The sequence below is a fragment of the Vibrio stylophorae genome, assembly GCF_921293875.1.
Lineage (GTDB): Bacteria > Pseudomonadota > Gammaproteobacteria > Enterobacterales > Vibrionaceae > Vibrio_A > Vibrio_A stylophorae.
The window spans coordinates 1,729,403-1,844,745 of sequence record NZ_CAKLDI010000001.1; the positions used below are offsets into that span (position 1 = coordinate 1,729,403).

The 115,343-nt window shown below is 47.6% G+C and carries 93 protein-coding genes, 1 tRNA gene and 2 pseudogenes (1 of these 96 cut by a window edge); 42 read left to right on the top strand and 54 right to left on the bottom strand.

Annotation, left to right across the window (positions count from 1 at the left end):
• Positions 1-254: 254 nt before the first annotated feature.
• From L9P36_RS07980 to def, 3 genes are all read left to right on the top strand, one after another.
• Positions 255-920 (top strand): Bax inhibitor-1/YccA family protein, encoded by a 666-nt coding sequence (locus L9P36_RS07980; protein WP_237466174.1) that lies wholly within the window; start codon positions 255-257, stop codon positions 918-920.
• 173 nt (positions 921-1,093) lie between these two features.
• Positions 1,094-1,423 (top strand): TusE/DsrC/DsvC family sulfur relay protein, encoded by a 330-nt coding sequence (locus L9P36_RS07985; RefSeq protein WP_237466175.1) that lies wholly within the window; start codon positions 1,094-1,096, stop codon positions 1,421-1,423.
• A gap of 8 nt (positions 1,424-1,431) precedes the next feature.
• Positions 1,432-1,944, top strand: coding sequence for a peptide deformylase (def, locus tag L9P36_RS07990; protein WP_237466176.1), 513 nt, complete (start codon positions 1,432-1,434; stop codon positions 1,942-1,944).
• Positions 1,945-2,082: 138 nt separating this feature from the next.
• On the opposite strand, the gene yccX is transcribed toward def, so the two are convergent.
• Positions 2,083-2,355, bottom strand: a complete 273-nt coding sequence (gene yccX, locus L9P36_RS07995) for an acylphosphatase (RefSeq protein WP_237466177.1) — start codon at positions 2,353-2,355, stop codon at positions 2,083-2,085.
• Between the two features lie 125 nt (positions 2,356-2,480).
• On the opposite strand from yccX, the gene L9P36_RS08000 reads away from it, so the two are divergent.
• Positions 2,481-3,668, top strand: coding sequence for a class I SAM-dependent methyltransferase (locus L9P36_RS08000; protein ID WP_237466178.1), 1,188 nt, complete (start codon positions 2,481-2,483; stop codon positions 3,666-3,668).
• A gap of 119 nt (positions 3,669-3,787) precedes the next feature.
• Here L9P36_RS08000 and kdsB read toward each other — a convergent pair whose 3' ends face one another.
• From kdsB to L9P36_RS08025, 5 genes are read right to left on the bottom strand one after another with little or no spacing between them, the layout of a single operon-like run.
• Positions 3,788-4,552 (bottom strand): 3-deoxy-manno-octulosonate cytidylyltransferase, encoded by a 765-nt coding sequence (gene kdsB / locus L9P36_RS08005; protein ID WP_237466179.1) that lies wholly within the window; start codon positions 4,550-4,552, stop codon positions 3,788-3,790.
• Complete coding sequence (locus tag L9P36_RS08010; RefSeq protein ID WP_237466180.1) at positions 4,549-4,728, bottom strand: Trm112 family protein; 180 nt, start codon at positions 4,726-4,728, stop codon at positions 4,549-4,551. The genes kdsB and L9P36_RS08010 overlap by 4 nt, the downstream gene beginning before the upstream one ends.
• A complete protein-coding gene (gene lpxK, locus L9P36_RS08015) occupies positions 4,709-5,728 on the bottom strand; it encodes a tetraacyldisaccharide 4'-kinase (RefSeq protein ID WP_237466181.1) in 1,020 nt (339 codons plus the stop codon). Before lpxK ends, L9P36_RS08010 begins: the two co-directional genes overlap by 20 nt.
• A 5-nt stretch (positions 5,729-5,733) precedes the next feature.
• Positions 5,734-7,488, bottom strand: coding sequence for a lipid A ABC transporter ATP-binding protein/permease MsbA (gene msbA, locus L9P36_RS08020; RefSeq protein WP_237466182.1), 1,755 nt, complete (start codon positions 7,486-7,488; stop codon positions 5,734-5,736).
• A 33-nt stretch (positions 7,489-7,521) separates the two neighbouring features.
• Entirely contained in the window at positions 7,522-9,885 is a 2,364-nt protein-coding gene (locus L9P36_RS08025) for a DNA internalization-related competence protein ComEC/Rec2 (protein WP_237466183.1), read from the bottom strand.
• 27 nt (positions 9,886-9,912) lie between these two features.
• On the opposite strand from L9P36_RS08025, the gene L9P36_RS08030 reads away from it, so the two are divergent.
• Positions 9,913-10,452, top strand: a complete 540-nt coding sequence (locus L9P36_RS08030; protein ID WP_237466184.1) for a DUF2062 domain-containing protein — start codon at positions 9,913-9,915, stop codon at positions 10,450-10,452.
• A 188-nt stretch (positions 10,453-10,640) separates the two neighbouring features.
• The gene (gene pyk / locus L9P36_RS08035; RefSeq protein WP_237466185.1) at positions 10,641-12,086 is read left to right on the top strand and encodes a pyruvate kinase; all 1,446 of its coding nucleotides are present in this window, start codon (positions 10,641-10,643) and stop codon (positions 12,084-12,086) included.
• Between the two features lie 71 nt (positions 12,087-12,157).
• Here pyk and L9P36_RS08040 read toward each other — a convergent pair whose 3' ends face one another.
• The 7 genes and pseudogenes from L9P36_RS08040 to L9P36_RS08070 form a co-directional block, all read right to left on the bottom strand.
• On the bottom strand, positions 12,158-13,663 hold the full coding sequence (locus tag L9P36_RS08040; RefSeq protein WP_237466186.1) for a nitrilase-related carbon-nitrogen hydrolase: 1,506 nt from the start codon (positions 13,661-13,663) through the stop codon (positions 12,158-12,160).
• A 248-nt stretch (positions 13,664-13,911) separates the two neighbouring features.
• Positions 13,912-14,433, bottom strand: a complete 522-nt coding sequence (locus L9P36_RS08045; protein ID WP_237466187.1) for a hypothetical protein — start codon at positions 14,431-14,433, stop codon at positions 13,912-13,914.
• A gap of 921 nt (positions 14,434-15,354) precedes the next feature.
• Positions 15,355-16,704 (bottom strand): annotated as a pseudogene (locus tag L9P36_RS08050) (hypothetical protein); the annotation flags it as partial.
• Positions 16,705-16,848: 144 nt separating this feature from the next.
• Positions 16,849-17,478 carry a DUF1287 domain-containing protein gene (locus tag L9P36_RS08055; protein WP_237466188.1) on the bottom strand — a complete coding sequence of 210 codons (630 nt, stop codon included), beginning with the start codon at positions 17,476-17,478 and terminating at the stop codon, positions 16,849-16,851.
• Positions 17,475-18,251, bottom strand: coding sequence for a hypothetical protein (locus tag L9P36_RS08060; RefSeq protein WP_237466189.1), 777 nt, complete (start codon positions 18,249-18,251; stop codon positions 17,475-17,477). The genes L9P36_RS08055 and L9P36_RS08060 overlap by 4 nt, the downstream gene beginning before the upstream one ends.
• A 127-nt stretch (positions 18,252-18,378) precedes the next feature.
• Entirely contained in the window at positions 18,379-18,966 is a 588-nt protein-coding gene (locus L9P36_RS08065) for an HD domain-containing protein (protein WP_237467893.1), read from the bottom strand.
• Positions 18,967-18,979: 13 nt separating this feature from the next.
• Positions 18,980-19,564 (bottom strand): GNAT family N-acetyltransferase, encoded by a 585-nt coding sequence (locus L9P36_RS08070; RefSeq protein ID WP_237466190.1) that lies wholly within the window; start codon positions 19,562-19,564, stop codon positions 18,980-18,982.
• 26 nt (positions 19,565-19,590) lie between these two features.
• Here L9P36_RS08070 and L9P36_RS08075 point away from each other — a divergent pair, with 26 nt between their 5' ends.
• Positions 19,591-20,088: a methylated-DNA--[protein]-cysteine S-methyltransferase gene (locus L9P36_RS08075; RefSeq protein WP_237466191.1), complete on the top strand. Its 498-nt coding sequence runs from the start codon at positions 19,591-19,593 to the stop codon at positions 20,086-20,088.
• Between the two features lie 151 nt (positions 20,089-20,239).
• Here L9P36_RS08075 and tyrR read toward each other — a convergent pair whose 3' ends face one another.
• The 3 genes from tyrR to L9P36_RS08090 form a co-directional block, all read right to left on the bottom strand.
• A complete protein-coding gene (gene tyrR / locus L9P36_RS08080; RefSeq protein ID WP_237466192.1) occupies positions 20,240-21,775 on the bottom strand; it encodes a transcriptional regulator TyrR in 1,536 nt (511 codons plus the stop codon).
• A 197-nt stretch (positions 21,776-21,972) separates the two neighbouring features.
• A complete protein-coding gene (locus L9P36_RS08085) occupies positions 21,973-22,968 on the bottom strand; it encodes a YcjF family protein (RefSeq protein WP_237466193.1) in 996 nt (331 codons plus the stop codon).
• Positions 22,965-24,350, bottom strand: coding sequence for a YcjX family GTP-binding protein (locus L9P36_RS08090; RefSeq protein WP_237466194.1), 1,386 nt, complete (start codon positions 24,348-24,350; stop codon positions 22,965-22,967). Before L9P36_RS08090 ends, L9P36_RS08085 begins: the two co-directional genes overlap by 4 nt.
• Positions 24,351-24,567: 217 nt before the next feature.
• Between L9P36_RS08090 and sapA the strand changes: the two genes are divergently transcribed.
• Genes sapA through L9P36_RS08115 form a run of 5 tightly spaced genes read left to right on the top strand, consistent with a single transcriptional unit; the run spans position 24,568 to position 29,890 of the window.
• A complete protein-coding gene (gene sapA, locus L9P36_RS08095; protein WP_237466195.1) occupies positions 24,568-26,208 on the top strand; it encodes an ABC transporter substrate-binding protein SapA in 1,641 nt (546 codons plus the stop codon).
• On the top strand, positions 26,208-27,170 hold the full coding sequence (locus tag L9P36_RS08100) for an ABC transporter permease (RefSeq protein ID WP_237466196.1): 963 nt from the start codon (positions 26,208-26,210) through the stop codon (positions 27,168-27,170). The genes sapA and L9P36_RS08100 overlap by 1 nt, the downstream gene beginning before the upstream one ends.
• A complete protein-coding gene (sapC, locus tag L9P36_RS08105; protein WP_237466197.1) occupies positions 27,157-28,044 on the top strand; it encodes a putrescine export ABC transporter permease SapC in 888 nt (295 codons plus the stop codon). The genes L9P36_RS08100 and sapC overlap by 14 nt, the downstream gene beginning before the upstream one ends.
• On the top strand, positions 28,044-29,066 hold the full coding sequence (locus L9P36_RS08110) for a peptide ABC transporter ATP-binding protein (protein WP_237466198.1): 1,023 nt from the start codon (positions 28,044-28,046) through the stop codon (positions 29,064-29,066). Before sapC ends, L9P36_RS08110 begins: the two co-directional genes overlap by 1 nt.
• Complete coding sequence (locus tag L9P36_RS08115) at positions 29,063-29,890, top strand: peptide ABC transporter ATP-binding protein (RefSeq protein WP_237466199.1); 828 nt, start codon at positions 29,063-29,065, stop codon at positions 29,888-29,890. The genes L9P36_RS08110 and L9P36_RS08115 overlap by 4 nt, the downstream gene beginning before the upstream one ends.
• Before the next feature lie 55 nt (positions 29,891-29,945).
• Here L9P36_RS08115 and L9P36_RS08120 read toward each other — a convergent pair whose 3' ends face one another.
• From L9P36_RS08120 to L9P36_RS08130, 3 genes are all read right to left on the bottom strand, one after another.
• Positions 29,946-30,569, bottom strand: coding sequence for a hypothetical protein (locus L9P36_RS08120; protein WP_237466200.1), 624 nt, complete (start codon positions 30,567-30,569; stop codon positions 29,946-29,948).
• 128 nt (positions 30,570-30,697) lie between these two features.
• Positions 30,698-33,469 (bottom strand): M16 family metallopeptidase, encoded by a 2,772-nt coding sequence (locus tag L9P36_RS08125; protein ID WP_237466201.1) that lies wholly within the window; start codon positions 33,467-33,469, stop codon positions 30,698-30,700.
• Positions 33,470-33,607: 138 nt separating this feature from the next.
• Entirely contained in the window at positions 33,608-33,997 is a 390-nt protein-coding gene (locus tag L9P36_RS08130; protein ID WP_237466202.1) for a hypothetical protein, read from the bottom strand.
• A gap of 497 nt (positions 33,998-34,494) precedes the next feature.
• Between L9P36_RS08130 and L9P36_RS08135 the strand changes: the two genes are divergently transcribed.
• Complete coding sequence (locus tag L9P36_RS08135) at positions 34,495-35,892, top strand: Na+/H+ antiporter NhaC family protein (RefSeq protein WP_237466203.1); 1,398 nt, start codon at positions 34,495-34,497, stop codon at positions 35,890-35,892.
• A gap of 111 nt (positions 35,893-36,003) precedes the next feature.
• On the opposite strand, the gene lolE is transcribed toward L9P36_RS08135, so the two are convergent.
• The 3 genes from lolE to lolC are packed head-to-tail and all read right to left on the bottom strand — an operon-like array spanning position 36,004 to position 39,164.
• Complete coding sequence (lolE, locus tag L9P36_RS08140) at positions 36,004-37,248, bottom strand: lipoprotein-releasing ABC transporter permease subunit LolE (RefSeq protein WP_237466204.1); 1,245 nt, start codon at positions 37,246-37,248, stop codon at positions 36,004-36,006.
• A gap of 10 nt (positions 37,249-37,258) precedes the next feature.
• A complete protein-coding gene (gene lolD, locus L9P36_RS08145) occupies positions 37,259-37,939 on the bottom strand; it encodes a lipoprotein-releasing ABC transporter ATP-binding protein LolD (RefSeq protein WP_237466205.1) in 681 nt (226 codons plus the stop codon).
• Complete coding sequence (lolC, locus tag L9P36_RS08150; RefSeq protein WP_237466206.1) at positions 37,932-39,164, bottom strand: lipoprotein-releasing ABC transporter permease subunit LolC; 1,233 nt, start codon at positions 39,162-39,164, stop codon at positions 37,932-37,934. The genes lolD and lolC overlap by 8 nt, the downstream gene beginning before the upstream one ends.
• A 258-nt stretch (positions 39,165-39,422) precedes the next feature.
• On the opposite strand from lolC, the gene L9P36_RS08155 reads away from it, so the two are divergent.
• The 4 genes from L9P36_RS08155 (at position 39,423) to L9P36_RS08170 (ending at position 46,091) form a co-directional block, all read left to right on the top strand.
• Positions 39,423-40,025, top strand: a complete 603-nt coding sequence (locus L9P36_RS08155) for a PilZ domain-containing protein (RefSeq protein WP_237466207.1) — start codon at positions 39,423-39,425, stop codon at positions 40,023-40,025.
• A gap of 29 nt (positions 40,026-40,054) precedes the next feature.
• Complete coding sequence (gene mfd / locus L9P36_RS08160; protein WP_237466208.1) at positions 40,055-43,531, top strand: transcription-repair coupling factor; 3,477 nt, start codon at positions 40,055-40,057, stop codon at positions 43,529-43,531.
• A 71-nt stretch (positions 43,532-43,602) separates the two neighbouring features.
• Positions 43,603-44,328 carry a peptidoglycan binding protein CsiV gene (locus L9P36_RS08165; RefSeq protein WP_237466209.1) on the top strand — a complete coding sequence of 242 codons (726 nt, stop codon included), beginning with the start codon at positions 43,603-43,605 and terminating at the stop codon, positions 44,326-44,328.
• 338 nt (positions 44,329-44,666) lie between these two features.
• On the top strand, positions 44,667-46,091 hold the full coding sequence (locus L9P36_RS08170; protein WP_237467894.1) for an aspartate kinase: 1,425 nt from the start codon (positions 44,667-44,669) through the stop codon (positions 46,089-46,091).
• Positions 46,092-46,228: 137 nt separating this feature from the next.
• Here L9P36_RS08170 and L9P36_RS08175 read toward each other — a convergent pair whose 3' ends face one another.
• From L9P36_RS08175 to hinT, 8 genes are all read right to left on the bottom strand, one after another.
• Complete coding sequence (locus L9P36_RS08175; protein WP_237466210.1) at positions 46,229-47,041, bottom strand: thioredoxin domain-containing protein; 813 nt, start codon at positions 47,039-47,041, stop codon at positions 46,229-46,231.
• A gap of 120 nt (positions 47,042-47,161) precedes the next feature.
• A complete protein-coding gene (locus L9P36_RS08180; RefSeq protein ID WP_237466211.1) occupies positions 47,162-48,451 on the bottom strand; it encodes an NAD(P)/FAD-dependent oxidoreductase in 1,290 nt (429 codons plus the stop codon).
• A gap of 295 nt (positions 48,452-48,746) precedes the next feature.
• On the bottom strand, positions 48,747-49,286 hold the full coding sequence (ycfP, locus tag L9P36_RS08185; protein WP_237466212.1) for an alpha/beta hydrolase YcfP: 540 nt from the start codon (positions 49,284-49,286) through the stop codon (positions 48,747-48,749).
• Between the two features lie 147 nt (positions 49,287-49,433).
• Positions 49,434-50,288: a phosphotransferase gene (locus L9P36_RS08190; protein ID WP_237466213.1), complete on the bottom strand. Its 855-nt coding sequence runs from the start codon at positions 50,286-50,288 to the stop codon at positions 49,434-49,436.
• Between the two features lie 15 nt (positions 50,289-50,303).
• Positions 50,304-50,894 carry a penicillin-binding protein activator LpoB gene (gene lpoB / locus L9P36_RS08195; protein WP_237466214.1) on the bottom strand — a complete coding sequence of 197 codons (591 nt, stop codon included), beginning with the start codon at positions 50,892-50,894 and terminating at the stop codon, positions 50,304-50,306.
• A gap of 25 nt (positions 50,895-50,919) precedes the next feature.
• Positions 50,920-51,303: a YcfL family putative periplasmic lipoprotein gene (locus L9P36_RS08200; RefSeq protein WP_237466215.1), complete on the bottom strand. Its 384-nt coding sequence runs from the start codon at positions 51,301-51,303 to the stop codon at positions 50,920-50,922.
• Positions 51,303-52,664 carry a COG3014 family protein gene (locus L9P36_RS08205; RefSeq protein WP_237466216.1) on the bottom strand — a complete coding sequence of 454 codons (1,362 nt, stop codon included), beginning with the start codon at positions 52,662-52,664 and terminating at the stop codon, positions 51,303-51,305. Before L9P36_RS08205 ends, L9P36_RS08200 begins: the two co-directional genes overlap by 1 nt.
• A 52-nt stretch (positions 52,665-52,716) precedes the next feature.
• On the bottom strand, positions 52,717-53,067 hold the full coding sequence (gene hinT, locus L9P36_RS08210; protein ID WP_237466217.1) for a purine nucleoside phosphoramidase: 351 nt from the start codon (positions 53,065-53,067) through the stop codon (positions 52,717-52,719).
• Positions 53,068-53,412: 345 nt separating this feature from the next.
• Between hinT and L9P36_RS08215 the strand changes: the two genes are divergently transcribed.
• The 9 genes from L9P36_RS08215 (at position 53,413) to L9P36_RS08255 (ending at position 64,838) form a co-directional block, all read left to right on the top strand.
• A complete protein-coding gene (locus L9P36_RS08215; RefSeq protein WP_237466218.1) occupies positions 53,413-55,416 on the top strand; it encodes a methyl-accepting chemotaxis protein in 2,004 nt (667 codons plus the stop codon).
• 146 nt (positions 55,417-55,562) lie between these two features.
• Positions 55,563-56,909, top strand: coding sequence for a dihydroorotase (locus L9P36_RS08220; RefSeq protein WP_237466219.1), 1,347 nt, complete (start codon positions 55,563-55,565; stop codon positions 56,907-56,909).
• A gap of 257 nt (positions 56,910-57,166) precedes the next feature.
• Positions 57,167-57,916, top strand: coding sequence for a hypothetical protein (locus tag L9P36_RS08225; RefSeq protein ID WP_237466220.1), 750 nt, complete (start codon positions 57,167-57,169; stop codon positions 57,914-57,916).
• A 61-nt stretch (positions 57,917-57,977) separates the two neighbouring features.
• Positions 57,978-59,450 carry an aminodeoxychorismate synthase component I gene (pabB, locus tag L9P36_RS08230; protein WP_237466221.1) on the top strand — a complete coding sequence of 491 codons (1,473 nt, stop codon included), beginning with the start codon at positions 57,978-57,980 and terminating at the stop codon, positions 59,448-59,450.
• Between the two features lie 25 nt (positions 59,451-59,475).
• Positions 59,476-60,066 (top strand): CoA pyrophosphatase, encoded by a 591-nt coding sequence (locus L9P36_RS08235; RefSeq protein ID WP_237466222.1) that lies wholly within the window; start codon positions 59,476-59,478, stop codon positions 60,064-60,066.
• Positions 60,067-60,401: 335 nt separating this feature from the next.
• On the top strand, positions 60,402-61,763 hold the full coding sequence (locus tag L9P36_RS08240; protein WP_237466223.1) for an L-serine ammonia-lyase: 1,362 nt from the start codon (positions 60,402-60,404) through the stop codon (positions 61,761-61,763).
• Positions 61,764-61,901: 138 nt separating this feature from the next.
• Complete coding sequence (locus tag L9P36_RS08245) at positions 61,902-62,426, top strand: RNA-binding S4 domain-containing protein (protein ID WP_237466224.1); 525 nt, start codon at positions 61,902-61,904, stop codon at positions 62,424-62,426.
• Positions 62,427-62,652: 226 nt separating this feature from the next.
• The gene (locus L9P36_RS08250) at positions 62,653-64,296 is read left to right on the top strand and encodes a mechanosensitive ion channel domain-containing protein (RefSeq protein ID WP_237466225.1); all 1,644 of its coding nucleotides are present in this window, start codon (positions 62,653-62,655) and stop codon (positions 64,294-64,296) included.
• Positions 64,297-64,424: 128 nt separating this feature from the next.
• Entirely contained in the window at positions 64,425-64,838 is a 414-nt protein-coding gene (locus tag L9P36_RS08255; RefSeq protein WP_237466226.1) for an META domain-containing protein, read from the top strand.
• 107 nt (positions 64,839-64,945) lie between these two features.
• On the opposite strand, the gene metE is transcribed toward L9P36_RS08255, so the two are convergent.
• On the bottom strand, positions 64,946-67,219 hold the full coding sequence (gene metE / locus L9P36_RS08260) for a 5-methyltetrahydropteroyltriglutamate--homocysteine S-methyltransferase (protein WP_237466227.1): 2,274 nt from the start codon (positions 67,217-67,219) through the stop codon (positions 64,946-64,948).
• A 217-nt stretch (positions 67,220-67,436) separates the two neighbouring features.
• Here metE and L9P36_RS08265 point away from each other — a divergent pair, with 217 nt between their 5' ends.
• On the top strand, positions 67,437-68,837 hold the full coding sequence (locus L9P36_RS08265) for a coniferyl aldehyde dehydrogenase (RefSeq protein ID WP_237466228.1): 1,401 nt from the start codon (positions 67,437-67,439) through the stop codon (positions 68,835-68,837).
• Between the two features lie 29 nt (positions 68,838-68,866).
• On the opposite strand, the gene L9P36_RS08270 is transcribed toward L9P36_RS08265, so the two are convergent.
• From L9P36_RS08270 to L9P36_RS08285, 4 genes are all read right to left on the bottom strand, one after another.
• Positions 68,867-69,520: an acyl carrier protein phosphodiesterase gene (locus L9P36_RS08270; protein ID WP_237466229.1), complete on the bottom strand. Its 654-nt coding sequence runs from the start codon at positions 69,518-69,520 to the stop codon at positions 68,867-68,869.
• A gap of 66 nt (positions 69,521-69,586) precedes the next feature.
• The gene (locus L9P36_RS08275; protein WP_237466230.1) at positions 69,587-70,045 is read right to left on the bottom strand and encodes a dCMP deaminase family protein; all 459 of its coding nucleotides are present in this window, start codon (positions 70,043-70,045) and stop codon (positions 69,587-69,589) included.
• Between the two features lie 208 nt (positions 70,046-70,253).
• Entirely contained in the window at positions 70,254-72,152 is a 1,899-nt protein-coding gene (acs, locus tag L9P36_RS08280; protein WP_237466231.1) for an acetate--CoA ligase, read from the bottom strand.
• Between the two features lie 264 nt (positions 72,153-72,416).
• The gene (locus L9P36_RS08285; RefSeq protein WP_237466232.1) at positions 72,417-73,088 is read right to left on the bottom strand and encodes a hypothetical protein; all 672 of its coding nucleotides are present in this window, start codon (positions 73,086-73,088) and stop codon (positions 72,417-72,419) included.
• 421 nt (positions 73,089-73,509) lie between these two features.
• On the opposite strand from L9P36_RS08285, the gene L9P36_RS08290 reads away from it, so the two are divergent.
• A complete protein-coding gene (locus L9P36_RS08290; RefSeq protein ID WP_237466233.1) occupies positions 73,510-76,677 on the top strand; it encodes an HD domain-containing phosphohydrolase in 3,168 nt (1,055 codons plus the stop codon).
• Positions 76,678-77,284: 607 nt separating this feature from the next.
• On the opposite strand, the gene L9P36_RS08295 is transcribed toward L9P36_RS08290, so the two are convergent.
• Positions 77,285-77,689, bottom strand: coding sequence for an OsmC family protein (locus L9P36_RS08295; RefSeq protein ID WP_237466234.1), 405 nt, complete (start codon positions 77,687-77,689; stop codon positions 77,285-77,287).
• Between the two features lie 243 nt (positions 77,690-77,932).
• Between L9P36_RS08295 and L9P36_RS08300 the strand changes: the two genes are divergently transcribed.
• Positions 77,933-78,334, top strand: a complete 402-nt coding sequence (locus L9P36_RS08300) for a hypothetical protein (RefSeq protein ID WP_237466235.1) — start codon at positions 77,933-77,935, stop codon at positions 78,332-78,334.
• Between the two features lie 2 nt (positions 78,335-78,336).
• Here the strand turns inward: L9P36_RS08300 and L9P36_RS08305 are convergent, their stop codons facing one another.
• A complete protein-coding gene (locus tag L9P36_RS08305) occupies positions 78,337-78,726 on the bottom strand; it encodes an MAPEG family protein (protein ID WP_237466236.1) in 390 nt (129 codons plus the stop codon).
• 159 nt (positions 78,727-78,885) lie between these two features.
• On the opposite strand from L9P36_RS08305, the gene norR reads away from it, so the two are divergent.
• The 3 genes from norR to L9P36_RS08320 all read left to right on the top strand — a co-directional run bounded on the left by norR (position 78,886) and on the right by L9P36_RS08320 (position 83,503).
• The gene (gene norR, locus L9P36_RS08310; RefSeq protein WP_237466237.1) at positions 78,886-80,430 is read left to right on the top strand and encodes a nitric oxide reductase transcriptional regulator NorR; all 1,545 of its coding nucleotides are present in this window, start codon (positions 78,886-78,888) and stop codon (positions 80,428-80,430) included.
• Between the two features lie 220 nt (positions 80,431-80,650).
• Positions 80,651-82,312, top strand: coding sequence for a hydroxylamine reductase (hcp, locus tag L9P36_RS08315; protein WP_237466238.1), 1,662 nt, complete (start codon positions 80,651-80,653; stop codon positions 82,310-82,312).
• A gap of 102 nt (positions 82,313-82,414) precedes the next feature.
• Positions 82,415-83,503, top strand: a complete 1,089-nt coding sequence (locus L9P36_RS08320; RefSeq protein WP_237466239.1) for a flavin reductase family protein — start codon at positions 82,415-82,417, stop codon at positions 83,501-83,503.
• 202 nt (positions 83,504-83,705) lie between these two features.
• On the opposite strand, the gene L9P36_RS08325 is transcribed toward L9P36_RS08320, so the two are convergent.
• From L9P36_RS08325 to L9P36_RS08335, 3 genes are all read right to left on the bottom strand, one after another.
• Positions 83,706-84,227: a hypothetical protein gene (locus L9P36_RS08325; protein ID WP_237466240.1), complete on the bottom strand. Its 522-nt coding sequence runs from the start codon at positions 84,225-84,227 to the stop codon at positions 83,706-83,708.
• Positions 84,228-84,359: 132 nt separating this feature from the next.
• On the bottom strand, positions 84,360-85,385 hold the full coding sequence (locus tag L9P36_RS08330) for a hypothetical protein (protein ID WP_237466241.1): 1,026 nt from the start codon (positions 85,383-85,385) through the stop codon (positions 84,360-84,362).
• 337 nt (positions 85,386-85,722) lie between these two features.
• The gene (locus L9P36_RS08335; RefSeq protein WP_237466242.1) at positions 85,723-86,259 is read right to left on the bottom strand and encodes a GNAT family N-acetyltransferase; all 537 of its coding nucleotides are present in this window, start codon (positions 86,257-86,259) and stop codon (positions 85,723-85,725) included.
• Positions 86,260-86,491: 232 nt separating this feature from the next.
• Between L9P36_RS08335 and L9P36_RS08340 the strand changes: the two genes are divergently transcribed.
• Together L9P36_RS08340 and L9P36_RS08345 are read left to right on the top strand one after the other, a co-directional pair.
• Entirely contained in the window at positions 86,492-86,848 is a 357-nt protein-coding gene (locus tag L9P36_RS08340; RefSeq protein WP_237466243.1) for a DUF2750 domain-containing protein, read from the top strand.
• A gap of 159 nt (positions 86,849-87,007) precedes the next feature.
• On the top strand, positions 87,008-87,694 hold the full coding sequence (locus tag L9P36_RS08345; protein ID WP_237466244.1) for a hypothetical protein: 687 nt from the start codon (positions 87,008-87,010) through the stop codon (positions 87,692-87,694).
• Between the two features lie 90 nt (positions 87,695-87,784).
• On the opposite strand, the gene L9P36_RS08350 is transcribed toward L9P36_RS08345, so the two are convergent.
• On the bottom strand, positions 87,785-88,402 hold the full coding sequence (locus L9P36_RS08350; RefSeq protein WP_237466245.1) for a DUF2799 domain-containing protein: 618 nt from the start codon (positions 88,400-88,402) through the stop codon (positions 87,785-87,787).
• A gap of 297 nt (positions 88,403-88,699) precedes the next feature.
• On the opposite strand from L9P36_RS08350, the gene L9P36_RS08355 reads away from it, so the two are divergent.
• Positions 88,700-89,392: an inorganic diphosphatase gene (locus L9P36_RS08355; RefSeq protein ID WP_237466246.1), complete on the top strand. Its 693-nt coding sequence runs from the start codon at positions 88,700-88,702 to the stop codon at positions 89,390-89,392.
• Between the two features lie 175 nt (positions 89,393-89,567).
• Here the strand turns inward: L9P36_RS08355 and L9P36_RS08360 are convergent, their stop codons facing one another.
• Positions 89,568-90,860: a hypothetical protein gene (locus tag L9P36_RS08360; protein ID WP_237466247.1), complete on the bottom strand. Its 1,293-nt coding sequence runs from the start codon at positions 90,858-90,860 to the stop codon at positions 89,568-89,570.
• A gap of 763 nt (positions 90,861-91,623) precedes the next feature.
• Between L9P36_RS08360 and L9P36_RS08365 the strand changes: the two genes are divergently transcribed.
• Positions 91,624-93,264 carry a methyl-accepting chemotaxis protein gene (locus L9P36_RS08365; RefSeq protein WP_237466248.1) on the top strand — a complete coding sequence of 547 codons (1,641 nt, stop codon included), beginning with the start codon at positions 91,624-91,626 and terminating at the stop codon, positions 93,262-93,264.
• Between the two features lie 177 nt (positions 93,265-93,441).
• Here L9P36_RS08365 and L9P36_RS08370 read toward each other — a convergent pair whose 3' ends face one another.
• Together L9P36_RS08370 and L9P36_RS08375 are read right to left on the bottom strand one after the other, a co-directional pair.
• Complete coding sequence (locus L9P36_RS08370; RefSeq protein WP_237466249.1) at positions 93,442-94,095, bottom strand: hypothetical protein; 654 nt, start codon at positions 94,093-94,095, stop codon at positions 93,442-93,444.
• Positions 94,096-94,380: 285 nt separating this feature from the next.
• Positions 94,381-94,776, bottom strand: coding sequence for a DUF3465 domain-containing protein (locus L9P36_RS08375; protein ID WP_237467895.1), 396 nt, complete (start codon positions 94,774-94,776; stop codon positions 94,381-94,383).
• Between the two features lie 290 nt (positions 94,777-95,066).
• Between L9P36_RS08375 and L9P36_RS08380 the strand changes: the two genes are divergently transcribed.
• From L9P36_RS08380 to L9P36_RS08390, 3 genes are all read left to right on the top strand, one after another.
• Entirely contained in the window at positions 95,067-95,591 is a 525-nt protein-coding gene (locus L9P36_RS08380; protein WP_237466250.1) for a YbhB/YbcL family Raf kinase inhibitor-like protein, read from the top strand.
• Positions 95,592-95,952: 361 nt separating this feature from the next.
• On the top strand, positions 95,953-96,405 hold the full coding sequence (locus tag L9P36_RS08385) for a helix-turn-helix domain-containing protein (RefSeq protein WP_237466251.1): 453 nt from the start codon (positions 95,953-95,955) through the stop codon (positions 96,403-96,405).
• Between the two features lie 496 nt (positions 96,406-96,901).
• Positions 96,902-98,578, top strand: a complete 1,677-nt coding sequence (locus L9P36_RS08390; protein ID WP_237466252.1) for a hypothetical protein — start codon at positions 96,902-96,904, stop codon at positions 98,576-98,578.
• A 412-nt stretch (positions 98,579-98,990) separates the two neighbouring features.
• Here the strand turns inward: L9P36_RS08390 and L9P36_RS08395 are convergent, their stop codons facing one another.
• The 10 genes and pseudogenes from L9P36_RS08395 to L9P36_RS08440 form a co-directional block, all read right to left on the bottom strand.
• Positions 98,991-100,538, bottom strand: a complete 1,548-nt coding sequence (locus L9P36_RS08395; protein WP_237466253.1) for a VWA domain-containing protein — start codon at positions 100,536-100,538, stop codon at positions 98,991-98,993.
• On the bottom strand, positions 100,531-102,045 hold the full coding sequence (locus L9P36_RS08400) for an AAA family ATPase (RefSeq protein WP_237466254.1): 1,515 nt from the start codon (positions 102,043-102,045) through the stop codon (positions 100,531-100,533). Before L9P36_RS08400 ends, L9P36_RS08395 begins: the two co-directional genes overlap by 8 nt.
• A gap of 737 nt (positions 102,046-102,782) precedes the next feature.
• Positions 102,783-104,014: pseudogene (locus L9P36_RS08405) on the bottom strand (tyrosine-type recombinase/integrase).
• A gap of 314 nt (positions 104,015-104,328) precedes the next feature.
• Positions 104,329-104,416 (bottom strand) — tRNA-Ser (locus tag L9P36_RS08410).
• A 134-nt stretch (positions 104,417-104,550) separates the two neighbouring features.
• The gene (gene menE / locus L9P36_RS08415; protein ID WP_237466255.1) at positions 104,551-106,023 is read right to left on the bottom strand and encodes an o-succinylbenzoate--CoA ligase; all 1,473 of its coding nucleotides are present in this window, start codon (positions 106,021-106,023) and stop codon (positions 104,551-104,553) included.
• Complete coding sequence (menC, locus tag L9P36_RS08420; RefSeq protein ID WP_237466256.1) at positions 106,011-106,988, bottom strand: o-succinylbenzoate synthase; 978 nt, start codon at positions 106,986-106,988, stop codon at positions 106,011-106,013. The genes menE and menC overlap by 13 nt, the downstream gene beginning before the upstream one ends.
• 236 nt (positions 106,989-107,224) lie before the next feature.
• Entirely contained in the window at positions 107,225-108,091 is an 867-nt protein-coding gene (gene menB, locus L9P36_RS08425) for a 1,4-dihydroxy-2-naphthoyl-CoA synthase (protein ID WP_237466257.1), read from the bottom strand.
• A 4-nt stretch (positions 108,092-108,095) separates the two neighbouring features.
• Positions 108,096-108,914 carry a 2-succinyl-6-hydroxy-2,4-cyclohexadiene-1-carboxylate synthase gene (menH, locus tag L9P36_RS08430; RefSeq protein ID WP_237466258.1) on the bottom strand — a complete coding sequence of 273 codons (819 nt, stop codon included), beginning with the start codon at positions 108,912-108,914 and terminating at the stop codon, positions 108,096-108,098.
• A 10-nt stretch (positions 108,915-108,924) separates the two neighbouring features.
• A complete protein-coding gene (gene menD, locus L9P36_RS08435) occupies positions 108,925-110,670 on the bottom strand; it encodes a 2-succinyl-5-enolpyruvyl-6-hydroxy-3-cyclohexene-1-carboxylic-acid synthase (protein WP_237466259.1) in 1,746 nt (581 codons plus the stop codon).
• Between the two features lie 2 nt (positions 110,671-110,672).
• Positions 110,673-111,974 carry an isochorismate synthase gene (locus tag L9P36_RS08440; RefSeq protein WP_435532775.1) on the bottom strand — a complete coding sequence of 434 codons (1,302 nt, stop codon included), beginning with the start codon at positions 111,972-111,974 and terminating at the stop codon, positions 110,673-110,675.
• A 268-nt stretch (positions 111,975-112,242) separates the two neighbouring features.
• Here L9P36_RS08440 and L9P36_RS08445 point away from each other — a divergent pair, with 268 nt between their 5' ends.
• The 3 genes from L9P36_RS08445 to L9P36_RS08455 form a co-directional block, all read left to right on the top strand.
• Positions 112,243-113,457 (top strand): pyridoxal phosphate-dependent aminotransferase, encoded by a 1,215-nt coding sequence (locus L9P36_RS08445; RefSeq protein WP_237466261.1) that lies wholly within the window; start codon positions 112,243-112,245, stop codon positions 113,455-113,457.
• A gap of 173 nt (positions 113,458-113,630) precedes the next feature.
• Positions 113,631-114,977: an anti-phage deoxyguanosine triphosphatase gene (locus L9P36_RS08450; RefSeq protein ID WP_237466262.1), complete on the top strand. Its 1,347-nt coding sequence runs from the start codon at positions 113,631-113,633 to the stop codon at positions 114,975-114,977.
• A gap of 176 nt (positions 114,978-115,153) precedes the next feature.
• Positions 115,154-115,343 carry the start of a sensor domain-containing diguanylate cyclase gene (locus L9P36_RS08455; RefSeq protein WP_237466263.1) on the top strand. 1,439 nt of this gene lie beyond the right edge of the window, so 190 of the gene's 1,629 nt are visible here — the first part of the coding sequence; it begins with the start codon at positions 115,154-115,156; the stop codon falls past the right edge of the window.

A 115,343-nucleotide genomic window follows, 5' to 3' on the forward strand; every position in this document is an offset into this window, starting at 1 on the left:
AAAATAATCAATGACGACCCATCTTGGTGATTTATCGCGCTTTATTTCTAAATGTCAGAAAATGAAACAGCCTTGATGAAAGCCATAGCAAAGCAAAGATAAAGATCAGATTAAATTTCAAAAAAGCCTTAAAAGTCATAATCCTATTGAAAAAGATGCTGAATGCGTTAGAGTGTTACAAATTCGCACTTGAACTTTTGCTGGGAATCCCCATCATAAAGACAGTGACGCAAATCGGCTGAAAGGAGCCCATCATGCAAGATCAAATCGTTTCATCACGTGAGCAGAGTTTGCTGAGCACGCACAAAGTGCTTCGCAATACCTATTCACTTCTTTCAATGACACTATTTACCAGTGCAATCGCAGCATTTGTTACCATGCAAATGAACATGGCACCGATGATGGGCCTTATCATGTCATTGGCAGCACTTGTGATTGTATGGTTTGTGCTACCTCGTACCTATAACAGCCCAAGTGGCATTGTCTGGACCTTCGTATTTACCACCCTACTGGGTGCATCGGCAGGCCCAACACTCAACTACTATGTTGGCCTATCTGGTACTGGCGCAATTATTTTGCAGGCCTTTGCAATGACAGGTGCTATCTTCCTTGCGCTATCGGGTTACGTGCTTACCACTAAGAAGAACTTCTCATTTATGGGTGGTTTCTTGTTTGCTGGTTTGATTACCGTACTGCTTGCATCAATCATCGGCATTTTCTTTGGTGGTCAAACCTTCCAATTGGCTATTAGCTCTGCCATTGTATTGCTATTTTCTGGTTACATCTTGTATGACACCAGCAGCATTATTCATGGTGAAGAAACCAACTATGTGCGCGCAACTGTGGGCATGTACCTCAACCTATTCAACATCTTTATGAGCCTAGTTCGTATTCTAGGTATCATGGGTAGCGATGATTAATCACCAGTCGCTTAAAAAAGCCGGCCTTGCGCCGGTTTTTTTGTGCCAATTTTTTACGCGTACGCCTCAGCTATGGCCACCGTCCATAGCAACAATTGGTAAAAGCGATGGTCGAAAACTTGCAGCCTTTCTCAATTGTCAGTAATCTTGCGCCGCAACTTGATGAGGTTTTTATGATCGATCTACAAGGCAATACGATTGCCACAGACCCACAAGGTTATTTGCTCGATAGTCAGCAATGGCATGACGGCCTCGTCGCCGAGCTTGCCGCAGAAGAAGGGATTACCCTCACTGACGAACATTGGGAAGTGATTCGTTTTGTTCGACAGTTTTACTTGGAATTTAATACTTCACCCGCCATTCGAATGTTGGTGAAGGCCATGGCCAAAGAGTATGGTGAAGAAAAAGGCAATAGCCGCTACCTTTACCGCCTATTTCCTCAAGGGCCAGCGAAACAAGCAACGAAATTGGCAGGTTTACCTAAACCTGTGAAATGTATTTGAGGTCATTCATGGCAGTACGTCCAATTATTACTCCGCCGCACCCAGTGCTCAGCCAACAAGCCGCTGAAGTTACCGACTTTACAGCTGCACAAAGCGTGATCGCAGATATGCTTGATACGCTTTATGAAACGGATAATGGCATCGGCCTTGCCGCACCTCAAATTGGTGAAAGCCTTGCCATCGTGGTGATTGACCTTTCTGAAGAGCGTAATAACCCACTGGTTTTGGTGAATCCTAAAATTACCCAAGGCGATGGTGAAGTTATCGGCCAAGAAGGCTGCTTGTCTGTGCCTGAAGTGTATGCCGACGTAACCCGCTATCAAAGCGTGACGGTTGAAGCGCAGGACGCCCAAGGCAATCCAATGACGATTTCTCGCGATGCCAGTGATGATTTTCTTGCCATCGTAATGCAGCATGAAATTGATCACCTCAAAGGTACTCTGTTTATCGATTATTTGTCACCGCTGAAAAAAACACGCGCGTTGACCAAGATGAAAAAAGCGCTCAAACACCGCGATTAATTTTATCGATATCGACCATGGGATAGACTCGAGTAAAACGCTCACTATCCCATGGAAGTCGCGCCACCCACAAAGAGCCCGCGACCCTACTAGCAAACTCTTTAGCTTATAGAAAACCGGCATCCCATAGAGCCCCCTCTATCCCATAGAGAATTTGGCAAAATAGCGTTTCTCTATCTCTTGGCTATCTAGCCCATCGACGCGCGCCGTTTTCGGCCCCTGCTCTAGCCAAGCCAACAGCGCGGCCACTCGACTTGGCTCACCACAGGCCACCACTTCAACATCACCAAAGGGCAAATTTATCGCATAGCCGGTTAAACCAAGTTTGATCGCTTGATGGGCGGTATGAAAACGAAAACCCACGCCTTGCACATGCCCAGTTACCAATGTTCGCACACACATTTCTGCCATAGTCACCTCTTTACGCTCAATCACCCATCATCCACACCTGAATCCGCCATGCTACATGGTAAATTTCGCATTTTCCCCTATAATGCTCGCACTTTGATGCTTACCATCGCTGCAGACGAATTGATATGACTCCCCAACTATTTTTAGCCAAAGGCCGCGAAAAATCACTCCTTCGCCGCCATCCTTGGATTTTCTCTCGCGCTATTGCGCGCATCGAGGGCAAACCGCAACTAGGTGATACTGTGGATATTTTGGACGCTCAGGGCCAATTTATTGCACGTGGTGCCTACTCGCCTCAGTCTCAAATTCGAGCACGCGTATGGACCTTTGAATCTGATGAGCAAATTGACAGCGCTTTTTTCATTCGCCGTCTAGAACAAGCACAGCAACTTCGAAGCATGCTCGCCGCGCGTGATAACCTCACAGGTTACCGTCTCATTGCCGCTGAATCCGATGGCTTGCCCGGGATCACCATCGACCGCTATGACAATGTGTTGGTTTGCCAACTGCTCAGTGCCGGCGCTGATGCGCAGCGCGATAATCTCGTTGCCGCATTGCGTCACTGCTATCCTGAGTGCGCGATTTATGAGCGTTCTGATGTTGCTGTTCGCAAAAAAGAGGGGCTAAAACTGCGCACTGGCCTGCTCCATGGTGAACTACCTGCGGATCTTGAGATCTGTGAACATGGCGTGCGCATTGGTGTTGATGTCGAAAAAGGCCATAAAACAGGTTTTTATCTGGATCAGCGAGATAGCCGTTTTGCTGCAATGAAATACTTCAAAGATCAAAATGTGCTGAACTGTTTTAGTTACACCGGTGGTTTTGGTCTTTACGCGCTCAAGGCAGGCGCGAAGATGGTGCGCAACGTGGATGTATCACAACTGGCGCTCGACACAGCCAAAGCGAACTGTCAGCGCAATGCCTTTGATCTCAGCCGCGCAGAATTTCTCAATGCTGATGTGTTTGCCCTACTTCGCCAATACCGCGATGAAGGCCAAAAATTTGATGTGGTGGTAATGGATCCACCTAAATTTGCAGAATCAAAGGCGCAGCTCAATGGCGCCTGCCGTGGCTACAAAGATATCAATATGCTTGCCATGCAAATTCTCAAACCTGGCGGCGTGTTGCTCAGCTACTCCTGCTCAGGCTTGATGGAGCAAAATCTATTTCAAAAGATTTTGGCAGATGCGGCCATTGATGCTGGTCGCGATGTGCAATTTATTGAGCGCTTCGGCCAAGCGGCAGATCACCCGATTCTGAGCACCTATCCTGAAGGTTTTTACCTCAAAGGTTTTGCCTGCTTGGTTCGCTAATCCAAATTAGCGGATACAACGGCCAAATAAGTAAAAAGCCCAATGCATGCATTGGGCTTTTTTGACTGAGCGGCGCAGCGTAATCATTGCGCTACGGCTTTAGCACTATGGCACTACTGTCACGCATTGCCATACGACTGCAAATAAGCGCGCACACGCTCGAGATCTTCAAGGGTATCCACCCCAGCAGGTGGCGCTTGCTCGACCACATCAACATGGATTTTCTCGCCATACCAAAGCACGCGAAGCTGCTCTAAGCATTCAAGCTGCTCTAATGGACTGGCTTGCCAGCTGACATAGCGGCTAATAAAACCGGCTCGATAACCATAAATACCAATATGGCGATGCAGCGGCGCTGCAAGTTGCGCAGGCGCTTGGTTAAAATGATCTCGCTGCCATGGCACGCTAGCGCGGCTGAAATATAGCGCAAAGCCTTGCTGATCCATCACGACTTTGACCGCATTTGGATTAAATACTTCATCGATATCAGTCATTGGCACAGCGAGAGTGGCCATAGGCGCTTCAGAAAAACGCGCAAGATTAGCGGCCACTTGGTTGATCATCTCAACAGGGATCAAAGGTTCATCCCCCTGTACATTGACCACGATTTCATCATCGGCTAACTGATAATGGGCAACCACTTCGGCCAAACGTTCAGTGCCCGATTGATGATCAGCAGAGGTGAGACACACCTCAGCACCAAAATCTTTAGCAGCATCAAAAACGCGCTGATCATCTGTGGCGATAATCACGCGGTTTGCATTCGACGCAAGCGCACGCTCATAAACCCACTGAATCATCGGCTTACCAGCAATATCTGCTAGCGGTTTAGCAGGTAAACGGCTCGATGCATATCGCGCCGGAATAATCACAGTAAAACTCATGCTTCAGACTCGCTTTTCAATGCCACGGCCTCTGTTTCCAATAACACAGGAATGTCATCCACAATGGGATAAGCCAAGCGATCAAATTTACAAATGAGTTGATGATTTTCTTTATCAAAGTGCAACTTGCCTTGGCAAACAGGGCAAGCCACGATTTCAAATAGACGATGATCCATACTCTTCCTTACAATGCATCACATGCGCGAGCAGTGGCGCCATGGATTGCTCAAACTGGGCGTCGACCGCCAAATACCACCAATTGGCTTGACTGCATTCTTGATATTTTACTGCATCTTTTTCGGTCATTAGCAATGGTGTTTGTTCATCGACCAAACCATTAAGCGTCTCTGGCGAAACACTTTGATGATCGACGAAGGGATGACAAGAAAGCAGTGAAAAACCTAGCTGTTTCAATGTATTAAAAAATCGCGGTGGATGACCAATGCCCGCCATCGCAACCGCTTGGCGATGCTGCGCTAAAAAGTTCGCAATGGTCACGCGCTCACCGGTTTTCACATTAATCATAGCTTGCGGTGCAAGCTGCATGGCGTATTCACCCGGCATCGCTTGCCCACCATTGCAAATCACATAATCGACTGAGGACAACCGCGCTTCAGACTCACGCATCGGCCCTTGGGGCATATAATGGCCATTACCAAATCGGCGCATCCCATCTACCACCACCAATTCAATATCGCGAGCCATGGCATAGTGCTGTAGACCATCATCAGTAATAATCACATCCACAGGCTGCTGCGCCAAAATCGCCTCAATGGCTTGACTCCGTTTGGGCGCAACGGCCACACTCGCACCTGTGCGCTTAGCGATCAGCACTGGCTCGTCACCGGCAATGGCGGTTGCGGTTTGTGCATCCACCAAATAGGGATAATGCGGCGCTTTTCCACCATAGCCACGCGAGACAACCCCCACGCTTAAACCTTGCTGTTGCAACGCTTCAACCAGCCAAATCACAACTGGTGTTTTTCCGTTACCACCAGCCGTGAGATTGCCCACCACAATGACAGGACAAGGCGCGCGATAGGATTGCTCGGGATGCTCTAAAAATGTTCGGCGTTTTTTGCGAACAATCCAGCCATAAAGCGCACTTAATGGCCGCAAGAGCGGCCATAACACAATGCCCAACCAATGGGACTGAAACCAAAGTTTCTCTATCACAACGACTATCCGTGATGACCAAATTGAATGCGATGCAGCTGCGCATAGGCACCATCATGTGCCAGTAGCGTTTGATGATCACCACGCTCAACCACTTCACCTTCATCAATCACAAGGATTTCATCGGCTTTTTCAATGGTTGACAGTCGGTGCGCAATCACGATCACTGTGCGATCTTTTTGCAGCTCTTCAAGTGCTTGCTGAATCGCTTTTTCAGATTCAGTATCCAGCGCCGAGGTCGCCTCATCAAGAATCAAAATTGGCGCATCACGCAGCAATGCACGGGCAATGGCGATACGCTGACGCTGACCACCAGACAAGCTTGCACCATTTTCACCAATCACAGTATCTAGACCGTTTTCCATGCCCTGAATAAATTCCATGGCATGCGCTTGTGTCGCCGCTAGTTCAATTTGCTCGCGAGTAAATTTGCCTTCGCTGGCATAAGCGATGTTATTGGCAATGGTATCGTTAAAGAGGTGAACGTTTTGCGACACCATCGCAAGATGATTGCGCAAATTGCTGAGCTCAAAAGATTGAATAGAATGACCATCAATCAAAATATCGCCACTATCAATCTCATAAAAACGTGGGAATAGATTGGCGATGGTACTTTTACCTGAACCGGAGCGCCCCACCAAAGCCAAGGTTTTACCGGCTGGCACATCAAAGCTGACATCACGCAGCGCTGGTGTATCTTTGGTTGGATAACTAAAGGTCACGTTTTTCACCGAGATATCACCACGGATACTCTCTGGCGCATGTGTGCCTTGATCTTTTTCGGTTTCAAGGGCCATCAAATCAAAGAGTGTATGGCAGGCAGCCATACCACGCTGAAACTGAGAGGTCACATTGGTTAGCGCTTTTAGTGGACGCATCAAACCAAACATGGCACCAAAAATCACTGCAAAGGTCCCAGGCGTCAACTGCTCACGAATACTATCGACGCTTGCAAGCCAAAGTACCACCACCAGTGCTGTGGATGCCAAAACCTGAACAACAGGGTTGGCAATCGCCTGAGCTGAAACCAGCTTCATGCTTTGCTGACGCATGCGGTTGCTCACGTCATCAAAGCGGCGCGCTTCCACCTTTTGACCATTAAAGCTCAGTACTTCACGATGCCCTTTGAGCATCTGCTCCGCCGATGAGGTGACTTGCCCCATCGTGGTCTGCATATTGGTACTAATACGACGAAAACGCTTGGAAACCACTTGAATTGAGATAGCCACCACGGGTGCCACAATAAACAGCACCAAAGAGAGCTGCCAGCTATTCCAAAACATCAAAATCAGCAAACCAATGATCATTGCGCCTTCACGAACCATGCTCACCAATGCGCTGCTGGTTGCCGCGGCCACTTGCTCCGAGTCATAGGTGATGCGCGAAAGCAGCGCCCCCGATGATTCTTGGTCAAAGTAGCTCACTGGCATTTTCATAAAATGGCTAAACACGCGGCGGCGCATTGTCATCACCACTTTGCCCGACACCCAGGACAAACAGTAGGTAGAAATAAAACCGGATAAGCCGCGTAGAATCATCACCCCGAGTAAAATAAAAGGCATCAGGCGTAGATAATTACTTTCTACTTTGCCAAACCCATCATCCATCAAGGGTTTGATCATAGAAACCATGTAGGTATCAGCCGCAGCATTGATCACTAGCGCCACAGCCGCTACAGCGATCCCTGCTTTGAAAGGCGAAATATAAGGCCAGAGCTGGCGGAAAGTTTGCCAGGTCGATTTATCTTGAAATTGGCTCATAACTATCTGTATCCAATATTGAGTCGGCTCATTCTACTCATTTAAAGCAGAAGGACCAAATGGAATGCGATACCAACGTGGCCATAATCCTTGCCGTCGCGTATCTATCTCAATGGTGTCTGGCCTAAAGGCTAGTCGAATTTGCCCATGCTGGGCTGTATTGAGCCATTGAATCTGATGCTTGTGATAACGCGCAACCACCTGTGGATGAGGCAATCGCCAAGGGCTATAGCGGGCTGCTGAGTTAAGGGCAATTTGGGGTGACAGCGCCGTTAAAAAGCGGCTGGTCGATGCACTTTTACTGCCATGATGCGGAACTTGTAACACATCGACTTGACTAAAATCCCGACCTTTTGACTGCCAATATGCCAGCATTCGGTACTCACTGGCGGCATCGAGATCCCCTGTAAGCAACAGATCATGATGACCATCGCTGACCCACAACACACATGAGTCTTGATTCTTCGCGCGCTTTGCTCGTTGCGGTGGCCAGAGCACCTGAAACGACAATGCCTGCCATTGCCAAACCTCACCCATCCGACATCCATTTTGATTGGATAGCTGGCTATCTTTCATCCAAACCATCGGCCATCGTTTCAAAACACTACGCAAACCACCGCGATGATCATTATCATCATGACTCACCACGATGCCGCGCAATTTTAATTGATGTGAATTCAGCCATGGGATAATCACAGATTGCCCCACATCACCCTGAGGCCAAGCCGCGCCCACATCATAAAGCACGGCTTCATCCCCTTGCACTAACACCATAGCAAGGCCATGACCCACATCTAAAGTGACCAATTGCCAAGCGTCAGAGGATGAACGCGGCCAGCTCACCCCCACCAACCAAAATACGAGCGCTGCAAACCATAGGCTGTGTGATTTCAACAGCGCGCGGCCACCCCAGAAGAAAAAACTGACCGCGACTAAACACAATCCCAATAACAGCAAATCCATTCGCGCCGGAAAATCCATCCAGCCATAGTCGTTTTCACTCAGCCAAATCACCGGCTGTAACGACCAATCAAAAAGCTGCAATAAGCCATGAGGTAGCTCGCCTTGAGCCATAAACCAAGGCAGAAAAAGCACCAGCAACATAATGAGGGGTGCGACAACCAATCCCACCCAAGGAATCGCCAAGGCATTATTGAGCGGGCCAAGCCAACTGACGCCACCAAATAGCAGCCATTGCATCGGCAGCATCAAAACAAACAACAACGCTTGAATTTGCAATAGCCGCAACACATAGCGCCGACAATGCGTAAGCGCACCACCCCACCATAAATAACCTTGCCCATCAGCACCGCTCTTTACGTTGGGCGTCTGTATCGGCGCTTGCCGCCACCAAGTCATCACCCAATAAAGCGCCGAAACGGCACCAAAACTCAACCATAAACCTGCATCAAAACTGCTCAGTGGATCGCGTAATAGGCAAAGGAACAACGCTAAAGAGAGCAAAGTCCAACCTGACAATCGCCATTGCAGGCGGTAGCTCAGCAGCACTAAGGTCGCCATCAGCAGTGCGCGCTGAGTGGGAATAGAAAATCCAGCCAGCGCCGCATAAGCAAGTGCAAACACTGCGCCCAAATAAAGTGGCCACCACTGCGTCAGCGCTGAGGGCCAAATTCGCCGTAAAAGGGCACCCAATTGCCAACCAATAGCCAACGCAAAGCCAATATGAAGACCAGAAATCGCGACAAGATGAACCAAACCGCTTTGCTTTAGATGCTGCCAGCGCGATTGCGTGAGTAAACCGCGCTCGCCCATCACAAGCGCTAGCATCAAATCACCACTGGACCAATTTGACAGTTGCGGCGTTAACCAAAGCGCAAGAGATTGACGCCAACTAGACGTATCATCAATCTGTGTCACTGCCAGCACACGGCCCTGACCTAGCAAATGTTTCCCCACCGCCCAACGCTCACGATCCAAACTGCCATCATTGAAACGTCCGACAATGGGTCTGAGTTTGACATCAAATTGCCACAATTCACCTGCACGAGGCACTTGCGTGGGTGTATTAAAATAAAGACGCAACTGCGGTTTTGACAAATCGAGGTCATAGCGATCGTCGCTATTTTGCAACGCCACCATAACCACATGTTTTTTATGCGACATATCAAATGAGGGTAGAAAAAGGCTGGTCACTGTTCCCTGAATGGTTATATCATCCGTCAGCCCGTCGAGCTCAAGCTGCGACTGACGAAAATCGTAGCCATGCCCTGCCGTCCAAATAAAGACCAATAAAGGCAATGACCACCGTCGCCATGGCGTGACCAACAATCCAACAGCGCCGATTGCTGTTAAACTTATGACATGCCACTCAGGTAAACTCGGCCACCATTGCAGGGATAGCATGCATCCGATAGATACCCAGAGCGTCTGAATCATGGGATATTCAAATCGCACCTTGTAGTTATGCCAAGAAAGTACATTAAAAGACTCCTTCCAAAACCTGATGTGATCCTCAAACAGCGTGCCTTAAAGATTTTTGGCAATCTGCTCTATAACGCGAATTTGTGGGCGCTCAATCGCCGCTCTGCTGCGGGTGCTTTTGCCGTAGGCCTTGCTGTGTGCTTTATTCCCCTGCCCAGCCAAATGATTATTGCCGCAGGATTGGCCATTCTTTTTCGTGTCAACCTGCCGCTATCCGTGGCACTGGTTTGGATCAGCAATCCAGTCACCATGCCGCCGATGTTTTATGGCGCTTACAAGCTCGGTGCATGGGTACTACAAGAACCACCCGTCCCCTTTCACTTCGAGCTCTCATGGGATTATCTGGTTGAGATGATGAATAGTATTGGCCCTGCATTTTTGCTCGGCTGCGCTATTTGTAGCATTGTGTTTTCAGTGCTGGGCTATTTTTCCATTCATCTTCTATGGCGCTATTCAGTGGTTCGCAGCTGGAACAAACGCCGCCTTCGCCTACCAAGAATTAAACTGAAAAAGCCCGAATAACCGACTTCATCGATGACAACGCTGCTAAGGCTGCGTTTTTATTTTTGGCACACACTATCCCCATTAAACTTATGGGTATTTGTTACAGAAAAGTCATACTTCCCCGGTTCTCTTTACCTCTATTTGTAGTAGACTTTGCGATGCACTGCCCGTTACGGGCTGCGTTTTCTCTTCCAATGGAGCCTTGCATGTCTAGAAGACTACGACGTACCAAAATTGTAACCACCCTGGGTCCTGCAACTGACCGCGACGACAACCTAGAACAAATCATTGCTGCTGGCGCTAACGTTGTGCGCATGAATTTCTCTCACGGCAGTGCAGAAGATCATATTCTTCGGACCAAAAAAGTCCGTGAAATCGCTGCCAAGCTAGGCAAGCACGTGGCAATTTTGGGCGACCTTCAAGGTCCAAAAATTCGCGTATCCACCTTTAAAGACGGCAAAATTCAACTTGCGCTTGGCGATAAGTTCACCCTAGACAGTGATCTTGGTAAAGGCGAAGGTGACCAACATGCGGTCGGTCTTGACTACAAAGAACTACCACAAGATGTAACCACAGGTGACGTTCTGCTTCTTGATGATGGCCGTGTCCAGCTGAAAGTTGAAGCGGTTGAAGGTAACAAAGTACACACTGTGGTTGTGGTTGCAGGTCCCCTTTCAAATAACAAAGGGATCAACAAGCAAGGCGGTGGTCTTTCTGCAGCAGCGCTCACCGATAAAGACAAAGCAGACATTCTGACCGCAGCGCAAATGCAAGTGGATTACCTTGCTATCTCTTTCCCTCGCAGCGGCGAAGATATGAACTACGCACGCCGTTTAGCCCGCGATGCAGGTTTGGATGCAAAACTGGTTGCTAAAGTTGAACGCGCAGAAACCGTGCAAAGCGATGAAGCCATTGATGACATCGTACTGGCATCTGATGCGGTGATGGTGGCTCGTGGTGACCTTGGCGTTGAAATTGGCGACCCAGAACTTGTTGGCGTACAGAAAAAACTGATTCGCCGAGCGCGCAGTCTAAACCGCACCGTCATCACTGCGACTCAAATGATGGAATCGATGATTGAAAGCCCAATGCCAACCCGCGCAGAAGTCATGGACGTGGCAAACGCCGTACTTGATGGTACAGATGCTGTGATGCTTTCAGCTGAAACCGCTGCGGGTAAATTCCCAGTAGAAACTGTAAAATCAATGGCAAGCGTTTGTCTGGGCGCAGAAAAAGAGAAAAGCATCAACGTTTCAAACCACCGTTTGGACCGTACCTTTGAAACCCCAGAAGAAACCATCGCTATGTCGACTATGTACGCCGCCAACCACATGAAAGGTGTGGCTGCGATTATTGCGATGACAGAATCAGGCCGCACCGCACTAATGATGTCTCGTTTGAGCTCTGGTCTTCCTATTTTTGCGATGTCACGCCATGAGCGTACATTGAACCGCGCTGCGCTTTATCGCGGCGTCACACCTGTATTCTTTGATCCAAAAGATCACGCAGGCGTTGAAGCGGCAATCACCGCCATTGAAAACCTCAAAGAGCGCGGTTTCCTCGTCGCTGGCGATCTTGTCATCATCACCCAAGGTGATGTCATGGATACCGTGGGTTCAACCAACAAAATGCGTATTTTGAAAGTGAGCTAATCTGCCGCTTTTTCGTTTGCAAGCCACGCTCTGCGTGGCTTTTTTATTGGCCTATTCTTTTGGGCACAGCTTTAGTCCATCTCTTGCGCTTGAATGACCGCTGCTGACTCAGCCGCCACCCGACCTCGGCGCCAAACCGTGATCGCAAAACAAAGAAAAGCCACGATAAAACTAACATCTACCAAAGTACCGATCCATGGATAAAGCGCGTAACGCCGCTGCACTGGTAAGTCCGCAAATAAAATACGCTGCGTGGTCTTAAACTGATCCAGCTGACTTAAAATAAGGCCATTGTAATCTGTCGCAATCGAAAGCCCCTGCCCTGTTGCGCGCATCAGCGAGAAACCATTTTCCACGGCGCGGAATATGGCCATATGAGAATGCAGCGGTGTTATCGCTTGCCAGTCATGGGCTGGCACCAACAAAATATCCACCTTTGCCCGCCCTGCTTGACGAATAAAATGAGGAAAATCCATATCAAAACAGATCGCAGAGCCGACCCGAGCCCATGGCGTATCAAAGTAAAAAACCCCACTTTGTCCCTGAACACTGGGCTCGCCGGGAATCGGCCGCGCTTTTAAATATTGGCCGATGATCTCTCCTGTTGGCGCTATCCAGATCACCTTGTTTTGCGCCAAACGCTGCGGAAAATCATTTGGGATCACCAACAGAGACATCCCCAAATAAATTTGCTGCTTTTTTGCAAACTGCTGACCTTGCCTCAGCGCATCTGCTTGCTCTGACCTATCAAGCGTCACGGCGATCTCCTGCCAAAATACTATTTTTGCGCCTGCTTGAACCGCAGCGTCGCTCTGCTTAAAAAATCCATCCAAGGTGCCAGCACTGTGCGCTTTGACACACTGCCAATCGGTAAGCTGACAAGCGGTCAAAGGCGAATGCGCTTTGGTATCTGCAACAATAGCCGCCACCCGAACCGATGGCTTTTCTGTGAAAGGTTCAAGCAAACGAAAGCCCGCCAGTAACAGCGCCAAGGTCACCGTCAAGCTATAGATCAGTGCGCCGCGACGAATCAAACGCCACTGAAATTGATGCTGCCAAGCCCAATTGAGCCATGACACCCACCACGCAATAAGAAAGGTCAAACCCGGCATGCCAAAAAATGAAAGCCATTGCAGCCAGAGATAACTGTAATACTGGCTATATGCCACTGCGCCCCAAGTACCATAAAGATTCAGCCAACTACTGGTGATCTCTATACTGACCAGCGCCAAAGGGAATATGAGGGTGTTTTTTATCCCTGAAAAATAGGGCGACAGCTTGGCATCAAGCAATAAAGGCAGCGCATATAAGCTGCCAATCAATCCTGTGACCGCAAAATATTGCCAAGAACTCAGCGGCACCATCCCTTGCCAAGCAAAGGCATGTGCACCAACACAAGCGACATACACCAAAGTCATCCGTTGCCATGTGGGCTGAAGCCTTAAAAATCGCATCAGTAAAATTGGCGCAAGGACAGCGCTAACTGGCATCAAAAATTGGCCATGCGATAAAGGTAATAACAGGCTGCCACAGAACCAATAACCATAATGGGAAATCAAATTTGCCTTTGCTTTCATTGCGTCTCCATTCAGTGCTGAAACCACAAAGCCAAGGCTTTTCCATCACTGTTTTCATCAAACAATGATCTAACTGTAGATAACGTCCGATCACGCAAGCGTGATACTTCTCGCACAAACGCAACAAACTAGACTGGACGGTCTAGTCTACATTCTACACATAAAAGCCGTACATCAGATCAATGTCAGCATGCAGACTTTGATGAAAATGGATTTTGAAAAAAGACAGCTTCAACAATGATGATGACTCAGAAACCAGCGTCATGTGCTACGAGGGCTCGCGGCGTTGATTGTAACCCTTTGATTTCAGCTTGTACTTCGCTAGGCACCCAAGGGTGCATCAATGTTTCCCATAAGGAAGTGCGGCTGAGCATTGGAATGGCGTGAACATAATGGGTCGATTGACCATCACGAATCAACTGATATTGAAAATAAAGCGTGGCGGGCTGCTCAATGGGCATCAACCCCAAGCTCAGCGCCGAAGACCAAGTCTGAATTTGCTGCCCTGTGCCACATAAATATGCGGGCAACAACTGCGCTGGTTTGAGTTTTAGCTCAAATATTGCCGAATGCTCATCCACCAGCTGATACACATTCGCTTGCTTGAGCCACTGATATTCCTGAGGGTATGCCTGCGCATTGAAAACATACACAGACACATAGGGTGTCTTCGCCAAGTTCGGCTCAATATCCGCCTTCTGATCAAAATAAGCGTGCGTTGTGCAGCCACTCAGCCATAGACAGCATGCCAAAATTCCATTTCGCATCATTTAAATCCATAAGTATTTGTATTTAAATAACTTTAAATGAAATTAAAGGCATTTCCCATCAAAATAAGCCGCTACCCCATTCCCTCCCTTTGGCATAAACAAGTGAGGCTCGCGCCATCTTGCGCAATCACACAGAAATCTGATGTGGCAAGACGTATTTTTTATGCGCGTTTATCTCGTATTTTCCTTGTGATTGGACACTTGACCCTGCTAATTATCCTCAGGCGCTTGCGTATTCTGTTTGTGACTCGACGCGTCTGTTTTCAGTTCTGACCTATCCTTGGACTCTTGATTATCCTTTTGCCGATGGCGCTGCTGCGCCAATTTAGCCAGCGCCGCATTACTTTGTTCTGGCTCGATCGCCAAAATTTCAGGCTTATCATCGTAGCTTGACGCTTCACTCTGAGCATCTTGATTAGGCGCGGCTTGATGCAATGCTGCGGACGCACTCTTTTCTTGCTCCGCTTTATCCTGCGATAACGTTTCCTGAGAAGACAGGTCTTGAGAACGCGCCTCTTGGGCTGGTGCCGCTTGCTTTTCTTTGGGCATCTCATTTTGCCAATCCATCGCAACAGCCATAGATGCATCTTCAGATGTATTTATCGACGCATCTGCCATTTGCGGCTGTGAAAGATGACTCAGACTATCATCGACCGGCTGATCCAAGGCTGCAGATGAAACAACTGCTGCTGCACTTTGTGCGTCAGGGACAATCGATTCCTGCGAGCCATGCTCTTTGTGTACCATCTCTTGCTGGTGTTTCTCTTTCTCTATTTTTTCTCTTTCGATGCGTTCTTTGTCAGCCTTTTCTTTTTCTACTTTTTCCGCCTTTTCTGCGGCGGCTTTATCGGCTTTATCGGCTTGCGCCACAGCCTGCTGCATGGCCGCTGCTTCTTCTGGTGACAAGGTCGCGCGCTGCTTTTCAACCACTTCAATTTCGACGATTTTGGAACGGTTAATCACCACTTTCCAACGCTGTAATCGCACCGAATTATCTTCATCGGTTTCACGCGTGATGAGATTAATCAAATGACGCTTTTCCACTGATTCTTTGGTCACTTGACCATCATCAGAGAGCCGATAAACACGCTCAGAGCCCTTACCCATCAAAGTCGCAAGCAAACGCAAATCCAAAATAATAGACTCGCGCGTTTGATCGTAACCAGTTAAAAACTTGGTTGTCGCCATACGGGTTTGGCTTTTGTAGTGCACCACAGTTTCTTCGCGTTGGCTGACTTTATGTTTGCGCAGCTTACGAATACTCTGCGATAGCTGACCATAGGCGGTGTATTCGAGCCATTCCAATTGACGCCCGACCAACATACGACTGGTGGGGTCAAAAAACTGTTTTCGCCAGCGCGGTTTGTTTTTACGCACCCACCGCCAAAGCATGGATTTCAAGTCATCTTTAAATACTTCGCGCACGGCATAGATAAATGACAGTGCCACAATAAAAGTGGCGGTAATGTCGCCCAGCACACCACGCGCCTTGATGATCATCAAGGTCACAAAAATCATCACAAAACCTGCAGCAAAGCCTGTGACCATTTTTCGCGTCGTTTTACCCAGCTCAGAGGTTTGTTCTTGCATGGTCACTGGATATTCAATCAAGCGGCGTAGCAAACGCATCTTGTTCGACATCCGCGTGCTGTCTTGTCGCGCTTTTTCTGAGTTGTATTCATGCTTAAGCCGGTGCGCAGTTTCCTCCTGACACAGTGCAATCACCGGCTCTTTGATGGCGTTGTAAGTCTGCCCTCGCGGAATATGCGCGAGCATGGACAAAAATTGCTGCTCGGTAAACCAAGAGACGTAGTTATCTACGTTTTCAAAGTATTTGCGTAACTTTTTATCTTTCGGAATATTTCGACGTAAACGGCGCAAAATACTGCTGGTCAATTGAATGACATCTTCGATTTCTTCACGCGTACGCTCGTTTTTATCATCACGTAGATGGCGCATGGTTTTTTCCAGCGCCAAGGCATATTGGTAGGCGTAAAGACTTAAACTTAAACGGTATTGCTCGATGGAGAAGTTTTTATCACCGCGACTGGCTAGCCGGCTGTGTACCAAAGGGAGGTGGTAAAAATCACTGTAATAGGTGCGCTTTCCGTGGATCACGTTATGGAAAAACTCATCCTCACTGATAATTTTACTGCTGAGCTCTAAATCGCCGGGGATAAATAGAAAAATATCCAACTGGCGATTGGTGGTCTCTTGCAGAATGTGAGAAATTTTGAGCTGATGCCCCTCTTTTTTATCAACCGTGATCACAAAGCTACCCTCTTAAAACTGCCCTTCTATTGTATGCGTAACCATGACAAAGAGATAGATTTGCAATTCTATTCTCGCGGGCTAAATCGCCTAATTTCATAGCGATAAACAAGAGACTGCCGCCATTTAGAGGGTCATGTTGCCTCAGTGAGATGACGGTTTGGGCAGATAACGAAAATGTCCGACGATGGGATAGGCAAAGAGCACATTTTCAAGCCGTGGCCCCCAGCCGATATTGTGCACAATCAGCGGTGTGCCATCGCTGGATTTTTGACTCACCACAATACCAATATGCGGTTTATTACCCGGAAACATCCAGCTGACCACATCACCTGGTAAATAATTTTGCGCCCTTTGTGTGATCGCAAGAGAAGCGCCTTGACGCTGAAAATAGGTTTCAAGGTTCGGGACTCGGCGATGATCGATATTGGCATCCGGTTTACTTTGCCCCCAGATACGCTTAGCTGGATATTGCGTGAAATGAGCGCGCATATCTTCATGAACCAAACGCTGTAAATCGATGCCTAATTTGCGATAACTGCGGATCACCACATCGCTACAAACACCAGTATAAGCGGGCACATCGCCATTGGGATAATCAATGGCGACATAGGCAGGATCATAAATGACCAGCGCTTTAGTGCGCTCAAGCGCGGCATCACTCAGCGCCTTGCCAGGATCGGCTACGGGATTAGCATTGGCGCTTACATTGATGCTGAAGATAAAACAGAGCAAAGCCAATAGATATCGAGGTGCACGCCAAGCTTTCATCATGCGCCCTCTTCCAATAGCGCATGGCTAGCCACATCAATTTGCAGCAACCCCGCCCCAGCATGCTCAGCTATGGGCAAATAAAATGTCACCGTGTGCTCTCCTATCTCTACATAAGGTTGCAAGCCCCCTTGCTCGCGATGCTGCTGAAAATATGTCGCAGCGGCGCGCGGCGTTGCCGTCATCAAATGTGCCATGCGCAGCGGATTTTCCTGATTAAATTCTTGATTCATTAAGTAGGGATTAACAGTGATCCAAGTTGCTTGCTGATCGATGACCACTGGATAGTAAAGTGCCACGCCATAATAGCCCGTGCTGATTGTGGCAAAGGTCTGTAGCTCACGGCTAAGTTGCGGCATTTTTTCTACGGTAACGGTCGTCTTTGACCAAATCGTCATAATTGATTGATGCGTTTGCATCATCTTTTGCGCAGCAGCTTGAGCGCTCGCTTCAAGCTGATGACGTTGCCAAAGACTATAGCCCCAAAGAGATGTCACCAGTAATAGCACAGCAGCCAAAATCCAACGCCAAGACACCTGTAGGGGCTTGGCTTGCTGATTTTTCTGCGCATCAGTTAGGCTGGCATTGATGGCAAGCATGGATAAGCCCAGCACAAAAAAAAGAACAAAAAGTGGAATCCCCGCAATTAAAATCAGCTCTTCCAGCTTGCTCGATATCAGTCCTAACCCATCCCAATAAACCATCATGGGTAACAAGATTGACCACAGCACAAAAAATGCGGCGCTAATACGAAGCATGGCCGGTAAGTATTTCATCACGATATCTCTTTTAAAAACAATGAATTAAGCAGAGAGTAACAGACTAAATATGAAAAAAAATGCGCCTTGTAAGCGCACTTTTATAATTGGGATCTAAATCGTAATACAATGAAATAAAAGGGGTTTATGGTTTCAGCCAACCATTTTCGAGCGCTGTTTCAATGATCACATCGACTTTATCGCTCAGCACTTGGCATCCAGGCTCAATTCGTTTTTTCATGCTCGCGACCTGTGATGCGCGAATGCCATGCGCTTGCCAACTGCCGCCTTGCTGATGATAGTTCAGCCACATGGGTAAAAAACGATCCATGGCTTTAGCAAATTTAGCCTCCGCACTTTCAGCGGCCTCAAATTCATGCCAAAGCTGCAATAACTCACTACCTTGCTCACTTGGTAACATAGCAAATAAGCGTTTAGCGGCCGCTTGCTCTTTGATCGCCTGTTCAGCTTGTGCGGCCTCGTCATAAACGATCACATCACCGGCATCAATTTCTACCACATCATGAATCAATAACATCTTCACGACCCGACTGATATCCACCGCTTCATTGGCATGCTCAGCTAAAAGAAGGGCCATCACAGCGACTTGCCAGCTATGTTCGGCGCTATTTTCCTGACGTAAATTGGCGCAGGCAATTTTGGTTTGGCGCAACACACCTTTGAGCTTATCAAGCTCATAAACCAAGGCTAACTGCTGCTCTAAACGCGCCAAAGGGTTATTCATATCAATCGGTCTCCAACTGGTATTCAGGGGCTAGCCTGGCTGTCACAACATGATCTTCCCAGCGCCCATTAATTTCGATATAAGACTTCGCAAAGCCCTCTTGGTAAAAACCAAGGCGGGTCAAAATGGCACCGCTCGCGCGATTTCTTGGCATATAGCAAGCATTGATGCGATGCATTTTTTGCACCTCAAACATCCATGCATTGGTCAATGCAATGGCCCGTGTCATCACCCCTTGTTTTTGCACCAACGGATCCAAGGAGTACCCTAAATGACAAGCATGCATGGGAAATCGGGTCACATTGCTATAACTCACCAAACCACAAATTCCGGGTAACTGGGCGTGTTCAATCACGAAGTAAAACGCCAAGTTATGGCGAAAAAGCTCATGCAGTTGAATACTTCTTTTCTGCCAGCCCAATTGGCTAAAAAAGGCGTCATCTCGCGTCGGTTCCCAAGGCTTAAGATAACGACGATTTCGACAAAAATAGTCTGTGAGCGCGCTCGCATCTTCAGGGTTAACGGCACGCACGATAAAATCTTGTTCGGTCAAAATGGGGAACTGATTTATACTTGTGTTCGACACATTCGCACCTTATTTCAGAGTGACTCATGTTCTATGACTCGATGGAATCGCCCATTGGCCGCATCTATCTGCTAGCCGATGAGGGTGGTTTAAAACGCCTCAATTTGAGCTTACCCGGTCATCCCTTTAATCCAGCAAGCAGCTGGCAGCATCGTCCTGATGCCATGACAATCTATCGTACCCAATTGACTGAATATTTTCAGCATCAACGAGAGCACTTTGATTGTCCTATGTCACCTGAAGGGACCATTTTCCAAAAGCAAGTTTGGCAAGTCCTCAAATCCATTCCCTATGGCGAAACCATGAGCTATGGCCAAATTGCAGCGTTACTAGGCAAACCCAACGCCGCGCGCGCCGTCGGCATGGCCAATAACGTCAACCCCATCCCTTTGATGATCCCCTGCCACCGCGTGATTGGTGCCAATGGCGATTTGGTTGGCTATCGCTACGGCCTTGAGATCAAGCAAAAACTGCTATCTCTTGAACAAAAGCAGACGGAACTCCAGTGGCCAAATCAAGCCTAGGTGCCTAGGTGCCTAGGTGCCTAGGTGACAGCGCATTGATTGCGTCTCTCAATTCAATATATTGAGTGAATCACTTGATTGAGTTCCTCACGTCGCACCTTTCGCGCACAAAAAAACCGCAGATACACTGCGGTTTTTCTATGACGGCTGGTTATTTCTTACCGAGCCCATATTCGCGTAATTTATTCGCAATCGCCGTATGAGATACCCCCAGACGCTTTGCAAGCTTACGCGTGGATGGATAACCACGATAAAGCGAGCTCAATACACCACGCTCATAACGCTTCATAATGTCATCCAAGCCGCCATCTAGATTATCGCTACTGGTCAACATGTCGCTACTATTGACGTCCGGCAGCTGAATATGCTGCGCTTCAAGTGTGCCACCTTCAACTTGCGTGAGCGCGCGATAAAGCACATTTCGCAATTGGCGCACATTGCCCGGCCAAGTGTAATGATTGAGAAAATCCACCAAACTGTCATCGAGCTCAGGTTGCGGCTGATGCAATTCATGACAAATCTGGTTCATGAAAAATTCAGTCAATGGCGCAATGTCTTGGCGACGCTCACGCAATGGCGGAATATTTAAGGTCAACACATTGAGGCGATAGTACAGATCTTCACGGAAGCTGCCGCTTGCGACCAATTCAGGTAATTGTTTTTTGGTCGAACAGATGACCCGCACATCCACTTTAATTTCGTGCTCTTCCCCCACGCGGCGGAAGGTGCCATCTTGCAAGAAACGCAGAATTTTCACCTGTAGATGCGGTGACATCTCGCCGATTTCATAGAGAAAGACCGTACCGCCATGCGCTTGCTCAAAGATCCCTTTTTGAACCAGCTCACCGCGGGCATAACCGAAAATTTCACTCTCCACCACATCATCAGGCATCGATACGCAGTTCAGCACCATAAAGGCACCATTACGGCGATCTGAACGTTGATGGCAAGCGCGAGCCAGCATCTCTTTACCGGTCCCGGTTTCACCTTGAATCAACAATGGTTCATCAAGCATTGCGAGTTTTTTCGCTTGGGTCATCAACTGCTTGTGCTTGGTGGAGGTACCCACCACATGCTCAAATCCTAAGGCATCAGATTGCGCGCGAAGATCAGCTGGAATCGTGGTTCCAGCCGTGGATTTAAGTAACACGACGGCACTGACAAGCGAGCGCGCGCCCTGCGCATGACCGATAAACACCGGCATAATATCCATGAGATAGTCTTGACCACCAATCACCGCCAAGTGACACTCAGCAGTCACCTCATCTTGCTCGAGCCAGCGACAAAAATTGAAATGATGAATCACTTGCTGCGCGCTTTGACCAAGCAAGTCCACTTCCGCTTGATGTAGCAAAGCTTGCGCAGCGGTATTCGCCAATTCAATTTGGCCTTTGAGGTTCAGAGAAAAAACAGGATCAGGCAGGGTTTGCAATAACGCACGCATCTCTTGATGCTCGCGCTCACTAGGCATCGCTTGAATCTTACGAACGTCTTTAACGCCCGGAATCAAACGAATTTGCGCCATTAATTGGCTAAAGGGATCAAATTCAATTTCGGGAAAATTGAGATAAATAATGCCGACGGGGTCGATCTCTATGCCGCGAAGGTCAATGGCTTGTGTTGCCAATAGTTCAAGTAGTTCGCGGGCAAGGCCTAACCGGTCTTCACAAAAGACTTCAAGTCTCATGCCTTATCCTTATTTTGTGTCACGGAATGTTGACAGGTAAGGCAAGTGTGCGACTAGAGATCCCCTTCGTCAAGCATTCACAGCATAAATTGCTGAGTGAATATGTCGGATTGCAACTTATTGACCAATAAAACAACAAGGTGGTGCAAATAACACCACCTTGTCCCCATTTCTTGACAGCACAAAAACGAAAATAGCTAATTATGCTGCTCAGCAGATTGTCCACGAACCTGAGCAAGCAATTGTTTGCGAATATGTTTCAAACGCGATGGCCCTTGATGCCAAGGAATCGGTCTTAATGCATCCATGGCACGCAGTCCCAAACGAGCCGTCAGCAAACCAATGCCAAGTCCCTGCCCTGCTCGTGCCGATAGCTTTGATGCCATTCCAACTGACAGCCAATCGCCACCCACATCCATCGCCAGCTCACTGGCACCAGCAAGCGCCATATTGGTTAGTACTAACTTAAACAAACGCCAGCGCGACCAAGTGCCAAGCTCAATACCATAAATACGGCCAATGGCTTCAATCAATCGCAAATTACGCCAGCCGACAAGTAACATATCCGCCAAGGCAAAGGGGCTCACAGCCACCATCAGGGCGGCTTCTCCAGCATGTTTAGCAATCAAGCGTTCGGCGCGCTGATCCAGCGGTTTCAACACATAGTGATCATACAATGCCAGCACTTCCCCATCATGATGGTGGGCTGCTAGCGCTTGTTGCCAAGCATTCAGGTGTTCAGCCTGCATCGCCTGTTTTTGGCTCAACTGCAAACAAAAAGGTACCCCTTGCCCCATCCCTTGCTGCTCAATGAGCTGGGCAGCTTGCTGCTGCTTATTTTGCTGCGCACTCAAGCGGCGCATGGCGCGAAGCTCTTTACCTAACTTGAGTAATAAATAACTCAGCACCAACAGTAATAAACCACTCCAGCCCATGGCCAACCAATGGTTTTGCATCCAAGTGTCATAGAGCCACACCGCTGCTTGTACTGCGCTTAAAACAAATAACGCCACAACCAATAACAGCAAGGCGTAGTGTTTTTTGCTATCGGGTTTAAGCAGTTGATCGCCTGCCAACGTCTCATCGTCCTGCTCCAACTCAAAATGTGCCGTTGAAAGATCTTGCGCCGGCGCGCAAGTGGCCGCGTTCGAGGATTGATGCTCAAAATCAATGGGACCTTTATATTGACTCATTCCACTTTATCTCCCAGTAAAAATTGCAACGCTTTATCCATTCGAATATGCGGCAGTTTCTCCCCTTGCTCAAAAGGCTGCGGCGCAAAGGATAAAAATGAAAATCCCTGTCGCTGCCAAAACTCTGCATTGGGCAGTTTGGCTGGCACTTCGCCGGGATAACGTTGAATCGTCTGCCCATTCAAATCAATGCCCTGCAGCGCAGGATAACGATGCCCTTGATAAACGACAGAGCCCACTTTGGTCGCTTGAATCGATGCCAAGGTCATGCAATCAAAGCCAATGCCTTCAAAGGCAGCCTCTTGTTGCGCGCTTTGAATCAGCTGTTTGAGCAGAGCAATTAAATGACAGTGCTGCTCTGGCGTCACATGATCCGCTTTGGTGGCAGCAAACAGCACGCGATCAATACGCGGCGAGAAAAAGCGACGAAACAACGAGCGCTTACCATAGCGAAAACTGTGCATCAGCTGCGTTAGCGCTTGCTGCAAATCAGCAAAAGCCTCAGCTCCCTCATTGAGCGGCGTAAGGCAATCCACTAGCACGACTTGGCGATCAAATTTTGTAAAATAATCGCGATAAAAGGGTCGAATCACTTGCTGCTGATAGGCGCTATAACGCTGCAATAGCACCTCCCCAACACTGCCTGCTGGCGCAGCTTTCATCACCTCCAATGACCAAGGGACAGGGAAGAATGCAAGTACGGGCGCACCTTCAAGCTCACCAGGCAACACCATACGACCAGGTTGCAACCACTGAAATCCCTGCTGCTTACAGGCCATTAAGTAGTCTTTATAGTGCGCAGCAAGGGTCGCCAGCATCGACTCATCAGCGCTCTGATTCACCTCAAGCTTTGCCACAGCCGCAGCAAAATCACCTGCAAAGGACTGCCTTGCGCCCTGCATCAAGGCCAGTTGCTGACTCGACCAATCCGCATAGTCTTGCGTTAGCATCGGCAAGTCCAGTAACCATTCACCGGGATAATCAACGATATCAAGCTGAAGTGTGGCGGTTTGCCCCAGTAGCTTACTAGCGCCGCGATTGGGCTGATAACGCAGCGCCAAACTGATCTCACTGACATCTTTCGTCGGCTCAGGCCAATGTGGCGGCTGACTTGATAACGCAGCCATGCCCTGTTCGTAAGCAAAACTTGGCGTTAGCAGTTGCGGCGAGAGTACACGCTTAGCGCCAAGCAAGCGGCCTTCGCGCGCCACTTGAAAGAGCGGTAAATTATCTTGCGTTGCACTATGTAACAGCTGGTGGGTTAGCGCAGTAATAAAAGCCGTTTTACCGGCACGTGAGAGCCCCGTGACCGCCAGGCGAATATGGCGGTCTCGTCCTCTAGCAATCCAATGTTGGACCTGACGTCCAAGCGCATTTTTCATAGCAAAATCGTGTCACTTTGCGAAACAAAACACGGACAAGGTCGGCCGTATCCATTCGCTTTGATGTTGAAAACGTCTATCTTCAAATCAGAATGCGGCAGATTAACCATGAATGCAATGTAAGCGGATGTATTCCGCTCACTTTTTGAGCATGGCTTGGTGCTGTGTAAACAAAGTGATAAATTAGGGGTTTTAAAATTTGACGTGCCGCTTACCTATGGCTGACAAAAACATTGGCAAACTCATCTCTCTGGGCATCCTGACCTTGGTGTCACTGCTCAGCGGCTGCCAAGATCCCGAACGTAATCGTGCTGCGCAGCAACACAGTTTTATCTATTGTGGTCAAGGCACCCCAGATAGTTTTAATCCACAGCTTGCCAAAAATGGCATTGCCGTCGATACACTTTCTGCCCAGCTATACGACCGCTTGGTCGTCCTTGACCAAGGAACGCATCAACCTCAGCCTGCGCTGGCGAAACATTGGGACATTAGCGCTGACGGTTTACGTTACCGATTCACCTTGCGCCCTGATGTGAAATTTCATCAAACCCCTTGGTTTACGCCGACTCGACGCCTGAATGCCAGCGACGTGGTCTTTAGTTTCAATCGCATCATCGACCCCAATCATCCATACCACAATATTGGCGGGGGCCAATATCCATGGTTTGAAAGCTTGAATCTATCTGAGCTGATCGATCATGTTGAAGCCGTTGATGATATGACGGTGGAATTTACCCTCAGCAAACCCAACAATGCTTTCTTATCGAATTTGGCCACCAGTTTTTCCGTCATCTTGTCGCAGGAATATGCACAAAAGCTGATGCAACAAGGCCGCCCTGGCGATATTGACACCCTGCCTGTTGGCACTGGACCCTATCAGCTTTCCCACTATGCGCAAGGCGATTATATTCGCTTGCAGCAACATCTAGGGTACTGGCAAGGTCCAGCAAAAATGCAGCAAGTGATTTTGGATATCTCAGATCGCGGTACCGGCGCCATTGCCAAATTGCTCAGCGGCGAGTGCGATGTCTTAGCCTCTCCAGTTGCCAGTCAGCTTGCCACCTTGGCTGCGCACCCTGAAATCAATGTGCAGCGCCAAGAGGGCATGAATCTGTCCTACCTTGCGCTCAATACCCAGCATCCGGCACTGCAGTCAAGCAAAGTGCGCCAAGCGATTGCCTATGCTATCAACCGCAATCATCTACTGAACTCTGTCTATTACGGCACGGGCAGCGCAGCAACAGGTGTGCTCGCCAATAATTCATGGGCCTATCGCCCGAGCCACGGCGTGAGTTATCAGCCAGAAAAAGCGAAAAAATTACTGCAAGAAGCTGGCGTCAAGGATCTCAATTTAGAGCTTTGGTACTCTTCGCAGCCGCGCCCTTACAACCCAAGTCCCCGTAAAACAGCTGAGCTGATTCAAGCCGATTTAGCTGAAGTGGGCATTCACGTCAGTTTGCATGCCCTGCCACTTGAAGATCTCAGTCGTTCTCAGCAACATGCGCCGCACGATATGACCTTGATGGGCTGGGTCGCTGATAACGCCGACCCCGATAGCATGCTGCGTCCGTTTTTATCCTGCCAAGCGCAAAAAGTCGGACTCAACTACGCCAACTGGTGTAATGCGGATTACGATGCGCTGATCGATGACGCGCTGGAAACCCGCTCAATTCCGCTTCGAATCGACCGTTACCTGCAGGCTCAAAAGCTTCTCAAGCAGCAGTTACCGATTATTCCCTTGGCACATAGTGTACAAATTCGTGCACACAACAACTCTATTCATGGTTTAGTCCTCAGTCCTTTTGAGAATTTGCCTTTTACATCGGTGTTCAGACAAACCGCAGAGAGTCATAACTAATGCTGATCTACACCCTTCGTCGTTTAAACCTGTTTATTATCACACTGTTGCTGCTGACAGTCGTGAGTTACAGCATTCTACGATTAGACCCCAGCAGTGCGCTCTCATCTCAAGAATTCTGGCACGGCTGGCTGGTCTATCTCAGCATGCTGGCTGAAGGCGACTTAGGCATCAATGCCAACGGCGTCTCCATTGCCGATCAAATCTTGATTGTCTTTCCAGCCACTCTTGAGCTGTGCATTTTTGCCTTTTTATGCGCCTTGGTTATCGGTATTCCGCTTGGCACTTTAGCGGGCATTCGCCAAGGTGGGCTGCTGGATCGCGGCATTACCACTATCGCTTTGCTCGGCTTTTCTATGCCGGTCTTTTGGCTCGCCATGCTATTGCTGATGCTCTTTTCCTTGCATCTCGGCTGGCTACCTGTCTCTGGACGTTATAGCTTGCTCTATGAAATTGACCATATCACCGGCTTTGCACTGATTGATATTTGGCTATCACCCCAGCCCTATCGTCTTGCCGCCTTTGAAAGCGCACTGTCACATTTGATTCTGCCTTCTTTGGTTTTAGCCGTGGCACCGACCACAGAGATCATTACGCAAATGCGCGCTTCCGTCGCAACTGTGATGCAGCAAAACTATGTCCGCACCGCCGCGGTAAAGGGCCTCTCACTTTATGAGATTGTCACTCGCCATGTTATTCGTAACGCGCTGCCGCCGATTATTCCAAAATTTGGTATGCAACTTTCGACTATGCTGGCCTTCTCCATGGTGGTGGAGTCCATTTTTAACTGGCCGGGTATTGGCCGCTGGCTACTGGACGCCATTGCTCACCAAGATTACATCGCCATTCAAGGCGGCGTCATCGTCGTCGCAAGCTTTGTGTTACTAGCGAACATTTTGGCTGATCTTTTTGCTGCTATCGTGAACCCATTGGTACGTAAGGAGTGGTATGCAATCCGATAACATCTACCTTGAGTACCATGTACCCAAGCAATGGCAGCGCAGCTGGACAGCCTATCGCAAAAACTCGCTGGCGATGTTTGGTCTATGGTGCCTCGCCTTCTTGCTTTTGGTGACGCTACTTGCGCCTTGGCTCACCCCATATTCGGTACAGCAGCAACATGATATTTTGCTGATGCCGCCATCATGGGATGGCTCAGGTCATATTGAGTTTTTCTTAGGCACGGATGACTTGGGACGCGATCTGCTATCACGGCTGATTTTAGGCTCACGTTTAACCTTTGGTTACGCCATCGTGATCGCTTTTGCCGCCGCCATTGTTGGCTGTTTGATTGGCGTTGTCGCGGGGATCACCAAAGGGCTCATCTCTAGTGTGCTCAACCACATTCTCGATACCCTACTGTCTATTCCATCACTGCTGCTTGCGGTAATTGTCGTGGCCTTTTTTGGGGTTGGTGAAGTCAATATTTTACTGGCGATATGGCTCACCTTAATTCCTCGCTTTATTCGCGCGCTGTATATTGCAGTGCACACCGAAGCAGAAAAGGATTATGTACTGGCTGCGCGTCTCGATGGCGCGAATAACAGCTATCTGCTCTATCACTCAATTTTGCCCAACGTACTGCCCGTCATCGTGCAGGAGCTTACGCGCGCAATCTCGATTGCCATTTTGGATATTGCAGCGCTTGGCTTTTTAGGTCTTGGCGCGCAGGCCCCCTCACCTGAATGGGGCGCCATGATGGGCGATGCCATTGATCTGATTTATGCCGCGCCTTGGACCGTCTCCATTCCCGGCTTTGCCATTATGTTTAGCGTGCTGGTCATCAACCTTGTGGGTGATGGCTTGCGTCAAGCGATCAATGCAGGAACAGAGTAATGCCACTACTTGATATTAAACACCTGACCATTGAAATTGATACCCCGCAAGGGCGCGTCAAAGCCGTTGATCGCATGAGTATGACCCTCTCCGAAGGGGAAATTCGCGGTTTAGTGGGTGAATCAGGCTCAGGGAAAAGCTTGGTGGCCAAAGCCATCGTTGGGGTGATGAAGGATAACTGGATCATCACCGCAGACCGTTTCCGTCTCGGCAATATTGATCTGCTCGCGCTCTCACCACGTGAGCGCCGCCGTGTGGTGGGCCGTGAAATTGCGATGATCTTTCAAGAGCCTAGCAGCTGTTTGGACCCATCAGAGCAAGTTGGTTTGCAGCTTATGGAAGCAATTCCAAGTCGCGCCTTTACCAAAAAATGGTGGCAACGTTGGCAGTGGCGTAAAAAGCACGCCATTGCGCTGCTGCACAAGGTTGGGATTAAAGATCACAAGCAAATTATGCGCAGCTACCCCTATGAGCTCACCGCTGGGGAATGCCAAAAAGTGATGGTTGCTATGGCGATCGCCAACCAGCCTCGCCTGCTCATTGCCGATGAGCCTACCAGCGATCTAGATCCCGTCACTCAGGCGCAAATTTTCCGTTTGCTCAGTCGCCTCAACCAGCTCAACAACACTGCAATTTTGCTGATCAGTCATGATTTGACCACCATTACCCAATGGGCTGACCGAATCACTGTAATGTATTGCGGCCAATCGGTAGAATCCGGCACGCGCCAAGAGCTGCTTGAAACCCCGTATCACCCTTATACGCTGGCTTTAATGCAATCAATGCCCGATTTTAGCGAAAATGTGCGCCACAAAAGCCGATTACCAACACTCCCCGGCTCCATTCCCCTATTGCAGCATCTACCTATCGGTTGCCGTTTGGGTCCGCGCTGTCCCTACGCGCAGAAAAAATGTGTGGAAGTGCCCATTAACCGCACCATCAAAGGCCATAAATTCAGCTGTCATTTCCCACTCAACGTGGTGGAAAGCAAGCCAGAAAATAAAGCGGAGAGCAAAGCATGAGTGCCCTGCTTGAGGTGGATAACCTCTATAAAGATTACCATTTTCGTGATGGTCTATTTCGTCGTCGCACCGTCAATGCGGTCAAACCTGTCTCCTTCAGCTTAGAGCCAGGGGAAACCATCGCCTTTATTGGTGAAAACGGCTCAGGGAAATCAACCCTTGCCCGCATGCTGGCTGGTGTTGTGCAACCTACTGGCGGTGAGATACGCGTTAATGGTGAGCCCTTAGCGCCCACGGATTTTCAAACCCGCTGCAAACTGATTCGCATGATTTTTCAAGACGCTAACAGCGCGCTGAATCCAAAGATTCAAATCGGTAAAATTTTGCAAGGGCCACTCAAGCGAAACACCAATATGACCCCACAGCAGCGTGAACAACGGGTGCGTGAAACCTTATTGCGTGTGGGTTTGCTTGAAGAGCACGCTTACTTTTATCCGCAAATGCTGGCATCGGGCCAAAAGCAGCGTGTCTGCTTGGCGCGCGCATTGATTTTGCAGCCCTGCGTGATTGTCGCCGATGAAGCGCTTAGCGAGCTGGATATGTCCATGCGCTCTCAAATGATCAACCTGTTACTTGAGCTGCAACAGGAGATGGGCCTGTCCTATATCTATGTCTCTCAGCACCTTGGGATCATTAAGCATTTCTCGGATAAAGTCATTGTGATGAAAGATGGTGAAGTGGTCGAAGCTGGAAACACCGCGGATGTATTTGCAAATCCGCAGCACCCGCTCACTCAAAAGCTGTTGGAAAATCATTTTAATGGCCCGACCCGCGATCGTATTCATCGCCGCGCCATGACCACGCCAACCATCTCAATTGACTGATGATTAGCATGATCATTTGATAAATTACCTATGAAAAAAGCGCCCTTGGGCGCTTTTAAAATGTGGCGGTATGGTAAATCGAAAAAGAGATGAGCTTTTGCTGTTCAAATTGCAAATCAGCAATGACTTGATGATCTGAGACGATGGCATCGTCAATGTCAGGATTCACACTGCCCCCACCCTTTTGTTGCCATTCCCAAATCATTTCAACACGTTCGGCGCTGAGCGGCTGTGCCAATGCCAGTTGCGCTGCAACCTTGCTGGCACTGATTCCCTTGGTCCATTGCAAGCCATGTATGGCATCTTGCGCCGCCGCTTGGCAATCAATGCGCATTGCGCCTTTGCCGCGCCACTCCCAACCCACACCCAAACTGCCTTTGGTTTCCAGCAGCAAGCTTTGATCTGGCAAACGAACACAATGCGCTTGCCAGCCGTGTCCATCATCAACTTTGAAGCGATTGCTGTGCTCTTGGTTTAGCTCTTGATTTAGATTTTGGCTTGGCCATTGCAGCGAGAGCAATCCGCTGGGCGGCGCTTGATTAAAGCGCATCACTTGCGCTTTCGCTTCCATTGTACTCTGTGTCTTGGTTGATATTGGGGCTTGTGCTTGCGAGCTCATGGGCAACACCGCAAGCCCAGCGAGCAGAAATTTCGCCGCCATCGGTTTGAATCCAGACATCCAGCAATCCATTGTATTCACAGCCATACTCCTAACGCATTGAAGAAACAACAAAATACATGAATATTGTTTATTTTCAATGCGTTAGTTATATATATTGTGAGCCCTATGGAAATGGATACACAGCGCTATTGAAACTGATTGGTTGATAACTGCTGCGGCAATGCAAACTGAGATTTGACGTATTGATTAAAATCATCCAAATCAATTTGCGCCAATGCTTTAGGTACATCCATAATCGCTTCAGTGCCAAAATCGTAAATCCAATAGCGCCAAATAAACCAAGTGAGCATCGGCCCATTTTCATCCATGGTTGCAAAGTCATGGGTAAATTGCTCCTTGGCGGTCGCCAACTCTTGCGCACTCACCCCTTGGCTCAATGAATGAAATACTTCTCGCATCGCCTGATCCGTCAATGCTTGCTCGCCTTTTTTAATATTGGCAGAGAGCATCCAAGTTCGATGTAAACCTCCATCCAATGTAATGAGGTAAGCTTCCGGCGAATAGTCTAAACCATGTTGCTCACGCACAACGTTGTAAAGTCGCTTATTGACAATGCGATAGAGTAAATCAGCCATGAAAATATCTTGCGCGGTATTTTGCGCCTCACCTTTGCCCGCTAATAGCAACTGGTAGATCTCGCCCGACTCAGGATTGCCTTCAACCACCAAATTTGAGCCATCTAGCGCTTGAAAACCATCGTCAATTTGCGTGACTGGCGCGGCTGTCGATTGCGGTAATACTGCAATATATTTGCGCATCAAGTTTGCGACCTCAATGGCCGGCAGATCAGCAACAATCACCACTTTGGTATGGCCACTTTGTTCAAAGAGTTTCGCTTTAACCGCCGAAATATCCGTTTGTGTCACCGCTGCTAAATCTTGCCAAGTGGACATCCGATTTGGACTCTTCGCCGTAAATAATTTTTGGTTCATCGCCAAGTAAAAACGACCTAAACCAGCGCTTTGATTCTGTTTGGCTTCTTGAACCATTGCCGCTTGCACTTGCTTCATCGCTTTTTCTGAAGGTTGCGCATTCAGCCAATAGGCCTGCAAAACCGCAAGGACATCTTCGAAATAGGCATGATTACTGTGCAACTCAAAACCATGGCGGCTTTCTTGGATAAAGGGGAGGAGACGACTGTTTTTACGCTGGAACAATTGCTCCACTTGAGTGGCACTCATCTTACCCAAGCCACTGCGATAGAGCACTGGGATGGTCATATTCGCCGCGGCAAATAGAGCAGGGTCGAGTTTTGATTTACCGCCAACACCACCAATCACCATATAGATGTCGCTGTGAAATTGCTTGTCACGTAAATAGGTCACTTCCATACCATTACTCAACTGCCAACGCGTTAAGTTTGGATAGGTGGCATCCACTTGTGTGGATACAATGTCTCCCACATCAGGGAGCACAGGAATCTCATAATCCGCGCCATCCGCCAGCGCAAATATGGCCGGCGCTAAACGCAACACTTCGTAATCAGCGATTTTTGCCTTTAACTGCGACAAAGACTCCCCTTGCTGCCCGCCTAATAAATACTGTGCCTGCTGCGATAACAAAGCCTGAATATGCGCATCCACGCGATTTTTATCGGTGCGCTTAATAAAGTCGGTCAGATTAGCGGCATGATCACCTTTGCTTTGCGACATCTCGCCATTATTTAGCGCATAGAGTTTGTGATTCGCCCATTCAGGCGCTTCAGTTTCAGACCACCATTGATCGATACTATTCAAGGAAACTTGATAATCCATCAACGCAGTGTCGAGCTCTTGCGCCGTGATCCCTTGGTCACGAAGCTGAGCAAGGCTTTGCAACATCACCTTGGTCACCGATGTCCGCTCACTGGCATCAAATCGCGCTTGTGGTACCAAAGCGATACGCTGCTCAACTTGATAGGCAGGACTATCTACGAATTGATAAATCACACCTTGCAGATCAAACGATTGGATAATGCGATTTGTAATTATTTTCGCCGCAATTTGATTGAGCCAAAGTCGCTGCTGCTCGGCATGCGTCATCAGAGATGACGAGCCTAAATCGTAGATCAAACCAAATACGGCACTGTTTTGTTCAGGCACCGTCATCACCAAGGGTTGATTGGGGAAATGCGTCAGCGTTTGCTTGACGGGCGGCTTGAGACCTTCTTCGTCGGGCGTGCTCGCCTGCATTGAACCAAAGAAGGCTTCAATTTGCGGCTCCAATTGCGTCGGATCGATATCCCCCGTCACAATGAGCTCAAGCATCTGTGGTTGATACCAACGCTGATAAAATGGTTTTAACTTGGCTCGACTGAGCGCTTCAATACTCTCTTTGCTGCCAATTGGATCGCGCGTGGCAAAAACAGAGTCCGCAACAAGATATTGATACATTTGCGCATCAACGGTGGGATGTTCTGGGCGGCGTAATCGAAACTCACCAGCCACCACTTTTTTCTCATTCTCTAACGCTTGTTCATTGAGATGAAGTCCTTGGCCAATATCAGCAAACCACTGCAACGCAGGTTGTAACTGCGAGCGATTCGCTAAATCCAGCTGGTAATAGGTCCATTGATAGTTGGTATAGGCATTAATATCAGGGCCGAAGGTTGCGCCCCCTTTTTCAAATAGAGAAATCACATCATTGGGCTGAAAATGCGAGCTGCCCAAAAAAGCCATATGCTCAAGAAAATGGGCGTAACCTAATTGATCGTCCTGCTCTTGTAAGCTGCCGACATGCACCCCTAAGCGAAGTGATACCACTTCGCCAGGGACCGTGCGCAGGTGATAACGAAAACCGTTGGCGAGTTGACCAGAATGCCAATCTGGATCCTTTGCAAATTGCTGCTCGCTCACCTGACTGGCACAACCTGCGATCAATAAAATCAGCAGGACGCTCCAAGCACGCATCCATTTCATGAGATTCCCCTATCGAATAGAATTTATAAATGACCCTACCACGATAAAAAGAATGAATCGTAAAAATAACTCAGAAATCAGACGCATATAAAAAAACGCCAAACAATGTTGGCGTTTTTCTTAAAACATTCACGAGTGTTAGCGGTTAAATTGAATAGCCACGCCATCTCTTTTTTCTGACATACGGCCATTAAGCGTGTCACCCTCGGCATTGAGGTTGAAGCTCAAGCCATGGCGAATATCTTTGCGATAGACATTAAATTGAATATTTTGCTCATTCACCTTGATCTCTTTCACTTCAAAGTTCTCTTTTGCAAACTGCTTCATAAAGCGTGGATCACCATCAATGAATTTAAAATCAATGGTATAGCTATCCCCTTTCGGCTCAATATTGAGTTGAATCACGACGTGTGCAAAATCTTCACCCAATTTATCACTCGTCCACTTACCCGCAAAAGTATCCGCGCCACAGCCAGTCAATGCCCATGCAAGCCCCAGCACCACAGCAATACGTGCAAAAAATTTCATGTTCGCTCCATGTTATTCGTTTGAAATGCCTTGATAGGTTAGGCATCTATGCAGGCACTATCAAGAAATAACATCATTTAAATCATAATCTTAATAATTTTTTCATTACGGCCTTAGCCATCGATGATAAAAAATCACACCCAAAATGACTGAAATCGCCAAGATGACACTCATTTTTTCGCCGCACCGCCCAGTGAACTTTTAATTATAAATCATACAATTAGAACAAAATCATTCCGCACATCATTCTCGTCATGACAATCAAAGACTTAGGGTAGAAATAATCGATTGTGTCCATAAAAAACACTTGATTGATTCTTAGGCAGTTGCTCCTTACTATCGCGGCGATGTTTTGACCGGGTCCGGCAAAAGCGAAAGCGGCTTTCCGCAACGTCTGGCGACACGTCCGAGCAAGCAGGTTGATAGCCTGGTTGGCCTTGGCGATTGGGCTATTGTCTTTTTGGTGACACTGTCACCTAACAGACAGGGACGTAATTATGACCGAACCTTCTGCTTTGAGCTTAATTCCACCTGTGGTGGTGCTCTCCCTCGCGATTTGGCTGCGCCGCCCTATGCTGGCGCTCATCATTGGTACACTTGTGGGCTTAATGCTCATTAACCCCTCTCCAAGCTATTTATTGGATCAATTCAGCACCATTTCAGTGGATGTGATGCAAGATCCGACCATTGCTTGGCTGATCCTCGTTTGTGGTAGTTTTGGCGCGCTCATCGCGCTGCTGGTGCATGCTGGCGGTGCCATGGCTTTTGGCCAAAGCGCCCTGAAAATCACCAAAAGCCGTAAAAGCTCATTGCTCATGACCTTTGTCCTTGGCGTGGTGATCTTTATCGACGATTACCTCAACGCCCTCACGGTTGGTGAAACCATGAAGCGTGTGACCGATAAATATCGCGTCTCGCGTGAAATGCTCGCCTATGTGGTGGACTCAACAGCAGCGCCAATCTGCGTGCTCATTCCTCTTTCAACTTGGGCGGTATTTTTCTCCGGCTTGATTGAAAATACCGGCAGCGCTAGCGTCGGCGAAGGGATCACGCTCTATATTCAGTCCATTCCCTATATGCTTTACGCATGGTTTGCTGTACTGATGGTTTTGCTGGTTTGCCTTGGCATCATGCCTAACATTGGACCAATGAAAAAAGCGGAGTTTCGCGCTCACCCGCGCAGCGCCGGTGCCATGCATGTTAATCATGCTGAGCTCACCGCTGACCCCTATGCGGTAGAAGCGATCAATGCCGAGTTTGCCAATCAGCAAATCGAGCATGGCAAGCTCTACAACTTTATGGTGCCAATTTTGCTCTTGGTGGGCAGTACCATCTATTTTGGCGTCGATATTTGGAAAGGCTTGTTGGTGACCTTAACCTTCACCATCATCTTCTTTTCAGCGCAAAAGCTGATTCGCCTCGATGATATGATGAAGCAGATGTTTGACGGCTTCCAAACCATGTTGCCTGCCATTGGCATCGTGATTGCCGCCTTTATGTTTAAGGCGATGTCAGACATGCTGGGTATGCCGCAATATGTGATTCAAAGCTTGATGCCATTTATGTCACCCGCTTTGCTGCCTGCCATTATCTTTGTGGCGATGGCCATCCTCGCTTTTGCCACGGGCTCAAGCTGGGGTGTATTTGCCGTGACCATTCCCATTGTGATGCCACTGGCGCACTCCATTGATGCCAATATTCCATTGGTGATTGGCGCGCTACTTTCGGCATCCTCCTTTGGCAGTCAGGCATGCTTTTATAGCGACTCAACCGTACTTGCGGCGCAAGGCTCTGGTTGTGATTTAATGGGGCACGCACTCACCCAGCTGCCCTATGCATTAATTGCAGCCTTTATGGCACTGATTAGCTTTTTGGTTCTTGGCTTTTATTTTTAATCGCCCAAACCAAGCTGAAGCCAAAACGAACAAAACCAAATCGCATACAAATAAAAAACAGCGCCAATGGCGCTGTTTTTTTGTCTCACAACTCTTTTCAAAGCTAAATGGTTATTTACCACTCAGCACTTGCGCAGGATTAATACGACTAGCACGGCGCGCCGGATACCAACTAGCCAGCAAGCTTAAAACCATGGCGGTGACGGTAACAATCGCCACATCGCTCCAAATCAGCTGAGTTGGAATAAAGTCGATAAAGTAGATATCGCCATTTAAAAATTGACGCCCTAAAAGCTGCTCAAAGGTGCGCGTTATTGGCGTCAAAAAGAGCGATAGCGGCACACCAATCAACACTCCAAATAACGAACCCACCATGCCTGTCATCAAGCCATGGCTCATAAAAATACGGCGAATTAAGCTGTCTTGTGCGCCCATGGTACGCAAAATTGCAATATCACTGGCTCTATCTTTCACCGCCATCATCAAGGTCGAAACGATGTTAAAACAGGCCACACCAATCATCAGTACCATCACCACGTAGACCATGGTGCGCACCAAGGCTATATCACGATAGAAATTACCATAGGTTCGCTTCCAGCTATGGATATAGGCGTAAATCGGTACACTTTGTCCAGCTTCTTTGATAATTCTTGGCGCGTCAAACAGATCGCGCGTTTTCAGTGACAAGCCACTGACCCCTAGTCCATAACCAAGATCGGCTTGCAAATCTGCCAAGGGCATCAAAATCAGATGGTGATCAAGCTGACCATGTAAGCTAAGCAAACCATGCACCTGAACCCGTACGCGTTTGGCAGCGCTCAGTTTTTGGCTATCATGATGATTAGGCAGCATCACCGTGAGCCAATCGCCCACACCGACACCTAATTTCTTGGCCACCCCTTGGCCAATAATCACCTGCTGATGACCCGCTTGGAAACTTTGCCAGGCTTTCGCATCAATATATTGCGATAGCACACTGACCTGAGATTCAAGCGCCGGATCGACGCCGCGTACTTTCACCGCTTTAAGATTAGAGCCGCGCTCCACCAAAGCTGTCGCATCAATATAGGGCGCAACACCAACCACTTCTGGGTGTTTACGAATCCCCTTTGCCAAAGGCTGCCAATCATAGAGCGGCGGTTTCACCGCTTGCAGCTCACCATGAGGGATCACCGCCAACACGCGATCTTTGAGCTCTCGCTCAAAGCCATTCATCGCAGAAAGGCCAATAATCACCACAGCAACGCCAAGAGCGATACCAATCATCGCCGCCATGGAGATAAAAGAAACAAAGTGATGTCGTTTACGCGCGCGACTAAATCGGCTGGCTAAACAAAGCGCTAATGGTTGATACATCGCCAATTCCTTATACTCGCACCAACTGGCCATCTTGCATGTCGAGCTGACGATCTAATTTGCCAGCAAGCTCGCGATCATGGGTCACCACCAAAAAGGCGGTGCCGCTGTCTTGATTGAGCTCGCGCATCAGATTGTAAATCGACAGCGCGGTTTGGTGGTCCAAATTCCCTGTCGGCTCATCGGCCAATACCAAATCCGGTTTGCTCACCAAGGCACGGGCAATGGCCACACGCTGACGCTCACCACCAGAAAGCTCTGCTGGGCGATGGCTGGCGCGATGTGAAAGCCCCACCTTGTCTAAAATCGCATTGGCTTGCATCATCGCTTCCTTGACCGGCATTTTGCCAATCAGCAAGGGCATGGCGACATTTTCAAGCGCCGTAAAATCTGCCAATAAATGGTGGAATTGATAGATAAAGCCAAGGTGCTGATTGCGCCAACGTGCCTGCTGGCTGGCGCTCATTTGATGCACGTTTTTACCTTGAAAATAGATCTCACCACTTGAGGGCTGATCCAGCGCGCCCAAAAGATGCAATAGGGTGCTTTTCCCTGAGCCAGAAGCGCCAACAATGGCGCATAGCTCGCGCGGCGCAAGCGCAAAACTCACTGCCTTTAATACCTCAGTGCCCCCTGCGACTTCCTGATAGGTTTTCGATAATTGACGACAATCTAACAACACATTATTCATAACGAAGAGCCTCAGCAGGAGAGATAGACGCAGCGCGATAGGAAGGATAAATGGTAGCCAGCAAGCTTAAACCTGCGGCAAGTAAAATCACCAAGGCGACCTGGCTTGGCTCAATCAATACAGGTAAGTGACCACCCACCATCAACAAGTTGGCCCCCAAAGTCGATAAAATTGGGTTAATAAAATGCGCCAAGATGGTGCCGAGCAAGCCCCCCACCACTGCGCCAATCACCCCTGAGCTGGCACCTTGCACCATAAAGATGGTCATAATTTCACGGGTGGTCATCCCTTGGGTTTTTAAAATGGCAACTTCGCCCTCTTTTTCCATCACCACCATCATCAATGCGGTAATAATATTAAATGCTGCCACCGCAACAATCAGGCCGATCATCAGCCCCATCATTTTCTTTTCCATCTTCACGGCTTGAAAGAGCTCGCCGCGTTGGGCGCGCCAATCTTTGACCTGATAACCCATTTGACTGAGCTGATAGGCCAATTGATCCACCGCAAAGGGGTCATCGAGTTGCAAACGCCAGCCGCTCATTTGGCCTTTGATTTTGCTCTCGGGCGCATCGCGATAACGCAGCAAACGAGCGGCATCATCGATATTCACCAGCACCTGGGCGCTATCCACATCCGTGCCAGTATCAAAAAGTCCTGCAACGGTAAAATTGCGCTGACTTGGAATGCGTCCCACAGGCGTATATTGACTGGCTTCAGTGACCATGATGCGCACTTTATCACCGACATTGACATTGAGATCGCGCGCGAGTGCTCGTCCCAAAATCACCTGATATTTGCGCGGCTGTAATTTATCCAAGCTGCCGTAAAGCATGTATAGCGCCAAAGGCTCAGGCTGATTGGGGTCAATGCCCAGCAGCATCGCAGCCGCGAGACCATCTTGGCTTTGCAATACAGATTCTGCCTCAATCAGCGGCGTCGCACCGGTGACCTGGTTTAAACGGGCGATCTCTTCAGGTAAAGGCAATCGCGGCATGGATTTAGCATCCATGGGTAGTGATACCACCATTTGTGGCATCACATTTAATATGCGGTTTTTCAGCTGCTGCTCAAACCCATTCATCACCGAAACGACGGTGATCAGAGCCATCACCCCAATGGTGATCCCTGCGGTGGAGAGCATAGAAATAAAGCGGCTAAAAGGATCACCGCTGCGACCGCGTTGATAACGCCAGCCTATCGCAAGAGGAAGTGGATGAAACATGAAGCGAAATAACTCACTGTAAATGCGCTGTGGTTGCCAATTGAATCGCTTTCGCGCCATACTGCAGCTAAGCGATTCATTGACAAATCGATTGGCGACAGAATACCTGTTAGATAGGGCAAAAGCCATGATTTGAGACTTATCCAAGCCGCAAAAGTTCGCTAAAAATCATTGAAAAAATCTTAGCGCAATCAGGCGCTTTTCTTGCTGAGTGCCACGAAGTTGGCGATAATTCCACGCAGTTAAATTGAGGGCGTTATGGAACACACAGAATATTTCTCCGTACATCACGGCTTAACCATCAACCTTGAGCCGCTCACCATCGACGCCTCACTGCCTGATCCGGTGCAATTTGAGCAAGAGATTCCAGCGCCCTTTCGCACTGCCAATGAATTTACCTTAATTGATGAACGCGCAGTCAAACAGCTCAGCGAGCTTGGTCTTGGCGCTCAGGCACCGGCCTTACTTGACTATCTCAATGCACAACAACAAAAGCTTGATTTACTGCTGACCTACATTCTCAGTCAGCAAGATGACCCACAAAAGCGCTATCAAACCCAAACTTTTGGCGCCAGCCAAATGACCCTGATTTGCCCACCCAATTTGACGCTCAATCAATACTGTAAGTTGTGGATCTTTTTGCAGCATCCTGCAAGTGCGGTCTATTGCTATGGCCAAGTGGTAGCACTGGATCAAAACGAGCAAAATGAAACCATTGCGACCATTCGCTATACCCTGCTACAAGAGCAAGATCGTGACAAACTGATCCGCGGCGCGCTCTATCACCAGCAACAATTACTGCGCCAACGCAGTCAACATAGACAGCTCAACGAACACAGCGAACTGTCCAATCACAAATAAACAAAAACAAAGAAGCGACCCCCACTGTTATGAGTTTGTCTTTCTCTCTATTTCATTTTGAACTGCCAAGCAAAGCTGGCGAGCACCGCTATGTTGGCCAAGCGCAAAATGGCGCGCTTGCATTGGCGATTTATCAAGCCAGTCGCCAACATCAAGGCCCCGTAGTGGTGGTTGCCCCCGACAGCCAACAAGCACAAAAGCTGCGCCATGAACTCAGCCATTTTGATGCCGATGTATTGCACTTTCCCGATTGGGAAACCTTGCCCTACGATAATTTTTCGCCGCACCAAGATATCATTTCAGAGCGCCTTGCTACCCTGTATCAACTACCTGCGCAAACACGCGGTATCTTAGTACTGCCTGTGACTACCTTAATGCAACGCGTAACACCGCAAAGTTACCTGCATCAGCATGCGCTACTGCTGGCTAAAAATGACAAACGGGATCAAGACCAGCTCAAGCATCAACTGACCCAAGCGGGTTATCGCCATGTTGATCAAGTGATGGAGCATGGTGAATTTGCCACCCGCGGTTCTATCATCGACCTTTTCCCCATGGGCGCGGGCCTCCCCATTCGCATCGATTTTTTCGATGATGAAATCGACTCCATTCGCCCTTTTGACCCAGAAACCCAGCGCTCTGACGGTGAAATGAGCGAAATTCGTTTGCTTCCTGCCCATGAATTTCCCACCGATGATGAAGCCATTGAAGCCTTTCGCGGCCGTTGGCGTGAGCGTTTTGAAGCGCGCCGTGAACCGGAGTCTGTCTATCAACAGGTGAGCAAAGGCACTTGGCCTGCTGGGATTGAATATTGGCTACCGCTATTTTTTGAACAAACCGAAACCCTCTTTGACTACCTACCAGAAAATAGCTTATTGGTGCCTGTTGGCGAGCTGCAAACGCCCATTCAGCAATTTTGGCAAGACACCCAGCACCGCTATGAGCAACGTCGTATCGACCCACTACGCCCACTACTGGCGCCAAGCGAGCTCTGGCTCACTGAAGATGCACTGTTTGCAGCCCTCAAACCCTATGCGCAATTGCGCCTTCGTGCAGAAAGTGAACCAAACAAAGCGGGACGTGCCAATCTTGCCATTACGCCGCTACCCGAACTGTTGATCAATCATCAGGCCAAATCGCCATTGGAGCCGCTGCGTCAGTTTATCGAGCAGTTTCCAGGCAAAATTATCTTTAGCGTTGAGTCACAAGGCCGACGTGAAGCCCTACTTGAACTATTGGCACGAATTAAATTACGTCCAATTGAACAACCGCACCTGCGCGATGCACTCACGAGCAAAGAGCGTGTACAGCTGATCATTGGTGCCACAGAGCAAGGCTTCATCTGCCACAATGAGCAGCTTGAAGGCGGACAGTTGGCTCTCATTTGTGAAGCCAATTTATTGGGCGAGCGCGTTATTCAGCAGCGTCGCCGCGAGCAAAAACAGCAAATTAACCAAGATGCGGTGATCCGCAATCTCGCTGAACTCAGTATCGGTCAGTTGGTCGTCCACCTTGACCATGGCATTGGCCGCTATCTTGGCTTGCAAACGCTCAATACAGGCGGCATGGCCACCGAATATGTCACCCTTGAATATCGCGATGGTGCAAAACTCTATGTGCCTGTGGCCTCGCTCAATCTAATTAGCCGCTACTCAGGTGGTAGTGAGGAAAGCGCGCCGCTGCATAAACTCGGCGGTGAAGCTTGGCAAAAAGCGCGTAAACGCGCAGCAGAGAAAGTGCGCGATGTGGCCGCAGAGCTGCTCGATGTCTACGCCAAACGCGCGGTGAAACCCGGTTTTCAATTTAAACTCAATCGCGATAGCTACGCTGATTTTTGCGCCAGCTTCCCCTTTGAGGAGACCCATGACCAAGCACTGGCGATCAACATGGTGCTCTCTGATATGTGCCAAGCCAAAGCCATGGATCGCTTGGTCTGTGGTGATGTGGGCTTTGGTAAAACAGAAGTGGCCATGCGCGCTGCGTTTGTTGCCACCGATAACAGTAAACAAGTGGCGGTGTTAGTCCCTACCACCTTGCTTGCCCAGCAGCATTTTGAGAACTTTCGCGATCGCTTCGCTAATTTACCCATTCGCGTCGAAGTACTCTCGCGCTTTAAATCAGCCAAAGAGCAGAAACAGATTTTGGCCGATGCCGAAGCCGGCAAAGTCGATATCCTGATTGGCACCCATAAGCTGCTACAAAGCCAAATTGCCTTTCGTGACCTTGGTTTGCTGATTGTCGATGAGGAGCACCGTTTTGGTGTTCGACAAAAAGAGAAAGTGAAAGCGATGCGCGCCGATGTGGACATTTTGACCCTCACCGCAACGCCCATTCCCCGCACCCTCAATATGGCCATGAGTGGTATGCGCGATCTTTCCATTATCGCCACCCCACCGGCTCGACGTTTGGCGATTAAAACCTTTGTCCGTCAACGGGATGATGCCACGGTGCGCGAGGCGATTTTGCGTGAAATTATGCGCGGCGGTCAGGTTTATTTTCTTCACAATCAAGTCGAAACCATTGAAAAAGCCGCTGATGATTTAGCCACCTTGCTGCCTGAGGCGCGGATCACTATCGCCCATGGGCAAATGCCTGAGCGCGAGCTTGAACGCGTGATGAGTGATTTTTATCATCAGCGCTTTAATGTGTTGGTGTGTACCACCATCATTGAAACGGGGATTGATATTCCAAGTGCCAACACTATCATTATGGATCGCGCCGACAACCTAGGTTTGGCCCAGCTTCACCAGCTTCGTGGCCGCGTTGGGCGCTCCCACCACCAAGCCTATGCTTATTTGCTCACGCCACATCCAAAAGCGATGACCAAAGATGCAGCCAAACGTCTTGAGGCCATTTCCTCACTCGAAGATCTAGGCGCAGGCTTTACCTTGGCAACCCACGACCTTGAGATTCGCGGCGCTGGCGAGCTGCTTGGCGATGAGCAAAGCGGCCAAATCCAATCCGTGGGCTTTACCTTGTATATGGAGATGCTTGAGCAAGCCGTTGAGGCGCTCAAAGAGGGTAAAGAGCCTGCATTAGACGATCTATTGCGTGAGCAAACCGAAGTGGAGCTGCGCATTCCCGCGCTACTTCCCGATGATTACATTGGTGATGTGAACACCCGTTTATCTTTGTATAAACGCATCGCCAGCGCAAAATCGCGCGAGGATCTTCACGAGATGAAGGTGGAACTCATTGATAGATTTGGATTATTACCTGAATCAGCTGAAAACTTGCTCACCGTAAACCAAATTCGGTTAGCCGCTTCACAAATTCTAGTGAAACGATTAGAAGCAGGTGAAAAAGGCGGCTTTATTGAGTTTGATAGCAATGCTAGAATCGACCCTGCCTTTATGGTCAACCTGTTACAAACGCAGCCAACCCATTATGGTTTTGATGGACCGACCAAACTTAAGTTTATGTTCCCCTTAAGTGATCGTCGCGAACGCATTCAATTTGTAACTGGACTGCTCACGCAATTACGTGACAACACACTCGCGGCATAGTGGCACTTGCCGTTTCGCGACATATTATGGACAGCCCTGTGGGCTATTAAGACAAAAGAAGTTGGAGCTTTATGAAGAAGCTAGTCTTTTTACTGATGGTGATGGTCAGCTTTCCGACCATGGCACGTCAGTTCGACATCGAAGTGATTATCTTTAAACGCAACGTAGCACCTGAAACCATCAATGAATCATGGCCAGACAAACTGCCTGCCATCGATTACACCGATACCAAGGTCTATGCCGATTTCACTGGTGTTCGTAAGCTTCCTTCTTCAAGCTATCGACTCAAGCGTCAATATGAAGCGCTGCAAAACCATGCAGGTTTTACCCCACTATTCCATGCGGCATGGCGTCAAGGCGATTGGAGCAGTCGCCGCGCACCTGTCTTCCATATTCAAGCCGGTCAAAATTTTGCCAGCCAATTTAATCCAGACGGCACACCGATTGAGCCAGGGCAAGTGGTCAGTACCACCCCGCTCTATGAGCTAGAAGGCACCCTACAGGTTTATGTGCAACACTATCTATTCACCAAGGTGAATTTAGATTTGCGCAAACCGGGTCAGCGTGAAGTCGTGATTGGTGCCGATATCGAGCAACCCGTAGAAGCGGTAGAAGATGGTACTGAAAGTGATGCCGTTGTGGTCGGTCAGCTTCAGCAAATTGAAAAACAAGTGGAAGTCGAGAGTTTCCTAAAAACCTTCCGGATGCAGCAGCTACGTAAAATGGGTAGTGGTGAAATTCATTATCTCGATCATCCATTGATGGGCATGCTGATTTACGTTCGTAAATTAGACTAGTCCACCCGCCAAGATAAAAAAACCGCTCAGTGAGCGGTTTTTTTATGCCTTTCATTTACCGAACGAATAGACACACAAGACAAAAAAGATTTGTGTTCAAATCTTCCAATACCGCGCAATTTGACATCAAGCATTGAATTGCATAACATTTGCTCGATTTTTAATTTGAACACGAAACATTTTGCGTTCATCAAGGCCAAAGGAGTTGGACCTAATTTTGTTCAGTGCAAGGAATACAAACCCCATCATTCACACCGTTTCAGTGCACGCTTCCCCTCTCCGAAAAGCTGCCGATGCAGCACCATCCCCCATTCACTTCAATGATTACTAGGGAGAATATTATGCACACCGTAGAAAAAATCGGTGGAACCTCGATGTCATCTTTTAATGAAGTTTTAGATAATATTATTTTCTATCCGCAGTCGCTCTATCAACGTATCTTCGTTGTTTCTGCTTATTCCGGTATTACTAACGGCCTACTGGAGTGTAAAAAAACAGGCAAACCTGGCATCTACCAAGCGGTGGCAGACCATGATCCACAGTGGCAACAACAATTAGCGCAACTCAAAGACCGCATGCTGCTGATCAACCATGATATGTTTAGCGATCCCATGGCGCGTCGACAAGCCGATCACTTTATTATTGAGCGACTCGAAAAAGCGCAAAGCTGCATTCAAAATATTCTCGACACTTGCCAGTTTCGACAATTTTCACTGGCAGGTTATCTGCCGCAAATTCGCGAGTTTCTCTCATCTATTGGCGAAGCCCATAGCGCCTTTAATACCGCCCTTTTGCTATCCCTACACAAGGTAAACGCGCGTTTTGTTGACCTCTCAGGTTGGGATTCAGAGCGAAGTGGTAATCTTGATGAGGTGCTCACACAAGCCATGGCAGATATCGATTTGAGCCAAGAGCTACCAATTGTCACCGGCTATGTCTCTTGTGATGAGGGGCTCATGCAAACCTATGATCGCGGTTATAGCGAGATGACCTTTAGCCGTCTTGCCGTGCTCACTGGCGCCAAAGAGGCGGTGATCCACAAGGAATATCACCTGAGTTCCGCCGATCCCGGTATTGTCGGTGCGGATGCGGTCAGCCCAATTGGCCACACCAATTATGATGTTGCCGATCAGCTGGCAAACCTTGGCATGGAGGCGATCCATCCCAATGCGGCAGCAGGGCTTCGCAAGGCGGGGATCAATTTGGTAATCAAAAATACCTTTGAACCCGAGCATGCCGGTACCCGTATTACCCAAAGCTACCAACCGACACAAGATAAGGTTGATATCATCGCCGGTAAAAATCACATTTGTGCGCTGCATATTTTCGATCAAACCATGGTCGGCAAAATCGATAATATTAGTTATCAAATTATTGAGATTATTCGCCAAGAGCGCGTACAAGTAGTGGGTAAAGAGATGAATGCCAACTCCATGACCTATTATTTGTCGGGGCATGAAAAGGCGCAAAAGAAGGTGCTAAAAAAAGTCGAAGCACTGTTTCCGCTAGGGCATATCAGCGCAGAAATGGTCGCTTTGATTTCGGTGATCGGTGCGCAAATCGATCAAAACAGCATTTTGTACAACGCCATCATCGCCCTCAATCAGCAAGGTATTTTACCGCAAGCCATGCATACACCACTGCGTAATGTGGATGTTCAATTTGTGGTCGCGGATAAAGACTACGATGCGACTATCCGCACGCTGCATCAAGCTTTAATGGAACAAACCCCTGTTTGCTTGCAATCCGTCAAAGTGGCTTAAAGCTTGCGGCAAGTCAAAGCATCACACCACCAATTCGATGCAACAAACGTATGCAACAAAAAGCGCCCAAGGGCGCTTTTTTAATATGTGATGGTCATCAAGCCGATTTAAACAACAACTCTGACATCTTGAAATGATTATTTGCTGGCGCTTGCATCACTCACTGCAGGCGTTTGCGCTTCAATCACTTCGACAACGGCATCTTGTGCTGGCGCTTTATTTTGGTGTGGCAATTGAACCATTTGTTCGATGGAATCAATCATACCTTCAAGGCTGTTATGACCACCCGCCAATAGCTGGTACTCACCGTTCACGTAAAAAGATGGGACACCTTGTACACGTGCTTCTTTGGTGATTTGTGCCGCGTGCTGAATGTGTTTAGACACTTTCTCAACTTGCTGCTCATCCAATTGATCCGGCGCCAAAATACCAAATTGGCTATAGATTGCCGCAAGCTTATCGGTGCTTTGTTGCTGAGTCATATCGTGGTTGTCATGCAACAAGCTAAAGATAGCTTCGTTATAAGCATGCAATTTTTCTTTCGGTAGCTGAATCACACCGGTGTAGTAAAGAACGGCAAGGCTCGCAGTACCATCATCGTAAACGATATGCTCTTGAACCACGTCTTGGCCCAATGCCTCATTCAATTCAGGCAGCAGCTTGTCCATTTGGCGACAATGGCCGCAACCATAACTAAATACTTCCATCACCTGTGGTGCATTGGCGATGGTTTGTTCCATTTTTTGATATTGCTTGCCGGCTTCGATAGTCAATGTCGCTGCTGGTTGCCCAATCTTTGTAGCAGATTGCTCCGACGGCGTTGCAGGTTGCTCTGTAGATTGAGATGCTACAGGGGTCGCCGCTGGTTGGGTTGTTTCAGTTGCATCTTTCGCATCACAGCCAGTAATCACCGCTGCAAGCATTAGCGCAAGTACACTTTTTTTCAACATAACAAATACTACCTTCACTAAGAATGCCCATCAGTGTAGCGCTTTTTAGGCTGGTGCCAAGGGCAAAATAAAATGCGGCCCTGAATCTAGGCCGCATTTTCACTGAAATCATGCATTCAATTAATGTAATTTCAAGGATGGACGTAATAATCGGTTAATTCGGCCCACCAAAATCATCAGTCCGGTTTTTACGGTGCCATGCAGCGCCATTTGGTGCATACGATATAAAGAGATATACACGACACGCGCCATACGCCCTTCAACCATCATCGAGCCACCGGTCAGGTTACCCATCAAGCTACCCACGGTAGAAAAACGACTGAGGGAAACCAAAGAACCATGGTCTTTGTAGAGATATGGTTTGAGCTCACGACCACTTTGCAATGCAATCAAGTTACGGTAGCAACGACTTGCCATTTGGTGCGCTGCTTGCGCGCGAGGCGGTACCATCGAGCCGTCCGGCTGCTCACACTGCGCGCAATCACCAATCACAAAAATAGCATCATCACGGCTGGTTTGCAGCGTTGATTTAACCACCAACTGGTTGATACGGTTGGTTTCAAGGCCTGCAATATCTTTCAAGAAATCAGGTGCTTTAATCCCTGCAGCCCAAACCATGATGTCAGCTTCAATAAAATCACCATCTTTGGTGTAAAGACCTGACGCTGTGGCTTCTGTTACCATGGTTGCGGTGCGAACATTGACGCCTAATTTGACCAATTCTTGATGCGCAGCGCCAGAAATACGCGGTGGCAATGCCGGTAAAATACGCTCACCCGCTTCCACCAAGGTCACATTGAGCTTGGTGCTATCCAAATCTGCAAAACCATAGCCATGCAGTGCTTTAATCGCATTGTGCAGCTCAGCAGACAGCTCAACACCCGTCGCGCCAGCGCCAACAATGGCAATATTCACTTTACCATCGCCATTTTTAGCGTGCAGTTTCAAAAATTCGTTATTCATTTCCGTGCGGAAACGGTCAGCCTGCTCAGGGCTATCTAGGAAGATGCAATGATCCTTCACCCCTTTGGTGCCAAAATCATTGGATGTTGAGCCAATCGCCATCACTAAATAGTCATAACCCAGCTCACGCTCAGGCACCAATAGCTCACCTTCTTCATCGGTGATCGCCGCTAAGGTAATGGATTTATCTTCACGGTTGATTTGTGAAAGGCTACCCAATTGAAAGTCAAAATGGTGATTACAGCCATGGGCACGGTAGCTGATCGCATCAACGCCTGCATCCAAAGAGCCGGTTGCGACTTCGTGCAATAACGGCTTCCAAAGATGGCTTGATTTACGATCCACCAAAGTGATTTTTGCGCGTTTTTTCTTCCCTAGGGTATCGCCTAGTTTGGTTGCAAGCTCAAGACCACCTGCACCGCCACCTACAACAATAATACGAGTCACACACACTTCCTCTTAAGTTCTTATTAAATTTGGCTGAATCTGGACGCGCGCAATGTCTTTTGTTTGACAAATTGTTATCGCATTGCGTTCTGAAATTTTAATAAAAATTGCGCCAGATCAATTTATTCGCATTATAACCCGCACTTTCCCCTGTGCAAGTCACAATTTGATAGCATTTGTGAAAGAAAAGAATGCGCTGAAAAGAAGAAAATCACAGGAATAAACCCTGTGATTTTTATGGATAATTGATATTTATCAGACAAATAAATGCATCGGCGATACATGACAGTGTCATTTAGCTGGCTTTGAATGCTTTAATTTGCTGCAAGTGATGGGCGATTTTTTTGAATTTATGACTCTCTTTCTGATCCCAGACAATATCGTAATAGGGTGACAATTCATCAAAACTTGACTGACTATTGAGCGCTTCATCTTTTGATGACAAAAAGCACAGGCATCGCGCGCGATTCTTTTGTCGAAAATCAGTCACGCATTTCGTAGAGATATCGAGATACTCTTCAGGGCGATCTATTTTGCCTTCCATATTGTGCTCAGGGTGCAAGTTGGGATTAAACAGCACCTGCTTAATCCCACACAAGAAACCGACACGCTCAGACCAATAGCCGCCAAGCCCCACCCCACAGATCAGTGGCATGGGATCATCACTACCATCAATCAAACGTTGCACTTCTTTGAGCAAGTGCTGCATATCATGTTTGGGATGCAGTGTACTGTAATTTACAAAACGCACGTCGGCATCGATAAATTGAAGCTGAAGAACTTTCTCATGGTTTCCGGGACTGGTGGAGTCAAAGCCATGAAGATAGATAATCATAATTACGCCCCTATCTGATGATCTTTGCTTTGGTTATAGCGCACCGACAGCCGCTCCGCATCCCGAATCCATCAGAGCGTGAACTTGCCCACGCCTTGTTCTAAAACTCAGCCCGAATACCTATTTCTGCGATGCATCCGCTAGTTTTCATATTTTCAAGGTCGGCGGCTCAAAACCATCGGCGAGCAATTGTTGCTGCATCGCTTGTCCCCATAGCGGCAGTTGCCCAGGCCATTGAATCCATGCCCAAAGCAGCGCGATATAATCGACCCAAGGCACAAAAGCAAAGACGCGTCTTAGCGCTGTATTTGATAAATGAGAAAGGCGTTGATACTGCTTTAAAAATTCCATGCCACATTCACCATGCGCGCGATACGCCATGGCCAGCTCCATGGCGATATCAGCAGTTGCGGCATATTCCCAATCAATTAAGCACACGCCATCGCCGCATATTGCATCAGCGCCCACAATTAAATTATGTGGGCCAGCATCTAAATGACAAAATGCGTCGCCAAGGCCGAATGGCCAACCTTTACTTCGACTGCGTTGCGCCAATGCCATCAGCTGAGATTGCGCAGTTGAAAAATGCGCTTGAAATTGAGGCGAACTAAGCGCTTGCTCATAGCGTGTCACCTGCCATGCCAAATCACGTTTCAACGCAGGACGCCAAGCACTTTGATGCAAACGTACCAGCAATGTTGGCAAGGCGATGGCGCTTTGCACCTGTGATGGATGCGCGCCACTTAGCCATGGCGTTAACACGCCCTGAAGGCCAAACCATTGCGGCTTCATTGCAAGGCCCAATTGCGCTGCTTTCGCCTGCATCAATCCTTGACGCCGCGCATTGAGCGCAAAAACATCCGCGCTAAAATCACGTCTTGCCTGATACCAAACAAAATCGCCTGCGCGACTGCGCAGGCGATAACTTTGGCCACTGGTTCCCGCCGTAAGCGGGGTTACATGGCCACTCAGCCGCAGCTGCTCTGGCCACGTATGCGGCAATTGAACCATCTTGATTTAAAGACCAAAAATCTGGCGAGACGCCGTTTTACGAATTTCAGTTTCATCCGCCCATTCAATGATCCCTGTTTCCAAGTCCATCAAGCGCATGGTCAATTTGTAATACACGTCCTGATTGTCGCCATTTTCTTTGACGATGCTCGACAAGTTGCCATAAAGCATATACTCAGCGCCAACCATGCGACCAAATTGTATCGCTGTGCTCTTATTCACGAGCTGATCGTTATTTTGAAAATCCAGCTGTTTGCGAACCGCTTCTACGCGCTCCATATCAACAAAACGGAATTTACCTGAGCTCAGCAAGCGCGTGCTAATCGAGTCGGTCACCGACTCCGTATCAATATGCTCACTGGTTTTATTGTTGATACTTTCAACAAAGATAATCGGACGCTTACCCGCCGTCAGCTCACCAATCGCAGGCGATGACAACAGGCTATCGGTCATCTCCATGGCCATTTTTTGCAAATCGGTGGAACCAAAAGCGATGGTGGTCGTTTCCACACTTTGCGCATCGCCGTACTGAATTTGCTGGCTACAACCACCGAGTAATGTCGTCGCCGCGACCAAACAGATCAGAGACTTTTTCATCGTTTTTCCTTCTATCAAAATCAGATTATTGCTCTAACGGACGAATATAGATGCGATATTGCGTTGCATCTGCGCGTGGCGCCATCCCTTGAATTGTAATCGTGTCCTGGCCATAGAGCACCACATGACGCCATGGTGAATCCCCCGGCAAAACCTCAAGGTTATTTTCATCATACCAATAGAAGCGGTATTGCAAATTTTGCGTATCGGCACAATCACTCACGATGGTCACTTGCGCTTGTAATAGATCATTCACGCGCACTTTTTTCGCAAAATCCAAATGTAGGGTTTGCGCCAGTTGTGGGTTACTAATCAGCACACTTTGCGCACGACTATCCATGGCCACACCTGTGGTTGTATTCATGCACCCCGTCAGTAGCAGCGCACCAATCAAAACTAAATATCGCATCAAAACTCTCCTAATTGGCCTTGCCAATATTGTAATGATTGCCCTTGTCGAGACAACCAGACCAGCGTGCGCTGTCCCGGTTTTATCTCAACTGAAATAGAATACCCTTGCCAAGCCAGCGTATGCATGCCGGGATCAAGCGCCACCACACTCATGCCGATTTGATCAGGCAAGGTTTGCCAGCTGCGAGTATCTGCTTGATCCGTCAATACGTTAAAGATATTGGCGAGTAAATTACCAACTTCTTCGCCCTCATCACTGGCAACGCGGCGCAGCTGATCTTTGGCATAAATGCGCAGTGCTTGGCGCAGCACAATACCTGGCATCGCCTCACTTAGCTGCTGCACCGCCATTTTGCTCAAACTCACCAAGGGTGATAGCGCTAAGCGATGCTGGTTGAGTAATACTTCGCCTTGAGGCAAAGGTCCTTGCGCATTGGGATAATAGGGTAAGGTCAGCTGATAGATAGCACCATAGCCCTGACTATCATAAATCGCGAGTGGCAGCTGCCATGGATGCGGCGCAGCCACCAAACCTTGCTCATCCAAAACCACCAACTGCCCTTGCGTCGATGACCACCTTGGCGCTTGACCATAACGTTGTTCTAGCAAACGTAAATCATCTTGTCGATGAAGACGCTTAGCCAGCACCATCGCTTGCGCCGCCAGCATTTTATTGTTTGGCGCAACAGCGAGTGCACGCTGCAAGTCAATATAAGCATCATCGAGCTGACCGGCGGCTTGATAAAGCAACGCCGATAAATAAAACACCGCGCCATTTTGTACGGCACTCAGGGATTGGCTGTCAGGATAACGTGCTAGAAGCGCCCCAACATTCATCGACAATCCTTGCTGATTGGCCTCTTTTTGCGCGGCTTGAAGTTCCGCTGCACGCATTCGTTTGGCGTAATCTTGGCGTAAATTTGCGCGGCGCACCTCAACCAATGCACCTTGTAGGTCTCGCGCTTGTAAGTAATGCAACATTAAATAGTAGTGCACCATCACCTGCTCATAATCAGCGGGCTGATAACTGCGCATATTGTCATTGGTCAGCAAAGAGCCCAGCGTATTGGCCCCTTCACTGAGCTGATATTTGGCTTCTTGACGCCACGTACTCAAAAGCGCCGCAGCTTGGTTAAAGGCGGTAAAACTGAGATCTAAATCACCCGCTTGCAGTGCCACGCGTCCCTGCTCAAAATCGCCCAGCATGGGGCCCGCAGGTTGATCAGGCAGCAATGCATATGCCGCTTGCGGTGACTGATACAAAATGGCTTGGCGCGCCGGCTGCATCGCCTGACTATAGTGGCTAAACAGGTTATGCGCAGAAAGCCCTGCGCAACCTGTCAGAAAAGCCGCCAGCATCAACCATAGACAGCGACGACTTCTTTTAGCTTGCGCATTTCGGCGCAGGAAATTACTTCGCGCGAAGCGGACCAATGGGCTCACCACCAAGCAGGTGCATGTGAATGTGGAACACTTCTTGGCCACCGTGTTGATTACAGTTCATGATCAAACGATAACCATCTTCAGCGATCCCCTCTTCCGCCGCTAATTTACGCGCCACAGTAAAAAGACGACCCAACGCAAGCTCATGCGACTCCTCAACATCATTCACTGTGGGAATCAATACATTGGGAATAATCAGTAAATGCGTTGGCGCTTGCGGTGAAATATCACGAAAGGCGGTCACCAAATCATCTTGGTAACGAATATCTGCTGGAATTTCACCACGAATAATTTTGCTGAAAATAGTTTCTTCTGCCATACATTCCTCTGACACTAGTTGCTTAACTCCCCAAATGAATACAAATTCTCTTTGGCCTGTATTCATCATACTTTCTGATTATGAAACGTTTTTTTTCACAATCAAAACTAATTCTATTTTGCTATTGCGATCATAGAAACGAAGCTCGGCGCTGTGAATTTCTTTCGTTTGGCTTCGCATTACTTTTATGATGGAGGTCAGACCAAGACTGAATAAGTGTTAACTTGGTTCAAAAATTAAAGGAAACGATTCGGTAACGACGAAACAAAACTCAATCTCCTCAGTCGGTGACCGATAACAAGGATAAGAACAAGCGCTCGTGCTTCATCTGCTTGGAATAACACTATGAAAAAACAACGTCATGCGTCGATATTACACCGAATGTATGCCGGCTTTGCCTTGCTTGTACTGCTATTTGTCACCACTGTGTTTTTGATGTTGCGGGGAACCCAACAAATCCAAAGCAAATTGGATGATGTCAGTCAGCAAGCCTTGCCGCTGGTTACCCTATCGAACCAAGTCAGTGTGCGACTTCTCGCTGCAGACAAAGAGTTTAAAGACTACCTCACCAGTGTTGACACCAATCGCATGGATCAAGCATCGAAGCGATTTGCTAATCGCCATCAAAGCTTTACTGTGGCGATCAATGAACTGGCGAAGCAATCAAAGACGAATCCAACCTTAAGCGCACAAGTGCAGGTGATTCGCCAGCTAGAATCCAGCTATTTCGAGCAAGCCAAAGTGGCCATGGGCAACTATCGCACCATGCTTGCCGCTCAGGATCAAGGGCGCATCAGTAACCGTAAATTCCAGCGTCTTTATGCAGAACTTTACAATGGCATGCGTGAAGTGGTTGATAGCTATGATGACGTCGTGATTCAAAATATCTCTGCAAGCTATTTTGCCAAACTCAATGACACAGAAACCATCACCTCTGATGCATTGGCCAGCAGCGATATCGCGCTGGTGAAAAAAGCCTTTAACGGTAACCGCCGTGCAGTGACCCATTTGACCTATGCATTTCGCGGCATTGCCAATCGTGCGCCTGCGCTCAAAGAGCAATTTGACCCGATGATCGTCGCCTTTAGCCAAGCCATTGGTAAAAAAGGTGGGGTACTGGATCAACACTTGAATTACCTTGAGGCGCGTCGTGACCTTTACGCCAATATCGCCGTACTTGCTGGTGATGTGGAAAAAGTGATGAGCCTGCTCGACACCTTTAACCAAGAAGCCAATCAGATGATGGATAGCGCCGTCATCCAAGCAGACCAAGCCTATAGCAAGGCTGTGATGACTGCGATTTTCATCGGCCTTTTGGTCACGGGCTGCGCCGCAGCGATTGGTTACTACCTATCAATTTTGATTCGCACGCCACTCAAAGCCATTTTGAACTCGCTTGAACATATGGCAGATGGCGATATGACGCACCGCATTACCATTGAAAACAACAATGAGTTCGGGCGCATTAGCCGCCACATCAATGCGCTGGCTGAGCAGCTACAAAATGTACTGCGCGATCTGCTCCATGCCTCTGAGCGTTTGGCAAATGTGGCCACAGAAAACCAAGCAACGACAGAGAAAGCCAAGGGCCAGCTCAATGAGCAGCGCCAGCAAACCGCCGCAGTAGCGACGGCTATGACGCAAATGGAACAATCCGTTCAGATGGTTGCCGATGCTGCGCGTCAATCCATGACCAAGGTACAAGAGGTGGAATCTGCAACTGCTACGGGGCGTGAAGTGATGAGCAGTAATATCACCACCACCCACCAGCTTTCAGAGCGTTTGGACGAATCTGCGCATGTGGTCGCCAAAGTACAGGCCATGAGCACCAATATTGGCTCGATTCTGGATGTGATTCGCGGCATTGCTGACCAAACCAATTTGCTTGCTCTCAACGCAGCCATTGAAGCGGCGCGTGCTGGCGAGCAAGGTCGTGGCTTTGCTGTGGTCGCAGATGAAGTGCGCGTTTTAGCGCAAAAAACCACCGAGTCCACCAGCGAAATTGAGGGCATGATTGATAGCCTGCAAAACTCTTCTGAGCAAGCAGTTACGGTGATCCAAACCTGTTTGGCTGAGATGGAAAATAGTGTGATTCAAGCTTCTGAAGCCAATAGCGCCATGGAAGAGATTCAAGCGATTATTTTGCACATCAGCGAAATGAGCAGCAATATCGCGCACTCTGCTGATGAGCAGCGCCGAACCAGTGCCGAGATTGCCAGCAACCTCAATGAAATCTCGCTGATTGCCGACCAAAGCTTTGATGCCATGGAGCACGTCGCTAAAGCCAGTGATATGTTGGATCATCAAGCACAAGAGCAAAATGAGATCGTTCATCGCTTTACGGTGTAATACGTTCGACTTCAATTGAAGCCACATTCCTTAATGAAAAAGCGCTGAATTTCAGCGCTTTTTTTATCTTTCGAAACGATTTGAATTATGATCTTGCTATCCCTTTAAGCTACACTGCGCTCACGTCATCAAAAGGATTCAACGACATGACCACCCTGCTGATTAAAAACGCCTCCTTGGTCAATGAAGACCAAATTTTCCAATCTGATCTGCTCATTCGCGATGGAAAAATTGCGCAAATCGCCCCTTCAATCGAGACTGCTGCAGACCGCACCATTGATGCCACGGGCAAATATCTATTGCCGGGGATGATTGATGATCAAGTTCATTTTCGTGAGCCGGGTTTGACCGCCAAAGGCACTATTGCGTCTGAGTCAAAATCAGCGATTGCCGGTGGTATCACCAGTTATATGGAGATGCCAAACGTCAACCCACAAACCACCAATCTCGAAGCGCTCGAAGCAAAATACACGCGCGCAGCAGAGGTCAGTTACGCAAACTATGCCTTCTATCTGGGCGCCACCAACGACAACATTGACGAAATTCGCAAACTCGATAAAAACCAAGCCTGCGGCGTCAAAGTATTTATGGGCGCATCAACCGGGAATATGTTGGTCAATGACAAAGAGACTTTAGCGCGCATCTTTGCTGAATCTCCCGTGCTGATTGCCACGCATTGTGAAGACACCCCCATGATTGCTGAGCTTGAAGCGCAGTACAAAGCCAAGTATGGCGATGATGTGCCGATGCGTGAGCACGCCAATATTCGCTCCCGCGAAGCCTGTTATAAATCGTCATCGATGGCAGTTGAGCTCGCCAAAACCCATGGCACCAAGCTGCACGTTTTGCACCTCACCACCAAAGAAGAGATGGCACTATTTGAGCCGGCTCCCACACTTGCCGAACTAGCGAAAAAACAGATCACCGCAGAAGCCTGTGTACACCATCTGTTCTTTAATGCTGATGACTATGAAACGCTGGGCAGCCAAATCAAATGCAACCCATCAGTCAAAGAGAAAAGCGACCAGCAAGCCCTGCTACAAGCAGTGAAAGATGGCCTGATCGATATCATTGCCACCGATCACGCACCACATACGTGGCAAGAAAAGCAAAACAGCTATTTCTCAGCGCCATCAGGCGTACCTTTGGTTCAACACGCACTCTTGAGCTGCCTTGAGTTTTACCACCAAGGGATCTTCTCACTTGAACTAGTGGTGCAAAAAACATCGCATGCGCCCGCACTTCGCTATGAACTGGATCGCCGCGGCTTTATTCGTGAAGGTTACTGGGCTGATTTGGTATTGGTAGATTTGGCAAAACCTTACACTGTCACGCCTGACAACACCTTCTATCAATGTGCTTGGACGCCATTTGAAGGCTATCAGTTTGGCTCTACCGTTGAGATGACCATTCTCAATGGTGAAGTGGCCTTTGAAAACGGCCAGCACAGTGAGCAGCGCTTTGCCAAACGTTTGGATTTTGACCGCCAATAATCGACCCTATCTCACTTTTGAAATCAGCGCCTTAGTGCGCTGATTTTTTATTCCATCTCACTTAAACGCAACCAACCAATCCGCTTGTCGCCCATTTTTTTACCCACAAAAGCGGACTTAGTTTCGCCTCTCAAGTAACGAGCACACTATCGATCATTTTTCTCTGTGACGATTCGCAAAATTAAATCCTAAGCCCATCAATTCCCAATCCGCTTCGCGATATGATGCCCCATAACACTCGCCATTGCGGAGGCAAAATGAGAACAACAAAAGCGACTTTGCCCATCACCACCCTGCTTGCAAGCTTGCTTGCATTGCCACTGCATGCCACCGTCCAGCTGCCTGACCAACTGGAATATAAAGGCGATACCTTTCCACTGACCATCAGCCCATTAGCGCTTCATTTTGCAATGAACCCTGAACTCAAACCGGCGGAAGGATTAATTACACCATCGATTTTGCGTGGCTATGTGGCGACACTGGGGCTGGAAAATGATGTATTGGTACTCAATGCCCTGAACATTGAGCGGCTAGATGAACGCGATGGCTGCAAAATTAATGAAGTGGATATCATTGATCAGCAATATCCAGATCAAATCAGCCGCACCTTAAATTGGTTCAGCGGCGTCATTCCACTGGCGATTCATCATGCCAGTCAAAAAAACCAAGTGATCTATGCCGATCCTGAAGGTCTGGTTGCCTATGATTATCTGCTGCTGCACATTGAATCCGGACAATTGGTCAAACGCGAATTGATGAGCCAGACCCAGTATCAGGCTTATCATCAACAGCAGTTTGAGCAATACAAAGATACCGCGCAATATCAAACCCAGCGCCAGCAACTGCAGCAACATGGCAATTTAAGCGCACAAGATGTCGAGCAACTCATTTTCCAGCAAAATAGCTTTAGTTTGCTCGCGGTTCAGCCGCAACCAAGGGCCGCGAAAAACGCTGAAAAAATCGCGCAACCCAAGTCAACAACGCCCGCGCCAGCCAGCTCTTCCTAATGCAGCACTAGGGCAAGTATGTTAGGCTGAGCGCCTTGATTGCCCTACTGTTATTGCTTGAATGTCGTTGCAACTGCTCTCTTTGCCCTACACCCCCGATGCGGCGCATCGATTTTTTGCGCCCATTGCACATTGTCCTTACGCCATGCTACTTGATTCGGCGCATGCCAATCACGTCAACAGTCGCTTTGATATTTTGGTCGCCGACCCATTGCTGGTGCACCAATATCAAGATGGGACGAATCAGCTACGCTTTCGAGATGGTCGCATAGAGACGCAAACAGGCTGCCCTTTTGCCCTGTTAGAGCAATTGCAAAGCCAATATCTTCCGCCACTTGATGCGCCGCAGTGGGCGGATCTGCCCTTTATTGGCGGCGCCCTGGGTTTTTGGAGTTACGATCTTGGCCGCGCCGTGGAAACCTTGCCATCACTTGCGACAAACGATAGCCAACTGCCGCAGATGGTGGTGGGCCTCTATGATTGGGCATTACTCGTCGATCATCAGCAGCAGCAAGTCTTTTTGATATCGCCCGAACCAAACGCGCGTTTGACTTGGCTCAATACGCAGCAAGCATCCAAATCAGCAAATTTTGCACTCACCAGCGATTGGCAAGCAGCCATCACTAAAACGCAATATCAGCAGGCCTTTGCGAAAATTCAGGACTGGATTCAAGCTGGCGATTGCTACGAAATTAACTTTGCTCAGCGTTTTCAAGCCACTTACCAAGGCGATGAGTGGCAAGCCTATCAAGCTTTAGTCCGTGAAAATGGCGCGCCCTTTTCTGCCTTTTTACGCTTTGATGACTACGCTTTTTTATCCGTCTCACCAGAGCGTTTTTTATGGCTTGATGGCGATTTTATCGAAACCAAACCGATCAAAGGCACGCGCCCACGCCACGCTGATCCAACGCAAGATGCAGCAATAGCCAAAGCGCTGCAACAAGCACCAAAAGATCGCGCTGAAAACGTCATGATTGTGGATCTGCTACGCAATGATATGGGCCGCGTAGCCACGCCGGGCAGCGTTCAAGTACCATCGCTATTTGCCATTGAAAGCTTTCCGGCGGTACACCATCTGGTAAGTACAGTCACCGCGACATTAGCGCCGCAATATAGCGCCTGTGACTTACTAAAAGCCTGTTTTCCAGGCGGCTCCATTACGGGCGCACCCAAAGTACGCGCCATGGAAATTATTGAAACCTTGGAGTCACACCGCAGGCAAATCTATTGTGGCAGCATCGGCTATATCAGTCGTCATGGCAAAATGGACACCAATATCGCCATTCGCACCTTAAGTGCCAGCCATGGTCAGCTACACGCATGGGCGGGCGGCGCCATTGTCGCCGATAGTGATGTCAATGAGGAGTACCAAGAAACCTTAGACAAACTGAGTCGTATTTTACCGACCCTATCTGCCTATCAAATGCAGCCCCAGATACAGCAGCCAATACAGCCCCAGGGGCAGTATAAGTCGGAAAAATCAGCGACAATTCATCCATCAACCGACTCGGTTCAATCACCCCATCACAACTGAGGCGCGATCACTTCGGCGATAAACCATGCTTGATTTTCCAGCTGCGGATTTTTCACACTATTTAAGTCGTTTTTGCCTGCATCAGTTACAGGGGTATGCCAGCACCAGCGCGACAAAAGACACACAAGCAAAAGCGGCTGCGGTGCTTATCTTAATGCGTGAAAATCATCATGGTCCTGAACTTCTACTCACTCAGCGCAGTATTCATCTTCGCCATCATCCAGGGCAAATTAGCTTTCCCGGTGGCAGGCAAGACAGCAATGATGTATCCCTGATTGAAACCGCGCTGCGTGAAACGCATGAAGAGGTGGGGATTTTACCGCAACATATCAAACCATTAGGTCAGCTGCAGCCGCTCTATACCCACACGGGATTTTGTGTCACGCCGATTGTCGCAAGACTAACGCAACCCACAGTACTTCGACTCAGTGAAGCAGAAGTCAGCGCTGCCTTTTGGCTTCCCTTAAACGCCCTTCATCCAGCCCATTTTCGTCAGCTCACCGTCAGTCGCCAAGGCCATGTCCATACCCTGTATGCACTGCCCCATCAGGGTAAACTCATTTGGGGCGTCACCGGTCTAATTTTGCACAGCCTTGGCAAGCAATTGGCGCGCTAATCATCCATCAAAGTTTGAGTACGATTTGTCGCCATGGCGTCCTCACTCGCATCCCCTGTTGTCCTATCGTGTTTGCGTATGTGCATCTACATAGTTGCAGCGTCTAACTATACAAAACATCAGTCATTTGTCGCACAAAAGCGAATCTATCGCCTTTTATATCAAGGGTGGCGATCTTTCACTGACAAAAGCTGAAAAAAGAGTTGATAATTAAGTCACAGACAGGCAAATTTCAGGACTACTTGATTCATGCAGTCCCGCCAAGGAAGGGAGTTTGGGCTGATAAATTTTTGATGTCATTCAAGGCCGACGCAGTGCGCGGCTGGGTGAAAATTATGATCAGCATTTTTGATATTTACAAAGTGGGCATCGGCCCATCCAGTTCCCACACCGTCGGTCCAATGAAAGCGGGCTACCGTTTTATCGCCGATCTTCAGCATCAAGCGCTGCTCGAACAAACTGATCGTATTACTGTCGATGTTTATGGCTCACTCTCACTGACCGGGAAAGGCCACCACACCGATATCGCCATCATTTTAGGTCTCCTTGGCCACCTTCCTGAAACTGTCGATATCAATGCCATCGAAAGCTTGATTCAGCAGGTAGAGCAAGAAGAAAAGCTATGGATTGGCGGCCATCGCCAATCTGTCACCTTTGCTCGCATTGGCGGTTTGATGTTCCACCCAGAAGCGCTCTCTTTGCATGAAAATGCCATGCGCATTCATGCTTGGCAGGGTGAGCAACTGCTATTTAGCCAAACCTACTACTCCATTGGCGGCGGCTTTATTGTTGAAGAATCTGAATTTGGCCAAGGCGTGCAAGATGAAACGGAAGTCCCCTATCCCTACAACTACGCTGCTGAGCTGATTGATCAATGCAAGGCCAATGGCCTTTCAATTAGCGCCCTTGTGCAAAAAAACATGGCCGCGCTGCATGATATCAAAGATATTCAATCCTACTACCACACCATTTGGCAGACCATGTGGGATTGCATGGCGCGCGGTATGGCCACTGAAGGCCTACTGCCTGGACCACTTCGGGTACCGCGCCGCGCCGCAGCACTCAAACAGCAGCTCAATACCATGGAACGGCTCTCTAACGATCCCATGACGGTCATCGATTGGGTCAATATGTTTGCCTTTGCCGTCAATGAAGAAAATGCTGCTGGCGGACGCGTGGTCACCGCACCAACCAATGGCGCTTGCGGTATCATTCCTGCTGTCCTTGCCTACTACGATAAATTCGTCAGCCCTGTGGGTGAAGCCGAATACACCCGCTATTTTGCCGCATCTGGTGCCATTGGTGGTTTGTTTAAGAAAAACGCCTCAATTTCAGGCGCAGAAGTGGGCTGCCAAGGCGAGGTAGGCGTGGCTTGTTCCATGGCTGCAGCAGGTCTTACTGAATTGATGGGCGGTAATCCTGAGCAGGTATGTATGGCCGCTGAAATTGCCATGGAGCATAATTTGGGACTGACCTGCGACCCAGTCGCAGGCCAAGTACAAGTGCCTTGTATTGAGCGCAATGGTATTGCCGCAGTCAAAGCGATTAACGCTTCACGTATGGCGATGCGCCGCGCCTCAGCGCCTTGTGTCTCGCTCGATAAGGTGATTGAAACCATGCTGGAAACAGGCAAGGATATGAATGCTAAATATCGCGAGACCTCACAAGGTGGCCTCGCCATTAAAGTGTTGTGTTAATACAGCCTTGCGATTGATAGCTCAAACCTAAACGAACCAAATCAGGCGCTGGTATTTTATACTCGCGCCTTTTACAATTTTGCTGCTGCTATTTGCATGCACCGCGTCCATATTCTGAATTCATACAACGAGATCCCTATGTCTGACCAAATTGAAGTTGAAGCCCTTGGCATTGAAGTGAGCGAGCAGCCCATTGCGCTGTATAAGGTGCTGAAAATCGCTGAATTGGTCAACGATGGCGGCCAAGCCAAAATGCTGATTGAAGAAGGCTATGTATACGTCAATGGCGAACTTGAAACACGCAAACGTCGCAAACTCTACGATGGCGATGTGGTCTATTTTGATGAGCAATATTTTTTAATTCTCTGCGAAGCGCCCATCACTGAGCCTGTCCGTAAAGAACCAAAAGCCAAGGAGTCAAAAACTAAAGACTCTAAAAACAAGACGGCTAACACAAAATCACGCAACTCAAACGCGCAGTCACAGAGCAAGAAAAAATCACATAGCGCCCAGCAGGAACAAAAGAGCACTCAAAGAAGTAACCGTCAATCCGCGCGCCAAGATAAAACGGGTGAGCATGCACCAAAAGTGGCGCGTCGCACAAAACACAATGGCGATCAAAGCGCCGCAGATTCTCGCGGCCGACGCGCCATTGAGTTTTAGTTCCATTCGGTTTGCATTCCCTTGCCCCGCACGCTTTGCGGGGCATTTTATTTTCACCCTCACAAATCCCAGACAACGGCAACACAAAGGCCTATCAAAATAGCTTAATGTCATGAAAAATTGACAAAAAACCTATATTTTCTATTGCCCAACCAAAGTACAGATCGTTATGATCGGTGGACATTTTTTACGCGGCCTCGCGTCGCAGCCACTTTTCAGAGGACCTATGCGCCATCTCTTTTTCGTGATGATGCTCATCGCCAGCAGCCTCTCTTTTGCCCATGCCGAAGAGTCTGCCACTGAGCCCGCACCCCAGCCGGAAGCTTTAATTAATCTTGAACGTCTTGACCAAGAAATCGTCGAGCTCAATCAAGAAGCGAAAAAACTCGATCAAAACGATCAAGAGATTATTCGTCTACAAATCCTGAAGAAAAATGACGAGCGCCGCGAACAAATCAGCGCCCTTTTTAAAGACAGAGATGGCGTCTCTGATGCCGTTTTAATGCGCCATGTGCAAAAGCAATTGAGCTTTATTAATGGTGCTAAACAATCACTGAAAAAGATCATTGCGCAGCAGAAAAAAGCCTACGCTAATGCCAGTGATGAGCAAAAATTGCAGCTACTCAAGGAGATTGATGAAAGCGAGCGCTTTTATATCACCTTCCTTGAAAGTGACTGGAAAAACACTGAATGGCTAGCAGCGCTAAAGAAAAACCAAAGCAAGAATCAAGAAAAACTGCGCAATGAAGTGACCCAGCAATTGGAGTTTGTTTCTGCAGGTTTGGTCTTTGATTTAAACGAGCAAAGCGATCTGAAAAAAGAGATGGGCAAAGCCGGCACCAGCGAGCAAACCCATCTTGAGATGATGAGCCTAATTAACAAGCGCAAAATCGCCAATAAAATTGGTCAGATTCGTACCCTGATCGGCATCGCTGAGTCCATGGATATCGATGCTTCTGTCTATAAGCAGCAGCTAATTCAAGAAACCGGCGATCTATCGCAGGATCTGTTGGATGTAAAAGTCGCCTTTAATTTGGTCACCAATGCCATTTCAGGCTCCTTTACTTGGATTCGCGAAAATGCACCGCAAACCATTTTCAAACTGGTGATTTTTGTCTTTATTCTGCTGCTTGGCCGCTTCTTTGCCAAAATCACCCGCAAAATTGTTCAGCGCACTACCTCTTCCTCTAAGTTGCAGCTCAGCAAGTTGATGCAAGAGTTCTTTATCTCGATGTCTGGCAAAGCGGTGTTCTTTATCGCATTGCTCATTGCGCTGTCGCAAATTGGCCTCAACCTCGCGCCGATTTTGACCGGTTTCGGGATTGCCGGTGTGATCATCGGTTTCGCCTTGCAAGATACACTCTCTAACTTTGCCGCGGGCATGATGCTGCTGATCTATCGTCCATTTGATGTGGGTGATTTGGTGGTCGCAGGCGGTGTTGAGGGCAAGGTTAGCCATATGAGTTTGGTCAACACCACCATTCGTACCTTTGATAACCAAGTGATCATTTTGCCAAACAATATGATTTGGGGGGATGTGATTAAAAACGTCACTCACGAGCGTGTTCGCCGCGTCGATATGGTCTTTGGTGTGGGTTATGGCGATGACATTCCCAAAGTGGAACAGATTCTCAATGCGATCGTCAGCAACCACGAAAAAGTACTCAAATCACCTGAGCCAACCATTCGTTTGCACGTTCTCAACGCATCCTCGGTGGACTTTATCGTGCGCCCTTGGGTCAAAACCGACGACTATTGGGATGTCTACTGGGATATCACCCGCGAAGTAAAAATGCAGTTTGACGCACAAAACGTAAGTATTCCTTTCCCACAGCAAGATGTTCATCTTCACATGGTGAAAGAGTCTTAATAAAATTCTCATTATCGACGCTGGCCTTGTCAGCGTCGATTCAGTTTTATCTCTATACTATGGGCGTCGGTATCAATGCATTCCGTTATGTCCAGCACCTAGTGATGCACAACAACATTGGAGTTGTTATGAAAAAATCTCTTTTGATCGGTTCTATTGCCCTTGGCCTTGTTGGTTGTTCAACAGGCTCTGTTACTCAACAAGATCTTCAGCATCATCGCTGGATTTTGAGCAGCATTGACGGTGTAGCCGTTGAAGTAAATAAAGAGCAACCCGCTGATCTTGAAATTGGTGAGCACTTCACCGTTGGTGGTAACAGCGGCTGTAACCGCTACTTTGGCCAAGGCGAATTGGAAAACGGTAAATTCCGTGTCGACCAAATGGGTTCAACCATGATGCTTTGCCCAGAAGCTGCCATGGAAGTTGAGCGCGCAGTGACTGAAACTTTGGGTGATTGGAGCACTGTAACTGTCAATGCCACCACCCTGACACTAGATGGCGAACATACCCTTGTCTTTACCCTTAAAGATTGGGTGAACTAATTGCACCATTGGCGTGCAAGCCAATGATTCAATTCATATTAGAAAGGGCGACATGATGTCGCCCTTTTTGTTTATTTTTTCAACTACCGATTACTCGCGACTGGTGATTATTGCCAGCGCTGACGCAGGTTTTTCGCAGCGGTGACCATATTGGTCAATGCGCTTTGGGTTTCTTCCCAGCCACGTGTTTTTAAGCCGCAATCTGGATTCACCCATAGGCGCTCTAGTGGAATACGCGATTTGGCTTTTTCGAGCAAATCTTCAATCTGCTCAACCGCAGGCACATTTGGCGAGTGAATATCATAAACGCCCGGACCAATCTCGTTTGGATACTCAAAGGCCTCAAAGGCCGTGAGCAGCTCCATCGCAGAGCGCGAGGTCTCAATGGTGATCACATCTGCATCCAAAGCGGCCACGGAATCAATAATTTCGTTAAACTCGCTATAACACATATGGGTGTGGATCTGCGTTTCTGGCTTCGCGCTTGATGCCGAAATACCAAATGCTGCTACTGCCCATTGCAAATAATTCGACCAATCACTGTGTTTAAGCGGCATCCCTTCACGAATCGCGGGCTCATCAATCTGAATGATATTGATGCCGGCATCTTGCAAATCAGCGACTTCATCTTTAAGTACCAAGGCAAGCTGCTCGGCAATGGTTTGACGGCTGACATCTTCACGCGGGAAGGTCCAACACAAAATGGTGACCGGTCCGGTGAGCATCCCTTTAACATGCTTTGATGTCAGAGATTGTGCGTATTTAATCCAATCTAACGTCATCGGGCCATCACGGGTGATATCACCCACCACAATGCCAGGTTTTACGCAGCGTGAGCCATAGCTTTGCACCCAGCCAAATTGGGTCAGCGCAAAGCCGTTCAAATGTTCGGCAAAGTATTCCACCATATCATTACGCTCAGCTTCGCCATGCACCAACACATCCAAATCCAGCGCTTCTTGGCGTGCAATCACATCGGCAATCTCTTGCTGAATTGCTTGGTTATATGCCTGCTCTGTCTTTTTACCCGCTTTAAAATCACGGCGATTAATGCGAATCGCATCGGTTTGAGGGAAAGAGCCAATGGTCGTCGTTGGCAACAGCGGTAAATTCAATGCGCTGCGCTGCAATTTAGCGCGCTCAGCAAATGGCAGTGAACGCTTGGCATCTTGCGCGGTGATCGCGGCCACGCGCGCGGCAACTTCTGGATGATGAATATGGGTGGCTTGTTCGCGCTGGCGAAGTGGTGCGCTATGCGCTTTACACGCTTCAATCGCTTGTGGATCGCCTGAGAGCGCTTTGGCCAATAACGTAATTTCACTGAGCTTTTGCTTGGCAAAGCTAAACCAAGATTGCGTTTCGGCATCCAGTTTTTGCTCCTGCGCCAAATCCATTGGGCTGTGTAGCAATGAACATGAACTCGCAAGCCAGAATCGATCCCCTTTTTCTGCAGCGATAGGTGCCAATGTTTGATACCAATTGGCTAAATCAGCGCGCCAAACATTGCGCCCGTTCACCACGCCCACAGACAAAACCCAATCACTTGGAATGGCTGCAGCAACCGCATTGAGCTGCTCAGGCGCCGCAGCAACATCGATATGTAAACCATCCACGCGCAGTGCTTTGATCGTTTCAAGCTGATGGGTGATATGGTCAAAATAGGTGGTGAGTAGTAACTTCACATCGCCATGCAGGGTCTGGTAAGCCAAATTCGTCGCTTTTAGCCATGCTTCTGGCAGCTCTTGCACCAAAGCTGGCTCATCAATTTGCAGCCATTCAACACCGAGCTTTTTCAAGCGTGCCAAAATCTTTTGGTAGGCACTGAGCAAACGCGGCAAGAGCTCCAGTTTATCGAACTCGCCCCCTTGCGTTTTACCCAGCCACAAATAAGTGATGGGACCGAGCAATACAGGTTTCACCTGATGACCCGATTTTTGCGCTTCTTGAATTTCATTAAAGAGCTGAGGCCATTGCACGTCAAAGCTATCGTCTTGATGAAACTCTGGCACGATGTAGTGATAATTGGTGTTAAACCATTTGGTCATGTCCGATGCTGCCGCGCAGCAACCACAGGGCGACTGACCACGGCCAATACGAAAGAGTGTATTGAGATCGGGATGACCTTCACCATGACGCGCAGGCACATGGCCCAATAGCAAACTAGTAGTAAGTACATGATCATACCAAGCAAAATCACCCGCAGTCACAAAGCTTAAACCAGCATCCTGCTGCTCTTGCCAGTGACGTGCGCGTAGTTCTTGCCCAACAGCTTCAAGCTCAGCTTGGCTGCTTTCGCCGCGCCAATAAGATTCCAATGCAAATTTTAATTCACGTTTTTTACCGATGCGGGGGTAACCCAAAATATGTGTGGTAATCGCCATGGTGAAGCCTCGTCCTTAAGTAATGTTTAATATAATGCTTAACAAGATGTCTGGATGGCTAAAATATGGCGCAATGCTCCCATGAGCTCAATTGCACATTCTTCACATGGCAGATGAAATTTCTTCATTCACAGGAAAATGACGGTTTGAAAGCGCAGACAAACAGAGCGCATCCCACATATAATCGCATCAGGATCGCCAAGCGCAGGATCAACAGATGCAAACTCTGAGCAATGATTTTCAGGCATTAAAACAAGCACAGCAGCAACAACCGCTCGATGCCAGCACTCGCCGAGAGCTGCTTTTGCAGTTAAAAAACGCCATTTTGTCACAGCAATCGCTGCTAGTTGAGGCGCTCAGTCATGATTATGGCTACCGCTCAACCTTTGATTCAGTGCTCGCAGATATCATGCCCTGCGTTCATCATCTCAACTACACGCTCAAACATCTCAAAGGCTGGATGCATCCACAAAAGCGCCGCGCAGGGCTCTCGCTTTGGCCATCAACGCTTGAGGTGCACTATCAAACCAAAGGTGTGGTGGGGATTATTGTGCCGTGGAACTTCCCCATCAATCTCAGCCTCAATCCCTTAGTGACCGCCCTTGCAGCGGGTAATCGGGTGATGGTGAAGCTAAGCGAGCTGACACCGCAGACCAACGCGGCGCTGCGCCAACTTTTAGCACCTTTTGCCCAGTGGATTTGTGTTGTGGAAGGTGAGCAAGCGATCGCCGCGCAATTTAGCGCCCTGCCCTTTGATCATCTGCTCTTTACAGGCTCCACCAAGGTGGGCAAATTGGTCGCACAAGCCGCTGCGAAAAATCTAACCCCCATCACCTTAGAACTTGGGGGAAAATCGCCCGTGGTGATCCTACCCGATGCCGATTTAACTCACAGTATCGATGCCATTTTGCTGGGCAAATGCATCAATGCCGGGCAAATTTGTGTGGCGCCAGACTACGTATTGCTGCCACAGGCGCTGAAAGCCGATTTTATTGCCCGCTATTTTGAGCGATTCCAGCATCACTACCCTCAGGCCATGGGAAATCATTCCGCTGTGCATGCTCTGAGCCATATCATCAATGATCAGCACCACCAGCGACTTCAACACTATCTAGACGATGCCAAGAACAAAGGCGCGCAAATTCACTGCCCGATTGCGCAGCAAGTGCCGCCAAGCGAGCGATTGATGTGGCCACATCTAGTCACTGAGGTCAGTGAGCAAATGCTTTTAATGCAAGAGGAAATCTTTGGTCCGATTTTGCCGCTCATAGGCTATCAAAGCCCAAATGAAGCCGTGGCCTATATCAATGCACACGCTAAGCCATTGGCGCTCTATATTCTTGGCCAAGATAAACACTTACAACAACAGATCATGACAAGTACCCAAAGTGGTAGCGTCGCGATCAACGATACCCTACTACAGGTGAGCGCTGATGACGCGCCCTTTGGCGGCGTAGGTGATTCTGGAATGGGTCATTACCATGGCGAAGAGGGATTTCGCACCTTTAGCCATGCGCGCACAGTGCTACGCACGCCAAGGTGGCTACCGCGCGCCGCCCTCTTACTACGGCATAAAGAAAAGGCGTTGCAATTTTTAGCCAAGTTCTTTTTGAAATAGCAACTGATTGTTTTCTACAAAGCGATGCTTTATCGACTCGCGATTAAATGCGGCAAATCCACCTGCGCTTGCAGGTGGATGATTAAATCGCTAAAAAAATCGCAAAAATCAGACGCCATCTCAGGCAATACGTCTTCAAGTTGCTGAGCATACTGGCTGGCCGATTCACGGGCTAAAACGCGCGAGGACAAACGATTATCAAGCCGTGATAGCGCCGTTTGAATCCCTTGAATCGACTGATAACTTGCAAGCACTTGATAACGCACCAAGCGCGCGACCATGATTTGCACAGAATCGGGCAATATCGACACTTGCTGCAATGCTTGCTGGTGAAACTGCTGTAAAAACTGCGATTTATCAAGCGTGACAAACTGCGCCCAATGCTGGTGCAACAGATAGTCATAGGCAATATCCACCACCACACCTCGCAGCCGCCCCTTATCGCCTAAGCGCGCTTTACTTTGCGCAACGCAAGGATGAGCATCCGTAAAGCGGTCAATTTTAAGATGCAGCTGTAAACCAGCTTGATGCGCGGCGGAGCACTGCGGCCATGGCCGCGCTTTTAAGGGATCAGCAAGTAAATTACCAAGCTGATAATCAATATCGAGCGGTGACAGGAGTATATGGGCGAAATAGTTCATGCGCTGATGATCGGCAAAGTCATGCAATAAATCAAATCGCAAAAAGCCGCATGATGCGGCTTTTTATTCATTCGATAATATCGCTGAATCCCGTTCGGATATTCGCTTTTATCGATTATTTTGCTTTGCAAGTTCATCCAGAGGCAACCAATGTACGGTGACCCCAGCTTGCTTAAACATATCATCGCTCACGCGAATCTTTTCGCCCCAGCGAGATAGAAAATCTTCACTTTGCTCCGGACAGTAAACCGATTTAATACCGGTTTGAATCAGCTTAGCGGCGCAATTTGGGCAAGGAAAATGCGTGACATAAATTTCACATCCTTCAAGGCTACGCTGAGCAAACAGGATCGCATTTTCTTCTGCATGAATGGTTTTAAGGAGTTTCATTTCGCGGTCGTCAATATGCGCACTATCAGAAACACCCGTGGCATAACCATTAAACCCCACAGAAATAATGCGGTTTCCTGAGGTGATCACCGCGCCCACTTGCGTGGATGGATCCTTACTCCAAGACGCAACCAACTCCGCCATTTGATAAAAACGCACAGACCATTTTGAGATCATCAAACTATCCCCTTACAACCTTATTCTGCATGCGCTCCGGCATACCATGGTATTTTTACCGTATTGTGCAGTCTTGCTTATCGAGACTCAAGTGAATATTCGGTCAGCCGCCGCCTCAAGGTCTTGCGCTTTATCTCCTCTCATTGCCAATAAGCCAGCGAAAAAAACGCAGCCTTCGCTGCGTTTTTATCTCGTGATACAAACGTCACTACTCTTCAAGTGTGCTTAAATCACCTTCATCTTGCCCCAACGCCCGCGCTTTTAATACGCGACGCATAATTTTACCCGAGCGTGTTTTAGGTAAAGATTCCACGAACTCCACAGATTCAGGCATAGCAATTCGTCCCATCTCTTTGGCAACATGCTCACGCAGCTCCACAGCTAAATCCTTACTGGCAGTGGCACCCTCTTTTAAAATCACATAGGTGTGAATAGCGCTACCTTTCAGCTCATGGGGTAAACCAATCGCCGCTGCTTCACTAACGTTGTGATTGCTCACTAATGCACTTTCAATCTCGGCAGTACCCAAGCGATAACCACTGACTTTTAGTACCTCATCCATACGGCCAATGACCCAGATATAACCATCATCATCGATTTTTGCGCTATCGCCCGCGAGGTATCGCCAGTGACCATCGGCTTGCTGCGACCAATACAGCTCTTGATAACGTGCATCATCATTAAAGATGGTGCGCGCCATACCGGGCCATGGGTTTTCAATCACCAATTTGCCCTCTTCATTAGCAGCAACTGCATTGCCTTGGTCATCCACCACTTTCATCACATTGCCAAAGAAGGGTTTAGTCGCCGAGCCTGGTTTGAGTGGCGTAATGGGCAATGGACAAGCCATAAAACCGCCGGTTTCAGTTTGCCACCAAGTATCGATAATCGGGCATTTATCTTGGCCAATCACGTGGTGATACCACTTCCATGCCTCTGGATTAATAGGCTCACCCACACTGCCCAGCAAACGCAGACTGGATAAATCATGCTTTTGTGGCCAGCGGTCGCCAAAGCGCATTAAGCCGCGAATCGCCGTGGGAGAGGTATAGAGAATATTGATGCCGTAGTTCTCAATAATCTGCCACCAACGATTAGGATAGGGATAATTGGGCGCGCCTTCATAGAGCATCAGGGTGGCACCATTAATCAGCGGGCCATAAACGATATAGCTGTGACCGGTGATCCAACCAGGATCGGCAGCGCACCACCAGCGGTCTTCTGGCTTAATATCAAAGGCCATACGATGGGTGGTTGAGGTATACACGGCATAACCACCATGGGTATGCAGCATCCCTTTCGGGCGCCCCGTGGTACCTGAGGTATAAAGAATAAATAACGGGTCTTCGGCGCTGGTGGGCTCGGTTTCACATTTTGGACTCGCAATGGGCAGCGCTTTGAGGTCATGCAGCCAAAAATCACGCGCTGGCTCCATATCGACATCTAGCTCATTGTTTTTAACACAGATGCACACCTCAATCGAAGGTGAGCGTTTCATCGCCTCATCCGCCACTGATTTAAGATCCACCGCTTTACCGCGGCGCCATCCTCCATCTGCGGTGATGAGCACCCGTGATTGCGCATCATCAATACGTGATGCCAAGGCTTCTTGACTAAAACCGCCATAAACCACAGAGTGAACCGCACCAATTTTGGCACAGGCGAGCATGGCAAAAACCAGCTCTGGGATTTGCGGCATATAGATGGTCACAATATCGCCTTTATTAACCCCCATGCTTTTCAGCACATTGGCAAATTGGCACACCTCACGATTTAAACCGTTGTAGGAGTAATTGCGAACTTGACCGTTCTCACCCTCCCAAATAATGGCCATTTTGTTGCGATTAGCATTAAGCAAATGCCGATCGATGGCGTTGTGCACGATATTGATCTCACCGCCAACAAACCATTGATAAAATGGTGCGTTACTTTCATCGAGCACGCGATCCCATGGTTTAAACCAAGACAGCTGCGCGGCTTGCTCCGCCCAAAATCCCTCTCGGTCTTGCACAGAATAATCATATAGCGCCTGATAATCGCTGACATTGGCTTGGGCGATTACATCTTCACTGGGATAGTAAAGTTCGCTCTTATGGGTATCGGTCATCACTTGCCTCCTTTGCATGGTCTCGCTTAGGTGCACTTTTATGCATTGCACATCAGGTGCAGCTAAACGTTGTCAGGGTAAGTGAAGCAGTAATGTCCATTTCTCGCCGAGCAAATGGCGAACCTTCGATCAATCGCTCGCTTACGCGTAATTTCAGCGATAGCTTGTTGCAAAAGACCTTTTAAAAATCATGGATAAAAGCGGGCATCAAAATTTGAACATAAAAAAAGCACGCATCGCGTGCTTAAAAAAGAGATGTTGCGATTAAGCAAGCTGATATTGCAGACATTTCGCCTCAAGGTCTGCTTGAAATGTTGAAAAGTTGGGATCAGACATTTGCTCTAATAGCATCAAAAATAGTTTGAGTTCAGTATGCACATAGGAGAAATGAGCCACTTTCGAAGCCTTCATTTTCTCTTTTGAAAGTGCTTGCTGGCTGATATGAGTCAGCGCCATATCCCACTTATACCAAAACATGTCATAACGTTTTTTTGCCGACCCCATATATCGATAAGCAAGCTGCCACTGATGATCGGCTAGCAAATCTAACCATAAAAATTCGCTACATTGGAGCGCTAACTGAGGCTGATGTTGATCAAGGTTTATAAAAATAGCCAATGGCGTTTCACCTTGCTGACTCAAACGGTGCATAGCGCGATATTCATTAAATAACTCAGGCTCTTGGCTTTGCTCAAATGCAGATAGAATGTCTGCTTGGCGCGCCATAAATCGCTCTCGTGCAGGCGCATACCGCTGACCTAAATCAAACCACTCCATTAAACAATAAGATAAACGCACCCCGCGCCATGCCTGATTTTCCGCTAAAGCATGGTCAAAAAAATATTCAAAATGCGCAAGTGCTTGCCCATCATCGCCATCCTTCACAGCTTGCCGTGCTTGCTGCAAATATGTTTTCGCATCCATCAACATGTCCATTTGTGCTCGTCTGCAATCTCATCAATCCATTTTCACCCAGCATTCTACTATTAAAAATAAATATCATTATCAATCAAATTTATGCACTGAGATCCATTCCGCACTTCGTTGTCACCTCTACATCCTATTTGCTGAAAATAATCAAGAAGAGCGCCAATCTGTCAATTTTTGAGCGAGATTGTCTACCTCTAAATCACGGCAATGATGGCTGTATTGAGAAAAATCAACAGCTTTCGATGCTGCGAAGGAACTAACATTTGCAAGCAGCAAAGTCTCAATTTACCGAGACGAAATACCATTTCCCAGCAAGTACAAATCTGTGCACTAGGATCAAAAGGCCAAGAATCTGGACTAAGCGCTTAGGCGCTCACCCCACCAATCTCATGACATAGTTCAATTGGCCAGTGGAGGGCTGTTATTGATGGATGCAGGTATTCGCACTCGCAAATTCTCACTTCGCTTTACAGTGGGAACCTTATTTCTCATCACCACCATACTGACGGCCACCATCGCCATTAGTCTGCAGTACTATTTTACGCAGCAGATGGCGCAGGAGCATGTGCTCGCAAAATTAACAAGAAGCAGCCGCCAAGTGAGCGATCATATTCAGCAAATTGAAACCAGTGCATCCAGTAGCGCCAAAATTTTGCGCAGTATTTCTGTCGCATCACCAGAAGGATTTAGCGAGCAACATACGCGCGATATTTTTATTCAGGTGCTGATTGATAACCCGCTGTTTTATAGCCTTTATTACGGCAATAAAAATGAAGACTTTTATCAAATCATCAATCTGGATTCATCGCCACAGGTACGCGATCGTATTCAGGCGCATCACAGCGATCGCTGGGTGATTATCGACATTCAAGGGACGGGAGAACAAAGGCAGCGCAAAACACAGTTTCTCAATAGCAACTTACAACTGCGCAAAGAGACCTATGAGCCGAGCAATTTTTATCCGACCCAGCGCCCTTGGTTTCATGCAGCCCCCCCTAATGACGTGTACAAAACCGCGCCCTATTTATTTAAACACCTACAAATTACCGGCCAAACCTATTCAACACGCAGCCAACGCTCCGTTATTGGTGTAGATATTGTTTTGTCATCGATCAGTGAAAAACTCAACGCCGACTATTTGGGATTTGAGCAAACACCGTCTGTGGAAGCTTTTGTTTTTAGCCAAAATGGACAAATCATTGCATCAAATCAAAAACAAACCTTTGCCAATAAAATTCAGGCACGCCCGCACCTCATATTGACCGATGAGCAAAAGACGACAATTGCCCGTACCCCCATCCTGCGTTTATCGAATCAAAATGATTGGGCGCCCTATGATTTTTCACGGGCAGGCGAGCCGCAAGGTTACGCCATTGATCGATTAAAGATGATTGCAGATATCACAGGACTAGAGTTTGAATTCGTCAATGGATTTAATCCAAAGGTGCTCGCTCATCAATTTTCTCAACAAAAAATCGATTTTTTACATGGCATCACGCCTGCCGATGCCAATCAGCTACTTTCCGTGGAACTCTTTAAAAGTCCCCTTGCCATCGCTCAGCTAAAGCCCAATCAAAATCCTAACGATCTTTTACAGCTCTCCGATTTAAAAAATAAAACCATTGCCATTGTTGAAGGAAGAGGCATCGCGCAGTGGATAGAACAGACCCTCAATCACCAAGATATGGCGATTCAATGGCTCAAGGTCGATAACTTGGCGCAGGCTCAAATCAACGTTCGTCAGGGAAAAGCCGATCTGCTGATAGATAGTCAGCTTGCGTTAATGAAGATGCCACAACCGCCGGGGCAAGCACCGCTACTTCAACAGCCTTTGATCAATTTACCTCCCATGCCCATTTATCTTTGGCTTTCCGCGCAACACGCTGCGCTTCAACCCATTGTGGATGCCGCCAACCAAGCCATCTCCACAGAGCAGCAACAACTGCTATCAAGTCGATGGCTCAATCAAAACACAGCAAGACAAGGACAAGTGCCCTATCCAAAGCTGATGCAAATAGCTCAAGATCCCCAGCAACATCACCAGATGATCTTGAGCCAAAATGGACGTCACTTTTTTTATATCAGTCCAGTCTCACATAAAGAGGATGAGTTCTTTGCCGTAGCGATCCCCAGCACCATGATCACCCAGCTGGTTTGGCAAAAGCTCTATACCGCAATCGCCATTACACTTGCTGTCATGCTGATGCTACTCCCCTTGGCTTGGGCCTTTGGCGCTCCCATTGTTCGCCCCATTAGCAAGCTTCGCCAGGAAACCGATAAAGTCAAAAATCGCCAATTTGACCAAGTCACATTAATCAATAGCCGAATTCGTGAGGTTCATGAGCTGTCCTTGTCCATGGTCGAGATGGCGCAAAAGCTCAAACTACAAGCGCAAGAGCGCGAAAATTTTGTCGAGGCCTTTATCAAAATTATCGCGCAAGCCATTGATGATAAATCCCCCTATACCGGTGGACATTGTCGCCGCGTGCCTGAGCTTGGGATGATACTCGCAGATATTGTCGAGCAGTGCGATGAAGGCAAATTTGCATCGTTTCATTTTGCCAATGAACAAGAGCGCCGCGAATTTCGCATTGCCGCTTGGCTACATGATTGCGGCAAAATCACCACGCCAGAACACATCGTGGATAAAGGCACCAAGCTTGAGGTGAATTACAATCGCATTCACGAAATTCGCACACGCTTTGAAGTGCTCTGGCGCGATGCTGAAATCGATTATTTGATCTCACAGCTCGATGGCAGCATGAGTCAAGCGCAAGCTGCTGAAAAACGTCTCAAACGTCAAAATCAGCTTCAGCAGGAATTTGCGACCATTGCGCGCGCCAATATTGGTAGTGAGTATATGAGTGCCGATAAAATTACCCAAATTCAAACCATCGGCCAGCAAACTTGGGTGCGACATTTTGATAATCGACTCGGGCTCTCACCTTTTGAAGAACAACAACACAAGGACGCGTCAACGACATTCCCTGTTGTCGAAACCTTACTGGCCGATAAGCCCGAGCACATTATTGCGCGCACCGGCACCAGCAAATTTGACCCTAAATTTGGCATCAAGATGCAAGTCCCAGAGCATTTATATAACCATGGCGAGCTCTATAACCTCACCATTCAACGCGGCACCTTAACCGCCGAAGACAGATTCAAGATCAATGAGCATATGATTAGTGGCATTAAAATGCTTGAAGCTATGCCCTTTCCACCAGAGCTAGCACGCGTGCCTCGCTACGCCTCGACCCACCATGAAACCATGGATGGCAAAGGTTATCCGCGCCAACTTAACCAGCGCGATCTCTCCATCGCAGAGCGAATTTTAATGATCGCTGATATTTTTGAAGCCCTTACGGCAGCGGATAGACCCTACAAAAAAGCCAAACCTTATAGTGTTGCCATCGATATCATGTATCAAATGGCCAAAAACAAAAAAATTGATGAGTCGCTCTTTTTACTCTTTTTACAACAAGGCGGTTTTGAGCAATATGCGCGTATCTTTTTGCCTGATGAGCAATTAGATATTGAGCATGTTGATATCAAACGCTATCAAATGCCGCAACCAGCCAAGCACCCCTCCACATAACTCATTGCGTTTCGTAATGCTCTGTTGCTACCGACGAACGGTCAACTGATGCATGACCAAATATAAAAAAGCTTCGACACTCTCGAAGCTTTTTTATGCTTTGGTATGGTTCATTCATGTACGCAATAACAGCCACCTCTCGCGAAAGCGCCTAACAGCGGCCTTTTTTAGCCTGACCAGGCGGGCAAAAATGACCATCATGGTCATGATCATCCTTCGTACTCACCTTGACTTCCACGTCATCCACTTCGCCTTCCACCCGGGTCAACTGACAACCCGAAAGTAAAAATATCGCGCAAAATATCATGCAGCACCGCTTGCATCTCGTAACACGCAGTCTACTCATACGCCACCTCGTCTCACTTGTGCATATTTCAAGTTTAGCGCCGCAAAGCCAAAGACAAATTGCAAAATAGAGATCCACAGTCACATCCAGCCCTCTCATCACGCCCTTATCTGCCCCGCATCGTAGCAACAAGGTTTCGCGTACAAAAAAGCCCAAACCAAGTTTGGGCTTTTAGCGATGCGCTCTATCTCAATACGCGTATACCATCATATGCACCCCAATGGGACAGACGCAAATTGCGACAAGCATTGCAGACAACAATCAACCTTGAATAATTTCCCAGCTATGGCTCATCTCAACACCGGCGCCAAGCATCAAGCAAACCGAGCAGTATTTTTCTAAAGAGTCAGCGGTCACTTGTGCCACCACGGCTTGATCTAGATTGTCACCCGTGACTTCAAAATGAATATTAATTTTAGTGAAAAGACGCGGCGCACTGTCGCGGCGCTCAGTGGTCAATTTAGCCACGCAGCCTCGAACCTGCTGACGCGCTGATTTTAGACCGTCAATGACATCCACAGAGCTACAGCCGCCTGCAGCAATCAGCACCATCTCCATCGGGCTAGGCGCACTCTTACCGCCACTGCCATCCATCACCACGCTATGGCCGGTGCCGGACTGACCTACAAATTGAAACCCTTCCAACCATTTTACTTCTGCTTGCATCTTAGCTCTCTACTCGTCATACCCTATAGGGCTCACTGAATATCTACCGAAACATCGGCGACACAATCACGCCGTCCTCAGTAGATTATGCTAATTCCAGAGCAAAGGTCATGAGCTTTACTCGCATATTTTGCACTAAAGCATGATTCATCGAGGGCGGGCTGCCTCACCAAAGACTCAGTCAATCTGAACTATGATCAATAAAGGATGAAACATGAATCAACCCGAGAAAGGAAGCCAATATTGCGATACTTGCTCATCATCTTTTGCGCCTTGCTCTCACAGCCAAGCGATGCTGGCAGCTTGTATTTGGGTGGATGGTCACATCACTTTGTTGATGATATTACCAATGAAACCCATGAGCTGGTCGCCATTGAATATCAAAACGTTATTGTTGGTACTGCTATCAATTCCTATGCTCGGCGAGCATATTTTGTCGGCGGCGATTTTTCTACGGTCAAATATCACCTTGAATGGGGTGTTATCGCAGGGCTAATGACAGGCTATCGCGATGACGAACACCCCCTCATTGTAGGCAGCATATCTCCCATGGCCTTAGTCTACGTAACACCTGATTGGCCGGTTAGCCCCACTTTGGCCATCGCACCCAAATTCGCCATGCTGACCTTTAAGGTTCGCTGGTGAGCTCACGCCATCATAAAATAGCGCACCAGCAGCCAAACTGCGCTCACCAGAATCACGCTGAACGTGCCAACCATCCCGATAAAACGAAAACGGAGGGGCTCATTGACTTGGCGAATCCCCCAGGCATGCAATATACGACTAAGTAGCAGCACAAATGCCAAGCAGTGAATGGCCACAGCGCTCATGGCCAATCCCAGTTGAATTTCGAGACAGAGCAGAAGCAATAGGCTCAAGGGGACATATTCCGTGAAATTAGCTTGCGCGCGAATGGCGCGTTGCAGCAGTACGTCATCGCCATGACCCACAGCAATTTTCGCGCGACGTCGACAGCGAATCACTTGCGCGCTAAGCAGCAATAAAAACAAAGAAAAAACCGCAATATAAAATGGCATCACCATGATCCATCACCTTTGGTTGTGCATGAACCATTTCAGTATTGCTTAAAATGCTCAATTTCACTGGCTTTACGTGCTGATTGAATTGATGTCATCGAGACAACATCAAGCTACACTATATCATTATGCACGCCATTGAATATTCGGAGCGCCTCCATGACTCTTATCGCAGCCCCCTCCATTGAAGCCGCCTTTTTAAACATTGCGCAAAATCTCAGTACCAATCTCAGTGCAGAGCAGCAATATCAGTCCATTGTAGAAAGCATGACCAGCGTCTTTCCCTGCGATGCCAGCGCCCTGTTTGTCCTTGATGAAGCAGGATTTCTCACCCCAGTGGCGGTCAAAGGTTTATCGACCACCGTCTTGGGTCGGCGCTTTTTTCCCAAAGCACACCCACGCCTTGAGCGCATTATGCAATCGCGTGTCCCTGTCCGCTTTGATGCCCATAGCGATCTGCCCGATCCCTTTGATGGCCTACTCAATGACAGTGAGATCAGCATTGATGTCCATGATTGTTTAGGATGCAGCCTGTCGATTCAAAACCAAGTGGTGGGCGTTCTCACCCTTGATGCTTTAGAAGTGGGTGCGTTTGATCAAATTGATCCGGTTGTTATTGATACCTTTGCCGCACTCACCGCTGCAACCATGCGCAATATTGCGCAGGTTCAAGCGCTTAAAGCGCAAAATCAAAAGCAGCAAAATCTCACCCAAACCTTGATTCAGCAAGCGCGAATCCAGCAGGGCGAGATGATTGGCTTAAGCGATGCCATGACCCACCTGCGCAGCCTCATTCACACCGTTGCACCGTCTAATTACGCGGTTTTAATCACGGGCGAAACAGGGACGGGTAAAGAGCTTGTGGCGCATGCCCTGCACGCGCAATCGCAGCGTGCCGATAAGCCGATGATCTACGTGAACTGCGCCGCACTCCCCGAAGGATTGGCCGAAAGTGAGCTGTTCGGTCATATCAAAGGTGCGTTTACCGGCGCCAATCAAAACCGCGCGGGTAAATTTGAACTCGCCGATGGCGGTACCCTCTTTTTAGATGAGCTGGGCGAGCTACCGCTCCTATTGCAAGCCAAATTGCTGCGCGTGATTCAGCAAGGTGAGCTACAGCGGGTGGGGAGTGATGCCCATTTACTCGTAGACGTTCGAATTTTGGCGGCCACCAATCGCAATCTTGAAGAGGAAGTGGCTAAAGGCACTTTTCGCGCTGACCTCTACCATCGCCTCAATGTCTTTCCCATTCATGTGCCGCCGCTGCGTCATCGCGATGGCGATATTCCCGTGCTTGCCGGTTATTTACTGGAAAAAGTACGTCAACAATTTCATGCCCCAAACTTACACGTTCACCCCAGAGCCTTGGCACAGCTAGAGCGCCTACCTTGGCCTGGCAACGTGCGAGAGCTCGAGCATGCCCTCACTCGCGCTGCGCTGCACGCTATCGGCCAGCAGCAAACCGTAATTGAACTGCATCATTTTGGTGACCAACTACCTGCCAATGATGTTAAAAACACAACAACTCTATTACCCCAACAATCACAGCCCATGCGTGAACTGGTTGAGGATTATCAAAAAGCCCTCATTGTGCATGCATTGAGCAAAAATAATGGGGTTTGGGCACAGGCGGCTGAATTCCTCCAGATGGATCGCGGTAATCTCTATCGTATGGGTAAAAAACTTGGTCTAACAAAAGGTTAAAGATTCTTCACTGACATGCTCACTGCGTGTAAAAAAGACATCAATTTTGATGTCTTTTTTATATCGCGAGTCATTCCAAATACACTTAATCCTCTTATAAAACAAGAACTTAAAAACTGGCACGCAAGCTGCAATCTCACCATCATTCATCGCCACAACATGGCGTTATTACATCAATTTTCGCGCATGACGCGATTTAGATTTATCACTGGAGATATGCATGTTCTGTATTCAATGCGAGCAAACCATTCAAACCCCAACCATCAAGGGCTGCTCTTTTGCCCAAGGGATGTGTGGCAAAACTGCGGAAGTATCCGACCTACAAGACGTGCTCGTCTATGCATTACAAGGCGTTTCTTTCTGGGCAACCCAAGCGCAAACCCACTGCATTGAAGACACTGAAATCAATCAATGGGCACCTAAAGCCTTTTTCGCCACACTGACCAATGTGAACTTCGATCCAGCGCGAATTTTAGAGCTCACCAACCAAGCGGCAGCCTACAAGGCACGTTTACAATCTCAAGTGATGGCCGCTGCCATGCTCACAGACGCTGAGATGCAGGCGCTACCAGCGGTTGCGACCTTTGTACTTCCAGAAACAGCGGAAGAGATTTTAGCGCAAGCCCCACAAATGGCTGTCAACCGCGGTAAAGAGAGCTTGCATGAAGATGTGATTGGCCTGCGTTTACTCTGCCTTTATGGCTTAAAAGGCGCAGCTGCGTATATGGAGCATGCGCGTGTACTGGGTCAAACCAATCGCGAGATTTACAACGAATATCATCAAATCATGGCGTGGCTAGGCAGCGAGCCCACTGATCTCAATGCCCTGCTTGAGTGCGCAATGCAGATCGGTATGATGAACTACAAAGTGATGGCGATGCTGGATCAAGGCGAAACCGATACCTTTGGTCACCCAACCCCAACAGCGGTCAATGTTAAACCGGTGAAAGGCAAATGTATTTTGGTTTCAGGTCATGACTTGCACGATCTCGAGAAAATCTTGCAGCAAACCCAAGGCACTGGCATTCAGGTGTATACCAATGGCGAAATGCTACCGGCACATGGCTACCCAGAGCTGAATAAATATCCGCACCTTGTAGGTAACTACGGTAGCGCATGGCAAAACCAACAAAAAGAATTTGCCAACTTCCCTGGTGCGATTGTGATGACCTCGAACTGCCTACTCAACCCAAATGTCGGCCAATACGCAGATCGCCTCTTTACTCGCAGCATTGTTGGCTGGCCAGGCGTTCGCCATATTGAAGGGGATGATTTTAGCGAAGTGATCGCCTGCGCCGAGGCGCAAGAAGGCTTTGCGCATAATGAAATCGAGCAGATGATCACAGTTGGCTTTGGCCGCAACGCACTGATGAATGCCGCGCCTGCTGTGATTGAGCAAGTCAAAGCAGGCCATATCAAGCACTTCTTCCTTGTCGGTGGTTGCGATGGTGATAAATCAGAGCGTAGCTACTACACCGATTTTACGGCGCAAGCACCTGAAGACACGCTGATCCTGACCTTGGCCTGCGGTAAATTCCGCTTTAACAAAAACCAATTTGGCGAGATCAACGGTATTCCGCGTCTTTTGGATGTGGGCCAATGTAACGATGCCTACTCTGCGATTCAGCTGGCCATTGCCCTTGCCGATGCCTTTGACTGCGGCATTAACGACCTTCCGCTGACCCTTGTGTTGTCTTGGTTTGAGCAAAAGGCCATCGTGATCCTATTGACCCTCTTTGCGCTGGGCGTGAAAGGCATCTACACCGGCCCAACGGCACCTGCGTTTTTGACCGATAACCTGATTGCCATCATTCAAGAAAAATTTGATATGCGCATGATCAGCGACGTTGAAAGTGATTTGAACACCATTTTGTCTGCGTAATCGCGCATTCATCGTTCTCAAAAGCAAGTGCGGCGCCATCGCGCCGCACTTCTCATTTCAAATTTTCCATCCGTTATACGGTCAAAGTAAGTGAGATTCGTTATGTCTTTCGATTGGTCTTCTCCCCTACCTTTTCGCTGTCAAAGCAAGCATCAAGAAACCCCTCAAGCTGTCACTCTTGAGCTTGCGCCGCTCTTTGCTGCCGATCGCTTTGATTACAAACCCGGACAGTTTATTTCACTGGGTATCATGCACAAAGACCAATGGGTCTATCGCGCCTACTCACTCAGCAGCCTTGCTCACGAGCCCATCCTGCGCATCACAGTTCAAGCCGTAGACAAAGGGCTGGTTTCAAACTATTTGGTCCACCAGCTTGCAGTCGGCGAAACGCTGCAACTGATGGCGCCCGCCGGTCCATTTAACTGCATCGACCAAGCGGCAAAAATCAATGATGGCACACGTCAAGCCGTACTGGTAAGCGCAGGTTGCGGCATCACCCCAGTCTTTGCCATGGCGCAATATTGGCTGAGTCAGCCTGAACCTTGCGATGTGCACTTTATTCATTTGGCCAAATCAAAAACAGACACCATCTATTTTGATGCGCTGCAAACCATGGCCAAGCAGCAGCCCAATTTTCATCTTCACCTGCTCCTCAAGGATGCTATGACACCTTCGCAGGCGCAGCAGCGCTTTGATGGCCATTGGTTGCAAAGCTTAGTACCTGATTTTATGCAGCGCAGCATCTATCTCTGTGGCCCAGAGCAACTGATGCAACAAACTGCGCAAAGCCTTGAAGCGCTCAATTTTGAGATGGCACATTTTCATCATGAAAGTTTTACGCCAGGGCCTCACGCATCAATAGGCACAACAACAAGTACAGCAATCAGCACAGCGGCAGTCACCGCAACAGCGCATGACGAGGCCGCCCCTGTGCAGATCACGGCACCCGCCTTTGGAGCGACCATGCAAGCCAATGTGGGTGATAACCTCGCCGATAAGCTTGAAGAGATGCAATTGCCAATTTTGGCAGTATGTCGAAGCGGTGTGTGCGGCGCCTGTAAGTGTAAAGTAACCCCAGGCTCCGTGGACAGCAGCAGCCAAGAAACACTCAGCGCGCAAGAGATTGAAGATGGTTATGTATTGGCGTGTAGCTCAACCCTAAAAGCGGATACAGAAGTCCAACTGGGTTAATCTTTTTCCTCCAGATCCATATTGATATTCATGGCCACGGAAAAGCCGCGACTTTCGAACCCCAAATGTCAAGACATCAGGTTTCGATTGCGCGGCTTTCTCAAATACCATGTTCTAATGCCAAGGCGCTGTTTAGGGCTTCATTTGGCACTAATTTTAGCGCCTTGAATTAGACGTTTTTTATTTAGACGTCTAGGCATCGCTATTCTTGCGCCGAGACAGGCGCTTGTACTGTGGTTTTTTCTGCGGTGCGTCGGCATGTTTGCTCTAAGGTTTCCCCCGCCGTCGCTTGTAAGCCTTGATACACACCGCAGGGCCAAATGAGACCAATTTCATCTTCCAGATACCAATAAACAGGCTCTGTGGCGCACCAATAAAGCTGGTCATAGCGCCAACTATCGCCATTTTTTTGCATCACCGCCCACAGCGCTTTATCTAAGCCATGGTCACAGTAATGGCCTTGATACCAAGGCTTGGCGTCTTTTTCGCTCTCAATTTCTCCAACCACCACAGCCCAGTCTTGATCGACATTGACCCTTTCCACCGAAATCGTCACAGCTTGGCCGAATTCAACGCGCGCTTTTTGCTCAAGTGCCGCGATCACCGCTGACTGCTTCTTATCTAAAGACTGTTCCTCTAAAGCCTGTGCCCCTAAAGACTGCGCATGAACCAAAGCCGTCGCGATAAGGCAAGTAAAGACTGAACAAAACGTCAATGCGCGCATAAAAATTCCTTTTTTATCAAACAATGAAATCGAGATATTACAACAAAATAACAGTTAAAGTTCATATATATCAATATGATATGGTTTTTATTTATTTTTTATCGCATAAAAACCAAGCGATTAACCAAGCTTTTAGCCAAGCCAAGACAGCATCACGCCAAGCGCCGCCAGACTCGCAACCACGCAGCTTGCAATTTTTAACCAACAATAGGGATGCGCCCCCTGCACTTTGCCCGTTTGCCCATTGATCAACACTTGGAATAGTTTGCCCTGATACTGATAGGCCAACACCCAAACCGGCAGCTGTAGGGGCTGTTCAATAACATCGAGATATTGCGTTTCTTTATGATGAATACGCTGGGCATCACCGCCGATATCCAAACGGATAGCGTGTTCAATCTCCGCCTGCATTCGTTCTTTAGCACGTGCATATCCCGCGGCCATATCGACTTGAAAATCCACACATACATCTACTGAGAGACAATCTGCTTGATCATCGACCTGTAAGCGAAGATCCCAAGGTTCAAGTTGATGCAAACGCGCTGTTGAAATTACATGCGCCGCAGGTACCAGTACATCCTGACATCGCGTGGGAACAAAACCACTCACCGAACGCCAGCTTGTTCGCCGCTCAGGCTGAGTCACACTTTTCCCATCGGAATTGGTGCGCGTCACATCGATATAGAAATCATCACCACGCTCGCCGCTATAACGGGTTTTCGTATCACACCCATATAGCCAATAAGGCATATACATGCTCTGGCATCGATGAAGCCAAGTGCGCTGCTGCAAAAAACCATGCGGCACAAACCAGCGAGCGCGAAGCCACTGTTGCAAATGCGCGAAAGCCGCATCTCGTGTGACTTGAAAAGGCAACATGCGAAAAAGCTGACTGTGCTTGTCACCATGTGTCTCATATGCCCTGTTTGGAATATGGCAAGGCTCGCATGGCAAATCGCACAATGGGCAGCGCACAGCGTCGCGCCTTTGTGCAAAACGATTTTGCTCAAAATAGATTTGGCTAACGCTAACTTGTGCGTCGCAATGCTGGCAATTGAGCACTACGCGCGCCTGCTGACAAAACGCCACATCAGTCCCTGAGTGCTTCATCGGCATTTGCCACAAGCCGTACACCATCATGCTCAGCGCTTGTCGCAATCTTGCCGCTATGCACCGCTAAATTTTGATTTTTGATGCCACCACCCCATCATCGCCTCCATGCAACGCCAATCAATTCATGACCTCATCGCCACGGAATTATAGGTAAGTGAATGATTGAATAAGTGATTAATTATGGTTATCAAGACTGGATGCGGCAACGCACAGCAATCTGTAAAGCCATGAAAACGTTCTAAAATCTTAGCTGTAACAGAGGGAGTTTTTGCATTGAGGCGTTTTTACATTGAGGATTGCTTGTAAGGATGACCGCTTTCAATCCAAGCCCATAAAAAAACCTCAGCACTGGCTGAGGTTTTAATGCGCGAGAGCGCCCAACTTACCAAAATGATTGATCAGCCAATGCCGACGCGCAGGCCGTTGGCCCAATCAACACCGCCAATGGCTCAGTTGTCAGTGATTGCGCCAGCCAACCATGGGGATAAGATAACGTCAGCGGCGCTGGAATCTGCGCTTCTGTGACCTGCTCAAACCCCACTTTGCCGTAAAAATTAGGGTCGCCGTAGGTGATGGCGATCTGATAGCCCTGCTCTTTCATCATATTGAGACCAAAGGTAATCAGTTGCTTACCAATCCCCTGACCTTGATGAGACGTTGCCACGGCCACTGGCGATAGCAAAATCGCTTTTTCTTCGCCGCCATGGCGAAATACGGTCAAAATAATCGCCCCGACAATCAGCTCCTGTTCGATGGCGACAAAACAAAAGCAATCAGATTGCGGCGTTGTCGTTAAAAGATCGCGCGCAAGCTGGCCAATCAGTGCGCCTTCAGTAGGCCCTTCGGCATCTGAAAAAGTCTGGCGAAATAGTCTTTCAATCGGCGCAAACTCTTGGGCAGAATGAAGCGAAAAATGCATTGGATTCTCTCTTTATTTTCTTTTTTCGAAGTGTAACGATCTTTGGCCATTTTGGGCAGCCGCTAACCATTTTTTGTTGACCGACACGCGAAATCAGCCTGCATTTTTATGCCCGTAAGGTCACTCACCCCCATCACTCATCGCAAAATAAATACAATCTTCTACGACGCAATTCTGTTACTATCAAGCCAGTATTCATCGCATTCTATGCATTTTGATAAGAGAGACTCAGATGAGTTCAAGCATCGATCAGTTCAAAGCGGAACTAGAAAATTTTGTCGCCCAAACCCGTCAAACAAATCTGGTTTGGGGCCTATGTCTTGATGAAGTGGAATGGCTATCCGTTGATTCCAGCGAATTTGAAAACAGTGAAGTAATGCCATTTTGGTCGAGCGAAGAAGCCGCTCGCGCGCATTGCGTTGAAGAATGGGCTGAGTTTGAAGTGACCTCCATCGATTTGGATCTATTCACCAACGAATGGATGACCACCCTGTCAGAAGATGGTGTATTGGTTGGCCTCAACTGGAATGACGCCCTAGAAGGCGCAGAGCTTGAGCCAGAAATGGTGACTAAACTTTTCAGCAAATAATCGATTGATACTATTTATTGATTACGAATAGTATGCATTGTTTTCAAAGCGCTTCATCAGAGGCGCTTTTTTATCGCCATCACAACTTGAACTGATTGATATATCAAGAACTATGCACAGCCGTCTACAATGATTCACCTTATTTTATAGTGACTCATAATGTTCAAACAGACGCCCCTTTTATTGCCCGCAATCCTAATCTCCTTTAGTTCTTTTGCAGAAACACCGCTTCCAGATAGTCGCTCTGATTTTCAGAACAATGATTACAACTGCTACATTGACCCAATGAATCATATTGCTCGTGAGCGTGGCGGCATCGCTTACCATAATAAAATCAACCTATTGGATTTACGTACACTATTTAATGACCAATACATCTACATCACCGACGGCACGCAGGTTGAAGTCAATGGCGTTTGGGCATACAAGTGGTGGGGTTTTAACGAAAATAAACAATGGTGCGGTCACAATGACAAACTGCACTATGTTGATAATCGCTATACCCGCATCATCGACCAAACTGACACCGGCGCACTATTATCTGCCGATGAGCTAAAATACTATGGCGATTACATCACCCCATCCATTGAATCGCCGAAGTGGCGCATTGAAAAATTGGCCAACACACTCACGCTAACCAATGCCAACCAAGATGAAATTATTCCCGCGGATTTAACGCTCAAAGCCAACCAAGGTCACTGCCAACTGACGCTCAAACAAGGAGCCTATCGCCCAGTACCCTTTGGCCAAACCATTCGTTACCAGATCCCTAAAAACTGCAATTTATTGACCCTTGATGTCACGCTCAAAGATGCCACTTTCTATAACACCTTTACCTTTCAGTGAAAGTCACCGCGTAAAAAAGGCGCTTCTGCGCCTTTTCATCCATCATCTCATTTGCTCAGAGCTGAGAGGCTGTCAATTAAAGTGAAAGCCTTAGAACTGAGGCAAAGGTAAGGCAGAAAGCTGTGCTTGCCGCGCATCAATGTCGCGCTGCGCTTGCGCCCGTTGGTAAAGCAGTTCAAAACGCTGTTGTTTCAGCTGCTCAAGCTTCAAACCAATGGCACGAAGCTCCGCGGCGCTACCTTCAAAAATTTGATATTGCAGCGTGGCTTGATCAATTTTGTTATTGAGATCCGTGAGCGCACGACCATCACTTTCATATTCATTTTCTAAGCGCTGTATCTCAGAGCGAAGCTCAAAATGTTTGGCACCATTTTGATAGGCGGCAAAAAATGCCGCATGTTGCGCTTCAGGACACTGACCATAATAGGCCTTCCCCTCATAGCCTACCTGATAGCCATTCGCTGGCGCACAATAGGCCTTCAAGCCTTGCTGATACCCCAATGTGTACGCTTGTAAGTCTGGTGTCACGCCATATTCAGCGCAAGCTTGCCGATGTGCATCAATCTGTGAAATTCGATAGCCATTGGCACCATCCGCCAAACCAATCTGCTGCCAATTTGCGGTGAGGCATTCTTGCTGATTCATGGTGGCGCAGCTTGATAACAACATCAGCGCACTACCGAGATAGACACATCGCTTTAATTTCATAGACATCCAAATGACCGATTGATGAACGCATCCATGATAGGCCAATTGACAATAAAGTTAAAATTGCCTCGATGATTGCGATTGGTTTTGGAAAATTCATCACAGCAGTCATACAAGCGCGACAAGATTTATGACAATTCTCTGATCTTGATAAAGAAAAAGGCGTAGATGTCATCCCACTGGCACAAAAATATCATCGCTCTGCCATGATGGCGTCACGCATTTGTCATGCGTCAACATCAAGATACCCAGCCAGATGGGTCGCCTTTTATCCCATTTATCAACAAAGGATGCTTCATGAAAAAGTCTATTTTTACAGTATGTGCACTACTCGCTTTCAGTGGCAGCGCATCTGCCCTTGAATTTAAACAAATTGATACCTACACCATTCAAGCTGATCGCGATTATCTTGCTGATATAGATGCGCGCAATAGCAGCGGCCATCTTAATGCGATCATTGAGATCCCGACAGGTAGCAATGAAAAATGGGAAGTGAGCAAACAAGACGGCTCGATCATTCATTGGGAATTTAAAAAGGGGCAACCGCGGATTGTTCACTACCTCGGTTACCCAGGCAACTATGGCACCATCCCAGGGACTGCCTTACCGAAAGCGCTTGGTGGTGATGGTGACCCGCTTGATATCCTCGTCCTTGGCTCAGCCATGCCTCGCGGCAGCGTAGTTTCAGTGCGCGTCATTGGTGCAATTCAACTACTCGATAATCAAGAACAAGATGACAAGCTCATTGCGATCCCATTAATTGAACAATCACCTTTTGCCGATGTGCAATCTATTAATGATCTTGAAAAGCAATTTCCAGGCACCTTAGATATCGTCAAACTTTGGTTTGGTCACTATAAGGGCCCGCAAGGCGGCATGAAAATCCAAGGCGTGATGACCGCTAAAGAAGCCAACCAAGTCCTTGACCAAGCGATTGAGCACTATCAAAGTGCACAAAAATTAGCGGCGCACACTTCATCAACGAAATAAACCCGACTGGACGAAACAACGCTTCACTCAGCCCCATGTAAGGATGCTCAATTGAATACGCCGAAGTAAAACCAAAGCGAAGTTAAGCCAAGTCCATCAAAAAACGCATGAGCGCCATCATGCGTTTTTAATCAGCCGCTTGTCATTCAAATTTGGATAATCAAATCATTCATTTTTACCACATCAGCGGCTGCATATTTTTCCAAAATAACCAGCGACGCGATTCATGCACTGGGCCAAATCCAAGCTCATAAGGCGCGCGCGCATCGCTATCAAGCTCAAGAATCGAGATAAACCCCGCATAGCTACTACAAATCAGCGTCTGACCATCTGCTGATAGCACCATCGCATCAATAGTCGAGCCGATATGATGGATCCAGCGCAGCTGCCCCTGAAAATCCACACAACGCAACCAGCCATAGGCATCGCCAATGATGTACTCATCTTTGCGCGCGACGCCTGCATAAACCCGCGCGGCCTGCTCAACCACAGTGATATCCGCATGCTCCTGATAAAAATCAGTATAAAGCCCTGGTATTTTGGGGCACGGCACACTAATGCTGGCTCCATTGTAAAAATGGCAGGCATTCAACAAGAGCTGCTCATCCTTGGCACTAAAAAGCGCAAAATGCGGGTATTCGCTATGGGGGCCAATTTCTGCGACTTGGTTGCCTTGGCGATCAAACACCAAATGAGCACTGCACTGGCTTCCCACCGCAATCCATTGGCCATCACTTGAGACCGCGCCATGAACCATATCCAAATGCGGTAGCGACTGTGGCACTTCTGGGCAATCTTCTGCGAGCCACTGAAAATGATCTTCACAGGCTTGATTTGTAGGGAGTAACCGAATCGACTGCTGAGGCTCTAAAATAAAACAGCCCTGTGCGCTCACAAAAAGAACGGCGCGGCCATCATCAAAGGGTACCAACTTTTCAGGTTGCCATGGCTCGTCAAGTGCGACGCCCATTTGTAAGGCAGAAGGATAAGGACAAACACAATACATCTCACCCTGCCAGCCACGCGTGATGACCACACCATGTTCACCAGCAATAGCCAGCCATTGACCATTGGCGCTTTGACCAAAACAACCAATATCCGCCACGGCTTGTACCTTATCGCCATCAATCAACACGGCATGACCGCTCTGATACGTGGTGCCAAGGCGCGCAAGAATCTTGCCATCATCAAACACGGCCAGCATTGGAATCGACTGCCCCAATTCATTGAGGCGAGCACATAGCGGCGCATACGCCAATGGCCACGCGTCTCGAAATCCTGTCAAATCCCCGACCTGATTGGCATAAATAATGGCATCAAGAAATGCGGGAAACTCTAGATCGCAGGATGGCGGATCATCAGGCTCATCCAACCCCTCCCAGCCATCACGATAGCCCTGTTCAAGAAAGCGGTTATAGGTCGCGACATACTGCGGAATTTGTCGCCAATTGTTTGAGTGATACGCCATTGAATTGTCCGATGAATCTGTTAACCAAATGAATTTAAAAGATAAAGAGGTTTCAAACAAAGGAATTCATCAATAGGGGCAAAATTTGTGAGACTACTCTTATCTCTTATAAATCAATTTGTTAGCTATTGCCTTTCGTTTGGCTCAAGCCCACAGATATCGTATGCCATCCACATATCTTTCTCACCCATGCCAAGTTTCACGGCTTTACTGAAATGGGTTTGGCTGTGGTTTCTTTTATGTGGTTTCGTTTATGTGGTTGCTTTTCTGCGGTGGTTTTTGATGGTTTGCGCTATCTCTTTTTTGCTTTTTGCTTTTTGCTTTTTGCTTTTTGCTTTTTGCTTTTTGCTTTTTGCTTTTTGCTTTTTGCTTTAGCAGGCACCTAAAACGATACCTATGCAATAGACAATAAATCTCATCGCCAACAGTTGTATATTATTTTATGCATAAAGTGATTTATTCGAAATATATCAATCCATGATTGGGGTAATACGACAATCGATATATAAGCAGCCCATCACAACCAAAACTATTGATTCAATTGGCGTGAACGATTAGACCGTCATTCACATTCTGTCACAATCCATAATCCTCTCTAAATAAATGAATATCAATACAAAACCAACTCAAAAACTAGAGAGATAAATAGCAGACAATAATAATTTTAATTTAATAACTGCGAACCATGCGCATGGTTACACCATGATTTTCAATAAAATTATCGATGAAGCCCTCTCCCTTCATCTTATTCCCAGGAGACAGAATGAAATACTTGACGCAATTAAAAGTGAGAACCCGCCTTGCGCTGGGCTTTAGCATCATTGTGGCGCTGATGATTCTCTTAACCACCATTGGCATCCAGAAAGTCAATTTCATCGATTCAAGTTTATCGAAAGTCACGGATATCAACTCCGTGAAGCAACGTTATGCTATTAATTATCGCGGCAGTGTTCATGATCGCGCCATTGCGATTCGCGATTTAGTGATGGCAAAAACACCGCAAGAAATAAGTAGCATTGAAAAAGATATCCAGAATTTAAGTCAGTACTACCAAGCTTCAGCGCAAAAAATGCAAGCGATGCTCGACTCGCAGGTACCATTTACCGCAGAAGAAATCGCAATTTTAAATCAAATTAGTCACATCCAAGGGCAAACCCAACCACTGATTGAAACAGTGATGACCAAAAAAAATCGCGGTGAAGCGATTCCCGATACTTTACTGAACCAAATTCGACCGAAGTTTAAACAATGGCTTGAAGCCATTAACCAATTTATTGATTACCAAGAACAGCTGAATCAAAAACTCACACCGATTGCCCGCGAGCAAGCCAGTGGTTTTCAAAATTTAATGCTCATTTTGAGCAGCATCGCGATTGTCATCTCTATTTTGGTTGGCTTTGTCATTGAGCGCAGCTTCCACTTTTCTTTGGGCGGTGAACCCTATACCACGCAGCATGAAATTCAAGCCATGGCCAATGGTGTGTTAAAGCAAAATCACCACAACACAGTATTCGGCAGCATTCTTCATTCGCTGTCTATTATGTCTGAAAAATTAAGCGCCATTGTGCGCCATATCCGTGGCACATCAGAGCAATTAGTGGAACAAGTAGAACAGGTCTCCATGGGCTCGAACTCTGTTTATGAGTCTGCCCAGCAGCAGGCTGCTCTCACCGATGAAATGGTGATCAAACTTGAGACCATGCATGCGACCACGCAAGAGATCGCATCAATCATGAATTTATCTGAACAAAACTCAGTGAATACGTCCAATCATGCCCATGAGGGGAAAGTCCATATCGCGGTTGTTGCCGAGCAAATGCAATTGGTAACGACTGCCGTCAATGACACCGTGGATCAAATTAAGACCCTAGAGGAAAAAACGCGGGATATTGGTGGCATTGTGCATATGATTAGCAGTATTTCAGAACAAACCAACCTATTAGCACTCAATGCCGCCATTGAAGCTGCCCGCGCTGGAGAATCTGGACGCGGCTTTGCCGTTGTGGCAGATGAAGTAAGAAACCTAGCCAAGCGCACGGGTGAGGCAACAACTCAAATTGAAGCCATGCTCAAAGAAGTGCAAATTCAAACCGTGGCAAGTGTGTCGGCGATGGAAAATACACAGCCTAAGGTGGAGCATTGCCAGCAAAGTACGACAGAAGCCAGCCAATTGTTGGTTCATATTGAGCAGCAAGCGCAAGACTCCCTCAACCAAGTGCGCCATATTGTGCATGCCACGGATGAGCAGGTGAAATTTATTCAAGATTTGGTAGTTGCCATGGAGCAAATTTCAAGCATGTCCACTGAGTCAATTCAGTTAATGAAAAACAATCAAAGTGCCACGCACCAGCTCAATGCGCTTAGCAGTCACCTCACCCAAGAAGTGGCCTTTTTCAAAGTCTGATTGATTCGGCGAAACAATCACCAGTATTTTCTGAGAGGTCAGCATAAAAGTATGGCTAAAAATGCGGCGGTAAACGCCGCATTTTAATCAACCGATTCGTGCACTTGTGTGCGTCTATTTTTGTGTTTACTGGCTGTGCCAGCTGTATTTTAGCCCTACATTTTACCTATAACTGGGTCAATGTTCCTTTTGACTGAACCACACACGCATGGCAATGCCCATCCACTGCGCTTTGCCGCGTTTGTTTTGACTTTGCTGCCAATGTTCAATGTCATCCCAATAGTAAATATGCTCTGGCAAATCTGAATCAAACCACTCGCCGCGGTGGTTACAGGCCACCAAGTGGATGGTGCGCTCATAGGCGATCACCGCAATCAGAATGCTCTCCTTTTGTCGCCATTGCGGCGAGTAATACACGGCCGGCACGCCCAAGTCTTTCATCAATGTTGCTTCAGAGCGAAATGCCTCCGTCATATAAGCGCGGGTCGATGGATCGCGAAACACCATCTCAGTTTCAAAACCAAATTGGCTCAGCACATGATGCATCGCCGCTAGAGAGTTAAACCCATGCTCTGGGACAAATTCGACATAATCCCCTTCCGACAAAATGCCCGTCACTTGATAAAGCTGTGCGAGCAGACTAGTCAGGGTTTGACTCGTATCTAAACGAATCAGCTCCCCCGTAAAGGTCATGGATTGCATAGAGAAACGGCGAAGTAACCGCGGCTGCGAATGCTGCCGAAGATTAAAACTATCCAAACAGGCAACAATACAACTGGGGCCACATAGAATAGCTTGGTTCGGCAAATGAATATTGGGGAAGGGATGCATCCTTGATCCTCTACGAAACGCTCAAGTTCGCTTTGCAATAAAAGCGATGGCTTATTTTTGCGACTCATGGTCTGCGACTGATCAAAGCTAAAGCAAAGTACGTTCAATTCCGAATAAAGATAACTATTTTGCTAAAGGCCTCACAAGCAGTTTGATACACTTGCAACCACGCGACAGTGATGTTTTAAGACGAATGGCAATGGATGATAATAGGAATTATCTACCTATCATTTGACGTTATCTTCCTGCAAACAATATTGAAAGTTTTCCTTTACCCATCAACACTTATTGATAAATTTCACCATGGTGCTTTAACCAGCCATCCACATGGCGGCCTTTGGGATCATGGTGTGTCCAATGAATCACCCCGCCTTTCATATTCCATTCATACTCACCATAGAAGGCCACCCAATCCCCTACTTTCAAATTAGGTACACGCGGCGCGAGATCAATGTTATGCGCCACCAGCAAAGTCTGACCACTGGCGAGCTTCAGGATAAAGCGCTGGTGCTGAGAGCCCTGCCTATCATCAGCTAAGATTGCAATCACAACGCCTTTACCCTGCACCTGCAAATCGCTTTGTTGCTGCGAAAAAGCCTTCTGAAGTCGCGCATCGTTTGCACTGCTCACAGCCGCAAACAAAGATAGACATATGAAACACAAGGTCACGATACTTTTCATGGCACTGCACTCTCTCACTAAAAGTTTCATCAAGCTAACACCAGGCCTTTTTAAAAAACCATGAATATTCATGGGATAAGAAAGAAAACGTCGATTAATCGAGCAAAATCACAAAGGCTTTCAAAACATCAGCGATAAAAATAAAGTCAGCCAATGAGCTGATAATAAAAGAAAAATTAAATTATTCAGCCATCACCCAAAAGTCTCACCTACAGTCAAAGATTGATACTTTCAGTCCATACAGCAAGCCTGCCAGTTTGTAATATTCAATTTTTACACAGGAGTCCAATATGAGAACCTTCACTTTATTCATCATTTCAATGCTCAGCTTGAATGCACATGCTTTTACACTCAACAGTAAAGATATTCAGGAAGGCCATCCCATGGCAAAAACCTTTGAATATTCAAGCTGGGGATGTGATGGCGGAAACCAATCACCACAACTGATGTGGCAAGATGCCCCAAAAGGAACAAAGAGTTTTGCGATCACAGCATTTGATCCTGATGCACCCACTGGCAGCGGTTTTTGGCACTGGATTGCACTGGATATTCCAAATACAGTGACTGAACTGCCTCGTGGTGCTAACGTCAAATCACTTGGTGGCATGGAAACACGGATTGATTATGGAACCGTTGGCTTTGGCGGTGCTTGTCCACCAAAAGGCGATGGTATGCACCGCTATCAATTTACCGTTTGGGCGCTGCCAGTTGCTTCATTGGGACTAAATGCCGATACCCCCTCAGCCGTAGTTGGTTTTACACTCAATAAAATGGCTTTGGGTAAAGCTCGCCTGACAACTACTTATACAAAATGAGAATCGATTGATAATGAGCCGAATATTTCACGTCAGTGAATTTACATCACAACAAATTCAAACGGTGAGAAATGTAAAAATCCACTCACCAAGTATTGTGCAAATCATATCCGGCAAAAAATCACTTCTCAATCTGGGGAATACACAAAGTATTTCCCAGTCAAATTTACTATTTTGTGAACCCTCAGCTGCGCTCAGTTTTCAAAATAGACCCACAACTAAAAAATTTAAATCTCGATTATTCAGTTTTTTCATCACCCCAAGTGATGAACAACTGCACCTCAACCAACAAAACCTCAGCCAAGAAAAGCAAAGTCAACCCAACGCGCATATCGTTCCCCTTACCGATACCTGCTATGACATGCTTAGCGCTATCGCCACACTTGCCCATGACGATGTGAGCCCACAAAGCAAAAGCTACTGGGTGAAAGGACTATTTCAATATCTTGCGGAGCAAGGCCAACTACATCTGCTGTTCCCTTCCAAACATTTGAGCCTGGCGCAACAAGTGAGCGAATATTTAGCCCTGCACCCCGCTAATGAACACCATATTGAACAAACTGCGTTGCAGTTTAATATGTCACGCGCCACTTTGATTCGAAAACTCAATCAAGAAAATAAAAAGTTTCGCGAAATCCTAATGGAAGTGCGACTCAATCACGCCCTGAATATCATTCAGCATCAAAAAATAACCAATATTGCGATTATCGCACAAGCCTGTGGCTATTTATCCGATGCGAAATTTTCTCTACGCTTTAAAGAAAAATTTGGCCTGAGTGTCAAACAATATATTGAAACAGTTTATGGTAAATAAGGCATTACCAACGCTGAACAATTAAATTCCGAGTAATCCATAACGATGATTTTCAAATCATGAAATCCGTATTTTTACCGCCTTTATGAATTGCTGATAAAACAGCAATTCATATCTCACAAAAAGTAGTGCATCAATATTTACGCCCAAATAGCACCAAAATCGCACAGACTAGAATCCACCATGATTTAATCCCAAGCCTACCTCAGTCCTTTAAAAACAATTGGCGATATAACATTAAACTCCATATTCATTTACACATGACTAACAATTGCAGGCGTCATAAAAAATAACAAAGATGACAATTCGAAATAGATACGGTAGCAGTGCGTTACATTTCTGAATAACTCACATAACTTTCAACTGTTGAAACAACGATGCTGAGCTCATTAATTAATCAAATGGCACACCTTTTATAAAGTACGCTAGGTATTCCCATCACTCATCAGTAAAATTGCGGATGTAAATTCCACAAAAAACAAATATACAGAAGAAAATGATGAAGATTACAAAAACACTTGCAGCCACTTTAGTTGCTGTGTCGCTATCTGGTTGTGGCACGGAATACAACAGCTACATCGTCACAGATGGTCTCAATGATGAGTCAACCTTGTATGTCATTGACAACTATAAAAATACTATCTTTTATGGCGACAACGTCACTTACGTGACAGACCTGCTACATATCATTAATGGCAGCCATATGGTTAGCCCTTACAAAGCACGTCGTCCTATCAATCAACGTAATATCGAAATCCAAAAACTTGAGCTTGCTCGTCAAGTCGTTGAGGGCATGGATGTTTCAGACGATACCAAAGAAAAATACGCTGATTTTATTGATTACTACGTCAACCTATACAAGAAAAACCAAGCGTTCGAAGATAGTCTGACAGAAGAACGTATCCAAGAACTTGTATACGAAAAGTACCCTGAATTTAAAGAGCTTGTGGATTTTCGTGAGCAACGTTGGGGCAACGCATTTGTCGAAGCACGTACCAAACAAAAAGAACTGATCAAGATCGATAAAGAAGTTTCTGATGCATACAGTGAGCTCGTTGCCAATCGCCTCAAAATGGATCGTGAAATATACCTTGCTATTGGTGAGATGCAGTTAACACCGTACCAAAATCATCAACGCGACATCAATGAAGGCAAGCCTGTTCAATCATACTCACCATATTCTTCATACAGCACGCAGCCTATTGGTTCGTACATGTTCGATGCAAATTCAGACGGAACATGTGCTGACTTTGAAATCAAAACAGAAAATGGTGATGTGATTGGCACAGTACCATCATTGAAAACTGTTGACCCAGATCGCATCAAATCTGGTCATAACCAATGTCAAGCTTTCTCATACGTGGAAAATTGGATCGAAGTGAACGACTACACGACGCCTGAATTCTACAAGAAGATGCTTGATCTACAGCTGGATACCGTTAAAGCAATGATTAAGTATCACCACCTTGAAGATCTTCGTTACCAAGCAGAAGTTGCAGTGACACGAAGCAAACATCAAATCCGTTACACAGATGAAGATCAGCTAGCGATGGAGAAAATCAACTACCGTGAGCGAATGAACAAAATGTTGAGCATTCCTGCTATTGCTGACCTGTACGACTCCGGTACAAACTCATTCCTACGTTCATCTGAATCTTTTGTTGGCGGTGCAACTAGCTCTGTGACTAAAGGTTTCGTGGCTGGCTTAAAGTTCTTGAAAGCGATGTCTGGTGAGAAAGATGAGCTAAACTTCAACGCCAGAGCCTATTTTGAAGAGCACCCAGATCAGGCTGATCTGTTCACCCCATACGGCGTATCTAAGCTATTGACAGAAGATGCGAAAAACATCCTTGCTAAAGCAACCAAGATTGAAGTTGGCGAAGATGGCGGTACACCACTGAAACTTCATGAATACATGAATGTTCCAAAAATGCTTGCTATCAAAACAGATGATGGTGAAATCATTTACAGTGCGGTATCAAACACCGATGAAACAGCCGCAGATGCGAACGGTGAAACCAAAGTGACTATGTACACAAGTCATAAAGGTTCCTTGCTCAGTGCAGTGTACGCTGTAGATGAAATGTATAGTAATTACGACATCAACGCAGTAAACCTGAATGAAGTTATTAGTGCAGAAATAAACGCTTTGAACGAAGCAAAAAACAATTAATAACTGTCATACGTATGAAAAAGACCTGCTTCGGCAGGTCTTTTTGATCCTGTAATGCAGCGGCATCCCAACCAGCGCTAATGTTTTCATTAAGTGAATCGTTTCATTTCTGCTGTCATGTATAGCGCTTATTCAAAAGATGACCAATTTATTATTACTCAGCTGGAAACTATTTATTTAATAAAGAACACCTGCATTTCAAATAAATCAAATTCATCCAGCCACTCATGAATGCGTGATTTATAGGATTAATCAAAACGACAGTTTTTATTAATTTAAAACCATTATGTGCGCCGGCTCATATTTATCAATGCATTTTACTAATACAGGAGAGTCAATAATTTATATTTATTACTCAAAAAACACACAGTGAAAGTCACACTATAATCTAATTGGCCTTATCAACGATCGACTAACACCTTAAATCAACCCACTCCGAAAAGTAATAAATAGGGTCACAAATTTTACTCATGGATGTATAATGAGAGTTTCCGATTTGAACACCATGGACTTGTAACCCCTGCTTTTCTCTTCGATTGCTAATTTTTCTACTCAGCACTGAAGACACGGGAAATTCGCCATCACTCACGAGCAAGATATCTGCCTTATACCACTCTTCCGAATCACACTTTTCCAGAGCTTTGTTTAGAGGTCCCTCTGCATCAGTGCCCCCCCCAAAAGACATCGTCAGGAAGTTAAGTAAGTCATTAAACCCTAAAGCATCTAACGTCAAGTCAATTTCACTAACTTCGTTCTTACTTCCGAAGAGATAAACGTAGCAACGTCGTTTTTCTTTGTAGGCTACTTTCAAACATTCCAAAACGGTTGCTTTGGCAATGTTTTCTGGTAATCCCTTCATTGAGCCTGAAGTATCCAAGCAAATCACCATCGGGCCTCGGTTCTTATTGCTTTTGTTACCCTGCTTTTCATTAACAGACTCTTGTTCTAGCCGCTCTTCTATTTCCAGGACCTCGGTCCCTTCTACTGAGTAAGAAAGTAAAGCATGCTCTGCTCGCTTGGCATGCCAGAGTTTTTTAAGTACGGGATTAGTTAACAGCGAAGCTTCTTGAGGCAACATTCTAGAAATCGAATCAGAGCGAGTAATGCCTTTAGTCTCCATTGGGACTAAAGGCGTAACCACAAATTTCTCCTCTCGAGATACGACACACATTTTGATGACGATCTCTTCAAGTACAGAACCTTCTGCTTGCCCATCACGCCCTAAGTCTCGAATCAAGCTTTGTAACTTAGGAAGCTTTTTAACAAGCTTGTTTAATCGAACAATATCGAGCCAACCATGGCTTTGAAAAACGCCTTTTGATAAGTCAAAGCCTAAACCTGTAATCAACCCTAGTTCAGTAAAAACCTCTTCTAGTTGAGACCACACTGCTAGCCTCTCTTGCCATATAACAGGCAAGATTCCATCAACATCCAGTTCAGAGAGCAGTTGCAACCAAACTTCTTCAGAGGCCGTTTCGGCAATGCTTGCCCGCTGTGCATTAGTCAGAGACAGAGGGTTAGTCGACTTCCGCTTGCTCTTTTTCTTGTCTAAAGCGTGTTTAATTTGGTTTAACGCTTCATCTTCCAATTTCTTAATCAGGTCAGTTACCAGAGGAGATGCCTTAGATTGAAACTTATCTATTACAGTAAGAATGTCTGAAAGCAGTAAATCTGTGACCTTTTCACTTTGAACACAGTACCGATTTAATCCTGTTTCTTCTACCGCTTTGCAAATCGCATTGGTGAGTGGCAGTGGCGTTAAGGGAAACAGACTTTCTGGATTCTTTCCTTGTAGAAGTTCATTTCTGGAATTCACTAAGGAGTCGCACCGCGCTACTAACTCACCATTAGAACTTGTAATAACTGCCGGAAGAAACTTCTCCGGCACGTTATCGAGGCATGTAAATTGACTATCCAAGTTGAATAACGGAGATTGCACTTGATATGACTCCTTAATCACAGAGTTCTCCTTCAATCTTGTCACTACTGCCAGATTCAAGAACCAAAGTTGGAGATTCTTCTAGAGGGAGATTTTTAAAGCCTGACTCCAATAAAGCAACCCTTTTTAGTATTTTCTCACCCTCTTTAAGAGAAATTTGAAGTGCAGTGGATACTTCAGACAATAAATTTTTCTCTAGCCAAAGATGGTTGTTAAAGTACCCTGATATCTCTGATAATTCTTTATTCACATTGTTATAATGGTCTTCAACACTACTTCTTAGATTTTTGATTTCTCTAACTCGACCATCAATATGAGCTTTCGAAAATGAATTATTTAGAGGGATTGGTGTATTTTTAATTTTATCAAAAATCGGTTTGCATTCTCCCATAAAATTATGCTTATTAACAGTTTCCCTGCCGTATTCATCCCTGTACAACAAATCACCATTGTTATTTTTTTTGTGGTACTTACTAACCTCTTCCATGACTTCATTACCGTCTCGGTCAAGATACAAAGGACGGCCTTTAGAATCTTGTTTATGAGTAAGTTGGTCTTCCTTAAGTTTTTTTTCCCACGCTTTGATAACCTGCATTAAACGCGATGGCGGCGTTTTTCCATCAACAGTCACCAAACGCTTGTAAAGCTCTTGAAGGCCCTTAAATTGCTCTGGCTGCTCCCATAAGCAATGCGGCAAAATCCAAGTGTCGTAAATACTGGTTTCGTTAAAGCCAGATGTGAAGGCTGACACTTTCATTAATTTCACCAGCTTACGCCAACGGCGATCAGATACATAAATATCTTCCGCGACTAGGTAGTTACGGAACTCTTTACATGCTTCTATCGTTGCATGAGTCAACTCAACTTTCTCAGCTAAGCGCTGTACTTCATTTAGGTCTTCAATCTTCAAACGGACATTGAGGTCTGGGTCAAAACCCTCTAATGCCCCACAAAGTAATGCATCAAACGATTCCTTAGACACAGGCGACACATAAGAACGAAGAATGAATCGATCGTATAACGCACTTAGTTCTTCCCCCTCAGGTAGCTCGTTACTTGCTGCTACCACAGAAATTAAAGGAACATTGACTCTTCGATTCCCGTTATCAAACTGACGTTCGTTCAACAAAGTTAAAAGACTGTTTAGGATGGCACTGTTTGCTTTAAAGATTTCATCGATAAACGCCACGGATGCTTCAGGCAGGTATCCACTAGTAAGCCTATTGTAACGATCCTCTTCCAACGCTTTGATTGAAAGCGGTCCAAACAGCTCTTCTGGAACAGAAAAACGCGTAACTAGTCGCTCAAAGTAATTAGCCTCAACAAAGACACTTTTCAGCCGCTTTGCCAATTCACTTTTAGCCGTTCCTGGAGGCCCAACGAGTAACACATGCTCACCAGAAAGTGCGGCTAGCATCATAAGTTGAACTTGCGGCTTCCTTTCCAATAATCCATCACTCATCTGGGCCATTAGTGTTTGTAGCTTATTTTTTCTGTCCATCATTTTTGTACATATTGTCGTTGCCACAATAATTTCCTTCTATTTATATAGTTAGCGTAAATTTGGTGGCGAATTTACTCCAAGTACCACGCACGTAAGTTAGCTAATGTTTTTCTTTATGAAAAACTCATTTTTACAGAAATTACCCCCTATTATTTGCACCACTGCCACTTAAAAAGTGAACACAACGATACCAAATCAATGTCTGATTCATTCTAGCTTTATCATATTTTCCCAGAAAACAAGATTCACCTCGCCATTTCAAGGGCACTCATAGTTTTAAATTAAATTTGTACAAATAAAATCGACACACCATTGCTGAACTTACTATTTGTAGATATCGCTACCAGCTTTATCTGCAAGGGCTACAACAACTAAAAACAAGCTAAACGCTAACACTGTGATTTAATCGATTCTTTGTGGGTCATCACAGTTTTATATGGTTAATATATATTTTCAACATTAAAACGCCCATACAATCTGCACTCCATACGCTAAAGCATACCTATCATTCGAATATCAAAAATAAAACAGCCGTGCTTTTGCGCCACTGCTAGTAAAGAGCTTAGCGGGTAAATGAATTTAGAGAGAAAAGTGACATAATAAATATGTTTCATTTAACAAATGAAACAAAAAACAATCCATAGTCAGCTAAGTTAAATATCTTAAAATCAAATTAAACTATTAAGTATCCAGTCGATTTTGCAATCAAAAAAACTTCGATTGAACACTATCGCCAAAAAACATTTCTAATATAAAATCCGCTAATTAGCGGCTTTTATATTATTTAGATAAGAGACACTGTAACTACCAAAACTTGCATTTTCGATATGTTCACTCCTCCACTGCATCAATTCACGGCGACGATCAAGATAGTCTGTACGGTTATACGCCTTACGTATATGATTTTTGTCCGTGTACGCTAATGCCGCCTCAATCACATCAGGATCAAACCCTTGTTCATTTATGTGGTACTCGCAAGCGAACGTAGACCATGTGCTGTCGTGCGATCTTTAAATCCCATTCGGCTCAATGCCTTATTAGCAGTTTCTGAATCTGTGGGCACTCTAGGATTGCGACTTGACGGGAAAATATATTCGCGATGGCCACTGATTGGCTTTATGGCCTCAAGGATAGCCAACGTCTGCTGGGTCAAAGGAATCGCATGACCTCTGTTCATTTTCATCCGCTCCGCTGGGATAAACCAAATACGATCCTCCCAGTCGATCTCCTCCCATCGAGCCCCTGAAGCCTCATTGGGTCTCACCATCGTATGAAGCTGCCACTCGATCAGAAATCGCGTCACAAGCTGTATATTCGCTGTCGCAACAGTACTAACAAGCTCTCCTATCTGATCTGGTTTTAATGCCTTCATATGGACGACCTGATGCTTTCTAAAAACATCACGGATACCTGACAGCGGGTTGGCGTTAATCAAACCACTGTTCACCGCATAATTCATGATTTCATTCATCAACTGAGCGGTGCGCTTGACGGTTTCAGGTAATCCCTGCTTTTCTGTTGGGCGCAATGCAGCAATGGCCATTGGTGCAGTTAACTTAGAAACCGGTACGAGCCCTAACTTAGGAAAAGCGTATAGCTGTAGTTTTCGCCAATTGCCATGTAGTGTTTTTTCTTTGATTTGACCAACTGTGGTTTCCCGCCATTGCTCAGCGACTGCTCGAAATGTGGCATTTTGATCCTGCATCATCTGAGCATTCTTCTCTGCGCGTAACAGCTGTGGAACAATGCCTTCTGCAAGCAACCGACGACATTCCTGCGCCTTATCACGCGCCTTAGCAAGCGATAGATCAGGATAGGTGCCAAATGAAAGATATGTGATCTTATCAAGGCCAGGTCGTTTATAACGAAACTGCCATGATTTTGAATGATTGGAACGAACACAGAGGTACAAGTTCCCACCATCTGAGAGTCGATATAATTTATCTTTTCCCTTGGCGAGTTGGACTTCTTTGGTCGTAAGATTTTTGGCCATTTTTGACGCCAAAAGTAATACCAAAACCATGCCTAAACCACACGCCAAAACTGGTATTACTTTTGACGATTTAACGCTTTATTTTCAGCGTGTTGGCGGATTTTGATTTTGGCTAGAACTGGGTCTGCATTGGGCATTGCGTGGACTCAAAAGTAATAGGAACAGCAAAGGTTTAGCTTTGGTATTACCTATGGTATTACTTTTGGCAGTGGCTTTGAGCGAATCAGGATGGACTTGTGCGGACGATAAATTCTTGATTTATCTGAAGTTCAGGCAAGAAAAAAGACGCCCATGGACGTCTTTAAACTTGAATATGGCGGTGAGGGGGGGATTCGAACCCCCGATACGTTGCCGTATACACACTTTCCAGGCGTGCTCCTTCAGCCACTCGGACACCTCACCATATTGTGGTTACGCACTCGTCGTAACGAGGCGCTAATTTAAAGGCTTGGCTGGAATGGGTCAAGCCTTTTTCTGAAATTCCTGATTCAACTGCCTAAATTGCCAACAGGCCGATGATTTTCAGCGCAAGATGGTTATTTTGTCGCTGGATCGCTCACAGCAGATGGCAAAACTTCATTGAGCGGCTGCAGGCGTTCGCCATTTTGCTCATTGAGCCATTCTTGCAATTTCGCGCGCGAAACCTTGACGCTGGCTTTGGCAAGGCTACTTGGCAAGCGGTATACGGCATCTGGGATCTTAAAGCTTGGTAGCTTGTCGGTGAGCCACTGCTGCAAGCAAAGTGTCTCAACGTCACCATCCACCTGAACCACGGCCACCGGACGCTTTCCATAGAGATCATGCACAATGGGAAGAACAAAGGATTGGCGCACTTCTGGGTGCTGATTTAATAGCTCTTCAATCTCTTCTGGCTGAATATTCTCACCACCTGAGATAAACATATTATCCAAGCGTCCGCGAATGGTGATTTCACCATCGTCTTCTTCTGCGAGATCACGTGAGGCAAACCACCCTTGCGGATTAATCGCAGGGAAAATCACACCATGGCGATAATAGCCTAAGCACAAGGTTGCGCCGCGCACAAAGACAGTGCCATTAAACAGTTGTAGCTCACGAAATGGTAACACGCGTCCAACGCTTGGGCTGCCATCGGCACGCTTTAGGGTCACGGTTGATGCCATCTCGGTCATACCATAGCCGACCCAACAGGCAATGCCCAAGGCTTCAGCTTGCGTGGTCAAATCTGTGGAGATCGCGGCGCCACCAAGCAGCACATGCTTGAGCGTTTGCGTTTGCGGTGGATTCGCCACCACTTGCTTGAGCTGAGTGGGTACCAATGAAGCGTGCGTCACGCGCGTCAATTCCGAGAGCACATCGCGGCTATCTGGGATAACCAAACATGCGCCTTTGAGCAGCCAACGCCAAATGATTGCCATGCCAGACACATGATAAAGCGGCAACGAAAGCAGCCAGCTATCCTCTTTTTCAAAAGGCAGTGCTGAAACCAAACCAGCCGCACTCGCCAAATGATTTTCGATGCTATGCACTGCCGCTTTCGGTTTCCCGGTTGAGCCTGAGGTCAGCACCAAAGTCACCGGACGGCTTAACTGCCAAGTCACTGGAATTGGTGATTGCGCCGTTTTGACTGGGCACTCAGCCAGCGTAATGGGAGTCACACCAACGAATTCGCGATTTTCACCCTCAGGCTGCCAAAGGTGGCGAATTTTCAATTGCGCCAAATGATGACGCACTTCAGCATCACTAAAACGCGGATTAAGTGCAATAAAACGCGCACCAATACGCATGGTTGCTAAAGCTAACCAAAATTGTGACTCACAGTTGTGACACAGTGATGCAACCAATGCATCGCGACCAATGCCTTGCGTCATGAGCCCATGGCTATAGCACTCCACCATTTCATGGACCTGTTGCCAGGTGTAGTTATGCTCACCGACTTGAAGAGCCACTTCACCATGACGACGCGCCGCCCAGTGCGCCCACGGCCACTGTGCAAAACGATCACGATAGGTTGGAATTAGCGTTGCCATATCACCTCTTGTAACGATAAATCTTGTAAAGGCAGCGAAGATTCAGGCCAAGCTCGGCCTAATTGCTGTCGAAATAGTTGTAATGTATCCAGACCAGGGACGGTCATGGGTGTGAACTGTGCGGCCAAGCGAGCCAGTTGTGTGAGTCCCAAACTCGACTCTAAACTGGCGCTGAGCACAGCCTGCATCCCTGCTGTATGCGCTTGTTGTATCAATGAAATTACGCGCGATACGGAACCAATTAAGGTTGGTTTTATAATGATAGCGCGAACCCAAGGATTCGCCTGCACGGTAAAATTCGGCTCACGAACCGACTCATCCCAGGCGATCGCGATGCCATGAATTTCAGCAAAAGCAAGGCTTTGTTCCGGCGTGCGACAGGGCTCTTCAATAAAATCGATGCGTGCGCGCAGCTCTGGTGCAATATATTTAGCAAATTGCGCCGCTTTGGCTGGTAACCAGGCTCTGTTAGCATCCATACGCAATTGCAGTTCTGGAACCGCTTCAAGCATCAGATTGGCGATCATGCCATCACGAATCGCTTCATAAAGGCCGACTTTCATTTTGGCGACGCGCTGTCCTGTTTGCCCAAGACGGGCAATCAGTACATCAGGATCACCGCTACATAAAGGTGCACAGGCATAGTTCCCTTCTGGCTGCAACGCGCCATCTAACTCCATTTGCGCCATGGACAAACCAAATGCCACCGATGGATATAGTGCGTCCCAATCATCAGGCCATTGACCGGTTTCCTGCCAATGACTGAGCACCTCAATCGCCTGCGCTTGCGCCTGTGCCAGCGTTTCTTCACTAAAGCTTGGTAACGGGGCGATTTCCCCCTGCCCTGTGAATCCATTGACAGTTAAGGTCACAATCAAACCATCGCGCTGACTGAGGCGCTGCTGGCGTAAAATAACGCCGGAGTCCATCTCTAGGCTATAGCGCTGTAACATTGCTTGGCGCATTGTGATTCCCTATTCAAATGAAAAAACACATGGAAAAAACGCATCATAAAAAAGCACGCGGTAACACGAAGGCTCAAATAAGCGCATCACCCAATCCATAGCGGTTTGTTGCCATTCGCAGCGATTGATTAGCGATGCGACTTATCGCATTTCATTCGGCTGACAAGTCACTTCCATTGACAAATCGCGTCAATTAACAAATCGTGCCGATGAAATGTCTCAGCGCAAACCCCAACTTATGGGTTGCGTGGGTACTTATCAAAATCAGGGCGACGTTTTTCATTAAAGGCATTACGCCCTTCTTGCCCCTCTTCTGTCATGTAGAACATCATGGTGGCGTTGCCAGCAAGCTCTTGTAAGCCCGCTTGACCGTCACAATCGGCGTTAAGCGCCGCTTTTAAGCAGCGAAGTGCCATCGGGCTGTGTTGCAAGACTTCGCGACACCAACGAATGGTTTCACGCTCAAGCTCCGCGTAGGGCACGACATGATTCACAAGGCCCATATCCAAGGCTTCTTGTGCATCGTAAAAACGGCATAGGAACCAAATTTCACGCGCTTTCTTTTGACCGACAATGCGCGCCATATAGGATGCGCCCCAACCACCATCAAAAGAGCCCACTTTCGGGCCAGTTTGCCCAAATTGCGCGTTATCCGCAGCGATAGTCAAATCACACATCATGTGCAGCACATGACCACCACCCACAGCGTAACCAGCCACAGCTGCGATCACAGGTTTTGGACAGGTACGAATTTGGCGTTGGAAGTCCAACACATTGAGGTGATGCGTGCCTTCATCATCGCGATAGCCGCCGTAATCACCACGAATTTTCTGATCGCCGCCAGAACAAAAAGCATGTTCGCCTTGGCCGGTCAGGACAATAACCCCAACTTTGGCATCATAGCGAGCGTCATTGAGCGCTTGAATCATCTCATTGACCGTTTGTGGGCGAAAAGCGTTACGGACTTCTGGACGGTTGATGGTGATTTTGGCAATGCCATCGTCACTCTTGTGATAAAGAATATCTTCAAACTGTGCTGAACAATCTTGCCAGTTGACCGGAGCATAGAGCTCCGCTTCAGTTCTTCCTACGGTCTTTGCCATGGTTTTATTCCACTTGATTCAAAATTTGCATCATGCGCGCAGCAAATGCTCGGGGCTGCTGCTGATGTGTGTTATGGCCGGCTTTGGCAATGGTGTGGCAATGCCAGCCTGACTGCTGTGCGAGCTGCTGCGCCAAAGCCATAAATTTATCATCTTGCGCGCCCACCAAATAATGAGTCTTGAGATCGCTTGGCCAGTGCAAACGCCAGTCTGGCTGTTTAGCAAGCGAGCATTGTCGCATCATCATCGCCAATGACGGACCATGATTCTCGGCGCGCAGGGCGATGAGCTTACCACGCTGGCGGCGATTGAGCGATGCAAATACCCCTTGCTGATACCAATCATCCAGCACTTGCGCCAATGGCTCTGACTCAAATCGATGTGCCCACGCTTGATCGTGATGCCAACGCGCGGGTCGCTCAGCACTCTCCGTTAAACCAGGATGACCGGCTTCAAGCATCACCCCAAGCAGTCCCGCGTCTTGGCTTTGGCTGCGAACGGCATATTGCATGGCCAATCGCGCGCCAAGCGAATAACCCACCAGCCAATATTCACGCACCCCACAATAGTTAATAGTGCGTTTAATGGCATCACAAATCTGCGCCATATCCCAGCGGGCTTCGGCATCATTGGGGTCGAGCAACGGCGAGCGACCATGACCCGGTAAATCAATCGCCAATACCGGCTGATTGACTGGTAAATGCTCAATGGTGCGATGCCAGTCGTGGCTTGAGCCGAGAAAACCATGGATCAGCACCAATACCGGGCGCTGATTGAGATGATTACCAAAAACTTCGCAAGCAAGGCGAGGCGCTTTACTCATATCGTCTCCGTTACAGCTCGTCACCCGCAAGGCGCTGGTTCAATGAATTGATGGCGCGCACTGCACTTTGCGGCGCAGTTTGCAGCTCAGCAATCAGCGTTTGTTGACGGCTCATGGCTTTTTCAAAGAGCTCGGCAAGCTCACTTCTAAGCTCAAAACTTTGATAGCCCAGCTGGAACATACGCGCAGCAAACTCAAAATGAAGACCATGGGGCATTTGATAAAGCTGCTCTTTGGCATCGATATCCACCGGAAGGAGATCAAAAATCGCGCCGCCATCATTATTGGTCACCAACACCAACAGCGGTGCACTCACCTGTTTCAACAAAGCCAGTGAGTTCAGATCATAAAGCATTGAAGTATCGCCAAGGATTAAACACATTGGCTTTTGGCGTGCGCGCTGTACCCCAGTGGCCGTGGCAATCAGGCCATCGATACCCGATGCACCGCGATTGGTAAAGACTTGTCCCTCACCTTTGGCCTGCACTTGCCCCACTTTGTCGAGTAAACGCACCATCAGGCTATTGCCGATAAATAAATCACAATCTTCAGGTAGATGCTGGCAAAGCTCTGCGGCGAGCATCAACTCATCACAGCGACCTTGCTGCCAAGGTAGATTTTGCTGCACCAACTGCGCCTGCTCTTTTAGGCTATCCGCCCAGCCACTGCCACCATTAGCACGGGCTTGTTGCTGCATGATTTGTAGCTGAACGTCGATATCACCAATCAGATGCACGCCCGGCAAATGATCTGGATCAAGCTGACCTGATTGCGAAGTGAGTCGCCACTGACTTTGCCATGGCTGCATCGCAATCCACTGCATCAAATTTTTAGAAACCAAACGCGCGCCGCACTGCACCACCACTTCCGCCTTATTGAGCAACAACTCATTTTGACTCAGTGGTAACCAAGCATCGAAACTATGCCACTCTGAACTGGTATTGGCTTGTACATCCGCCAGCACAGGCCAACCCAATTGTTCAGCGAGTGCCGTGGCGGCTTTAGCTTGTGCCGGAGATATTTGCCCCAGCACCATCACCCCACGCTGGCCACTGGCTTGTTGCCAACGCGCTTTGAGCGATTCAGACCAAATCACCTTACGCTCACATTGGTGCTCAATGTAAAGTGCACGGGTTTCATCATCGAGCCATGGGTCGATGGGTGTTAAATATTCACGGCGCTCAGCACGCTGCTGCTGCCACAGACCATCATTGCAATAAAGCGGCTCGGCAAAGGGGCAGTTTAAATGCACTGCACCACCCTGCTGGCGCTGCGCTGCCATGGCCTTGTCCACTTCACTTAGTAACCACTGCGGCGCAATTTGCTCATTGGCCGTTGGCAGTAGTGCGCGATGACAAACTTGGCTTTGAAATAGATCGGTTTGCACAATGGCTTGATTGGCGCCGCAGTCAATGAGTTCGGCAGGACGATCGGCGGTCAACAATAACAAGGGCTCGCCCGTTAGTTTGGCCTCACATACCGCGGGCATTAAATTGGCCACTGCCGTCCCCGAGGTGACAATCACAGCAACCGGTGTTGCACTGGCTTTGGCCAGACCCAAGGCTAAAAATCCCAAACCACGCTCATCAAAATGGGTATGAATGGTTATGCGCTGCGCTTGCGCCAAATCATAGGCTGCCATGGTCAGCGGCGTCGAGCGAGAGCCCGGCGCAATACAGACATGATGAACCCCATTTCGCACACACTCTTCGAGAAGTAGTTGTGCCCAAATTCGGTTGATTACAGCTTGTTTCATGGTTATTCCTTGCTTACTGAGGCATCAGCAAAAAGTCGTAATAAAGTTGCCGTTTTTCGTTCTAATTCTTGCCATTCACTGTCGGCATCTGAGCCCGGCACAATGCCGGCGCCCGCATAAAGCTCTACGGTGTTGTCACAAATTTGGGCGCTGCGAATGGCAACGCAAAATTCGCTACGCGCGGCGCTCAAATAGCCCACAGCACCGCTATACCAGCCCCGAGTAAAAGGCTCATGCTCAGCGATAAACGCTTTGGCTTGTGCACGAGGCAACCCAGCCACTGCGGCGGTCGGATGAAGGCGGGAAAGTAAATTGGCATCACAGATATTGGCATGACACTGCGCCGTAATTGGGCGCTTGAGATGTTGCACCTTGGCAAGGCGCACCAAGCTAGGGGAAGACGCCACATGAAATTCATCCACAGCATCTTCAAGGCTGGCCGCGATATCATCCACCACCAGCTGATTTTCATAGATATTTTTTGCGTCATTGAGCAGCCAACTTGCCAGCTCGCTGTCTTGCTCGGCGTTATCGCCTCGGCCAATGGTTCCGGCCAAAGCTTCAGTATAAAGCGTGTGATCACGGCGCATAAAAAGCCGCTCTGGGGTCGAGCCAATAAAACCATGGCTCAGATCAAGCGCCAGCATAAAGTGAATGCTATTGGGGTTGGCGCGTCGGCTGGCTTGAATAATTTGCGCGGGACGTACAGGCTCAGACAATTGCACCTGCGTTTTACGCGCCAGTACCACTTTGGCCAATGACCCTTGGGCAATGGCATCCAAGGCTTGGGTGACCTGCGCCTGCCATTGTGGCTGTTGTGGCGCATGAGACATCGCAACGCGTTTGGCGCGAAGCGGCATCAGTTCGCGGCGATCATTAAGCTGCGAAAGCAACTCTAGCGATAGCGCAGGTTGCTCGTTCAGATTGACCAATAACTGCCAAGACTCACCAAATCGACAGAGTTCAACCGCGGGTAGGAAAAAGAAACCTTGCTGAGCATTCTCATGCGCATCAAAAGGCAAACCGCCCCAAATGCGCTGCGGTGCAATTAATGCGGCTTGCGCCTGTTCAGGACTGGTGTATTTGGCCAGTGCGCCGAGTGCAACGATCTCCTCGGCACCATCACGCGATTGCCAATAAAATTTAGGAAAAACGGGCTGCGCGGCAAGCCATTCAATCGCATCAAAATCATCGGCTAGCTGTAGTGAGCGAGCCAATTGGCGTGGCGATTGAAGGCGCGCATCATCACAAAGATGTTGCAGTTCGCAATTCAAGGACTCAAGGGCTGAATACAACACAGTGATAGACCTTATGATATTGTCAATTCTCGGCCACTTATGAAGTCGAGCGTTTCTCAAAAAACGCCCTATCTTACCCCAGTTTCTAACAACGAGGAAAATGGGCCGCAACTTTCCCCCACAGCGCCACTGTCAACTGCGGAAAATTCGTACTTTTTTTACGACCTTAACACTCTGCTATATTGCTAATTTAAAGACTTCGTGTAACGTGTTCAAAGACAATCTGGGGAATAAAAACGGACGCGCCCCAGCGTTCAGATTACAGGAACCTCTCATGCACAACATTCCAATGTCATCCAAATTAAACAATGTCTGCTATGACATTCGCGGACCTGTTCTTAAGGAAGCAAAACGCCTTGAGGATGAAGGCAATCAAATCATCAAGCTCAATATTGGTAACCCCGCCCCATTTGGTTTTGATGCCCCGGATGAAATTTTGGTGGACGTGATTCGTAATTTGCCAACCTCACAAGGCTATTGCGATTCCAAAGGGATTTACTCAGCGCGCAAAGCTGTGGTGCAGCACTATCAAAAATTGGGGCTTCGCAGCCTTGATGTTGAAGATGTCTATATCGGTAATGGTGCCTCTGAGCTCATCGTTATGGCGATGCAAGCACTGCTCAACGCAGGTGATGAAATGCTGGTTCCTGCGCCAGATTACCCGCTATGGACTGCAGCGGTGAACCTAGCCGGTGGTAAAGCGGTACACTACATTTGTGATGAGCAAGCCAATTGGTATCCCGACCTTGATGATATCAAGGCAAAAATCAGCAAAAATACCAAAGGGATTGTGCTGATTAACCCCAATAACCCAACAGGCGCTGTCTACAGCCGTGATTTTCTTTTAGAGATCGTGGAAATTGCACGCCAAAATAACCTCATCATCTTTGCAGACGAGATCTACGATAAGATTTTGTACGATGGTGCCACGCACACCTCACTTTGCACCTTGTCTGATGATGTGCTGACCGTGACCTTTAACGGCCTATCAAAAGCCTATCGCGTTTGTGGTTTCCGCTCTGGCTGGATGTTTGTCTCAGGTCCAACGCGCAATGCTCGCGAATATATTGAAGGGCTCAATTTGCTTGCATCCATGCGTTTGTGCGCCAACGTGCCGATGCAACACGCAGTACAAACAGCGCTCGGCGGTTATCAAAGCATTAATGAGCTGATTTTACCGGGCGGTCGCTTGCTTGAGCAGCGCAATAAAACCGTAGAGTTGCTGAACCAAATTCCAGGGGTCTCTTGTGTCAAACCACAGGGCGCACTTTATGTATTCCCGAAATTGGATATCAAAAAGTTCAATATTCACAACGATGTGAAATTTGTTCATGACTTCCTGCTACAAGAGAAAGTACTGCTCGTGCAAGGCACTGGCTTTAACTGGCATGCGCCGGATCACTTCCGCATCGTGACCTTGCCTTCAGTGGATCTCCTTGAAACGGCCATTGGCCGCTTAGAGCGCTTTTTGCATACCTATCGTCAATAAAATACGCGTCAATAACACATGCTGTGATCACAAGAGCGCTTCGGCGCTCTTGTTGTTTATAGCGCTCACATATTTTATGCAGCCAAAATCAACCACCTCGAATGACACTTGCCTAATTCAGCAAGATGGGTATAACTAATTGGAGTTCATGCGGTATTTCAAGGAGTCTGGCCATGACCTGTATCGATAATCAGCTTTTTGCCCAGCGTCTTAGCCAAGAGCAAAAACAGCGTCGCAACGATCAACGCAGCCCTTTTGCGCGCGACCGTGCGAGAATTCTCCACTCCGCCGCCTTTCGCCGCTTACAAGCAAAAACCCAAATTCATGGCGTTGGCGCTGGCGATTTTTTTCGAACCCGCCTCACCCACTCCATTGAAACGGCGCAAATTGGTACAGGTATCGTCAACACATTACGGCTCAAGCATCCCGAGCAAGCCGAGCTACTGCCAAGTTTTAGCTTAATTGAAAGCCTGTGCTTAGCGCACGATATCGGCCATCCACCTTTTGGTCATGGCGGAGAAACCGCGCTGAACTATATGATGCGCGATCACGGCGGCTTTGAGGGCAACGCACAAACTTTTCGTATTGTGACCAAGTTGGAGCCCTATACCGAGCACCATGGCATGAACCTCACGCGGCGCACCTTATTGGGACTAATTAAATACCCAACCCTCATCTCAAGGGCCGCAGCCAAACAGCAACCTGAGCCTGTCGATCATTTTCGCCGCCTCCAAGCCGAACGCTGGCTACCTGCAAAGGGTATTTACGATCAAGACCAAAGCCAATTTACTTGGGTGCTCAGCCCCTTTAGCGACGCTGATCAACAGCAATTTTGCACCTTTCGCGCACATGAAGGTGATACTTACAAACCGGAGAAAACGCAGTTTAAATCCCTTGATTGCGCAATCATGGAGCTTGCCGATGACATCGCCTACGGGGTCCATGATTTAGAAGATGCAATCGTGATGGGCATTGTCCATCGCAGTCAGTGGCAATCTGCGGTGATGCCCAAATTGGCAGACTTAGAGGATCCTTGGTTTGTGCAGCATTTAAGCTCGCTTACCGACCAGCTTTTTTCAGAGCGACATTTTGAGCGTAAAGATGCCATTGGCGCCATCGTCAATGGATTAATCACTGATATTCGTCTTTGTCAGACACCCGCAATCAACGCCTTTGACCATCCTCTTTTGGCGACCACTGCCAAGCTTTCAGCACCGATGCAAACCTTGCTCGATACGCTCAAGCAGTTTGTCTCTAGCTATGTGATTCAGCGCCATGAAAACCAGCTGATTGAATACAAGGGCCAACAATTGGTGATGGCGCTCTTTGATGCACTCAGTGCCGACCCACTACGTCTATTACCACAAAATACCAAACAGCGTTGGCAACAAGCCCAAGAAGCAGGTGATTCAGGTTATCGCGTCATTTGTGATTATATTGCCGGTATGACCGATGGCTATGCGCAGCATCTTTACCAGCAATTATTCAGCCCTGACTCCATGCCTAACTTTCATTTCTAAACTTTCATTTCCAATAAAGCCACATGCAACCTTGATAAAACAGGCACAAGGTCGCAATTGGTGCAAAAAAAGCCAAATAAACGTGATTTAAAACAGTATTTTATGCTACGTCGATAGCCGCTATGACACCATCACAGTAAAGTAACGGTATCAACTTCATTTCGACTGATATCTATATGCCTACCGCACCGTTCTACGAACAACTGTCGACCAGTCTGAATCGTGCTTACGATATGCAAACCGTCTGCGAAATTTTTTGTCGCAGCTTGGCTTATAAATACAACGTCAACTACGTATCCATTCTGATTCGAGATGAAGCCGGACAGCTCAATGAACTGGCTAAATTTGACCGCGCAGGCATTCGCT

Excerpts from the sequence above, each read along its gene's own strand:
- L9P36_RS08365 (WP_237466248.1), top strand. The coding sequence starts at position 91,624 with ATGAAATACTTGACGCAATTAAAAGTGAGAACCCGCCTTGCGCTGGGC.
- L9P36_RS08205 (WP_237466216.1), bottom strand. The coding sequence starts at position 52,664 with ATGCTGGCGGCTTTTCTGACAGGTTGCGCAGGGCTTTCTGCGCATAAC.
- L9P36_RS08125 (WP_237466201.1), bottom strand. The coding sequence starts at position 33,469 with ATGAAATGGATGCGTGCTTGGAGCGTCCTGCTGATTTTATTGATCGCA.
- L9P36_RS08115 (WP_237466199.1), top strand. The coding sequence starts at position 29,063 with ATGAGTGCCCTGCTTGAGGTGGATAACCTCTATAAAGATTACCATTTT.
- L9P36_RS08000 (WP_237466178.1), top strand. The coding sequence starts at position 2,481 with ATGACTCCCCAACTATTTTTAGCCAAAGGCCGCGAAAAATCACTCCTT.
- hinT (WP_237466217.1), bottom strand. The coding sequence starts at position 53,067 with ATGGCAGAAGAAACTATTTTCAGCAAAATTATTCGTGGTGAAATTCCA.
- L9P36_RS08030 (WP_237466184.1), top strand. The coding sequence starts at position 9,913 with ATGCCAAGAAAGTACATTAAAAGACTCCTTCCAAAACCTGATGTGATC.
- L9P36_RS08245 (WP_237466224.1), top strand. The coding sequence starts at position 61,902 with ATGTCTGACCAAATTGAAGTTGAAGCCCTTGGCATTGAAGTGAGCGAG.
- L9P36_RS08345 (WP_237466244.1), top strand. The coding sequence starts at position 87,008 with ATGTTCAAACAGACGCCCCTTTTATTGCCCGCAATCCTAATCTCCTTT.
- L9P36_RS08335 (WP_237466242.1), bottom strand. The coding sequence starts at position 86,259 with ATGCATTTTTCGCTTCATTCTGCCCAAGAGTTTGCGCCGATTGAAAGA.
- menB (WP_237466257.1), bottom strand. The coding sequence starts at position 108,091 with ATGGCAAAGACCGTAGGAAGAACTGAAGCGGAGCTCTATGCTCCGGTC.
- hcp (WP_237466238.1), top strand. The coding sequence starts at position 80,651 with ATGTTCTGTATTCAATGCGAGCAAACCATTCAAACCCCAACCATCAAG.
- L9P36_RS08255 (WP_237466226.1), top strand. The coding sequence starts at position 64,425 with ATGAAAAAATCTCTTTTGATCGGTTCTATTGCCCTTGGCCTTGTTGGT.
- menD (WP_237466259.1), bottom strand. The coding sequence starts at position 110,670 with ATGAAACAAGCTGTAATCAACCGAATTTGGGCACAACTACTTCTCGAA.
- ycfP (WP_237466212.1), bottom strand. The coding sequence starts at position 49,286 with ATGATTATCTATCTTCATGGCTTTGACTCCACCAGTCCCGGAAACCAT.
- L9P36_RS08215 (WP_237466218.1), top strand. The coding sequence starts at position 53,413 with ATGAAAAAACAACGTCATGCGTCGATATTACACCGAATGTATGCCGGC.
- L9P36_RS08290 (WP_237466233.1), top strand. The coding sequence starts at position 73,510 with ATGGATGCAGGTATTCGCACTCGCAAATTCTCACTTCGCTTTACAGTG.
- L9P36_RS08135 (WP_237466203.1), top strand. The coding sequence starts at position 34,495 with ATGACCGAACCTTCTGCTTTGAGCTTAATTCCACCTGTGGTGGTGCTC.
- L9P36_RS07985 (WP_237466175.1), top strand. The coding sequence starts at position 1,094 with ATGATCGATCTACAAGGCAATACGATTGCCACAGACCCACAAGGTTAT.
- L9P36_RS08370 (WP_237466249.1), bottom strand. The coding sequence starts at position 94,095 with ATGCATCCCTTCCCCAATATTCATTTGCCGAACCAAGCTATTCTATGT.
- L9P36_RS08240 (WP_237466223.1), top strand. The coding sequence starts at position 60,402 with ATGATCAGCATTTTTGATATTTACAAAGTGGGCATCGGCCCATCCAGT.
- L9P36_RS08110 (WP_237466198.1), top strand. The coding sequence starts at position 28,044 with ATGCCACTACTTGATATTAAACACCTGACCATTGAAATTGATACCCCG.
- yccX (WP_237466177.1), bottom strand. The coding sequence starts at position 2,355 with ATGGCAGAAATGTGTGTGCGAACATTGGTAACTGGGCATGTGCAAGGC.
- L9P36_RS08225 (WP_237466220.1), top strand. The coding sequence starts at position 57,167 with ATGAGAACAACAAAAGCGACTTTGCCCATCACCACCCTGCTTGCAAGC.
- L9P36_RS08085 (WP_237466193.1), bottom strand. The coding sequence starts at position 22,968 with ATGAGTCAATATAAAGGTCCCATTGATTTTGAGCATCAATCCTCGAAC.
- L9P36_RS08010 (WP_237466180.1), bottom strand. The coding sequence starts at position 4,728 with ATGGATCATCGTCTATTTGAAATCGTGGCTTGCCCTGTTTGCCAAGGC.
- sapA (WP_237466195.1), top strand. The coding sequence starts at position 24,568 with ATGGCTGACAAAAACATTGGCAAACTCATCTCTCTGGGCATCCTGACC.
- L9P36_RS08100 (WP_237466196.1), top strand. The coding sequence starts at position 26,208 with ATGCTGATCTACACCCTTCGTCGTTTAAACCTGTTTATTATCACACTG.
- menH (WP_237466258.1), bottom strand. The coding sequence starts at position 108,914 with ATGAGTAAAGCGCCTCGCCTTGCTTGCGAAGTTTTTGGTAATCATCTC.
- L9P36_RS08355 (WP_237466246.1), top strand. The coding sequence starts at position 88,700 with ATGAAAAAGTCTATTTTTACAGTATGTGCACTACTCGCTTTCAGTGGC.
- msbA (WP_237466182.1), bottom strand. The coding sequence starts at position 7,488 with ATGAGCCAATTTCAAGATAAATCGACCTGGCAAACTTTCCGCCAGCTC.
- L9P36_RS08120 (WP_237466200.1), bottom strand. The coding sequence starts at position 30,569 with ATGTCTGGATTCAAACCGATGGCGGCGAAATTTCTGCTCGCTGGGCTT.
- L9P36_RS08450 (WP_237466262.1), top strand. The coding sequence starts at position 113,631 with ATGACCTGTATCGATAATCAGCTTTTTGCCCAGCGTCTTAGCCAAGAG.
- L9P36_RS08325 (WP_237466240.1), bottom strand. The coding sequence starts at position 84,227 with ATGCGCGCATTGACGTTTTGTTCAGTCTTTACTTGCCTTATCGCGACG.
- L9P36_RS08295 (WP_237466234.1), bottom strand. The coding sequence starts at position 77,689 with ATGCAAGCAGAAGTAAAATGGTTGGAAGGGTTTCAATTTGTAGGTCAG.
- metE (WP_237466227.1), bottom strand. The coding sequence starts at position 67,219 with ATGGCGATTACCACACATATTTTGGGTTACCCCCGCATCGGTAAAAAA.
- menC (WP_237466256.1), bottom strand. The coding sequence starts at position 106,988 with ATGCGCCAAGCAATGTTACAGCGCTATAGCCTAGAGATGGACTCCGGC.
- mfd (WP_237466208.1), top strand. The coding sequence starts at position 40,055 with ATGAGTTTGTCTTTCTCTCTATTTCATTTTGAACTGCCAAGCAAAGCT.
- L9P36_RS08320 (WP_237466239.1), top strand. The coding sequence starts at position 82,415 with ATGTCTTTCGATTGGTCTTCTCCCCTACCTTTTCGCTGTCAAAGCAAG.
- L9P36_RS08390 (WP_237466252.1), top strand. The coding sequence starts at position 96,902 with ATGATGAAGATTACAAAAACACTTGCAGCCACTTTAGTTGCTGTGTCG.
- lolC (WP_237466206.1), bottom strand. The coding sequence starts at position 39,164 with ATGTTTCATCCACTTCCTCTTGCGATAGGCTGGCGTTATCAACGCGGT.
- L9P36_RS08090 (WP_237466194.1), bottom strand. The coding sequence starts at position 24,350 with ATGAAAAATGCGCTTGGACGTCAGGTCCAACATTGGATTGCTAGAGGA.
- L9P36_RS08175 (WP_237466210.1), bottom strand. The coding sequence starts at position 47,041 with ATGTTGAAAAAAAGTGTACTTGCGCTAATGCTTGCAGCGGTGATTACT.
- L9P36_RS08220 (WP_237466219.1), top strand. The coding sequence starts at position 55,563 with ATGACCACCCTGCTGATTAAAAACGCCTCCTTGGTCAATGAAGACCAA.
- L9P36_RS08130 (WP_237466202.1), bottom strand. The coding sequence starts at position 33,997 with ATGAAATTTTTTGCACGTATTGCTGTGGTGCTGGGGCTTGCATGGGCA.
- L9P36_RS08165 (WP_237466209.1), top strand. The coding sequence starts at position 43,603 with ATGAAGAAGCTAGTCTTTTTACTGATGGTGATGGTCAGCTTTCCGACC.
- L9P36_RS08360 (WP_237466247.1), bottom strand. The coding sequence starts at position 90,860 with ATGGCGTATCACTCAAACAATTGGCGACAAATTCCGCAGTATGTCGCG.
- pabB (WP_237466221.1), top strand. The coding sequence starts at position 57,978 with ATGTCGTTGCAACTGCTCTCTTTGCCCTACACCCCCGATGCGGCGCAT.
- acs (WP_237466231.1), bottom strand. The coding sequence starts at position 72,152 with ATGACCGATACCCATAAGAGCGAACTTTACTATCCCAGTGAAGATGTA.
- menE (WP_237466255.1), bottom strand. The coding sequence starts at position 106,023 with ATGGCAACGCTAATTCCAACCTATCGTGATCGTTTTGCACAGTGGCCG.
- L9P36_RS08040 (WP_237466186.1), bottom strand. The coding sequence starts at position 13,663 with ATGAAAGCAAAGGCAAATTTGATTTCCCATTATGGTTATTGGTTCTGT.
- sapC (WP_237466197.1), top strand. The coding sequence starts at position 27,157 with ATGCAATCCGATAACATCTACCTTGAGTACCATGTACCCAAGCAATGG.
- L9P36_RS08060 (WP_237466189.1), bottom strand. The coding sequence starts at position 18,251 with ATGAAATACTTACCGGCCATGCTTCGTATTAGCGCCGCATTTTTTGTG.
- kdsB (WP_237466179.1), bottom strand. The coding sequence starts at position 4,552 with ATGAGTTTTACTGTGATTATTCCGGCGCGATATGCATCGAGCCGTTTA.
- L9P36_RS08265 (WP_237466228.1), top strand. The coding sequence starts at position 67,437 with ATGCAAACTCTGAGCAATGATTTTCAGGCATTAAAACAAGCACAGCAG.
- L9P36_RS08045 (WP_237466187.1), bottom strand. The coding sequence starts at position 14,433 with ATGATGCGAAATGGAATTTTGGCATGCTGTCTATGGCTGAGTGGCTGC.
- lolE (WP_237466204.1), bottom strand. The coding sequence starts at position 37,248 with ATGTATCAACCATTAGCGCTTTGTTTAGCCAGCCGATTTAGTCGCGCG.
- lolD (WP_237466205.1), bottom strand. The coding sequence starts at position 37,939 with ATGAATAATGTGTTGTTAGATTGTCGTCAATTATCGAAAACCTATCAG.
- L9P36_RS08055 (WP_237466188.1), bottom strand. The coding sequence starts at position 17,478 with ATGATGAAAGCTTGGCGTGCACCTCGATATCTATTGGCTTTGCTCTGT.
- L9P36_RS08075 (WP_237466191.1), top strand. The coding sequence starts at position 19,591 with ATGTTCTATGACTCGATGGAATCGCCCATTGGCCGCATCTATCTGCTA.
- def (WP_237466176.1), top strand. The coding sequence starts at position 1,432 with ATGGCAGTACGTCCAATTATTACTCCGCCGCACCCAGTGCTCAGCCAA.
- L9P36_RS08025 (WP_237466183.1), bottom strand. The coding sequence starts at position 9,885 with ATGATTCAGACGCTCTGGGTATCTATCGGATGCATGCTATCCCTGCAA.
- L9P36_RS07980 (WP_237466174.1), top strand. The coding sequence starts at position 255 with ATGCAAGATCAAATCGTTTCATCACGTGAGCAGAGTTTGCTGAGCACG.
- L9P36_RS08380 (WP_237466250.1), top strand. The coding sequence starts at position 95,067 with ATGAGAACCTTCACTTTATTCATCATTTCAATGCTCAGCTTGAATGCA.
- lpoB (WP_237466214.1), bottom strand. The coding sequence starts at position 50,894 with ATGAAAAAGTCTCTGATCTGTTTGGTCGCGGCGACGACATTACTCGGT.
- tyrR (WP_237466192.1), bottom strand. The coding sequence starts at position 21,775 with ATGAGACTTGAAGTCTTTTGTGAAGACCGGTTAGGCCTTGCCCGCGAA.
- L9P36_RS08155 (WP_237466207.1), top strand. The coding sequence starts at position 39,423 with ATGGAACACACAGAATATTTCTCCGTACATCACGGCTTAACCATCAAC.
- L9P36_RS08285 (WP_237466232.1), bottom strand. The coding sequence starts at position 73,088 with ATGGACATGTTGATGGATGCGAAAACATATTTGCAGCAAGCACGGCAA.
- L9P36_RS08250 (WP_237466225.1), top strand. The coding sequence starts at position 62,653 with ATGCGCCATCTCTTTTTCGTGATGATGCTCATCGCCAGCAGCCTCTCT.
- L9P36_RS08445 (WP_237466261.1), top strand. The coding sequence starts at position 112,243 with ATGCACAACATTCCAATGTCATCCAAATTAAACAATGTCTGCTATGAC.
- pyk (WP_237466185.1), top strand. The coding sequence starts at position 10,641 with ATGTCTAGAAGACTACGACGTACCAAAATTGTAACCACCCTGGGTCCT.
- L9P36_RS08340 (WP_237466243.1), top strand. The coding sequence starts at position 86,492 with ATGAGTTCAAGCATCGATCAGTTCAAAGCGGAACTAGAAAATTTTGTC.
- L9P36_RS08275 (WP_237466230.1), bottom strand. The coding sequence starts at position 70,045 with ATGATCTCAAAATGGTCTGTGCGTTTTTATCAAATGGCGGAGTTGGTT.
- L9P36_RS08200 (WP_237466215.1), bottom strand. The coding sequence starts at position 51,303 with ATGCGATATTTAGTTTTGATTGGTGCGCTGCTACTGACGGGGTGCATG.
- L9P36_RS08375 (WP_237467895.1), bottom strand. The coding sequence starts at position 94,776 with ATGAAAAGTATCGTGACCTTGTGTTTCATATGTCTATCTTTGTTTGCG.
- L9P36_RS08350 (WP_237466245.1), bottom strand. The coding sequence starts at position 88,402 with ATGAAATTAAAGCGATGTGTCTATCTCGGTAGTGCGCTGATGTTGTTA.
- L9P36_RS08305 (WP_237466236.1), bottom strand. The coding sequence starts at position 78,726 with ATGCCATTTTATATTGCGGTTTTTTCTTTGTTTTTATTGCTGCTTAGC.
- L9P36_RS08385 (WP_237466251.1), top strand. The coding sequence starts at position 95,953 with ATGCTTAGCGCTATCGCCACACTTGCCCATGACGATGTGAGCCCACAA.
- L9P36_RS08235 (WP_237466222.1), top strand. The coding sequence starts at position 59,476 with ATGCTTGATTTTCCAGCTGCGGATTTTTCACACTATTTAAGTCGTTTT.
- norR (WP_237466237.1), top strand. The coding sequence starts at position 78,886 with ATGACTCTTATCGCAGCCCCCTCCATTGAAGCCGCCTTTTTAAACATT.